88 protein-coding genes, 1 tRNA gene and 1 pseudogene are annotated in these 87,453 nt (G+C 63.6%); 37 read left to right on the forward strand and 53 right to left on the reverse strand.

Going from position 1 to position 87,453, the window contains the following annotated elements; translation table 11 throughout:
- Nucleotides 1-285 precede the first annotated feature (285 nt).
- From LMTR3_RS15365 to LMTR3_RS15385, 5 genes are all read right to left on the reverse strand, one after another.
- Complete coding sequence (locus tag LMTR3_RS15365) at nucleotides 286-1,167, reverse strand: 3-hydroxybutyryl-CoA dehydrogenase (RefSeq protein WP_065746002.1); 882 nt, start codon at nucleotides 1,165-1,167, stop codon at nucleotides 286-288.
- Nucleotides 1,168-1,355: 188 nt separating this feature from the next.
- A complete protein-coding gene (locus LMTR3_RS15370) occupies nucleotides 1,356-2,300 on the reverse strand; it encodes an electron transfer flavoprotein subunit alpha/FixB family protein (protein ID WP_065745934.1) in 945 nt (314 codons plus the stop codon).
- Nucleotides 2,300-3,049, reverse strand: coding sequence for an electron transfer flavoprotein subunit beta/FixA family protein (locus LMTR3_RS15375; RefSeq protein WP_065745935.1), 750 nt, complete (start codon nucleotides 3,047-3,049; stop codon nucleotides 2,300-2,302). Before LMTR3_RS15375 ends, LMTR3_RS15370 begins: the two co-directional genes overlap by 1 nt.
- Nucleotides 3,050-3,187: 138 nt before the next feature.
- Nucleotides 3,188-3,760, reverse strand: coding sequence for a cob(I)yrinic acid a,c-diamide adenosyltransferase (locus tag LMTR3_RS15380; RefSeq protein WP_065745936.1), 573 nt, complete (start codon nucleotides 3,758-3,760; stop codon nucleotides 3,188-3,190).
- A gap of 23 nt (nucleotides 3,761-3,783) precedes the next feature.
- Complete coding sequence (locus tag LMTR3_RS15385; RefSeq protein WP_065746003.1) at nucleotides 3,784-3,978, reverse strand: twin transmembrane helix small protein; 195 nt, start codon at nucleotides 3,976-3,978, stop codon at nucleotides 3,784-3,786.
- Nucleotides 3,979-4,123: 145 nt separating this feature from the next.
- On the opposite strand from LMTR3_RS15385, the gene LMTR3_RS15390 reads away from it, so the two are divergent.
- Nucleotides 4,124-5,017 carry a YihY/virulence factor BrkB family protein gene (locus LMTR3_RS15390; RefSeq protein WP_065745937.1) on the forward strand — a complete coding sequence of 298 codons (894 nt, stop codon included), beginning with the start codon at nucleotides 4,124-4,126 and terminating at the stop codon, nucleotides 5,015-5,017.
- Here LMTR3_RS15390 and LMTR3_RS15395 read toward each other — a convergent pair.
- Together LMTR3_RS15395 and gluQRS are read right to left on the reverse strand one after the other, a co-directional pair.
- Nucleotides 4,941-6,197: an ATP-binding protein gene (locus LMTR3_RS15395; protein WP_065745938.1), complete on the reverse strand. Its 1,257-nt coding sequence runs from the start codon at nucleotides 6,195-6,197 to the stop codon at nucleotides 4,941-4,943. The genes LMTR3_RS15390 and LMTR3_RS15395 overlap by 77 nt on opposite strands.
- 64 nt (nucleotides 6,198-6,261) lie before the next feature.
- The gene (gene gluQRS, locus LMTR3_RS15400) at nucleotides 6,262-7,164 is read right to left on the reverse strand and encodes a tRNA glutamyl-Q(34) synthetase GluQRS (protein WP_065745939.1); all 903 of its coding nucleotides are present in this window, start codon (nucleotides 7,162-7,164) and stop codon (nucleotides 6,262-6,264) included.
- A 37-nt stretch (nucleotides 7,165-7,201) separates the two neighbouring features.
- Here gluQRS and LMTR3_RS15405 point away from each other — a divergent pair, with 37 nt between their 5' ends.
- The gene (locus LMTR3_RS15405; RefSeq protein ID WP_065745940.1) at nucleotides 7,202-7,855 is read left to right on the forward strand and encodes a DNA-3-methyladenine glycosylase family protein; all 654 of its coding nucleotides are present in this window, start codon (nucleotides 7,202-7,204) and stop codon (nucleotides 7,853-7,855) included.
- 163 nt (nucleotides 7,856-8,018) lie between these two features.
- Here the strand turns inward: LMTR3_RS15405 and LMTR3_RS15410 are convergent, their stop codons facing one another.
- Entirely contained in the window at nucleotides 8,019-8,906 is an 888-nt protein-coding gene (locus tag LMTR3_RS15410; protein WP_065745941.1) for a LysR family transcriptional regulator, read from the reverse strand.
- A 209-nt stretch (nucleotides 8,907-9,115) separates the two neighbouring features.
- Between LMTR3_RS15410 and LMTR3_RS15415 the strand changes: the two genes are divergently transcribed.
- The 3 genes from LMTR3_RS15415 to LMTR3_RS15425 are packed head-to-tail and all read left to right on the forward strand — an operon-like array spanning nucleotide 9,116 to nucleotide 12,883.
- Nucleotides 9,116-10,090 carry an NAD(P)H-dependent flavin oxidoreductase gene (locus LMTR3_RS15415; protein ID WP_065745942.1) on the forward strand — a complete coding sequence of 325 codons (975 nt, stop codon included), beginning with the start codon at nucleotides 9,116-9,118 and terminating at the stop codon, nucleotides 10,088-10,090.
- Nucleotides 10,091-10,134: 44 nt separating this feature from the next.
- Complete coding sequence (locus LMTR3_RS15420; RefSeq protein WP_502686637.1) at nucleotides 10,135-11,331, forward strand: ABC transporter substrate-binding protein; 1,197 nt, start codon at nucleotides 10,135-10,137, stop codon at nucleotides 11,329-11,331.
- A 25-nt stretch (nucleotides 11,332-11,356) separates the two neighbouring features.
- Nucleotides 11,357-12,883, forward strand: coding sequence for an acyl-CoA synthetase (locus LMTR3_RS15425; RefSeq protein ID WP_065745943.1), 1,527 nt, complete (start codon nucleotides 11,357-11,359; stop codon nucleotides 12,881-12,883).
- A 40-nt stretch (nucleotides 12,884-12,923) separates the two neighbouring features.
- On the opposite strand, the gene LMTR3_RS15430 is transcribed toward LMTR3_RS15425, so the two are convergent.
- A complete protein-coding gene (locus LMTR3_RS15430; protein ID WP_065745944.1) occupies nucleotides 12,924-14,174 on the reverse strand; it encodes a collagen-like domain-containing protein in 1,251 nt (416 codons plus the stop codon).
- 261 nt (nucleotides 14,175-14,435) lie between these two features.
- Between LMTR3_RS15430 and LMTR3_RS15435 the strand changes: the two genes are divergently transcribed.
- A complete protein-coding gene (locus LMTR3_RS15435; protein WP_065745945.1) occupies nucleotides 14,436-15,533 on the forward strand; it encodes a DUF2855 family protein in 1,098 nt (365 codons plus the stop codon).
- A gap of 44 nt (nucleotides 15,534-15,577) precedes the next feature.
- Here LMTR3_RS15435 and LMTR3_RS15440 read toward each other — a convergent pair whose 3' ends face one another.
- Entirely contained in the window at nucleotides 15,578-15,985 is a 408-nt protein-coding gene (locus LMTR3_RS15440; protein ID WP_065746005.1) for a nuclear transport factor 2 family protein, read from the reverse strand.
- A gap of 134 nt (nucleotides 15,986-16,119) precedes the next feature.
- Between LMTR3_RS15440 and LMTR3_RS15445 the strand changes: the two genes are divergently transcribed.
- Nucleotides 16,120-16,668 (forward strand): Lrp/AsnC family transcriptional regulator, encoded by a 549-nt coding sequence (locus LMTR3_RS15445; RefSeq protein ID WP_084029642.1) that lies wholly within the window; start codon nucleotides 16,120-16,122, stop codon nucleotides 16,666-16,668.
- 106 nt (nucleotides 16,669-16,774) lie between these two features.
- A complete protein-coding gene (locus LMTR3_RS15450; RefSeq protein WP_065745946.1) occupies nucleotides 16,775-18,541 on the forward strand; it encodes a flavin-containing monooxygenase in 1,767 nt (588 codons plus the stop codon).
- On the opposite strand, the gene LMTR3_RS37615 is transcribed toward LMTR3_RS15450, so the two are convergent.
- On the reverse strand, nucleotides 18,501-19,490 hold the full coding sequence (locus tag LMTR3_RS37615; protein ID WP_065745947.1) for a DUF2380 domain-containing protein: 990 nt from the start codon (nucleotides 19,488-19,490) through the stop codon (nucleotides 18,501-18,503). The two genes, LMTR3_RS15450 and LMTR3_RS37615, sit on opposite strands and share 41 nt — an antisense overlap.
- A 167-nt stretch (nucleotides 19,491-19,657) precedes the next feature.
- Here LMTR3_RS37615 and LMTR3_RS15460 point away from each other — a divergent pair, with 167 nt between their 5' ends.
- The 3 genes from LMTR3_RS15460 (at nucleotide 19,658) to LMTR3_RS15470 (ending at nucleotide 22,792) form a co-directional block, all read left to right on the forward strand.
- Nucleotides 19,658-21,061, forward strand: a complete 1,404-nt coding sequence (locus LMTR3_RS15460; protein ID WP_065745948.1) for a sensor histidine kinase — start codon at nucleotides 19,658-19,660, stop codon at nucleotides 21,059-21,061.
- Nucleotides 21,062-21,063: 2 nt separating this feature from the next.
- On the forward strand, nucleotides 21,064-21,729 hold the full coding sequence (locus LMTR3_RS15465) for a response regulator (RefSeq protein WP_065745949.1): 666 nt from the start codon (nucleotides 21,064-21,066) through the stop codon (nucleotides 21,727-21,729).
- Between the two features lie 94 nt (nucleotides 21,730-21,823).
- Nucleotides 21,824-22,792, forward strand: coding sequence for a peptidyl-alpha-hydroxyglycine alpha-amidating lyase family protein (locus LMTR3_RS15470; protein ID WP_065745950.1), 969 nt, complete (start codon nucleotides 21,824-21,826; stop codon nucleotides 22,790-22,792).
- A 36-nt stretch (nucleotides 22,793-22,828) separates the two neighbouring features.
- Here LMTR3_RS15470 and LMTR3_RS15475 read toward each other — a convergent pair whose 3' ends face one another.
- Nucleotides 22,829-23,752, reverse strand: a complete 924-nt coding sequence (locus LMTR3_RS15475; protein WP_065745951.1) for a LysR family transcriptional regulator — start codon at nucleotides 23,750-23,752, stop codon at nucleotides 22,829-22,831.
- A 199-nt stretch (nucleotides 23,753-23,951) separates the two neighbouring features.
- Here LMTR3_RS15475 and LMTR3_RS15480 point away from each other — a divergent pair, with 199 nt between their 5' ends.
- Together LMTR3_RS15480 and LMTR3_RS15485 are read left to right on the forward strand one after the other, a co-directional pair.
- The gene (locus tag LMTR3_RS15480; protein WP_065745952.1) at nucleotides 23,952-24,377 is read left to right on the forward strand and encodes a YybH family protein; all 426 of its coding nucleotides are present in this window, start codon (nucleotides 23,952-23,954) and stop codon (nucleotides 24,375-24,377) included.
- Nucleotides 24,378-24,767: 390 nt separating this feature from the next.
- The gene (locus LMTR3_RS15485) at nucleotides 24,768-25,325 is read left to right on the forward strand and encodes an HNH endonuclease (protein WP_065745953.1); all 558 of its coding nucleotides are present in this window, start codon (nucleotides 24,768-24,770) and stop codon (nucleotides 25,323-25,325) included.
- A gap of 94 nt (nucleotides 25,326-25,419) precedes the next feature.
- On the opposite strand, the gene LMTR3_RS38560 is transcribed toward LMTR3_RS15485, so the two are convergent.
- Nucleotides 25,420-25,719, reverse strand: a complete 300-nt coding sequence (locus LMTR3_RS38560) for a hypothetical protein (RefSeq protein ID WP_065745954.1) — start codon at nucleotides 25,717-25,719, stop codon at nucleotides 25,420-25,422.
- A 32-nt stretch (nucleotides 25,720-25,751) separates the two neighbouring features.
- Between LMTR3_RS38560 and LMTR3_RS15495 the strand changes: the two genes are divergently transcribed.
- The 5 genes from LMTR3_RS15495 to LMTR3_RS15515 all read left to right on the forward strand — a co-directional run bounded on the left by LMTR3_RS15495 (nucleotide 25,752) and on the right by LMTR3_RS15515 (nucleotide 30,818).
- Nucleotides 25,752-26,486: a Fic/DOC family protein gene (locus tag LMTR3_RS15495; protein WP_065745955.1), complete on the forward strand. Its 735-nt coding sequence runs from the start codon at nucleotides 25,752-25,754 to the stop codon at nucleotides 26,484-26,486.
- A gap of 129 nt (nucleotides 26,487-26,615) precedes the next feature.
- Nucleotides 26,616-28,133 carry an AMP-binding protein gene (locus tag LMTR3_RS15500; protein WP_065745956.1) on the forward strand — a complete coding sequence of 506 codons (1,518 nt, stop codon included), beginning with the start codon at nucleotides 26,616-26,618 and terminating at the stop codon, nucleotides 28,131-28,133.
- 160 nt (nucleotides 28,134-28,293) lie between these two features.
- The gene (locus LMTR3_RS15505; RefSeq protein ID WP_065745957.1) at nucleotides 28,294-29,265 is read left to right on the forward strand and encodes a S1C family serine protease; all 972 of its coding nucleotides are present in this window, start codon (nucleotides 28,294-28,296) and stop codon (nucleotides 29,263-29,265) included.
- 59 nt (nucleotides 29,266-29,324) lie between these two features.
- A complete protein-coding gene (locus LMTR3_RS15510) occupies nucleotides 29,325-30,398 on the forward strand; it encodes a carboxylesterase family protein (RefSeq protein WP_065745958.1) in 1,074 nt (357 codons plus the stop codon).
- A gap of 213 nt (nucleotides 30,399-30,611) precedes the next feature.
- Nucleotides 30,612-30,818, forward strand: a complete 207-nt coding sequence (locus tag LMTR3_RS15515; RefSeq protein ID WP_065746006.1) for a hypothetical protein — start codon at nucleotides 30,612-30,614, stop codon at nucleotides 30,816-30,818.
- Nucleotides 30,819-30,903: 85 nt separating this feature from the next.
- Here the strand turns inward: LMTR3_RS15515 and LMTR3_RS15520 are convergent, their stop codons facing one another.
- From LMTR3_RS15520 to LMTR3_RS15530, 3 genes are all read right to left on the reverse strand, one after another.
- The gene (locus LMTR3_RS15520; RefSeq protein ID WP_065745959.1) at nucleotides 30,904-31,575 is read right to left on the reverse strand and encodes a DsbA family protein; all 672 of its coding nucleotides are present in this window, start codon (nucleotides 31,573-31,575) and stop codon (nucleotides 30,904-30,906) included.
- Between the two features lie 29 nt (nucleotides 31,576-31,604).
- Nucleotides 31,605-32,390, reverse strand: coding sequence for a sulfite exporter TauE/SafE family protein (locus LMTR3_RS15525; RefSeq protein ID WP_065746007.1), 786 nt, complete (start codon nucleotides 32,388-32,390; stop codon nucleotides 31,605-31,607).
- 99 nt (nucleotides 32,391-32,489) lie between these two features.
- A complete protein-coding gene (locus tag LMTR3_RS15530; RefSeq protein WP_065745960.1) occupies nucleotides 32,490-32,966 on the reverse strand; it encodes a PaaI family thioesterase in 477 nt (158 codons plus the stop codon).
- Between the two features lie 99 nt (nucleotides 32,967-33,065).
- On the opposite strand from LMTR3_RS15530, the gene LMTR3_RS15535 reads away from it, so the two are divergent.
- Entirely contained in the window at nucleotides 33,066-33,662 is a 597-nt protein-coding gene (locus LMTR3_RS15535) for a TetR/AcrR family transcriptional regulator (protein ID WP_065745961.1), read from the forward strand.
- Between the two features lie 41 nt (nucleotides 33,663-33,703).
- On the opposite strand, the gene LMTR3_RS15540 is transcribed toward LMTR3_RS15535, so the two are convergent.
- Entirely contained in the window at nucleotides 33,704-34,177 is a 474-nt protein-coding gene (locus tag LMTR3_RS15540; protein WP_065745962.1) for a hypothetical protein, read from the reverse strand.
- 251 nt (nucleotides 34,178-34,428) lie between these two features.
- On the opposite strand from LMTR3_RS15540, the gene LMTR3_RS15545 reads away from it, so the two are divergent.
- Nucleotides 34,429-35,517 carry an AbrB family transcriptional regulator gene (locus LMTR3_RS15545; protein WP_502686638.1) on the forward strand — a complete coding sequence of 363 codons (1,089 nt, stop codon included), beginning with the start codon at nucleotides 34,429-34,431 and terminating at the stop codon, nucleotides 35,515-35,517.
- Between the two features lie 897 nt (nucleotides 35,518-36,414).
- On the opposite strand, the gene LMTR3_RS15550 is transcribed toward LMTR3_RS15545, so the two are convergent.
- Nucleotides 36,415-36,975, reverse strand: coding sequence for a disulfide bond formation protein B (locus LMTR3_RS15550; RefSeq protein WP_084029644.1), 561 nt, complete (start codon nucleotides 36,973-36,975; stop codon nucleotides 36,415-36,417).
- A 152-nt stretch (nucleotides 36,976-37,127) separates the two neighbouring features.
- Here LMTR3_RS15550 and LMTR3_RS15555 point away from each other — a divergent pair.
- Nucleotides 37,128-37,212: transfer RNA gene (locus tag LMTR3_RS15555), tRNA-Leu, on the forward strand.
- Between the two features lie 240 nt (nucleotides 37,213-37,452).
- Here the strand turns inward: LMTR3_RS15555 and LMTR3_RS15560 are convergent.
- The 3 genes from LMTR3_RS15560 to LMTR3_RS15570 form a co-directional block, all read right to left on the reverse strand.
- Nucleotides 37,453-37,803 (reverse strand): EutQ-related cupin domain-containing protein, encoded by a 351-nt coding sequence (locus LMTR3_RS15560; protein ID WP_065745965.1) that lies wholly within the window; start codon nucleotides 37,801-37,803, stop codon nucleotides 37,453-37,455.
- 74 nt (nucleotides 37,804-37,877) lie between these two features.
- Nucleotides 37,878-38,813, reverse strand: coding sequence for a pirin family protein (locus LMTR3_RS15565; RefSeq protein WP_065746008.1), 936 nt, complete (start codon nucleotides 38,811-38,813; stop codon nucleotides 37,878-37,880).
- Nucleotides 38,814-39,080: 267 nt separating this feature from the next.
- Entirely contained in the window at nucleotides 39,081-39,974 is an 894-nt protein-coding gene (locus LMTR3_RS15570) for a LysR family transcriptional regulator (protein ID WP_065745966.1), read from the reverse strand.
- Nucleotides 39,975-40,129: 155 nt separating this feature from the next.
- Here LMTR3_RS15570 and LMTR3_RS15575 point away from each other — a divergent pair, with 155 nt between their 5' ends.
- Both LMTR3_RS15575 and LMTR3_RS40240 read left to right on the forward strand, forming a co-directional pair.
- A complete protein-coding gene (locus tag LMTR3_RS15575; RefSeq protein WP_065745967.1) occupies nucleotides 40,130-40,783 on the forward strand; it encodes a hydrolase in 654 nt (217 codons plus the stop codon).
- Between the two features lie 111 nt (nucleotides 40,784-40,894).
- Nucleotides 40,895-41,002 (forward strand): annotated as a pseudogene (locus LMTR3_RS40240) (hypothetical protein); the annotation flags it as partial.
- Nucleotides 41,003-41,284: 282 nt separating this feature from the next.
- Here the strand turns inward: LMTR3_RS40240 and LMTR3_RS38915 are convergent.
- Nucleotides 41,285-43,243, reverse strand: coding sequence for a C40 family peptidase (locus LMTR3_RS38915; protein WP_065745969.1), 1,959 nt, complete (start codon nucleotides 43,241-43,243; stop codon nucleotides 41,285-41,287).
- A 377-nt stretch (nucleotides 43,244-43,620) separates the two neighbouring features.
- The gene (locus LMTR3_RS15590; protein ID WP_245319896.1) at nucleotides 43,621-44,004 is read right to left on the reverse strand and encodes a YybH family protein; all 384 of its coding nucleotides are present in this window, start codon (nucleotides 44,002-44,004) and stop codon (nucleotides 43,621-43,623) included.
- 151 nt (nucleotides 44,005-44,155) lie between these two features.
- Between LMTR3_RS15590 and LMTR3_RS15595 the strand changes: the two genes are divergently transcribed.
- Nucleotides 44,156-44,458, forward strand: coding sequence for a winged helix-turn-helix transcriptional regulator (locus LMTR3_RS15595; RefSeq protein ID WP_283809297.1), 303 nt, complete (start codon nucleotides 44,156-44,158; stop codon nucleotides 44,456-44,458).
- Nucleotides 44,459-44,507: 49 nt separating this feature from the next.
- Here the strand turns inward: LMTR3_RS15595 and LMTR3_RS15600 are convergent, their stop codons facing one another.
- On the reverse strand, nucleotides 44,508-46,298 hold the full coding sequence (locus tag LMTR3_RS15600; RefSeq protein ID WP_065745971.1) for a peptide ABC transporter substrate-binding protein: 1,791 nt from the start codon (nucleotides 46,296-46,298) through the stop codon (nucleotides 44,508-44,510).
- 182 nt (nucleotides 46,299-46,480) lie between these two features.
- Here LMTR3_RS15600 and LMTR3_RS15605 point away from each other — a divergent pair, with 182 nt between their 5' ends.
- Nucleotides 46,481-47,647: a Kelch repeat-containing protein gene (locus tag LMTR3_RS15605; protein WP_084029647.1), complete on the forward strand. Its 1,167-nt coding sequence runs from the start codon at nucleotides 46,481-46,483 to the stop codon at nucleotides 47,645-47,647.
- 6 nt (nucleotides 47,648-47,653) lie between these two features.
- Here LMTR3_RS15605 and LMTR3_RS15610 read toward each other — a convergent pair whose 3' ends face one another.
- The 4 genes from LMTR3_RS15610 to LMTR3_RS15630 all read right to left on the reverse strand — a co-directional run bounded on the left by LMTR3_RS15610 (nucleotide 47,654) and on the right by LMTR3_RS15630 (nucleotide 52,512).
- Entirely contained in the window at nucleotides 47,654-49,240 is a 1,587-nt protein-coding gene (locus tag LMTR3_RS15610) for a CYTH and CHAD domain-containing protein (protein ID WP_176721913.1), read from the reverse strand.
- A 645-nt stretch (nucleotides 49,241-49,885) separates the two neighbouring features.
- Nucleotides 49,886-50,233 (reverse strand): hypothetical protein, encoded by a 348-nt coding sequence (locus LMTR3_RS15620; RefSeq protein WP_065745974.1) that lies wholly within the window; start codon nucleotides 50,231-50,233, stop codon nucleotides 49,886-49,888.
- 92 nt (nucleotides 50,234-50,325) lie between these two features.
- Nucleotides 50,326-51,276: an oxygenase MpaB family protein gene (locus tag LMTR3_RS15625; protein WP_065745975.1), complete on the reverse strand. Its 951-nt coding sequence runs from the start codon at nucleotides 51,274-51,276 to the stop codon at nucleotides 50,326-50,328.
- Between the two features lie 45 nt (nucleotides 51,277-51,321).
- On the reverse strand, nucleotides 51,322-52,512 hold the full coding sequence (locus tag LMTR3_RS15630) for an MFS transporter (RefSeq protein ID WP_065745976.1): 1,191 nt from the start codon (nucleotides 52,510-52,512) through the stop codon (nucleotides 51,322-51,324).
- Between the two features lie 122 nt (nucleotides 52,513-52,634).
- Between LMTR3_RS15630 and LMTR3_RS15635 the strand changes: the two genes are divergently transcribed.
- Nucleotides 52,635-53,672 (forward strand): lytic transglycosylase domain-containing protein, encoded by a 1,038-nt coding sequence (locus tag LMTR3_RS15635; protein ID WP_065745977.1) that lies wholly within the window; start codon nucleotides 52,635-52,637, stop codon nucleotides 53,670-53,672.
- A gap of 75 nt (nucleotides 53,673-53,747) precedes the next feature.
- Here LMTR3_RS15635 and LMTR3_RS15640 read toward each other — a convergent pair whose 3' ends face one another.
- The 6 genes from LMTR3_RS15640 to LMTR3_RS15665 form a co-directional block, all read right to left on the reverse strand.
- Nucleotides 53,748-54,071 (reverse strand): hypothetical protein, encoded by a 324-nt coding sequence (locus tag LMTR3_RS15640; protein WP_065746011.1) that lies wholly within the window; start codon nucleotides 54,069-54,071, stop codon nucleotides 53,748-53,750.
- Between the two features lie 388 nt (nucleotides 54,072-54,459).
- A complete protein-coding gene (locus tag LMTR3_RS15645; protein ID WP_065745978.1) occupies nucleotides 54,460-54,966 on the reverse strand; it encodes a hypothetical protein in 507 nt (168 codons plus the stop codon).
- 9 nt (nucleotides 54,967-54,975) lie between these two features.
- On the reverse strand, nucleotides 54,976-55,782 hold the full coding sequence (locus LMTR3_RS15650) for a molybdate ABC transporter substrate-binding protein (protein WP_176721916.1): 807 nt from the start codon (nucleotides 55,780-55,782) through the stop codon (nucleotides 54,976-54,978).
- Nucleotides 55,782-56,609: an ABC transporter substrate-binding protein gene (locus LMTR3_RS15655; protein ID WP_065746012.1), complete on the reverse strand. Its 828-nt coding sequence runs from the start codon at nucleotides 56,607-56,609 to the stop codon at nucleotides 55,782-55,784. The genes LMTR3_RS15650 and LMTR3_RS15655 overlap by 1 nt, the downstream gene beginning before the upstream one ends.
- A gap of 75 nt (nucleotides 56,610-56,684) precedes the next feature.
- Nucleotides 56,685-57,407 (reverse strand): energy-coupling factor ABC transporter ATP-binding protein, encoded by a 723-nt coding sequence (locus tag LMTR3_RS15660; RefSeq protein WP_141686639.1) that lies wholly within the window; start codon nucleotides 57,405-57,407, stop codon nucleotides 56,685-56,687.
- Nucleotides 57,408-57,409: 2 nt separating this feature from the next.
- The gene (locus LMTR3_RS15665; protein ID WP_065745981.1) at nucleotides 57,410-58,102 is read right to left on the reverse strand and encodes an ABC transporter permease; all 693 of its coding nucleotides are present in this window, start codon (nucleotides 58,100-58,102) and stop codon (nucleotides 57,410-57,412) included.
- A gap of 94 nt (nucleotides 58,103-58,196) precedes the next feature.
- On the opposite strand from LMTR3_RS15665, the gene LMTR3_RS15670 reads away from it, so the two are divergent.
- Both LMTR3_RS15670 and LMTR3_RS15675 read left to right on the forward strand, forming a co-directional pair.
- The gene (locus tag LMTR3_RS15670; protein WP_065746013.1) at nucleotides 58,197-59,081 is read left to right on the forward strand and encodes a substrate-binding domain-containing protein; all 885 of its coding nucleotides are present in this window, start codon (nucleotides 58,197-58,199) and stop codon (nucleotides 59,079-59,081) included.
- Nucleotides 59,082-59,133: 52 nt separating this feature from the next.
- Nucleotides 59,134-59,889: a class I SAM-dependent methyltransferase gene (locus tag LMTR3_RS15675; RefSeq protein ID WP_065745982.1), complete on the forward strand. Its 756-nt coding sequence runs from the start codon at nucleotides 59,134-59,136 to the stop codon at nucleotides 59,887-59,889.
- Between the two features lie 150 nt (nucleotides 59,890-60,039).
- Here the strand turns inward: LMTR3_RS15675 and LMTR3_RS15680 are convergent, their stop codons facing one another.
- Nucleotides 60,040-61,242, reverse strand: coding sequence for a threonine ammonia-lyase (locus LMTR3_RS15680; RefSeq protein WP_065746014.1), 1,203 nt, complete (start codon nucleotides 61,240-61,242; stop codon nucleotides 60,040-60,042).
- Nucleotides 61,243-61,468: 226 nt separating this feature from the next.
- Between LMTR3_RS15680 and LMTR3_RS15685 the strand changes: the two genes are divergently transcribed.
- The gene (locus tag LMTR3_RS15685; RefSeq protein WP_065745983.1) at nucleotides 61,469-62,146 is read left to right on the forward strand and encodes a response regulator; all 678 of its coding nucleotides are present in this window, start codon (nucleotides 61,469-61,471) and stop codon (nucleotides 62,144-62,146) included.
- Nucleotides 62,143-64,089: a sensor histidine kinase gene (locus LMTR3_RS15690; protein ID WP_065745984.1), complete on the forward strand. Its 1,947-nt coding sequence runs from the start codon at nucleotides 62,143-62,145 to the stop codon at nucleotides 64,087-64,089. Before LMTR3_RS15685 ends, LMTR3_RS15690 begins: the two co-directional genes overlap by 4 nt.
- Nucleotides 64,090-64,250: 161 nt before the next feature.
- Here LMTR3_RS15690 and LMTR3_RS15695 read toward each other — a convergent pair whose 3' ends face one another.
- A complete protein-coding gene (locus LMTR3_RS15695) occupies nucleotides 64,251-64,556 on the reverse strand; it encodes a hypothetical protein (protein ID WP_065745985.1) in 306 nt (101 codons plus the stop codon).
- A 240-nt stretch (nucleotides 64,557-64,796) separates the two neighbouring features.
- Between LMTR3_RS15695 and LMTR3_RS15700 the strand changes: the two genes are divergently transcribed.
- On the forward strand, nucleotides 64,797-65,033 hold the full coding sequence (locus LMTR3_RS15700) for a cysteine rich repeat-containing protein (protein ID WP_245319897.1): 237 nt from the start codon (nucleotides 64,797-64,799) through the stop codon (nucleotides 65,031-65,033).
- A 137-nt stretch (nucleotides 65,034-65,170) separates the two neighbouring features.
- Here LMTR3_RS15700 and LMTR3_RS15705 read toward each other — a convergent pair whose 3' ends face one another.
- The 3 genes from LMTR3_RS15705 to LMTR3_RS15715 form a co-directional block, all read right to left on the reverse strand.
- The gene (locus LMTR3_RS15705) at nucleotides 65,171-65,926 is read right to left on the reverse strand and encodes a hypothetical protein (RefSeq protein ID WP_065745986.1); all 756 of its coding nucleotides are present in this window, start codon (nucleotides 65,924-65,926) and stop codon (nucleotides 65,171-65,173) included.
- Nucleotides 65,927-66,034: 108 nt separating this feature from the next.
- A complete protein-coding gene (locus tag LMTR3_RS15710; RefSeq protein WP_065745987.1) occupies nucleotides 66,035-66,742 on the reverse strand; it encodes a hypothetical protein in 708 nt (235 codons plus the stop codon).
- Between the two features lie 130 nt (nucleotides 66,743-66,872).
- Nucleotides 66,873-67,118 (reverse strand): hypothetical protein, encoded by a 246-nt coding sequence (locus LMTR3_RS15715; protein WP_065745988.1) that lies wholly within the window; start codon nucleotides 67,116-67,118, stop codon nucleotides 66,873-66,875.
- A gap of 147 nt (nucleotides 67,119-67,265) precedes the next feature.
- On the opposite strand from LMTR3_RS15715, the gene LMTR3_RS15720 reads away from it, so the two are divergent.
- Nucleotides 67,266-67,916, forward strand: a complete 651-nt coding sequence (locus LMTR3_RS15720; protein WP_065745989.1) for a hypothetical protein — start codon at nucleotides 67,266-67,268, stop codon at nucleotides 67,914-67,916.
- Here the strand turns inward: LMTR3_RS15720 and LMTR3_RS15725 are convergent.
- Complete coding sequence (locus LMTR3_RS15725; protein WP_065745990.1) at nucleotides 67,913-68,821, reverse strand: DMT family transporter; 909 nt, start codon at nucleotides 68,819-68,821, stop codon at nucleotides 67,913-67,915. The genes LMTR3_RS15720 and LMTR3_RS15725 overlap by 4 nt on opposite strands.
- A gap of 95 nt (nucleotides 68,822-68,916) precedes the next feature.
- Here LMTR3_RS15725 and pdxR point away from each other — a divergent pair, with 95 nt between their 5' ends.
- Nucleotides 68,917-70,359, forward strand: coding sequence for a MocR-like pyridoxine biosynthesis transcription factor PdxR (pdxR, locus tag LMTR3_RS15730; protein ID WP_245319898.1), 1,443 nt, complete (start codon nucleotides 68,917-68,919; stop codon nucleotides 70,357-70,359).
- A gap of 26 nt (nucleotides 70,360-70,385) precedes the next feature.
- On the opposite strand, the gene LMTR3_RS15735 is transcribed toward pdxR, so the two are convergent.
- Entirely contained in the window at nucleotides 70,386-72,710 is a 2,325-nt protein-coding gene (locus tag LMTR3_RS15735; protein WP_065745991.1) for a mechanosensitive ion channel domain-containing protein, read from the reverse strand.
- 213 nt (nucleotides 72,711-72,923) lie between these two features.
- Nucleotides 72,924-73,904 (reverse strand): NAD(P)H-dependent flavin oxidoreductase, encoded by a 981-nt coding sequence (locus tag LMTR3_RS15740; RefSeq protein WP_065746017.1) that lies wholly within the window; start codon nucleotides 73,902-73,904, stop codon nucleotides 72,924-72,926.
- A gap of 92 nt (nucleotides 73,905-73,996) precedes the next feature.
- Here LMTR3_RS15740 and LMTR3_RS15745 point away from each other — a divergent pair, with 92 nt between their 5' ends.
- Nucleotides 73,997-75,559, forward strand: a complete 1,563-nt coding sequence (locus LMTR3_RS15745) for an AMP-binding protein (RefSeq protein ID WP_065745992.1) — start codon at nucleotides 73,997-73,999, stop codon at nucleotides 75,557-75,559.
- A 179-nt stretch (nucleotides 75,560-75,738) separates the two neighbouring features.
- Here the strand turns inward: LMTR3_RS15745 and LMTR3_RS15750 are convergent, their stop codons facing one another.
- From LMTR3_RS15750 to minC, 4 genes are all read right to left on the reverse strand, one after another.
- Nucleotides 75,739-76,227, reverse strand: coding sequence for a GFA family protein (locus LMTR3_RS15750; RefSeq protein WP_065745993.1), 489 nt, complete (start codon nucleotides 76,225-76,227; stop codon nucleotides 75,739-75,741).
- Between the two features lie 73 nt (nucleotides 76,228-76,300).
- The gene (minE, locus tag LMTR3_RS15755; RefSeq protein WP_065745994.1) at nucleotides 76,301-76,594 is read right to left on the reverse strand and encodes a cell division topological specificity factor MinE; all 294 of its coding nucleotides are present in this window, start codon (nucleotides 76,592-76,594) and stop codon (nucleotides 76,301-76,303) included.
- Complete coding sequence (gene minD, locus LMTR3_RS15760) at nucleotides 76,591-77,406, reverse strand: septum site-determining protein MinD (RefSeq protein ID WP_028348123.1); 816 nt, start codon at nucleotides 77,404-77,406, stop codon at nucleotides 76,591-76,593. The genes minE and minD overlap by 4 nt, the downstream gene beginning before the upstream one ends.
- Before the next feature lie 19 nt (nucleotides 77,407-77,425).
- Nucleotides 77,426-78,124: a septum site-determining protein MinC gene (minC, locus tag LMTR3_RS15765; protein WP_065745995.1), complete on the reverse strand. Its 699-nt coding sequence runs from the start codon at nucleotides 78,122-78,124 to the stop codon at nucleotides 77,426-77,428.
- 594 nt (nucleotides 78,125-78,718) lie between these two features.
- Between minC and LMTR3_RS15770 the strand changes: the two genes are divergently transcribed.
- A complete protein-coding gene (locus tag LMTR3_RS15770) occupies nucleotides 78,719-79,267 on the forward strand; it encodes a hypothetical protein (protein ID WP_065746018.1) in 549 nt (182 codons plus the stop codon).
- 66 nt (nucleotides 79,268-79,333) lie between these two features.
- Nucleotides 79,334-80,902 (forward strand): ABC transporter substrate-binding protein, encoded by a 1,569-nt coding sequence (locus LMTR3_RS15775; protein WP_176721914.1) that lies wholly within the window; start codon nucleotides 79,334-79,336, stop codon nucleotides 80,900-80,902.
- 56 nt (nucleotides 80,903-80,958) lie between these two features.
- Here LMTR3_RS15775 and LMTR3_RS15780 read toward each other — a convergent pair whose 3' ends face one another.
- The 7 genes from LMTR3_RS15780 to LMTR3_RS15810 form a co-directional block, all read right to left on the reverse strand.
- The gene (locus LMTR3_RS15780) at nucleotides 80,959-81,732 is read right to left on the reverse strand and encodes a thioesterase family protein (RefSeq protein ID WP_065745996.1); all 774 of its coding nucleotides are present in this window, start codon (nucleotides 81,730-81,732) and stop codon (nucleotides 80,959-80,961) included.
- A 121-nt stretch (nucleotides 81,733-81,853) separates the two neighbouring features.
- Complete coding sequence (locus tag LMTR3_RS15785; RefSeq protein WP_065745997.1) at nucleotides 81,854-82,588, reverse strand: SDR family NAD(P)-dependent oxidoreductase; 735 nt, start codon at nucleotides 82,586-82,588, stop codon at nucleotides 81,854-81,856.
- A gap of 49 nt (nucleotides 82,589-82,637) precedes the next feature.
- Complete coding sequence (locus LMTR3_RS15790; protein WP_065745998.1) at nucleotides 82,638-83,606, reverse strand: NAD(P)H-dependent flavin oxidoreductase; 969 nt, start codon at nucleotides 83,604-83,606, stop codon at nucleotides 82,638-82,640.
- Nucleotides 83,607-83,736: 130 nt separating this feature from the next.
- Nucleotides 83,737-84,324, reverse strand: a complete 588-nt coding sequence (locus tag LMTR3_RS15795) for a hypothetical protein (RefSeq protein WP_245319899.1) — start codon at nucleotides 84,322-84,324, stop codon at nucleotides 83,737-83,739.
- Between the two features lie 39 nt (nucleotides 84,325-84,363).
- Entirely contained in the window at nucleotides 84,364-84,945 is a 582-nt protein-coding gene (locus LMTR3_RS15800; RefSeq protein ID WP_065746021.1) for a YqaA family protein, read from the reverse strand.
- Nucleotides 84,946-85,011: 66 nt separating this feature from the next.
- Complete coding sequence (gene hisE, locus LMTR3_RS15805; protein WP_065745999.1) at nucleotides 85,012-85,434, reverse strand: phosphoribosyl-ATP diphosphatase; 423 nt, start codon at nucleotides 85,432-85,434, stop codon at nucleotides 85,012-85,014.
- Between the two features lie 123 nt (nucleotides 85,435-85,557).
- Nucleotides 85,558-85,947 carry a hypothetical protein gene (locus LMTR3_RS15810; protein ID WP_065746000.1) on the reverse strand — a complete coding sequence of 130 codons (390 nt, stop codon included), beginning with the start codon at nucleotides 85,945-85,947 and terminating at the stop codon, nucleotides 85,558-85,560.
- 241 nt (nucleotides 85,948-86,188) lie between these two features.
- On the opposite strand from LMTR3_RS15810, the gene LMTR3_RS15815 reads away from it, so the two are divergent.
- A complete protein-coding gene (locus LMTR3_RS15815; protein WP_065746001.1) occupies nucleotides 86,189-87,265 on the forward strand; it encodes an ABC transporter substrate-binding protein in 1,077 nt (358 codons plus the stop codon).
- Nucleotides 87,266-87,453 lie beyond the last annotated feature (188 nt).

Here is an 87,453-nt window from a genome sequence, read left to right on the forward strand (position 1 = left end):
TAGATTGGCCGACCTATCCTCTTCCAACCCCATCAGGTGGCGGCCCTGCGCCGACCCCGCACAGAAGCGAGACCCCGGCGGGCGGACAACGCAAAGGGATTGACTAATCGAGGCCCGTTACAGAAGGCCCGTTACAGAAGGCCCGTTACAGAAGGGTGGGCAAAGCCAACGGGTCGCGCGAACGCGCGCCCGATGACAGGCTCCGCGTGCCCACCATTTCGAGCGGCATATTTGGAGGCGTGGTGGGCACGCTATCGCTTTGCCCACCCTACGGCACTGCGATCGTCAGCGCGTCGGGACCGGTTTGTCGCCGCGGTAATCGTAGAAACCGCGCTGCGTCTTGCGCCCCAGCCAGCCGGCCTCGACATATTTCACCAGCAGCGGGCACGGCCGGTATTTCGAATCCGCCAGGCCCTCATGCAGCACCTGCATGATCGACAGACAGGTATCGAGCCCGATGAAATCCGCCAATTCCAGCGGCCCCATCGGATGGTGCGCGCCGAGCTTCATGGCGGCGTCGATTGCCTCGACGTTGCCGACGCCTTCATAGAGCGTGTAGATCGCCTCGTTGATCATCGGCAGCAGGATGCGGTTGACGATGAAGGCCGGGAAATCCTCCGACACCGCGATCTGCTTGCCGAGTTTCGTGACGAATTCCCTGGCGGTGTCGAACGTCAAATCGTCGGTGGCGATGCCGCGGATCAGTTCGACCAGTTCCATCTGCGGCACCGGATTCATGAAATGAATGCCGATGAAGCGCTCGGGACGATCGGTCGAGGCGGCGAGCCGGGTGATCGAGATCGACGAGGAGTTGGTGGCGACGATCGCTTCCGGCTTCAAGACCGCGCAGAGTTCGTGAAAGATCTTGCGCTTGACCTCTTCCTTTTCGACCGCGGTCTCGATCACGAGGTCGCAATCCGAAAGCCCGTCGAGCGTCTCGGAGGAGGTAATCCGCTCCAGCGCCTTCTTGCGCGCGTCCTCGGTAATGACCTGTTTGGCAACCTGGCGCGACAAATGGCCGTTGATGGTCGCCATCGCCGATTTCAGCCGTTCGTCGGAGACGTCGTTGAGCACCACGTCCAAGCCGGCGAGCGCCGCCACATGCGCAATCCCGTGGCCCATCTGGCCCGAGCCGATCACGCCGACCTTCTTGATTGTCACCGCCATTTTGTCATCCACCGGAACGGCGCGCATATCGCGCCTGTTCATCTCTAAACCTCAGCTACGATATCATCAGACGCGAGGTTTCAGTCCCACCATTGGCATGTATTCTTCACGCGAAGCTTAATCCCCTTCGCCCGCATCCGCTTAAGGTAAACACCGGCCGGACGTTTGCGCGTCCGGCCGGTGTTCCGTTACTTGCCGAGCTTGCCGAGCGCGTCGGTCAGTTCAGGAACCGCCTGATAGAGGTCCGCGACCAGGCCGTAATCGGCAACCTGGAAGATCGGCGCGTCTTCATCCTTGTTGATCGCAACGATCACCTTGGAATCTTTCATGCCGGCGAGATGCTGGATCGCGCCGGAGATGCCGATTGCGACATATAGTTCCGGAGCGACCACCTTGCCGGTCTGGCCGACCTGCCAGTCGTTGGGCGCATAGCCGGCATCGACTGCGGCGCGCGAGGCGCCGACGCCCGCGCCGAGCTTGTCGGCGAGCGGCTCGATATATTTGGCAAAGTTCTCGCGGCTCTGCATGGCGCGGCCGCCGGAAACGATGATCTTTGCCGAGGTCAGTTCCGGACGGTCGCTCTTTGCCACCTCTTCGCCGATGAAGCTGGAGAGGCCCGGATCGGCCGCAGCGGCGGCGTTCTCGACCGGCGCACTGCCGCCCTCACCCGCCGCGGCAAAGGTCGAAGTCCGCACCGTGATGACCTTCTTGGCGTCCTTGGACTTCACCGTCTGGATCGCGTTGCCGGCATAGATCGGCCGCTCGAAGGTATCGGGCGAAACCACCTTGATGATCTCGGACACCTGCATCACGTCGAGCAGAGCTGCGACGCGCGGCATCACGTTCTTGAAACGCGAGGTCGCAGGCGCGACGAGAGCATCGTACCCGGAGGCCAGCGACACGATCAGCGCGGCCAGCGGCTCGGCGAGATCGTGGGCATAGGCGGCATTGTCCGCCAGCAGCACCTTCTTGACGCCGGCAAGCTTGGCTGCGGCATCGGCCGCACCCTTGGCGTTCTCGCCGGCGACCAGCACGTGCACGTCGGCGCCGAGCGCAGCGGCTGCCGTCAGCGTCTTGTTGGTCGCATCCTTGATCGACGCGTTGTCGTGTTCGGCAATCAATAGCGTCGTCATCAGAGAACCCCGGCTTCGGTCTTGAGTTTGGAAACGAGCTCAGCGACGTCCTTGACCTTGACGCCACCCTTGCGGCCGGGCGGTTCCGATGTCTTGAGCACTTCGAGATGCGGCGTGAGATCGACGCCGTAATCGGCGGCGCTCTTGTCGTCGATCGGCTTCTTCTTCGCCTTCATGATGTTGGGCAGCGACGCATAGCGCGGCTCGTTCAGCCGCAGGTCGGTGGTGACGATCGCCGGTCCCTTCAGCTTCACGGTCTGCAGGCCGCCGTCGACCTCGCGCGTAACCTTGAAGTCTGCGCCTTCAACTTCGAGCTTGGAGGCAAACGTCGCCTGCGACCAGCCGAGCAGCGCGGCCAGCATCTGGCCGGTCTGGTTCGAATCGTCGTCGATCGCCTGCTTGCCGAGAATGATGAGGCCGGGCTTCTCGGCATCCGCTACTGCTTTGAGAATCTTCGCGACCGCCAGCGGCTCGACATTGCCTTCGGCCTTGACCAGGATGCCGCGGTCGGCGCCCATGGCGAGACCGGTCCGGATCGTCTCCGAGGCCTGCGCCGGGCCGATCGACACCACCACCACTTCGGTCGCCTTGCCGGCTTCCTTCAGCCGCAACGCTTCCTCGACGGCGATTTCGTCGAACGGATTCATCGACATCTTCACGTTAGCGAGTTCCACGCCCGTTCCGTCGCTCTTGACGCGGACCTTGACGTTGAAATCGACCACCCGCTTTACCGGCACAAGAACCTTCATCGATCCTCTTTCGCTTGAATTCTGGGGTTTGATCAGCTTGTTATTAGCTTGGGCGCGGAACCTAAAGGTCCCGCCATCGGCGGTCAACGCGCGAAAGCCAAAAATCGGCCCCGGAAGGCCCTACCTTCAAGGCTTACCTTAACGGTTCTGACCCGGCACCCACAACACGTCTCCGGCCCCATTATCGTTCATGGCGCGGCTGGCCACGAACAGGAAATCGGACAGGCGGTTCATATACTGAATGGCAGCCGGGCTCACCGGCTCCTCTGGGCGCGCAGCGAGTTCCACCATGATCCGCTCCGCCCTGCGGCATATGGTGCGGGCGAGGTGCAGGTATGCGGCGGCGGGGGTGCCGCCGGGCAGCACGAACGAGGTCAGGGGCGCGAGATGATCGTTCAGCGCATCGATGTCGCGCTCGAGCCGCTCGACCTGGCTCGACAGCATCCGGAGCCGCTCGGCCTTGCCGTCGCGCTGGGGCACCGCAAGGTCGGCGCCGAGATCGAACAAATCGTTCTGGATCCGGCCGAGCATCGCATCGAGTTCGCTGATATCACCGAGGTGCAGCCTCGCCACGCCGATGGCGGCGTTGGTTTCATCTACGGTGCCGTAGGCGCTAATGCGCAGATCGTATTTCGCGCGGCGCTCGCCGCTGCCGAGCGCCGTGGTGCCGTCATCGCCGGTCTTCGTATAGATGCGGTTGAGCACGACCATAGCCGCTTCCCCTTTCCTGATCCTTATCTGCCCAACGCCCACACCACGACCATCGTGATGACGATGGCGACGAACTGCAGCAGCACCCGAAGCCGCATCAGGTGCTGCGAGCGGTTCGGCGAGCCGCCCCGCATCATGTTGACGAGGCCGAGCAACAGCACGATAGCCACGGCCGCAACCGCGATGGGGAGAACGATCGAACTCAGAAAGGATGCCATCGGCGGTACATAACACCGCGAGGCGCCGACTTCCACACGTTCACAACTCTCGCACTACCGCTCGACGATCTGGCTTTTAATCCAATAATATCAGATGCTAGCCCCGGCCTTAGCACCGGACCGCGATACCCGATCGAGGTGAGATGTGAAGCTCATTCGCTACGTCTACCTCGTCGTCATGGAGGCGTTTTACACGTTCCTCGCCGATGACGGCTGGGCGATCGCGAGCCACATCGCGCTGTCGACGCTGATGGCGCTATTTCCGTTCCTGATCGTGCTGACGTCGCTGGCTGGCTTTTTCGGCTCCAAGGAACTCGCCGATGGGGCCGTGGGACTGTTGCTGCAAACCTGGCCGCAACAGGTCGCCGACGCGCTGTCAGGCGAAATCCACGACGTGCTGACGACGACGCGCGGCGACATCCTGACCGTCGGCGCGGTGCTGGCGGTCTATTTCGCCTCCAACGGCGTCGAGGCGCTGCGGGTCGCGCTGAACCGCGCCTATTCTGTGGTCGAGCCGCGGGCGTGGTACTGGCTGCGGCTGGAATCGATCGGCTATACGCTGGTCGCCGCCGTCACGTCGCTCCTGATGGCGTTCCTGATCGTGCTCGGTCCGCTGATCCTGGAGACGGCGCGCCGCCACATTCCGTTCTTCGTCGAGTCCAACGAAAGCCTTCTCACCTTCGCCCGCTACGGCATCACGATCACGGCGATGATCGTGGCGCTGTTCGTGCTGCATGCCTGGCTGCCCTGCGGCCGGCGGAGTTTTCTGCAGATCCTTCCGGGCATCGTCGTTACGATGGTGGGATCGCTGATCTCGGGCGTCGTGTTCGGCCAGTATCTGGCGCGCTTCGCCAGCAACTATGTGACGATGTATGCGGGACTTGCCTCGGTCATCATCGCGCTGGTGTTTCTGTATTTCATTTCGGCGATTTTCGTCTTCGGCGGCGAATTGAACGCAGCCATCATGAAGTCGCAACTGCCGAAGGGGATGTCGCTGCATGCAGCGCAGTCGCAAGGGCGCGCGGGCTCACAGGCTTGACCAGAAAGATCTCGGCGCCCGCGGCGCGCGACGCCGCCTCGTCCTCGCTGCGGCCCGATATGCCGATGATAGGAATGCGCCCGAGCGGCGGCTCCAGCGCGCGAATGCGCCTGATCGCCTCGACGCCGTCGATTCCCGGCAGGACCATATCCATCAACACCGCATCGAATGCGCCTTGCGCGAGCCGCTCGGGCGCCGCCTCGCCCTGGCCGATGAAGTCGGTCTGATGACCGAGTTCGGTCAGGATCGTGTTGAGCACGACGCGGCCGAACGGATTGTCTTCGACGCTGAGCAGGCGCAATGGCCGCGGCGAACTGATCGATACCTCGCCATCGGCACCGGACGCCGCCGTCACGGCATCCTTGGCGGGCGACATTACGACGTTGAGGGTAAAGGTGGTGCCGCCGCCCCGGCGTTGCGTCACGGTGATGTCGCCGCCCATGGCACGCGCCAGTTGCTTGACCGACGACAATCCGAGCCCGGCGCCGCCGAAGCGCGATGCAATGGAGGCATTGGCCTGCGAGAACGGCCGGAACAGGCGTTTGATTTCGCTCAGCGCAAGGCCGATCCCGCTGTCGGAGATCGCGAACGAGACGGCGACCTTGCCCCTCGGGCCCCGCACGGGCCCGACCTGCAGCCCAACACTGCCCTGCTCAGTAAATTTTACCGCATTGTCGATCAGGTTCTCGAGTGCGGCGCGCAGGCGGACGGGATCGCCGATCGCAAACCCTGGGAGCTTTTCGGAAATATCGACCGACGACTGCAGGCCCTTGGCCGCGGCGCGCCCGGTCAGCGAGTCGCCGGTATTGCGGGCAAGCGCCTGCAGGTCGAAGAAGTCCTGCCGCACCTCGAGGCCGGGACCGCCGCTGCGCGCGGCATCGACGAACAAGGTCGCAAGGCTCGCCAGATGTTCCGCGCCAGCCTTGATTGTGTCGACCCAGCGCCGTTCGCGTTCGTCGAGGTCCGATGTCGCGAGCAGATTGCTGATCGCGAGAATGCCGGTCAGCGGCGTGCGGACCTCGTGCGCAAAGGCCGCCAGCGCGGTCTCGACCATGCCGGGCGCAGCGACGGCGGACTTGCGCGTGCCGCGTTTCTTGACCGCGGCGCCGGATACGCGTTTTTTCGCTCGCCGCTTCTTGACTGTTCCCGTGGTGCCTGGTGAGCGCCGCTTTGCCGCCATGGTCCCCCTTCCTCTGCCGCGACCAGCATGACACGCGATGACGGCCGGTGTCACGGAGACGTTTTCAACAACCCGCAGTAGTACTACCGGAATCGTCGCGCAACCCGACGAGGCTGCGAATATCCGTAGGCGTCGCACCTTGCCCACGCAATTCGCGCAGGGCCGTAGCTCGCGTCGATTTCGACAGCTTGTGTCCCGACGCATCCTCGATGAGGCGGTGATGCCGATACACCGGTTGCGGGATACCAAGCAACCGTTGCAACACCAGGTGGACACTCGTCGACCAGAACAGGTCCCTGCCCCGTACCACGTCGGTCACGCCCTGCAGAGCGTCGTCGATCACGACGGAGAGATGATAGCTGGTCGGCGTCTCCTTCCGGGCCAACACGACGTCGCCCCACGCTTCAGGGCGCGCGGCGACGACGCCGGTCTCGCCGCCGGGCCCTGCACCCTCTTCCTGCCAGGCCAGTTCCTTCGTGCGCGCGAGCGCTGACTGCATGTCGAGCCGCAGCGCGTAAGGCTCACCCTGTGCGATCAACTCACGGCGCCGGTCCGGCGGCAGCGATTTCGCGACGCCCGGATAGAGCGGCGCCCCGTCGGGATCGCGCGGCCAGGGCGCGCCGGCCTCGCGCTGCGCGACCAGACGGCCGATTTCCGCGCGGCTCTCGAAGCTCGGATAGATCAGGCCCGAGCCTGCCAATTTTTCGACCGCTTCGCGATAGCGCGAAAAATGCTCCGATTGCCGCCGCACCGGCGTTTCCCAGGATATCCCGAGCCAGGCAAGGTCTTCATAGATCGCCGCCTCGAATTCCGGCCGGCAACGCGTCGCGTCGATATCCTCGATCCGCAACAGAAACCGCCCACCGCGCTCGCGCGCGAGGTCAAAATTCAGGAGCGCCGAATAGGCGTGGCCGAGATGGAGGTAGCCGTTCGGGCTGGGGGCAAATCGGAAAACGGGTGGCGGCATTGATCTCTTTCACGGGACATGGTGGTTTTAAGGGGCAATGACCATTCACCTCAACAGCCAGTCCGACCTCGAAGACGCCGTCCATGCATTGGTCAAGCAAGACCCGAGGCTCAAGCCGATTTTCGAGCTCACGGGCATGCCGGCGCTGCGGCAGCGCGCGCCGGGGTTCGCAGGGCTAGCTGCAATCGTCTGCGGCCAACAATTGTCTACTGCCAGCGCCGGAGCGATCTGGGCGCGGCTGACGGCCGCGTTCGATCCGTTCGATCACGAGGTCATCAGCAAGACCCGCGCCGACCGCCTCGGCCGGCTCGGGCTTTCGGCGGCCAAGATCAAGACTCTGAAGAACATCGCGCGCGAACTGGCTGCCGAGCGGCTCAATCTCGAAGTGCTGGCGGAAGAGGATGCCGATGCCGCCCACCACACGCTGACCGCGCTGCCCGGCATCGGCCCCTGGACTGCCGACATCTATTTGCTGTTCTGTCTCGGCCATGGCGACGCCTGGCCGGCCGGCGACCTCGCGGTGCAGGAGGCCGTGAAGATCGGGCTTGGCCTGAAGACGCGACCGACCGTCAAGCAGATGGCGCCGCTGGCGGAACCGTGGCGTCCCCTGCGCGGCGCTGCGGCGCATCTGTGGTGGAGCTATTATCGCGTGCTGAAGAAACGCGAAGGCGTGCTGGCTAGCAAGGTGTGAGGATCCCGTGCCCCGGACGCGGTGCGGCGCGTAGCGCTGCTCCGCAGAGCCGGGACCCATTTCGCCGCGCGTAATGCCTCATAGGCCCCGGCTCTGCAGCGCATCACTGCGTGCTGCGCAGCGTCCGGGGAACGGAGTGCGTCGCGCAACTCCATCTCTCTTCTCAGCCCCGCAGCCGCACCCGGTCCTCGCGCGCGCAAGCCGTGACGAAGTCGATCACGGCGCGCACAGCGGGCAGGTCGACGAGATCGGGATGGGCCAGCAGCCAAAGATCGGCCACGCTGACGAGTTTTTGCGGGGCGACGCGGACGAGTTCCGGATAGGCGGCGGCAACGAGACAGGACAGCGTCGAAATTCCGAGACCGGCGCGTGCGGCGGCAAGCATGTCGCCTTGCGAGGAACAGCGCATTACCATTGAACCCTGCCGCGTGATCGCGTCGCTCCAGCGCGCCAGCCGCTCGTTCGACAACCGGTCGGCGAAGCCGATGACGCTGTGGCCCCTCCATTCGTCGCGCCGCTCGGGCAGGCGCCGCCGCGCGGCGTAGTCGCGTGAGGCGTAGAAGCCGGTGCCGAGCCGGCCGATCTTGCGGCCGATCAAATTCTCCTCGCCGCTATCGACGGGGCGCAGCACGACATCGGCCTCGCGGCGGCGGACGCTCGCCGGATACGGATGGGTGATGATCTCGAGTTGGATATGGTCGTGCTGGCGCAGGAAAGGCCCGAGCCGCGGCATCAGCCAGTGCGACGCCAGCGTGGCGCCGATCGACAGCTTGACCACGCCGCGCGCCTGCGCACCGGTTGCCGATACCGCGGCTTCGGCACGCAATGCCGCCGCCGCCATAGCGTCGACATGTTCGCGAAATTTCTGCCCATGCGACGTCAGCGAAAGACCTTCGTTGGACCGGGCGAACAAGGGAATGCCGAGCTGACCTTCGAGTTCGGCGATCTTGCGCCCAACCGTCGGATGACTGGAGCGCAGCCGGCGCGCGGCCGCTGCGAAGCTGCGGGTCTCGGCCACCACGACGAAGGTCTTGCACAAGTCCCAGTCCATCGCTGCTCCCCGCGTTCCAGATCGACCCTGTTCATAATTGGATAAACATCTGTTCAATATTGAACGGATGGCGGCGGCCGTCCAGCCTTATAGTGGCGGCAACAGCAGCGCCCGGCCGGCGGCTCCGCCCGCGGTACGGCGCTCTCAATCAACATCATCGACGCAATCCGGTTTTTAGTCCCGGCTTTGCGTTGCAAGGGAGAGACCGAATGCCGTTGCCTGCTTCGCTTGCCAATTCGCTCGAACTGCCGGTGGTCGGCTCACCCTTGTTCATCGTGTCCGGGCCCGAGCTCGTGATCGCCCAGTGCAAGGCCGGCATCGTCGGCTCGTTCCCGGCGCTGAACGCGCGCCCCGTCGAAAAACTCGACGAATGGCTGAGCCGAATCGAGAACGAGCTCGGCGAGTACAAGGCGCTGCATCCGGAGAAGAAGGTCGCGCCCTACGCGGTCAACCAGATCTGCCATTCGTCCAACGACCGGCTGATGAAGGACATGGAGACCTGTGTGAAGCACCAGGTTCCGGTCATCATCACCTCGTTGCGCCCGCCGATCGAAATCGTCCAGGCCGCGCATTCCTATGGCGGCGTCGTGTTCCACGACGTGATCAACGTCAAGCATGCGCAGAAAGCGGCCGAACATGGCGTCGACGGCCTGATCCTGGTTTGCGCCGGCGCCGGCGGCCATGCCGGCACGCTCTCGCCGTTCGCGCTGCTGCGCGAGGTGAAGCAGTGGTTCAAGGGCACCGTGCTGCTGTCGGGCGCGATCTCGGATGGCTGGGGTATTGCATCCGCGCTCGCGCTTGGCGCCGACATGGCCTACATGGGCACGCGCTTCATCGCGACGCAGGAGGCCAATGCCGATCCGGCCTACAAGGCCGCGCTGATCGACCACGCCGCGCATGACATCGTCTACTCCAACCTGTTCACCGGCGTGCACGGCAATTATCTCGGCCCGTCGATCGTGGCCGCGGGGCTCGATCCCGCCAATCTGCCGCAAAGCGACAAGTCGAAAATGAATTTCGGCTCCGGCGGCAACACCAAGGCCAAGGCGTGGCGCGACATCTGGGGCTCCGGCCAGGGCATCGGCCAGATCGCCGACGCGCCGCCGGTCGCCGAACTGGTGGACCGGCTCAGGTGCGAATTCGCCGACGCCAGCGACGAGTTTCTCCAGCGCGCGCGTGCGTAAGACACGCCGGATCAACGCCAATCAAACAAACAGAGGGGAGTGAGATGATGAGAGCCATTGCGACATGCTGTGCCGGGCTGCTGGCGTTAGCGGCCGGCACGGCCAGCGCCGAGAACGGCGTTACCGCCAACGAAATCCTGATCGGCCAGACCATGCCCTACAGCGGTCCGTTGTCGAGCTATTCCGGGCTGGGCAAGGTCGCGCAGGCCTATTTCGACAAAGTGAATGCGGAAGGCGGCATCAGCGGCCGCAAGCTCAAGTTGCTCAGCCTCGACGACGCCTATTCGCCGCCCAAGACCGTCGAGCAGACCCGACGGCTGGTCGAACAGGAGGAGGTGCTGCTGGTATTCGGCTCGCTCGGCACGGCGACCAACAGCGCGGTCCACCGCTACCTCAACGGCAAGAAGGTGCCGCATCTCTTCATCACCACCGGCGCCAGCAAATGGGCAGACCCGAAGAACTTCCCGTGGACGATGGGCGGGATGGCCTCGTACCATTCTGAAGGCGTCATCTACGGCAAGCACGTGCTGCGCACCAAGCCTGACGCCAAGATCGCGATCCTGTCGCAGAACGACGATTTCGGCCGCGACTATGTCAACGCGTTCAAGCGCGGCCTCGGCGACAAGGCGGCCAGCATGATCGTGGCCGAGGCGGTCTACGAGACCACGCAGCCGACCATCGACTCGCAGCTCGCGACGCTGAGGGCTTCCGGCGCCAACGTGTTCTTCGGCGTCGCCATCGGCAAGTTCGGCTCGCAGATGATCCGCCGCAGCGCCGAGATGGGTTTCAAGCCGGACCTGTTCCTGGTGCCGACGTCAGTGACCTCGATCGCGACGATCCTGCAGCCGGCGGGACTGGAGAACGCGACCGGATTGGTTTCCGCGGCCTATTTGAAGAACATCAACGATCCGCAATGGGCCGGCGATGCCGACGTGAAGGAATATTTCGCCTTCATGAAGCAGTACATGCCTTCGGCCGATCCGCACGATACCACCTACGCCAGCGGCTATACCAGCCTGGTGTTGCTGGCGCATGTGCTGCGCGCGTGCCGCGACGATCTGAGCCGTGCTAACGTGCTGAAGAAGGCGACATCGCTCAACACGGTCTCGCTGCCGCTGCTGCTGCCCGGCATCACCGTGACCACCGGCCCGGACGACTATTTGTTGTTCCAGCAGCTCCGCATGCAACGCTTCGACGGCAAGAGCTGGGTTGGCTTCGGCGATCTGATCGAAGACGAGTAGAATTTAAGGAGCAGAGAAACTTGCCATGATCATCAGCGGCGACCGCCAGATCAGCTACCCTGACATTCACGCCCGCATCGCGCGGGCGGCGGCGGGCTTCAAGGCGCTCGGCGTCAGTGGTGGCGTGCCCGTCGGCATGATGCTGCGCAACGATTTTGCGTTCTTCGAAGTCTCGGGCGGCGCAGCCGCGCTAGGCAGCCCGGTGGTGCCGATCAACTGGCATTTGAAGGCCGAGGAAGTCGCCTACATCCTCGCCGACAGCGGCGCCAAAATCCTGGTCTGCCATGCCGACCTGCTGCCGCAGATACGCGACGGTCTGCCCGCCGATGTGCGGCTCCTGGTAGTGGCGACGCCGCCGGAAATCGCAGCAGCCTTCAACGTTGCGGCCGCGCTGACGCAAGTCCCCGACGGCGTGACGGATTGGGACCGCTGGCGCGACACGCATGCGCCAGCGCAGGACGCGCCGATCGGCAGCGCGCCGATGTTCTATACGTCGGGTACCACCGGCCTGCCCAAGGGCGTGCGCCGCAAGCCGATGACGCCGGAACAGGCCGCGGCTTCGGCGCGGGTCGGCGGCATCGCCTATGGCGTCAAGCCGAACGAAGACCAGGTCATCCTGATGAACGGCCCGATGTACCATTCGGCGCCGAACTCCTACGGCATGCTGGCATTCCGCAGCGGCTGCACAATCGTGCTCGAACCGCGCTTCGATCCCGAGGACATGCTGCAACTGATCGAGCGTCATCGGGTTACCCACATGCACATGGTGCCGACGATGTTCGTCCGCCTGCTGCGGCTGCCGGATGAAATCAAGCGCCGCTACGATCTGTCGTCGCTGCGCTTCGTCGTGCATGGGGCGGCGCCCTGCCCGCCGCAGGTCAAGCGCGCCATGATCTGTTGGTGGGGACCGGTCATCAACGAATACTTCGGATCGACCGAAACCGGCATCCCGGTGTGGCATTCGGCCGAAGAGGCGCTGGCAAAGCCCGGCACCGTCGGCCGCGCCATCGAAGGCGGCGTCGTGAAAATCTTCCGGCCCGACGGCGAGCCGTGTGGCGTTGGCGAACCCGGCGAAATCTTCATGCGGCAAATGTCCGTGCCGGATTTCGACTACCACGGCAAGGCCGAGGCCCGCGCCGAAGCCGGCTGCGACGGCCTCGTCAGCGTCGGCGACGTCGGCTATCTCGACGCAGACGGCTACCTGTTCCTGTGCGACCGCAAGCGCGACATGGTGATCTCGGGCGGCGTCAACATCTATCCCGCCGAGATCGAGAACGCGCTGATTGGCATGGACGGCGTGCGTGACTGCGCGGTGTTCGGCGTCCCCGACGACGAATTCGGCGAGCGGCTCTTTGCGTGCATCGAGCCGGAACCGAATGCAGCGCTGTCCCCGGCCGCCGTGCAGGAATTTCTGCGCGGTCGTCTCGCCAATTTCAAGGTACCCAAGGACATCCAGTTCATGGACGCCATGCCGCGCGAAGCCACCGGCAAGATTTTCAAACGCAAGCTGCGCGATCTGTATGCCGAGGGCAGGCTGCGGGCGATTGGATGAGAACGAGGTGGAAGGGTCTCTGCTCCCCTTCAATCCACCTCTAACGCGGCCGCTTTCGGCTTTCCCTCTGCCGACTGATCTCGTCGCGATGACTTTCCCATAACGCTGCCGCAACTTCGGCAGGCTTGGGACTCTGGCCGTTGCTGCCGTTTGTCCCATCCTTACCGGGCGCGCCGCGCAATTGTTCGCGATACCGATTGAACACTAGATCGGCAATCTCGCCGGCATCATGACTTACTCCATCCTTGCCGTTCACGCCATCGTTGCCATTTGTCCCATCTCTGCCATTGCTGCCGTCCCTGCCGTGAAGCTCGGCCGCATGGGACATTACCAATACGGTCGCCACCTCTGCGGCGCTGGGCCCGTCCTTGCCCGGAAGCCCATCCTTTCCGTTCTTGCCATTGACCCCATCCTTGCCATTGCTGCCATCTTTGCCGCGAAGCTCCGCTGCATAAGACCTCGTCAATACTGCGGCCACCTCTGCAGCGCTGGGGCCGTCCTTGCCCGGAAGACCATCTTTTCCGTCCTTGCCATTGACCCCGTCCTTGCCATTGCTGCCATCTTTGCCGCGAAGCTCTGCCGCATAAGACCTCATCAATATTGCCGCCACCTCTGCGGCGCTGGGGCCTTCCTTGCCGGGGGAACCATCCTTTCCGTCCTTGCCGTTGACCCCATCCTTGCCGCGAAGCGCCGCCGAATGAGACTGCATCAATGCTGCCACAACCTCTGCAACACCGGCGCCGTCCTTGCCGGGGAGACCATCCTTACCGTCTTTTCCGTCGACACCATTCTTGCCATCAGAACCACGCTCACCACGCAACTTCTCGGGGTATCGCGCGACCAGATCGTCCGCCACCGCCTTCGGAAATGTCTTTGAATCGTTGATGCGCTCGGCTGCCACCTTGAGTGCGGCGTTGGCATCCGCAAATTTATCCAGCTGGCTCGACAGCGGTTCCTGCATCTTATTGAGAGCTGTTTGGATAGCCCTCTCGGTGGCAAGATCCTTGATCATATAGCCTGCAATACCCGAGACAATTCCGATAATCGTTCCGCCTACAGCGAAAAGGCTGAACATGTAATTCCAGATCGCATACTTGGCAGCGGTCGAAAGTTCGCCTTTGCCATTTGTGCCAGATTCCGCCGCCCCCTTGGGTTTGGGTAGACGTCCATCTTTGCGCAACACTTCGACCCACCGCTCCCGCCACAACCTGTATTGATCTAAAGCGAAGAGTGCGATGCCAACAAAAATGGCGATGTATACCAGTTGAACAAGAATGCCCGTAAAATCCATGGAGTCTCTCCCCGACACGCACGCGCGTAGATTTAGGCAGACCGAAACTACTATTGGATGTATCTTTATTTTGTACAATCTTGCCGCATGGAAGGCAAAGTGAATTTTCTGACGATACCTTTCTCGAAACGTCGCAGACAGACCGTAAGGCGCACATCCAGGGCCGGAAAAGCAAACTCCGTTTTAAACAATGTTGCTGTTGCAAAACGGTCATCGGTCGGCGCAAAGATCGCTGCATGCGAAAGCGCAGGGATCCAACACATGTTATCCACCGACTTCGTCGTCGCCCGCAACGATCTGCAGCAATGCAAGACCATCGAGACGCAACTGCCCGACGCAGCCGCGCTGCCTGACGAGACGCTGCTGGTGAAGGTGACGCGCTTCGCCTTCACCGCCAACAACATCACCTATGCCGTGCTCGGCGATCATCTAAAATATTGGCAGTTGTTTCCGGCGCCCGAAGGTTTCGGCAACGTTCCGGTGTGGGGGTTTGGCGAGGTGATCGCCTCGAAGCATCCCGGCATTGCCGCAGGCGAAATACTGTTCGGCTATTTCCCGATGTCGACGCATCTCGTGATCGAAGCCGCCGACGTCAGTAAGCGAGTCTTGCGCGATGCCGCCGCGCACCGGCAGGGCGTGGCGCCGGTCTATAATGGCTATGCTCGGGTCAGTGGCGATCCCTCGTTCGCAGGCAGGCAGGGCGACTATCAGGCGCTGCTGCGCCCCCTGTTCATGCTGTCGTTCCTGGTTGATGACTTTCTCGCCGAGAACGAATTTTATGGCGCAAGAAGCGTGATGCTGTCGTCGGCTTCCAGCAAGACCGCCTACGGGCTCGCGCACCTCCTGCATGCGAGAGGCAACGGCATCAAGACGATCGGCTTGACCTCGGCAGGCAACACGTCCTTCGTCAAATCGCTTGGCTGTTACGATGAGGTCGTGACCTATGCGGACGTTAGCTCGCTGCCGACGAGCTCTGCGGTCGCCTATGTCGACATGGCCGGCAATACTCCATTACGTGCGACGCTGCACCAGCACTTCGGCGAGCAGATGAAATACAGCGGAATCGTTGGGCTCACGCACCGCAAGTCATCGCCCGATGATTCGGCACAGGCACTACCCGGCGCCAAGCCGCAATTCTTCTTCGTGCCGGACCATATTCGCAAGCGCGCCAAGGAGTGGGGACCGGGAGGCGTCGACATGCGGTTCGGCGCCGCATGGTCCGGCTTCGTTCCGAACCTGGAACGTTGGATGAAGGTGATCGAGAGCCATGGGCCTGCAGCCGTTCAACGCGCCTATCTCGACACCCTCAACGGCCGCGTGCCGCCGGATCAGGGGCTGATCCTGTCGCTGGCGTCGTAGGCACATAACGGTGCTTCGTGAAGGTGGCTAGCTTGCCGGGCCAATCACTGTCGAAGCATCGGCTCGTGCGGCTCGTACCTATGCTCGACATGAAACGACTTGGCCGTGATCAGCCAAGCGCCGTCGATGCGATGGTATGAGAGGTAGTCGAGATAGAGAAGCGTATCGATCCTGACGCGAACCTTGACCAACGCCTGCGTGGGGGACGCGAAATCCACCAGCAATAGCTGCTGCAGACGCGGCGCCTCCTTCGACTTGGGCGATGGTCCGGCAGCCAGCGCGTTCTTGAATTCCACCGCCGACAAACGACGCAGACTTCCGTCTCGCAATCCGTGCAATTGGGCACTCGGCGTAAATACCCCGTCGAAGCGAGATACGTCACCGTCAAACATCAGATCGAAGTAACGCTCCACCGCGTCAAGCAGAGACTGGTAACTGGCATGGTCGGGCATCATGGCTCGCCTCGGTTCGAGGGTTGATACCGTCACCGTGCCACGAGATGCCGAGGCAGGTCCTTGCCAACTGTGCCAATTTCAAGGACAATCACGCAATTCTATGCTCTTCCTGGCCATCAACGTTGGGCAATATGCCAAATCCAGATCTGGATCCGATTGACCGCCGCATCGTGGCCGAGTTGCAGGCCAACGGCCGTCTGACCAACGTCGAACTGGCCGACAAGATCGGATTGTCGCCCTCGCCCTGTTTGCGTCGCGTCAAGCGACTGGAGCGTAGCGGCTATATCGAAGGTTATCGGGCGGCGTTGCGACGCGACCGCATCGGGCTCGGCTTTTCAGTCTTTCTCGGAGTGAAGATCGAAGGGCATGCCAACGAAAGCGCGCTGCAGTTCGAGAAGGCAATCGTGGCGATGCCCGAGATCGTGGCGTGTCACCTTGTCTCCGGCGAGGCCGACTATTTCCTCGAAGTTGTCGTGCCCGACCTCGCCGACTATCAGCGCTTTCTGGTAGGCAAGCTCCTCAATCTGCCAATCGTGCGCGAGGTACGCAGCAATATTGCAATCCAGACCCTCAAAGCCGGAGCACCACTGCCCCTCCAGCACCTCGAACCACCGAAACCTCAAAAACTTCCGCAGAAAGTGAAGCCTGGACGACCGGAACGCCGCAACCGGCAAAGCTAGATGCGCCAATGCTTGGTTCGATGCCTCCCTTTCCGCACCGTCCGGAATAGGTATAGGCTCGCCCTCAGGAAAACGCCGCGAAGACGGCCGGTGATGGGAAACGCCCATGCTCGACAGGACGGACGACAGTTCGGTTGCCGCCGACAATTGGCTTGCGCAGTTCGAGGAAGCGCTCGGCAAACCCGACGAAGGGTTGTTGAAGACGCTGTTCCATCCCGACAGCTATTGGCGCGATGTGCTGGCGCTGAGCTGGAATATCCAGACGCTGAATGGCGCCGACGCCATTCTGGAAGCCCTTCCGCCGCTGGCTCACCGCATGGCTCCCGCAGGCTTTGCCATCGCACCCGATCGCGCCGCGCCGCGCAAGGTGATGCGGGCGGGCACCAACGCCATCGAGGCGATCTTCAAATTCGAAACCAAGGTCGGGCGCGGCAGCGGCATTATCCGCCTGATCCCCGATGCGGACGATGGCAACCGCCTGAAGGCCTGGACGCTGCTGACAGAACTCGGCGAACTCAAGGGCTTTGAGGAACAGCTCGGCATGAACCGCCCGCGCGGCAACGCCTATTCGCGGGACTTTCGCGGGCCGAACTGGCTCGACCTGCGCAAGGCCTCAGCCGGATATTCGGATCATGATCCCACCGTGCTGGTCATCGGAGGCGGGCAATCCGGGCTGTCCATCGCCGCGCGGCTGAAGCAGTTGAATGTCGATACGCTGATCGTCGATCGCGAGAAGCGCATCGGCGACAATTGGCGCAAGCGCTATCACGCGCTGACGCTGCACAACCAGGTGCAGGTCAATCACCTGCCCTATATGCCGTTCCCGCCGAACTGGCCGACCTATATTCCGAAGGACAAGCTGGCCAACTGGTTCGAAGCCTATGTCGAGGCCATGGAGCTGAATTTTTGGACCGGGACCGAGTTCGAGGGCGGCCGCTATGACGAGACGGAAGGCCGCTGGACAGTGACGCTGCGCTGCGTCGACGGAGCCACGCGCACCATGCATCCACGCCACGTCGTGCTGGCGACCGGCGTCAGCGGCATTCCGAGCGTGCCCGATATTCCCGGATTGGAGGATTTCGCCGGCAAGGTGATGCATTCCAGCCAGTATGACGACGGTGAGAACTGGAAGGGCAAGCGCGCCATCGTGATCGGCACCGGCAACAGTGGCCACGACATCGCACAGGACCTGCATTCCAGCGGCGCAAAAGTCACGCTGTTCCAGCGCTCTTCGACGCTGGTCGTCAGCATCGAGCCATCGGCGCAACTGGTCTACGCGCCTTACAATGAAGGCACGCTCGAGGACAACGACCTGATCACTGTCTCGATGCCGCTCAAGCTGGCGCGCAAGAGCCACGCGATGACAGCGGAAAAATCCAAGGTGCTCGACACGGAATTGCTCAAAGGTCTCGAAAGCGTCGGCTTCAAGCTCGATTTCGGCGAGGACAATACTGGCTGGCAGTTCAAATATCTCACCCGTGGCGGCGGCTATTATTTCAACGTCGGCTGCTCCGATCTTATTGTCAAAGGCGATATCGTGCTGAAGCAATTTGCCGATCTCGACACGTTCACGGCGGCAGGCGCCAAGATGAGGAGCGGCGAGACCATCGCCGCCGATCTCGTCGTGCTGGCGACCGGCTACAAGCGCCAGGAAGAACTGGTGCGAAAACTGTTCGGCGAGGCGGTAGAGAAGCGCGTCGGCACGATCTGGGGATTTGGCGAGGAGCAGGAACTGCGCAACATGTACAGGCGGACCGGCCAGCCCGGCCTGTGGTTCATCGCCGGCGGTCTTGCGCAATGCCGCATCGGCTCAAAACATCTGGCGCTGCAGATCAAGGCGATCGAGGAAGGGCTGTTGCCGCGAGGCGCGTGAGTTCCGTCTCGCGATCCCTGATTTGCCTGATGATGAAGGCTGCCGCGCGGCGCCAGGCTTCGTCGTTGTCGCCGCGGAAGCTGACGAGGCGTTCGAACACCACCTTCCGCGCCTTCACATCGATGATGTCGAATTTCGCCCATTGCACGAGCGTGCTCATCTTGTGAACGCTGCCGATCAGGAGAAGGTCGGCGCCGGCCGCCTGCGCCTTGCCGAGCAATTGATTGGCAGTGAGGTCACCGACCGAACAGGCGTTTGCCGGACAATCGAGGTCGGCGCTTCGCAGCTTTCCGCTCGCCGCCAGATCGGTACGCAGCGAGGCTTCGAAAGCGCGCAGGCGTCGCAGATGGTCGGCGCTTTGATCGGTGACTTCGCCCGAGGTGTCAATATGTTCGATTTCCGCGACTGCGAAGATGAGCGGCTTGTCCTGCGCCCGATCCAGCAGACGGTTCTGAATCAGCCACCGTGCGCCGCGGCTCCAGGCCACATTGGCGCCCATGCGCAGGTCAGTCTGCGCGACCGCGACGATCACCCCGGATCTGGCGTCGCGAATCTTGTAGGTGACCGCGTATTCCGTCCGGGTGATGCGCGTGACGATTCCGATCATCGACTGATCTGCGTCAAGTCCGGCGGCGATCCTGGCTTCGCAGCCCTCGCAATCCCGCAACTTGCCCGCTTTCGCCGCCTGGTCGTTCACAGCGCTGACGTCGACCAGTTGGTAGCGCCCGGACGCCTCGATCAGCCGGCGCGCTTCCTCCGTCGAAAGCCGCAGTTGCTCGTGGTCGATATCATCAGGGGGAACGTAGGCGGCACCGGCACTGAAATCCTCCAGCTCGAACGGAAAGACCGCGATTTTGATCGGAGGCGCCGCGGCCGTTTCGGCGGCTCCAGCCGGCGCGAGCGCGGCAAGCACGATTGCCTGAGCGAGGATAAGGGCGATGTAGCGCATGGACCACCTCGGGAACTGAGAACGCGGAGCTACCTTGCTCGTCGCGATATCGCGCGATCTGCTGCCCTGCCGAAACGGCAGCTTTCCCTGGAATGGCCGGGTGAAATACCCGATCTTGTCCTGCCCCGCTTTCTTCCCGGGGAATTTTGCTTCTATAGTCGAACCCAATGGGAGGGAGCTTGCGACAGGCATCCAACTCCGTGGCGAGGCCTGTGCCCGCCATCGATCTGAAGCTGCGGCTGGCGTTACGCGTCGCGGCGCTAGCGGCAGTTTGCTTCATCGCCGTCGCGGCCTACGCCTTGTTCGACAGCGACCGTGCCGCGAAGGCCAAAGCGAGCCGTATCGCCGAGATCGTGGCCCGGGATCTCTCGTTGCAGCAATCGCAGGCGCAGTGGCTCTCCGTCTCCATCAACGCAACGCCGGATTTGCAGGGAATCGCGGCGCTGATGGAGCCGGGCCTTTGCATTGCCTACCGCGACAACACCGGCGCGTTTCGCCAGGGCGTCTGCAGCGGAGCGCCTGCCGACGACATGGCTGCGCCCGAAAGCTTCGCCTCCCTCTATCGCGCCGTCTTTCGTCCGGGTGAACCGGTCTCGATGCCGGTCCTCGTGGCCGACAGCGCCCGGGGCATGGCGGTCGCGACCTTCGACCCGGCCACGCAGATCGGCCAGAGCTGGCGCGAGGTGAGCCGGCTGCTCTCCATCATGGCTTTCGCGCTGGCAGGTCTTTGTGTTGCGGTCTATGCGGTGCTGGCGCGGGCGCTGCGGCCGACCCAGGCCATTGCCACGGGACTGCGGCAACTGGCGGCAAACGATCTTTCCGCACGCCTGCCGCGCTTCGACCTTGCAGAATTGTCGGCAATTTCCGGCGTCTTCAACACCCTTGCACAGCGGCTGCAGGCAACGCTTGCCGAGCGCAACGCCTTGACGCGAAAACTGATCGAAGTGCAGGACGAGGAGCGGCGCCATCTTGCGCGCGAGCTGCACGACGAATTCGGCCAGTCGCTTTCCGCCATCGCGGCGCAGGCTGCCGCCGCCGCCCACACCGCGGAGCGCCAATGCCCGCCACTGTACGAGGAATGCCGGAGCATCTCGCGCACGACCGCGCATATGATGGAAACCTTGCGCGGCGCGCTGGTGCGCCTGCGGCCGCCCGATGTCGAGGAACTCGGCCTCACCCTCAGCCTCGAAAGCCTGGTTGCGAGCTGGAATGGTTTTGAGAAGGGCCGCACCCGATTCGAGATTATCGTCAGTGGCAACGCCGACGATTTGCCGCCCGGTGTCCGCGCCAGTCTTTATCGCATCGCGCAGGAGGCAATCACCAATGCAGCCAAGCACGCACAGGCTAGGTGCGTGCAATTGCGTCTCGAGGCCGGAGACGCCGAGATCGTCCTGACCGTCGAGGACGACGGCGAAGCGGCCAGCGCCAGCCTGACGCCGAAAGTCGGCATGGGATTGCTCGGCATGCAAGAGCGCGTGGTTTCGCTCGGCGGGACCTTGCAGTTCGAGCGGCAGGAGGCGGGCGGCGCCCGGCTCGTCGCGCGCATTCCCACGATGCGGGTGGAGCCTTAGAGATGGCAGACACTGCAGGCCGTACGCGCGTGATGCTGGTGGACGACCATGCCATTGTGCGCGAGGGCTATCGCTCGCTGTTGCAGAAGCAGGATCGCCTGCAAGTCGTCGCCGAAGCCGACAATGGGGCCGACGCGTATCGCGTCTACAAGGAAGCCAGGCCCGACCTCGTCATCATGGACCTGTCGATGCCGGGAATTGGCGGAGTCGAGGCCGTCAGGCGCATCCGGCAATGGGACAAGTCGGCGCGCATCCTGGTCTTCACGATGCACCAGAGCGCCGCCTATGCGATCCAGGCGATCAAGGCGGGCGCACGCGGCTTTGTCACCAAAAGCAATCCGCCCGACGCGCTGCTGCGCGCGATTACCGAAGTCATGGCCGGACGCATCGCGCTCAGCCCCGACATCGACCACGAACTCGCCATCAACCGGCTTGCCGACGAGCCTTCGGCAGTCGACACACTGAGCCCACGGGAATTCGAAGTCCTGCGCATGCTGCTGGCGGAGAAATCCGTGGATGAGATCGCAAACACGCTGCATATCAGCGTCAAGACCGCGGCCAACACGCGCTATCAGATCCGCGCCAAGCTCGGCGTCGCCTCCGACATCGAATTGGTCCGCCTGGCGCTTCGCCAGCGGATCATCGCGGCGGAGGATATCGGGAGCTAATCTGGAAGAAACGTGCCATGCGCAAATCCCCCTCGTGCTTCGGGCAGTTCTTTGCAACACTCCCGGCCAACAAATATCAGATCGGGAGAAGCGCATGTCGGCCATTCTCGGCTCGGGCGAGCACCGTTACCGCGTCGTCGAAAACTGGGCGAAGCTGCCGGACGGCTGGAGCCTGACCGACGTCGCCTCCGTCGCCGTCGACAGCAGGGACCGCATCTACGTCTTCAACCGCGGCGCCCATCCGATGGTGGTGCTGGATCGCGAGGGCAATTTCATCAAGAGCTGGGGCGAAGGCCTGTTCAACCGCGCGCATGGCCTGCACATCGATGCCGACGATAATCTCTATTGCACCGACGACGGCGACCACACCGTGCGCAAGTGCACCACAGACGGCAAGGTGCTGCTGACCATCGGCATCCCGAACAAGCCGGCGCCGTTCATGAGCGGCGAGCCGTTTCACCGTTGCACCCACACCGCGCTGTCGCCGAAGGGAGAAATCTATGTGTCCGACGGCTACGGCAATGCCTGCGTCCACAAATATTCGCCTGACGGTAAGCTCCTGAAGACCTGGGGCGAGCCCGGCACCGATCCCGGCCAGTTCAATATCGTTCACAACATCGCCTCCGACGCCGAAGGCTGGGTCTATGTCGCCGACCGCGAGAACCACCGCGTGCAGGTGTTCGACGGTAACGGCAAATACGAGACGCAGTGGAATTATCTGCACCGGCCGTGCGCGCTGTGCTGCTGCGGCGGCAAGCAGCCGACGTTCATCGTCGGCGAGCTCGGCCCCGGCATGGCCGTCAATCGCAAGGTGCCGAATCTCGGTCCACGGCTTTCGATCGTGGATTCAAAAGGCAAGCGCATCGCCCGACTCGGCGGCGAAAACGGCCCAGGGCCGGAGGCCGGCAAATTCCTCGCGCCCCACGGCATCGCGCTGGATTCCAGGGGCGACATCTATATCGGCGAGGTCGGCGTCACCGACTGGAAGACCAGCTTTCCGGATACGCCGATGCCGCCGGAGGTCGGGTTGACGCGCTGCCTGCAGAAGCTGGAGAAGATCTAGTCTAGGGCGGCCCCGACAGCAAAGTGCCGGAGCTTGCTATGGTCGGCGACCGGAACGGCCTCGCCCATCAAATAAATTGTGCTCACGCGCGAGGCCTTCTCCAACGATATCGAAGAAGGCACGCACGCGCGCCGTCTTCTTCAGATCAGCATGTGTCACGACCCACAATTCGCCAACCAGATCCGGCACCGCATCCGGCAGCGCGCGGGCGAGATCGCGATCCTCGTCCCCGAGATAGCAAGGAAGCAGCGCAAGGCCGATGCCGGCCTTCGCAGCGATGAACTGATTGACGAGGCTGTTGGTCCGGTAGACGAAGGCATCATCCGGCACCATTCGATTGAGCCAGTCGGCCGCCATGATACCGACTGCGGTCTCCTCCCATCCGATCAGGGCGTGGCGGCCGAGATCTTCTGGCGATGAAACGGCCCCGCCTATTTCTTTGAGATAGCCGGTTGCGCCGTAAACCGTCCATGCGACGTCGGCGAGCTTGCGGCCCCAGAGATCGCCCTCCTTCGGCCGCATCGGACGAAGCGCGATATCAGCCTCGCGGCGCGAGAGATTGAGGACGCGGTTGTCGACCACGAGCTCGACGACGATGCCGGGATGGGTTCGCCGGAACGCGGCGAGATGGCTGGTCAGCTTCCGATATGCCAGCGTCTCCGAGGAGGTTACGCGCAGGCGGCCGGAGGGACGGTGATCCCGCCCCGCAATGTCGCGGTCGATCGCGAGCGCCTCATCTTCCATCCGCTCGGCCGCTGCCGCCATCCGCTCGCCGGCCGGCGTCGCTTGATACGCTCCGCCGGGAAGCCGCTCGAACAGACGCACGCCGAGCCGCGTTTCCAGGGCATTCAGGCGCCGAAACGCGGTCGAATGATCGATGTCAAGCGCTTTGGCGGCGCCGGTGAGGCTGCTTGCCCGATGCACCGCCAACACGAGTTGGGGCTCGTTCCAGTCCTCCATGGCGCATGACGTAAGCGCCGCTTGCAGTTACGCAAGTGACGCTGGCGTATTCCCAACGTGCTTTCCGCCGCGCCAAACGTTACCTACCGCAACGGGAAGCGAGTGAGGAACTCAAGGTGACACCGATCCGGCCTTGCACCGGAGCGTGAGGCCACGGCCTCCTCGCATCGACAACCTTCAACACATGGGAGTCCGAGAAATGGGTGCTCCGTCCCCCGAACTTTGCAATCTCTGGCTGGCACGCGCGTTCAATGCGCAGGACGTTGACGCCGCGGCAGCGATGTACCACCCCGACGCCTCGATCGTTCAGGTCGACGAGGTCCATGGCGGCAGCAGCGTCGCGCGCGGCGCCGACGGCATCCGCAAGACGATGGCGGCCTATGTCGGATTGAAGCCGCACATGGATGTCGTCACCCATCACACGACGGTTTCGGGCAACTTCGCGATGACGCGATCGCAGTGGCTGATCAAGGGCACCGACGAAAACGGCAAGCGCACCGAGGTGCATCACCACGGTATGGAGGTACACCGCCGGATGCCCGACGGCACCTGGGTGTTCTTCATGGATCACCCGTTCGGCGCCGATCCGAGCTGGGCGGTCGAAGCTCCACCGCACACCGAATAGTCGCGCCATACAGCCCACGCCGGAGGCATGGGTGCAGACGGCGCCATCTTCGGTACGGCGGCGCTGCTCGGGCTGCAGAGCATCCTGACCAGCGCCGCCAAACCGTAGACGCCAGCGCAACGATGACCCATCGCCATTCCCCTGAAGTCTTCGAAAAATGCGTGCCTACCGTCGAATCGCCCGGCCCGGGCGGCCTATCACGATGGATTGACCGCGAATGTCCGGCATTGGCGAGGTCAGGAACCGGGGCTTTTTCCAGAGTCACGGCAGCGAATCACGCGTTCCCGCTGCTGGATAAGCCCCGGAACGCTCTTCACAATCCCGTCACGCTGCCTGTAGTATGCAGGGCGCATGCTGCTTCGCAGCTAACATGGGGGTCAGGAGCGTTACTTGAACGCACATGTCTCGCAGGGCGGTTGGCCGGTACTGGTGCTGAACGCGGATTTCCGGCCGCTGAGCTACTACCCGCTGTCTCTCTGGTCGTGGCAGGACGCGATCAAGGCGGTGTTCCTCGACCGCGTCAACATCGTCGAGCATTACGATCGCGCGGTACACAGCCCGAGCTTCGAGATGCAGCTTCCGAGCGTGGTGTCGCTCAAATCCTTCGTCAAGCCGACCACGCATCCCGCCTTCACCCGCTTCAACGTCTTCCTGCGCGACCGCTTCGTCTGCCAGTACTGCAACGCGCATGACGACCTGACCTTCGATCACATCATCCCGCGCAGCAAGGGCGGCCAGACCACCTGGGAGAACGTCGTCGCGGCCTGTTCGCCATGTAACTTGCGCAAGGGCAATCTGACCCCGCAGCAGGCAAAGATGTTTCCGCGGCAACACCCGTTCGCGCCGACGGTGCATCAACTGCATCGCAACGGGCGGTTATTTCCGCCGAACTATCTGCACGATAGCTGGCTGGATTATTTATACTGGGACACCGAGCTCGATCCGTAGGATACGGGCGTCTCAAAGTGGATCGTCACAGCGCGACGAGGTCACACCGTCGTTGAACCCAATCCGGCCGAGATAAGTTAGAAAATGCAACCGGTTAAGGGATTGCCGCCAGCGGCTTTCTGCGCAGCTTTAATGGATTTTCAGGGAACGGAATGCTATATTCTTTCCCAGAGGAAACATGATGTCGGCGCAGCCTCGAACAATCACTTCTACCGAAGCCTATATTCGCGACCTTGCGTCTCGGCACCGGGTAGTCTTCGTCCCAACCAAGCTCGACGTCTTCGCGCAAGACGTAACGCGTCTTGCTGCAGATGATGTACGCCTCGACGAAGTAGAATGCCTGCTCCTCGGCTTGCAGCGCGCGGGCCATCTCAGCCGCCCGGAGCTTGTCCATCTTCAGGCTCGATATCTGCGTGAAGCCAAACGGTGAGCTTCGACCCGTTCGGTGACCTTGCGACGGAGGGATATCTGCGCAACGTCGCGAAGGAAAAGGACCTCGACATTGTCAAGAGGCTCGAACACACGTCCTTCACGACCGGGTTAGACGCCGCCTTCGCTGCCCTCCGAAAATCCAACAAGCTTTCCTATGCCAACGTGCTGGAGACACACGGCATCCTCTTCAATGCCATCTATCCATGGGCCGGACAGGATCGGCTCATTACCGCACCTAACCTCACCGTGCGTAAAGGATCCGTCATCTTCGCCAATCCGGCCGAGATTCGTCCTGCTATCGAGTACGCACTGCGGAAGGGGCAGGATAAAGATTATCTGCGTGCGTATCCCGGCGAGATATTGGGATACCTTGCATTTGGCCATCCATTCCTCGATGGCAACGGCCGCACGATCGTTACTCTCTTCTCTGTGATAGCTCAGCGCGCTGGCTTCAGCATAGACTGGTCGGCGACGGATAAGGAGGCTTATCTAAGTGCGCTCACGAAGGAAATTCGGAGGCCCTCCAAAGGTCACCTCGACAACTATCTGAGACAGTTCGTTCGCGCCCCTATCACCCTCGATAACCTTACCGCGCAAATCGTTAAGGCCCCCGGTCTTGATGGCCGCGATCCTGCAGGCGACGAGAACGAAGTTGTGGGAGACATCGCTACTCCTGAAGTCAAGAAGCAATACGAGGCGATGCTCATCAAACGACGACAGAACGATTGAACGCCACGGCAGACCGAGTACCGTCGGGCAAGCTATTACCAAATCAATTGATCGGACGAGCAAAGACAAGTTTAATCCCGTTTGCCATCAAGAGCGGTATCGACCCGCCTCAGTAAACGGAAACGCCCCATGCTCATTCCCATCGCCGACGTGCCACGCTGGTATGCCGAACGAAAGTCGAAGGACACCATCGCGGTCAGTCATGGGACTGATGCCATTACCTGGGCACAGCTCGAGCGCAACGCCAACCGCCGCGCACGGGCCTTCGCCGCCAAGGGCGTCAAATCAGGCGATTTCGTCGCAATCGGGCTGCCCAACAGCAACGTGTTTTTCGAAACCACCTTTGCGGTGTGGAAATGCGGCGCGACGCCGACGTCGCTGACCTGGCGGCTGCCGCGCGGCGAAGCCGCAGCCGTACTCGACATTCTCAAGCCGTCGCTAGTGGTCGGCGGCCAGGCGGACTGGAATGCGCCGAATTCGCTGCCCGCCGACTTCGTCCCCGAAGGTTTTTCGGACGAGCCGGTAACCAATCCGGTAGCACGTTACTGGAAGGCGATGACCAGTGGCGGCTCAACTGGGCGGCCCAAGGTGATCCTCGATCACATGCCGGCGGTGGTGGAGACGACGGCGCCCTCCGCGCTCGGCATTCCGCAAGATGCGTCGCTGCTCAATCCCGGTCCACTCTACCACAACGCGCCGTTCATCGTATCCCACACCGCGCTGTTCAACGGCGGTCGCGTCACCGGTCTCGTCAAGTTCGACGCTGAGGAGACGCTGCGGCTGATCGAGAAGAACCGCGTACAGTGGGTGAATTTCGTGCCGACCATGATGCATCGCATCTGGGCTTTGCCGGACGGGGTGCGTAGCGCCTACGACCTGTCCAGCCTGCAGATCGTGTTTCACATGGCCGCTCCGATGCCGCCATGGCTGAAGGAGAAGTGGATCGAGTGGCTCGGGCCGGAGCGCATCTACGAACTCTATGGGGGCACCGAGCGACAGGGCGCCACGATCATCTCCGGCACCGAATGGCTGGCGCACAAGGGCTCGGTCGGCAAGATCGGCGACACCTGCCGCTTAAGGATCATCGGCGAGGACGGCAACGATGTAGCGCCGGGCGAGACCGGCGAGATCTATTTCCTGCCCAATGACGGCCCGGGCTCCACCTATCACTATCTCGGCGCCGAGCCGAAGCGCCGGCCTGACGGCTGGGAATCGCTCGGCGATATCGGCCGGCTCGACGCGGAAGGTTATCTCTATCTCGGCGACCGGGTCGCCGACATGATCCTGCGTGGCGGCGCCAACATCTATCCGGCCGAAGTCGAGGCTGCGGTATCGGCGCATCCCGATGTGCGCTCCTGCGTCGTCGTCGGCCTGCCCGATCCCGAATTCGGGCAGCGCGTGCACGCTATTCTCGAACTCGACCGGGGCACTGACGCGAAGGCTCTCGCCGACGGCATGGCTGCGTTCCTGGCCGACCGCCTCAGCCGCTACAAGCACCCGGAAAGTTTCGAGGCCGTCGATGTCGGCCCGCGCGACGATTCCGGCAAGGTTCGCCGCACGTTGCTGCGCGACGAACGCGCCGGCTGGTTGAAGGAGAACCGCGAATTCCGGATCATGCCGGCCCGCGCGCGGGCAAATGTGGAATGATCCTTAACTGCCCCTGGAACAATTGTGAATCTGCCCCCTTATGAGTCGCATGCCGGCCCATTTGGGGGGACACTTTCAAGACGGCCGTTTGCAGCATAGATTGTGATGAATTTCCCGCGCTTTCGTCCGAAACGCGCGCCGGTTCGCCAGGAGACCATCCATGCCTTCTTTGACCGAATGGAGAGTGCCGCCCGCAAACCAGCCGCGCCCGGGCGATTACGCCTTCGACCTCGACAAAGCGCTGTCGTCGGTGGTCGGGCTGCATTCGATCATTCCACCCGATGCGTTCAGCGCCGAGACGCTCGGCACCGAACGCGCCGGCAATGGCGTCGTGATCGATGACGGGCTGGTGCTGACGATCGGCTACCTCATCACCGAGGCGGAGGCCGTCTGGCTGCACCGTAGCGACGGCCGCGTGGTGGAAGGCCACGCGCTCGGCTTCGATTTCGAGTCCGGCTTCGGCCTGGTGCAAGCGCTCGGCGACCTCGACCTCGATCCGCTGCCGCTCGGTTCTTCTGCCACTGCTGCGATCGGCGACCGCGTCGTGGTCGGCGGCGCCGGCGGGCGCACGCGCTCGGTCGCCAGCCAGATCGTGGCAAAACAGGAATTCGCGGGCTATTGGGAATATCTGCTGGATGAGGCGATCTTCACCCATCCCGCGCATCCCAATTGGGGCGGCACCGGGCTGATTTCGAGCCGCGGCGAACTGATCGGCATTGGCTCGCTGCAGCTCGAACGCGAGCGCGAGGGCAAGGCCGAGCACGTCAACATGATCGTGCCGATCGACCTGTTGAAGCCGGTACTCGACGACATCAGGAAATTCGGCCGCGCCAACAAGCCGGCGCGGCCGTGGCTCGGCATGTTCACCACCGAAATCGACAACCGCGTCGTGGTGGTCGGTATCGCCGGCAAGGGACCCGCGGCGCTCGCCGAGCTGAAGACCGGCGACGTCATTCTCGCTGTCAATGGCGACAAGATCACCAGCCAGACCGGCTTCTACCGCAAGCTCTGGTCGCTCGGCAGTGCCGGCGTCGACGTACCGCTCACGGTCTACCACGAGGGCCTCACCTTCGACGTGGTGCTGGCCTCGACCGACCGCGCCAAGCTATTGAAGGCGCCAAGACTTCACTAAATGAAGACTTCACTAGATCAAGACTTCACCAGATTGAGGCTCATTGAAGGGATGGCGTGATGAGCGAGGCCGTGGTGGACGACATCGTGGCCGTGCTGCCGCCGCTGCTGCAGTCGCTCGAAGGCCTCGGCTTTGTCGCGCGCTATTTGAACCCGCCTGATTTCGATCGCGTGATGGAGGCCGCAGGCCAGCCTGACGAGGACTTGCGCGCAGTCCGCTCGAAGCTCGCAGAATGGCCGGCGGAGTTCGCAGATATCAAGACCTCCCTCGACGCGGCGAGCGATGCGGCACTCGCCGCGTTCGCTGCTCTGCGCGTCGTGCAAAATGGCAATGGCGATCTCGTCAGCGTGTTTCGCGCACTTCGCTACGCTCCGCGTGCGCAGGAGGCGCTATATGCGCTGGCTACAAAATTGCCGCCGGTGAGCGAGTTCTTCGTCGACCCGTCGCTGCGCGACGACAGCGGTCTCGCGGCGCGGCTGGCGGCGCCGGCCAATGCCAATACGGGCATCTTTCACGATCACAACGAGTCGGGCAGCCGCGGCGGCTTCTCCGCCTACGTGCCGGAATACTACAACCCCGACCGCGCGCTTCCGCTGGTGATGGCGCTGCATGGCGGCAGCGGCAATGGCCGCGGTTTTCTGTGGAGCTGGCTGCGCGACGCCCGTAGCCGCGGCGCGATCCTGGTCGCCCCGACCGCGACCGGCTCGACCTGGGCACTGATGGGCGACGATACCGATACGCCGAATTTGATGCGCATCATGGACGCCGTACGCTCACGTTGGAACGTCGATCCCAGGCGGATGCTGCTGACCGGGATGAGCGACGGCGGCACGTTCTGCTATGTCACGGGATTCGAGAGCGCCTCGCCCTTCACTCACCTCGCGCCGGTCTCGGCAACCTTTCATCCGCTGATGGCCGAAATGGCCGATGCCGACAGGCTGCGTGGCCTGCCCATTCACATCGTGCACGGCCGGCTCGACTGGATGTTTCCTGTACAGGTGGCGCGGCAGACAGCCCAAGCGCTGTCGGCCGCTGGTGCCAACGTCATCTATCGCGAGCTCGACGATCTCAGCCACGCCTATCCGCGCGAGATGAATGCGGAGATATTGCAATGGCTGAACGGCCAGGCCTGACCACGCCTGCCTCCAATTCGCTGCTGCGGCCTGATGTTCGGCTGCATGCTGCTGGGCTCGCTGATGAATGAATTGAAGTCGCTCAACCTGGCGACGGCCGCAGGGGCGGCACCTTCTGCCTCGGCTCCCCACCCGGCGCCGCCGAAGGCGCGATCGCAGGTCGGGGAACCATCCCTCGTCCTCCGCGTTAGTGAGCGGTCACGGAGGTATCGCATGCGGACGTTTGTCGGAATGATTTTGGGCGCACTGCTGCTGGTTTTCGGCGTCTATGTCTACGATTCCATGCGGACGTCGAGCGTCGCCAGCGGCCAGGTCGCGCAGGCTAATCGCACCCTCGTCAACTGGGATGTCGTGGCAGAGGACTGGAAGGCGCTGAAAACGCGCGCCCACGACGATTGGATCAAGCTCTCGTCGCGATAATTGCTTGATAACTTCCTGGCGAGATCAATCGCAGCATTCAAACGCCGTCGTCCCGAACAACGGCGTTTTGACGCCTGAAAACGCTCTAATTGCTCTTTTTCGCCTTGCGCGCGTCGGCAATCACCATCTCGAATTCCGCCATGGTCAGGATTCCCGGCACGCGGAACTTGCCGACGATGAAGGACGGCGTCCCCTTGAATCCGAAGGCCACCGCCTGATCGTGGTTGCGGGCGAGAATGGTGTCGATTGCCTTCGCATTCGAAGTGAGGTCGCGGTTGAGGCGGTCCATATCGATGCCGGCGCCTGCCACCAGTTCGCGGATGCGCGGTTCGGTCAATTTCGAACTGACGCCGATCATCGCCTCGTGCGCCGGCAGGTACTTGTCCTGATACTTGGCGGCGAGCGCCACCCGCGCCGCGTACTTTGAGACGTCGCCGAGAATCGGCCAGTCCTTCAGCACCAGGCGGACCTTGCCGTCGTCCTGCACCACCTGCTGGATCTCGGGCGCGATCTTGCGACAATACGGGCAGTTGTAGTCGAACCATTCGACGATGTTGATGTCGCCGTCGAGATTGCCGGTCGCGGGAGCGTCGGGGTCGCGGAGCACCAGGGCTTCGGTCAGGACGTCGTCGCCTTGCGCGAACGCCGGACGCGACATGCCGGCGCCGAACAGGGCCACGCCCGCGCCGAGCAAGCCAAGCGCTTCGCGCCGCGTCGGGCCCGGGATCGTCCCGGCCGGATTATTCGATCGCTTCATCTGGGTCTCGCCAAGGCTGCATTTCCTGTCTACGGCTGAGATAAGGATATGTTACGCGCCAGCATATAGAGCGCCACGGCAATAATGACCACGGCGAACACGATGTTGAGCGCGCCGCGGCGCTCGGCGAGGTGCCGCGCCGAACGCGTCCCGGCCAATCCGCCGGCGAGGCCGCCCGCCACGAACAGTCCCGCCAATGCCCACGACACCAGCCCGGACCAGGCGTAGCTGGCGGCCGTGGTCAGGCCGAACGCGGTGACCGCGACCAGCGAAGAGGAGACCGCGTTCATGATCGGCATACCTGTCGCCAGCATCAGGGCCGGCACGATCAGGAATCCGCCGCCGATGCCGAAGAATCCCGACACCGTTCCGGTGGCGAGGCCGAGGCCGACGATAGCCGGCATGTTCGCCATCGAGACCTTGACGTCAGGCAGGCCGATCCGCGAGCGCGTCTTCAGCATCAACAGCGCGATGACGATCATCACCAGCGCGAATAGCGCCAATAGCCGCTGACCGTCCATCATCTTGCCGAGGATCGAGCCGCCGAAGGCACCGGCCATGCCGGCCGCGGCGAAGATCAGCGCGCAGGACCAGATCACGGTGCCGCCGCGCGCATGGTTGGACAGGTTGAGCGCGGCGTTGGCGGCCACCGCGATCGCGCTGGTGCCGATCGCCATATGGGGCTCCGCCACGCCGACCACATAGACCATCAGCGGCACCGCCAGGATCGAGCCGCCGCCACCGACCAGGCCAAGCGAGAAGCCGACCAGCATCCCCGACGCCAGTCCCAGCACGCCCTGCGCGGTGGAGATGATCAAGTTGAAAGACTCTGTTGCACGGCGCGACCATAGAAGGATTTTCTGCAGATCGCCATGGCCGCAGCACAAAGCTGCACTGCAATACACATCAGCCGATCAGGCTGCGACATGCCCCCTCTCTGGCGATGCGCCCTCGCGGCCGGACAGCGCCATCAGCGTGCCGGTCATGCTCGCGATCAGCGTCTCCTTGCCGTCATGCGCCGCATAGGCGCGGGCCTCGCACACCGTCAGCGTGCGGCCGGGCTTGACGACGCTGGCGCGGAACACGAACCGGTCGCCGCGCGCCGGTGCCAGCAAGTTGGTCTTGAATTCTACGGTGAGAATCCCCGCACCCGGCGGCATCAGCGTGAAGGCGGCGACGCCGCAGGCATTGTCGAGCGCCGCCGTGATGATGCCGGCGTGGATGAAGCCGTGCTGCTGGGTCAGATCGGCCGAATAGTCCATCGCGAGATCGGCCTCGCCCGGCTCCAGCCGCGCGATCGATATGCCGAGCGTCTTCATCGCGCGCTGCTGCTCGAACATGGTGGTGGCGACCGCGCGATAATCCGGGTTCTTCGGTTGGTAGAGCGGCATCGGTCAGTCCATCGCCGGTTGTCGTATGATACGGTAGCGTATCACACCCCCTCCGGGTTAGCAATACGGTACCGTATCAACACTCCGTGGGACCGGACCATGAGCGATGCCAAGGGAGGGGCGCGAATCGGAGAGGCGCGCGCCGGCGAGGTTCGCCGCGAGAGCTGGATCGAGGCCGGCTTTGAGGAAATCGCCCGGACCGGCGTCGAGGGCGTACGGGTCGAGGTGCTGGCCAAGAAACTCGGCGTCACCAAGGGCGGCTTCTACCGCCGCTTCCGCGACCGCGCGGCCCTGCTGGACGCCATGTTGCAATACTGGAGCGCGGGCCGCATCGCCGCGATCGAGAAACAGACCAGCCTCGACGGCGCGACCGCCCGCGAGCGGCTGAAGGCGCTGATCGCGCTCTATTCCGAGCGCATGAACACCGAGGCCATGGCGGTCGAACTGGCGATCCGGCAATGGGCCCGCTCCGACGAGCTGGCGGCCAATGCGGTGGCGAGCGTGGACGCCGCGCGGTTGAGGAATGTCGGGCATCTCTATCGCGCGACGGGACTGGCGGCCGAGGAGGCCGACGCGCAGGCCTTCCTGTTCTACTGCTTCGTATTCGGCCAGAGCCTGCTGTTTCTCGAACGGGGCCAGCGCAAGCGCGCGCAACTGGTGGCGAAGTCGGCCGAAACATTGCTCCGCGAAGTATAGGCGCGGCCGAAACCTCCGGCCGCGCCCATGTCGATTGCTGGCTAGGCCGAGCCCTTCAGCTTCTTGTTGCATTCGCTGTAATAGCCGCCGCCCTTCTGGACCCACTTCATCCCGCCATTGGCGTTGCTGGCCTTGTTGGCGTTGTATTGATCGAGGCAGGTGTGGAAGCGCTGCTTCGTCGCCGTCTCCTTCGAATATTTTGCGTCGACCGCGCTCGGAAAAGTCGCGGGGCCGGATGGCGCCGCCGCCGGTGCGGCTTCCTTCTTGGCAGCCGTCTTCTCTTCCTTCGGCGCGGCGGCCGGAGCCGCAGCGGCGGCAGCGGGCGCGGCGTCGGCGCCGCACTGGGCTTTCCGGAAGTCGTTCCACTTCTGGCCACCGAGCGTGCCGGCGGCCTTCGCGGCCTGGTATTTGGCGCTGCATTCCTGCGCGGTCAGGGCATTCGCCTGCGAGGTCATCGCAAACGCAGCCAATGCCGACAGCGCACACGCGCCCAGTATTTTTGCTTGGATAGTCATCCCTGGTCTCCTTAGGGCAGTAGTCATCTGCGGCGACCATCCTAGCGCAACCTCAGCTTGCGACAACGCATCGGACGAACCCTGCGGTAAAAATTTTCTGACGGCGAACAGGCGCGATCCGCCGTCGCATTCAGCCCGCGTTCAGCCAAGGCCACGGAACGTTTGTGCAGGCATTGTGCAGGCCTCCTCCCTGCATTGCTGCAATCGCGTGGCGCATTTGTCCGGTGCAAGCGGATTTGCCATAAGGCGGCGTGAGCCTGATCCCCGCCTCGATATCCTCCGCCATGTCCGACCGCGCCAAGATTCTCGGCACGCTCGAGACGCTCGTCATCGGCGTCGCCGGCGGCCTCTTGTTTCTGTGGCTCAACCTGCCTGGCGGGCTGATTTCCGGCGCGATGGCCGCGGTGGGCATCGCCGCGCTGGCCGGGCGGCCGGTCACCATGCCGGCGATCCTCACGCAGACCGTGCTGGTGCTGCTCGGCATCACGCTGGGCTCGCTGGTGTCGCGGCAACTGATCCAGCACATGAGCGCCTATCCCCTGACCATCGGGTTGTTGGCGCTGGCGACGTTCTGCTCGACCTTCGGCTCGGGCTTTTATCTGCAGCGCGTGCATGGCTGGGACCAGACCTCGGCGCTGCTGGCTGGAAGTCCCGGCGCGCTGTCGCAGATCACCATGCTCGCCGCCGAGAAGGGCGCCGATGTCGCGGCAATCGCGGTGGTGCAGACCATGCGCGTAATCATCCTGACCGCGGCGCTGCCGCTCTTGCTGGCAGTGACCGGCGTGGCGCCGAGCGCTCCCATGGAGCTGATTAGCCTCGTCGTCGCCTCGCCGCTCGAGCTCGCCGTGCTGGCGGCCGCGGCCATCGCCACAGCGCTGCTGCTGCGGCTCGCCAAGTTTCCCGCAAGCTGGATGTTCGGCGCGATGATCGCTTCCGCCGCGCTGCACGGCACCGGCCTGATCGAGGGTGGGCTGCCGCCCTGGATGCGCGGCGTCGCGCTGGTCGGCATCGGCGCCGTGATCGGCACGCGCTTTGTGCGGATCAGCAAGTCGACGCTGCTCAGCCACATCAATGCCGGACTCGGCTCGTTTGCGGTCGCGATTCTCATCTCCGCCATTTTCGTCACGGTGATCATGCTGGCCACCGATGTGCGCTTCGCCGACGTCGTCGTGGCGTTTGCGCCGGGCGCGATGGACGCCATGCTGGCGCTGGCGCTCACGCTGCATATCGATCCGATCTTCGTCGGCGCCCATCATCTGTCGCGCTTCGTGTTCGTCTCGATCACGACACCCGGCATCGTGCATCTGTTCGGCCGCCCGCAGGAGGACGTGGACGATTAGCCTATCCAATCGTCGTCCCTGCGAACGCAGTGCGAACGCAGGGAACCCATAGCCACCGCTCGCGGTTGTCGACGGGATCGAGGCTCCGGCTTCGTTTCTCAATTCGCATTTGTGGTTATGGGTCCCTGCGTGCCGCCTTCGCTAAAGCTTCGGCGAGCCCAACGCTAAACCCCGGCGAAGCCTTGGCGAAGACGGGTCGCAGGGACGACGCACTGAATACGTCTTCGCGATCTCGCGGCATCATCTGCCCGAGCTCTGCTACTAACCTCCCGCCCTCCTTGAAGTGAGGGCGCAGGGAAGACCGGGTGCGCGCTGCACCCGCGATCTCGTGTGCAAAGTGCGCAAAAGAAAACGCACACGAGCATACAGGTTCAGCGGGAGCATCCCGGCCTTCCCTGCGCAATGGCTTTACGGCTTACTTCGTGCTCTTCCCGGCGAACGGCTTTCTTGCCACCGTCGCTACGCAGGAATGAATCCCAGCGCAACTTAATGCCAGCACCGCGGCATCAGAACCACACGACTTCGCCGTACGCGTCCTGCGCCTACGTCTTGCGCATTCCGCGTCCATCGCATCTCACCGCACGTTCGTGACGATCGCGAGCGCCCCTCAATGGGTGAGACGGGCGGAGTTATGCGACTGATTTGGGTGAGAACGAAAGCGGAATATTTTTGATTCTTTTTGTTTCTTGGGCTTGACGCGATTTCTGAAAATCAGAAGTGATTTGCCCGTCATGTTGATTTGTCGCAGCGTTGCATCGAGATTGCACTTGCACGCCGGGCAAATCAGTCGGCGGTCTCGTAGGGTGGGCAAAGCGCAAGCGTGCCCACCATCACTTGCATCGGACGTTGGAATGGTGGGCACGGCGCAAGTGCGCCTTTGCCCACCCTACGGCGCAGCTACGAGGCTGCCCGCTTGGCCGACACGATGCCCCACACGGCGATCGCCGCCATCGCCAGCGAGATCAGCACATTGTAGCCGGCAAGCGAGAGCCCGAGGAAGCGCCACTGCACCTCGTCGCAGCGGACCACCTTCACCGTGTCGAGACGCTGCAGCAGCGTGCCGGCGCTGCCGAGATCGACCAGCGGGCCGGAGCAATCGGTCGGGCCCTGCCAGAACTGCCATTCGACGCCGGCGTGATAGCCGCCGAGCCAGGCATTGGCGAGCGCAGCGAGCAGAAGCACCGCAAACCCGGCCAGCGTGACCTGCCGCGGCGCCCCGCGCGACGCGGCAAAGGCGACCACGAGGCCGAGCGGGACCGCCAGATAGTAGGCGTAGCGCTGTTCGAGGCAGAGCGGACAGGGGCGGATATCCAGCACGAGCTGGAAGAACCAGGCGCCGGCCAGCGTCGCGGCGGCGACGACCGCGATCGCCAGCGCCGCAACGACGACCGGATCGGCGGAACGGCGCGCGTGCGACGAATGGAGGGCATCTGACGTCACGGATGTTCTCCGGAGCATGGGTCCATGCTCAAAATAGGCCTCAGCCTCCTATCCCGCCACCGCCTGGGTGTCGAGACACCCACAATCACTTCCACGCGGGTTGACCCGGAAGCGCCGCCCGCTATATTCCGCCGGCTTCGCCGCACCGGGCTTCTGCCCCGCGACCGAAGGCCCCTGTGGCGGAACTGGTAGACGCGCTCGACTCAAAATCGAGTTCCGCAAGGAGTGCTGGTTCGATTCCGGCCAGGGGCACCACTCGGGCATCCGCCCGTCATCACCGCCTTCGCGGCCTTCCTCGCCTCAACGACAACAACTTCCAGACGGGCGCAGGTGTTCGTGGACGGCGGATTTGCACAGCTTTGAGCCTGCGCGCGCGAGGCGTCGCTGGACAAAGTGGAGAGGTCTCGCGCCAGATCTGCACAGGCAAGACCTCCGCGCCTACTCGATTGAGCATGATCCGCGGGGACGTCGAGCCTGCGGCGTCGCCCGGAGGACTTACCCCCGTGCCTCCTGCCAGTGGGGATAGGTGACATAGGCGGTAACCGCGCCTTGCTCGTGCGAGCAGATCGTGACCTTCTGGCCTTTGGGCATATGGACGATCTCGCCCGGCCCTGCGGTGACGCTGCCTGACTTTCCGGACACCGACAGCCGCCCCTCGAGGACGACCATCACATCATCGACGGCCATTGTCTCCTTGAGTGTCTGGTTCGGCCCATAGCGCCCGTACCCGATGGTGATCGGGGAGGCATGGCGCTGGTCGACCAGATTGCCCACAAACACGTCTCCGTCCTGTCCCGGGGAGCGCTCCAGCGCTGCGTCGGTGATGGTGAACTTGCGAACCTTCATGGGAATGCTCCGTCTAGCTGGTGTGTCGTCCTCGACGCCCGAGCCGTGCCTGGCGATCACCTTATCAGCGCCGGTCAGTCCGGAAGAGGAATGTGCTCATCCCGATCATCGACCGGGAGATCGAAGCGCCCCTTACCCCAGTTCTCGGCGCGCCATTCGGCTTTGGCCTCTTCGATGCGCTCCTGCGAAGACGCGACGAAATTCCACCAGATGTAGCGGGGGCCCGGAAGGGTCGCGCCGCCGAGGATCATCAGCCGCGCGCCTCTGTCGCCGGCCGCGACAGTGATCCTGTCGCCGGGGCGGAAGACCATCATCCGACCTGACTCGAAATCCTGACCGGCGATCGAGATCGAGCCTTCGACGATGTAGATGCCCCGATCCTCGTGATCGTGAGGCATCGGCAGTCGGCTTCCTGCTTCGAGCGCCACATCGGCGTAGAATGTTTCCGAGAACATCGTCGCAGGGGCCTTTTCGCCGTAGGCGTCCCCGAGGATGAGCCGGACCGAGACGCCGCTATCCTCGATAACCGGCAGCGCCTCCTTGCCATGATGCTCGAACATCGGTGCCATATCCTCGTGACGCTCGGGCAGCGCCAGCCAGGTCTGAATTCCGAACAGGCTGTTCGGACCGCTTCGGGCGGCCGCTGATGTGCGCTCGGAATGGGAGACACCGCGCCCGGCCACCATCCAGTTCAGCTCGCCCGGGCGGATCGTCTGATCGGCCCCGGTGCTGTCCCGGTGATGGAAGTCGCCGCGATATAGATAGGTGACGGTGCCGAGACCGATATGCGGATGCGGCCGAACATCAACGCCCTGTCCGGTCAGGAGCTCGGCCGGCCCAGCCTGGTCGAAGAAGATGAACGGTCCGACCATCTGCCGCTTCGGCGCCGGCAGGGCGCGCCGGACCTCAAAGCCGCCGAGATCGCGAGCGCGTGGAACAATGAGAGTTTCGATCGCGTCGATGCCCACCTCATCGGGGCAGCCGGGGTCGATTGCCGGGTTCCAACTCATGAGCGTCATCCTCTCTTGGGCTTCCGGGAGGCCTCGCCCTTGCCGATGCGAATGCCTGATTTCGATTAATCCGGACCGCGCGAGAAGAGCGCTTTCGGCCCGACGAATGCTTAAACTGGCGAGCGAACGTCTGCCGAACTAGACCTGCGGTGCGTTTAGCTGTGTCGCAATAGGTGGAACGCACCGGCGATGTCGTCGAGCTCAGCGGCTTGCAGTAGAGCGACCGTCGAATGCAATTCTTTAATAAGGCTTCGCCCCGTTCGTGCTTCAACGGTCGAGACCCCAAACGTTCGGATTTCGCGCGAAGTATTCGATCAGCATTTCGATGAGGACCCGAATTTTCCGAGCGGGATGCTGACCCGGTGGGCGGACGACATATACGCCTGCCGAAGGTGGAGGATAGCTTGTCATCACCGGAACGAGCGCGCCCGAGGACACATATTCATGTGTGATGCAATCGGGGATCCAGGCGATGCCGAGTCCCGCCGCCGCGGCAGCGGCAAGCGCCGTAGCGTTGTCGGCCTTGAACCTGCCCTGCGGCTGAACCGTGACGATCTTGTCGCCATCCATGAACTGCCAGGCTTCCGTTCCTTGCATGAGGGCCTGATGATTGACGAGCTGCGCTACCGTCTCAGGTGAACCGTGCGCTTTGATATAATCCGGGCTGGCGACAAGCTTTCCATAGATCGGCCCGATGCGCTTCGCGATCAGGTTGGAGTCCTGAAGGTAACCAACCCGGATCGCGCAGTCGAAACCCTCGGCGACCAGATCGACGAAGCGATCGCTGTAGGAGGTATGGATGTGGAGCTGCGGGTGGTGGCGCGCCATTTCCGCAAGCACGGGGGCGAAGTGGGTCGGGCCGAAAGTAAGCGGCATGGCAACCCTCAGGCGGCCGCGCAGCTCGCCGGTCGGGAGGATCGTTTCCCTCGCGGTGTCGATCTCGGCGCTAGCCCGGGCCGCATGGTCTCTGAACGTGATTCCCGCTTCTGTGAGCGCGGCGCCGCGGGTCGTTCGTGCAAGAAGCTGAACGCCGAGTTCCGCTTCAACCCGAAAGAGCCGCCGACTGACGATTGACTTGGAGACGCCGAGCCGGCGCGCGGCGGCCGATACGCCCCCAGCATCGGCCACTGCGACGAATGTCTGCAGATCTTCGATGTCCATTCCGGCGTTCCTCATTTCGCGACACAGCGTGCCTGACTATGGCACTACCGCATCACCAAAAGGAACAGCAAATTGCGCCCAGGCAACGTCGCCCGCTGGCGCATGTCTCATGTGAAACCCATTGCCGTCCATAACGGCAGAGAAAGGAAGTCTTGATGACCCCTCGTAATGGCCTTGCTTCGCTTCTTCGTCCCGAAGACTCGGTCCTCGTCCTTGTCGACCACCAGCCCTATCAGCTCGCGAACTTGAACAGCCACGATCCGCAAGCTGTGGTCAACAACACGACCGCGCTGGCGAAGCTAGCAAAAGCCTTCAATGTTCCGACCATTCTCACCAGCGTGATCGCGGCGCGCGGTGGACTTCTCTTCAAGCAGATCACCGACGTATTTCCGGACCAGGAAGTCATCGATCGCACCTGGGTGAACACCTGGCAGGACGAGAATGTGGTGAACGTCGTCAAGGCGACCGGCCGCAAGCAACTGATCATCGCCGGCCTGTGGACCGAGGTCTGCGTCGCAATGCCTGTGATCCAGGCCGCCGGCGAAGGCTGGGACGTGACCGTGATCACCGACGCGTCGGGCGGGATTTCGAAGGAGTCTCACGAAGTTGCCATCCAGCGAATGATCGCGGCCGGCGCGAACGTGATGACCGTGATGGCGCTCGCTGGCGAATGGCAACGCGATTGGGCGCGCACCGAGCATGTCGAGGAGCTGACCGAGATTCTCATCCAGCACTTCGCCGGCAGCGGTATCGCCTTCCTGTGGGAGCAGCAACTGCTCAACACGCCCGTGCCGAGCAAGGTGCGCTGATTTGGGCGGGGGTGACGAAAGTCTTGAGCGATCCGCTCAGAACAAGCTGATTGCTTATCGAGTTGCGTCATCCCCTCTCTACAAGACGGCTGGCCATGCAAGGCGGCCGGCATGATCGGCGACCACTTCCTTCAGCCGTTACCCGCGACCGCAGCCAGCTTAGCGGACGGTGCGACTGTCACGAATGTTCAGGACTATGATGGTGGCGTGATCCATTCGTGGGCCGCTCTGCCCGATGGTCAGTTTCTGCGAATGACCGGAACATTTGCAATCACTCGGCCCGCTGCTCCGAAAGAGCAGGTCAAAGAGATTCTCGATCGCGTGCTGACCTGGCCACAGGCGGATCAGGAGAAGATCGCGCGCTTCGCCCGCCAGGTCGAACAGCGGAGCGATGCCGATGACCTGACCGACGAAGAATGGCGAACAATCGAAGAACGCGCCGCCCGCCGACAACCGAAATCACGGAGCAACCGTATTTGGGCCCGCACCGATCTACGCCCCTCACTTCTTGCCGAAAGCGCTGAACAGCCCGCCCAGCACCTTCGACGCAATCCCACCCAGCGCGCCGAAGCCGCCGGTGGCGCCGATTACGCCGGTGATGATCGGAATCAAGGTCGCCATGGTCGAGCCTGAAACCGGCGCGGTTGTGGTTGGCGCCTGACCGGCGATCGCTCCCAGATTGAAGGGCAGATTGAGAATACCCGCCGACTGCAGCAGGGTGACGATACCGAGCATGCCGGCGGAAAGCTGTACGCTCGGCCGCGACATGGCCGGCGCGAGCGGCTCCGCGGGCTTATCCGGTTTTTCGGTACCCGGGAATGGCTTGCCGGTCAGCCGCTCATACAGCAGCGGCATTAGCACGGTGATGAGATCGACCGGCACAGCGGCGCCAGGCTGTTGCGGCGTTGCCGGCTGCGAGACGATCGGCGCCGGGACGGTGTTGACGGGCTGCGAAAGCACCGGCGCGTTGGCGAGCGGCGTGACCGCCGGCGCCGGCTTGCCGGTCGCAAGCACGGTAAGAAGCTGCGTGATGTCGAGCTGCTTGCCGGTAAGCGCCGACTGCAGAATCAGCGGCAGCAGCAGTTCGAGGCCTTGGCCCGGCTTGGCAGGATCGGCGGCCATCGGTTTCTCCTTCGATAGCAACATGAGAATGAGCGGGAGCAGTTGCTGCAGGTCGAGCGCGGGAGCGCCAGCGGCAGGGCCCGTCTCCGCCACCGCGACGCCAGGCTTGACCGTTTCGGCCGCAAGCGAAACGCCGAGCGCCGCCGCCGTCTCCGGCCCGACCGCGCCATCGACGACCATGCCCTCGGCTTCCTGGAAACGCAGCACGGCGGCTTGCGTGTTTAATCCGAACTCGCCGTCGATCAGGCCGGGATCGAAGCCTTTCGCGGCCAGCGCCGTCTGGATGCGCGTGACAACGGCCATATCCATGTTCGGCGCACCGATCTCGTAGATGATGGCAGGCGGGCTGACCTTGAGCGGCGCGGCATTGTCATAGGAGATGCCGGGAATCAGGATGCCGGTGTGCCAGCCGCGGCCCTGCACCGTGTCGGCCACCACGCCGTAACGCCGTCCCTTTGCCTCGATGGTGCCGCCGTTGCCGTCGCATACCGCGATGTGGCCCATCTTGCCCGGCCCAGGCGGATAGCGGAGCACGATGCCACCGACGGTCGCCGCCGCCTCCTCCACCGAAACGCGCTTGCCGAGCCGCTCGAGGTCGGCCTTCCAGGCGCCGGTATAGGCATCGGCCTTGGCCGGCTGTGCGGTGTCGTCTACGCAGCCGTAAAGCATATTGGCTTCCTGATAGACCAGCCACGAGACGAACTCGGCGCAGTCCCACGGGCCACGCCAATGCGGATCGTCCTTCGGCACCTGCGTGTTGACGTATTGCTCGCCGATATGCGCGCGGGCGCGTTGCACAAGGCCCGCTCCCGAAGGCACACCGCTCGCGGGTGGCTGGGCAACGGCTACGGCAGGCAGACCGTCCACGAAGGCGTCGGCGCTGCCGGCCTTGTACATGCGATGGGCCTGACGCCACTGCTCCTCGGTCAGGTTATTGCCTTTGCCCGACTCGCGGCCGGCAATGGCTTTCAGCAAGGCAATCGCCAGCACGGGATCGTCGACCATCTCCTTTGTCAGCATGGCGTTGGGGTCATAGCCGGGCACACCGAAGCCGTGCCGGCCGGTCCACTTCGTTCCGGCCTCGCCGATCCGCATGCCGACATAGCTGCGCGACAACAGGTCGAAGTTCGAGGCGGCGCCGTTCACCGGCGAGGGAAAGCGCGCGATCTTGTGGCCGCCGCCGATGATGCCATAGCCGGTCTGGCCGAAACGCGCGGCTCGCGCGCTCGGATACTGAGCGCCGGGATTGTTGTAGCGGAACGAAGCGACCTCGCTGCCTGCAACGTCGTCGCGATTGTCAGCCGTTGAGGGGTCGGTAGACCTGCCGATTTGACCCATTGCGCGCTCCCCCGTTGGTGTGCCTGTTGCCAGTTTCCTCTTCGCCGATCGGTGCGTCCTCGGCCTCGGTTTGCTGCTCATTGGCCGGCCCAGATCTGCCCTTTCGGCACGATGATCCGATCGTCGCGGCCAGTGACAACCGGCCGGACGCGCTGTCCGCACTATCGATATTCGTTTGCGCAGCCGGAGCATTACCGCTCACGGCGAACCGTGAAGAGCTTACATCGTTTTTACAGCCTTCACGTGTGAGCTAGCTAACAGTTGCGATGCAGGTCACCTGCAATTCGACATCCCATCTGCCGCGCCTGAACAGGAGAGCGTTCATTGCCGCGGCTGCCGGCGCGACAGCCGCTTGCGCATCTGGCGCTCCCTTCCACTTAGATGATGCGTGGCAGGGCGGCGCCCGCTGCGTGGTCGATGACGTAGCACCAGGTGCCATCGGACTGGCGGCGGACCAACTCGACCGAGCTGCCGGACGCTACGATGGAGCCGTCCTGGGTGCGCAGCTCCCAATCTGCGCGCAGCAGAGCGAGGCCACTGTGCTGGACGCAAAAGTTATTGCGCGACGTCATTGTGCCGGGCGCTTGCAGCAGACGCTGCAACTCACCAGCGATCGCGTCGAGCCCTATCAGACTTCGCTCGCTTCCATCCACGCGCAGGACGGCATCCACCTCGTAAAGCGCGAGCATATTGTCTATGTTACGGCTGTTGAAAGCTTGAGCGAATGCCCCGTTCATCTGGGCTGGCTCAGTCACGGTCATGTCTCATCTCCTCGTTGGGGAGAAGAAAAGAAGCACGTCCCTTCAGTGCTAACCAAACGGGAAGGAAGCCGCATTGTCATCTGCTGCGCTACGATTGGAACTCGACAATCCGCAACCGCGTCGCCCGGCTGATTGCCCGGTCGAGGATTGGTTGGCCTTCCTGGGCCACCGGTGGAACGCCCTCGTGCTCTGGCACCTGAAGGACGGTCCGAAACGGCACGGAGAGCTGGCGGAGCTTCTACCGGGCGTATCTCCGAAGGTGCTTTCTGAGCGTTTGGATGGGCTTGAAGATCGAGGCTTGGTGCTGCGTTCCCCAACCAGTGCGTTCCCACGGCGCGTGACCTACTCGCTCTCGCTCATGGGCACCGAGCTCCTAGGCATCCTCGATCGGCTTGAGCTTTGGTCACGCCGGGATCATCGAGCGGCTGCTCGGTCGCATGACTACGCAAGCTGACGGCATTATCGTGGAAGCGTGATCGCCCCGCACATCCGAACGCCTTGCCTCACCCCTCCCGGTACCAGCTCGCGAGCTGCCACAGATCGTTGTCCCAGCCCGAGATATGCGCGGTCAGCTTGCCGCCGAGCGCTGCGACCCGGGTCCGGGAGACGATGGGCTGGATGTAGTTGTCTGACACGACGAGGTCGTTGAGCTTGATGAACAGCGCCGCGCGCTTCACCGCGTCGAGCTCCCGTTCGACCTGCTTGTAGATCTCGTCGTATTCCTTGCTTTGCCAGCGCGAGACATTGCGCCCCTGCCACTTGTTTTCCTTGTTTGCCACCTGCCACGATGTGTACTGGTTCATGAAGAACTGCGGATCGGCCTGCGGCATGGTGGTGTTGTACATCTGCGCGTCGCAGTAGAAATGCGTGTAGGTGTCGGGATTGGCGGCGTCGGAGGAGAAGAACACCGATCCCACCACCGACTTCAGTTCGACGTCGATGCCCGCTTTCTGGCACGCCTGCTTGACGATGGCCTGGGTCTTCTGCCTGGGCGCATTGATCGAGGTCTGGAACACGAACTTCAGCCGCTTGCCGTCCTTGGCGCGAATGCCGTCGCCGCCCTTTTTCCAGCCGGCGGTCTCGAGGATCTGGTTGGCCTTCTCGATGCTGAACTCGAATTTGGTGTTCTTCGACCGGAAGCGTTCCGGATTGTTGAGGAAGTTCGCGGTGGCCAGCGCCGTGCGGCCATAGATGTGTTTCTCGATCGACGCACGATCGATCAATAGATTGATGGCTTGCCGCACGGCCGGATCGCTGAACAGCGGATGTTTGGTCTTTATGCTGGCGCGCTCGCCGTCGACCTCGACCGCGGGATCAGTCGAGTTGAGCTGCATGAATTCGACATTGCCTGACGGGGTGATGTTCACCCTGCCTTTTCCAACAGCCTCCAGTCTCTGCAGGATCTCGTCTTCGACCAGAACGTTCCAGGCATAGTCATATTCGCCGGTCTGCAGCACCGCGCGCGCCGCCGATACCGCGTCGCCGCCGCCCTTGACCTCCAGCTCATCGAAATGCGGCCGGTTGGCGACGTGGTAGTTGGGGTTGATCCTGGCGCGAAGCATGTCGCCCGGCTTGAAATCCACGAACAGATATGGGCCGGTGCCGACCGGCTTCAGATTGTTCGGCGCCTCGCGCGACTTGGCGCCGACGTAATCCTTGAACAGATGCTTCGGGATGATCATGCCGTAATTGCCGACAAAGGCATCGGCCCAGAACGGCGTCGGCTTGGCAAAGGTGAGGCGGACGGTGAAGTCGTCGATCTTCTCGACCGTGATGTCCTTGTAGTTGGCAATCGAGACCGCCGCGGTCTCCGGTGTTTTGGCATATTCCCAGGTGAAGACGACATCGTCTGATGTGAACGGCATGCCGTCATGCCATTTGACGTCGCGTTTCAGCTTCCAGACCACCGAGCGGCCGTCCTCGGACAATCCATTGTTCTCCTTGCTCGGAACCTCGGCAGCGAGGATCGGAACCAGGTTGCCGTCGCCATCCCATCCGGCCAGCGGCTCGTAAAAGATCCGGGAGCCTTCCTGATCCTTGGTGCCGACGGCGAAATGGGGATTGAGCAGGGTTATGGCCTGCCAGTACAGCAGTTTCAGCACGCCGCCGCCGCCGGCCTTGGTCGGCTTGTAGGGAAGCGCGGTCGCAGCCATAGCGACCCCGGACTGGCTCAGCATCATCCCGGCCATCGGCGCCGAAAGGCCGACCGCGATCATGCGCTGGACAAAGGCCCGCCGCGACAACCGGCCAGTCTTGACGTCTGCAATCAGGTCCCGAAGTTCCCGTTCTTTCATGGGGGCCGACTCCTTAACTGGTGCTGAATGCTTGGTGACCCGCGACGCTGCAAATGGATCAGGTCAGCGCGAACCTGTCAAAGCAGGATCCGGGCCACCGAAGTTCACGGAGTTGTTGTCTTGACCGCGCTCGCCTTTGTTACAACCATTGGTGATCCAGCCACTTTAGCTGAGGAGCTCTCATGTCGTCGACATCCGATCTGCCGCGTCTGAACAGGAGAGCTTTCGTTGCCGTGGCTGCCGGCGCGACAGTCGGTTGCGCGCCGGCGCTCGCCCAGCATGCGGGCCATGGCACGCCGTCAGGCACGGCGCTGCCTGAAGCAGCCCCCTCCTCCGATCCGTTCGCCCGGCTTCAGGGCGGCACACCGCATCATCTCACGACCGAGCAAATCGCCCAGCGAAAGGTGGACAGTCCCGCGCCGAAAGGCGTGCAGGGGCGCTGGACGCCGAAGGCGGCGTTGCCGCTGCCGCGAAGCGAAATGGCCTGGGCCACCGCCTGGGCGGGGCGCATGCATATTGTCGGCGGCTACGGCGAAGGCCGTGTCGATCGCGCCTATCACCATGTCTACGATCCGAAGGACGATCGATGGTTCAACGCCGCGCCATTGCCGCGCGGTGCCAACCATGTTGCCGTCGTGGCGGATGCAGGACGCGTCTACGCGCTCGGTGGCTTCATCGAGCAGAACCGCAATCCCGACCCGAATGCGTTTTTCTACGACGTGGCGTCCGACAAATGGACGACGATCGCGCCCTTGCCGCGCTCGCGTGGCGCTGCCGCGGCAGTCGCACTCGATGGCAAGATACATCTGATCGGTGGCGCCGGCGCCCCCACCAACGAGCGCGCCAGCGTCGGCTGGCATGAGGTCTATGACCCGCAAACCGACAAATGGGACGTTCGGAAAGCGCTCCCCGCCGCGCGCGACCATGTCGGCGCCGTCGCCTATAACGGCATGATCCATATCATCGGCGGCCGCTTCAACACCTTTGAATACAACACCGACCTTCACCACGTTTACCTGCCTGTATCAGACACCTGGAAGGAGCGCGCGCCGCTGCCCACGGCGCGTTCGGGCCACGGCCTCGTCGTTTACCGCGACCGCTTGTTCGCGATGGGCGGCGAATACGGCGTGCAGGACAGAGGCCAGATCTCGCAAGGCGTCGTATTCGGTCAGATGGAGAGTTACGATCCGAAAGAGAATACCTGGCAATCTCATGCGCCGATGCTGACACCGCGGCACGCGGTCGGCGCCACCACGATCGGCGATACCATCTACGTTGCCGGCGGAGGCGCCGTGACAGGCGGCGCGGTCCAATCCTCCGTCCACGAGGCGTTTACGCTGGCTGTTTGATTGCGCTTACCGGCCCCAGAATGCCGACGTGGCCTTGAACCGCCGCCATCTCTGGCGCAGCTTTTTCGCTACTGCAATCTGGTCGCGCGCTCGCCAGCCGGTCATTGCGCCGACGGCAAAACGAAGCGCGGGCCGATCGTCCTGCCCGATGGTATCGAGCAATGCGCTGATATTTGCGATGTCGCGTGCGCGTCCAAGACTGTTTTGCAGCCTGGCGAGCCGCGCCACGTAACGCTTGGCGCGCGCACGGTCGGCGTAAAGCGGCGAGAAGAATTCCGCCGCATAGCGCAGCTTCTTGAGATCGATTCTGAGATCGTGTTGCGTATCGGCGTCAAGTCGCCAGAAGTGCGCGCCACGCTTGAGCACCTTATGGTGCCATCTCGCGAGAATTTTATCCGCGAGCGTCGGCATCGGCTGTGACAGCACGGCCGACGCCTCGCTTTCAATCTCGTTGCGCCAGCCGCGGCGTTCGACCCAGTTTCCCAACGACAGTAGGAAGCGGCTGCAACGCGGATCGGCAAGGACTGCTTGCAGCGCAGCGTAGTTCGATTTGCGCTGTAGCTGGACCACCTCGCGCAGGTCGCCCAGGTCGACCTCGGGAGCCGCCGTCGCAAGGCGAGAGACGGTCGTGACTGCGAACACATCCCAATCGCGAGTCGGACCGAGCTGCTGCATCAACCATCTTGCCTCGCCGTTGATCGCCTCGAACGATGGCGATGGGATCTCCCGCCGGAACAGCGCGCAGATTGTGCGCAGACGGCGCAATGCGACCCGCATCTGGTGCACGCCTTCGGGGTCGGATCCCTCCCTCGCCACCGCGTGGTTATTCAGAAGATGCTGCCAGCAGCTCCCCGCCAGCAGCGCAATGACGTCATCAACCGCGTGTTCAGCGGTGATGCCGACTACCGGTTCGGCTTTCACCGCCGGCTGCACGACGTCGAACGCCAGCGCATAGCCGCGTTCTGCCTTGCTCCGCGTGCCGATTTGCAACGGCGCGGTGTCGAGCAACTGCGTTCCAAGATCAAACAACGCGCCAGCGTTGCCGCTCTTCAATTCGAGCTCGATTTCGGACAGGACTTCCTGACGCGTACCGGCCTCGATGGTCCCCTCGTCGAACGCGATTTCAACCAGCGCATCGGGCAGATCGAGCTGCCGAGCATGCCGGCGAACCTTGGTCGCAAAGGCCGGCTCGAGCGCATCGGGAGCAAGCGTCGTTACGGGATCGCCGATCTCGGCGGCGGGAAGCCGCGCCAGGTCGGGGGTAATGCCGTCAACCGGCGTTTCCCACTGCCGTCGCGCCAACGGCCGTCCGCTGTCGGGCGAAAACTTCAGCGTCTGAATGAAATGCTTGCCGCTGCGGCGCACGCGCAGCGACATGCCGCGTTGGAACAGCACTCGTTCCGGCGTGTCGTAATAAACCGTTTCCAGCCGGCGGACGACGCCGCGATTGCGCGCATGCTGCGCGATGACGGGCATTTCGCGCAGCTTCTCCAGGACACCCTGCGGCGCCAGCAGCTTAAGTTCGATTTCCGCTTGCTCAGCGGGTTGCACAGCAATCGCGCTGCCGGAATCGTGCACGATTGGGCCGTTCAACGGAGACTCCATTGGAAGGGGGAGGCGCGTGAATATTTTATGACAACCGCAAAATATACTCAAATAGTCTACTGGGAAAACTCCGCAAATTGCTTGGGCAGTTCCGGTGCCGAGGCCTTGAGCCGCCTCAGTTCGGGCATGAAACCAGTCGGGAGTGAGGAAAAAACTTGCCGAGCAGAGGCTCGCGGACCCGCGGGACGTGGGAGGCCGTTCGGATGATGAGAATGCCACATCCGCGAAACAAAGAGACCGCCTCAATTGGGCGGCCCTTAATTTACTTTCTACGCGGCAGTTTGATCGGAATATGCGGCGCAGTACTGGTCACGACTGGAGATGATCTATCATCGGAAGCGTGACTTTTGAGTGTCTCCAGCACCAGAAAAAACTTCTCGGCAAGCATGGCAATGACCTCGCTGGCGAATTTGTCTCCGTTATTGGTCGAGTCGGATTGCTGGAGATTCAATCACTCGCGCGAGGCCGCCGCAATTAAATTCGCGCATCGGAGTAAGCGCTCCGTAGTCGCACGGGAAGCTGCGGCACCGAGCCTATGACTGTCGTCGGGAAGATCGGCCTCGCGCCATGCCCGAGCCGCCCTGCGGCGCGGGCGAGTTGGACGCCCGCCGATGAGCAGCGGCGCCGACCAGCTCAAATCCGCCTCCTCATTTCGTCGCCGACCACGCGAAGATCGATCCTGCCGATCAGATCGGAACGAAGCGCCTCGGCCTCGCTGATGGCGGCCATGGTCTGCCGCAAGGTGCTGACGTTCGAGCCGAGCGACACGATGCCGCCCAGCACTGCGGCAATCGAGCCCAGGGCTGCGACCTGATTGGACCCGAGCAGGCCGAGCATCGTGACGAGCATCAATCCGACACCGAGCGCGATCACCGACTTCGAGACCAGCGTGATCTTGCGGCACCGCTCGGCGACCTCGGCCAGCTCTTCGAGCCGCGCTTCGATCCGCGAAATCTCGTCACTCGGGTCGTCCTCGTCCATCGGTCTCAAATCCAGTTCTGCAGGGTTTCGTTTTCCGGAATCGTCGGCAGGCAGATCTCTTATCGCAAATGACACGCCGATGCCCACCGGCCTCACCGCTCCCGACGATCATCCAGCCGCGGTCGTCCAGTCCACGCCCGATTGAGCCACCGGGTAGCCAGCTCGAGCCGCGGCTTTCCCTGCAGCCGCGCCTGCGCTTCGTGATAGGGGCCGACGTAGCGGAGGCGGGTCGGCAGGTGGGGATACAGGCGGCGTATCCACTTGAGCGCGCGATCGGCGGCCCTCTGATCGCGCTCGTCGAGATCGAAGCCGAAACCCGCGCGCAGCCGCTCGGGCAACATCTGTGCGCTCAGGGCCACGTACCAGCGCGGCGGCCGCAACCACGGACGTGCGCCGGTCAAGATGTGATGGGCCACGTCACGCGCTGCGGTGCTGACGGACAAGGTATCCGATCGAGCCATCGACGCGTTGTAGTCGGCGAAGGATGACCAATCCGCCGGCAGGTCCGCAGCTCTCAGCCCGAACAATGCGCCGAACAGCCGGCTTTCGGCCCAATATTGCTCGCGCTCTTCCGGCGAGAGCGGCGGCAGGACGAGATCGTGCGCGATGGCGGCGGTTTCGACAAGGGTGGCGTGAACCCAGCGCAGCGCGGCGACATCGTTGGCGCTGTAGGATGAGCCCTGGGCGAAGCGGCCGCTCGCCTCGGGCAGCCCGCCGGAGATCATCGTGTGCCGTCGATGCAGACGCCGCGCCGCGGCAGTCGCGCCGTCGAGCGAACCGAACACCATTGTGAACATCAGCTCAAAGGTTCGATGAAAGCGGCCGACCGGATCGGCAAAGGTGCGCGAGTGCTCCGCGACGGCGGCCGCGACCCAGGGATGCGCCAGTTGGAGCAGCAAGGCGCGCCCGGCTCCCAGAAAGATCACGGCTTCCCTGTCGATCCGCCACGTCATCGACGCCGGACCAAAAATGCCCTCAGCCGACCCGGCGGCGCCGGCCCTGACGACATCGAGAGTAGCTTCTAGATCGCTTTCCGAGACCAATTGGCAACCTTCCAGAGAGATCGACCTGTTTTCGCGATGCGGATTCTATCGCAACTCAGCGCGGGCAGAAATATCCCGAGCATCGGTAAAGCCAAACCAGGCGAGCGGCAACGCGAGGCCGCAGAGCACCGCCATCGCAACGAACGCCCCTCCGCCATACCTGGCATAGAAAAGCCCTGAAAGCAGCGTCAGTGCGGCCGTCACCACGCCCGAACCAAACGCGTAGATTGCTTGAGCCGTTGCGGCCATTCTGGCGGGGACAAGAGCTGCCATCAACCGCATGCAAGAAAGATGCAGCAGCGCGAACGTCAATCCGTGCAGCGGCTGCACCATCGCGAGTGCCGCGACGGAAGTCGTCGTCCCCGCGACCGACCAGCGGATGATTCCGGCTGCTGCAGCCAACGCCGCCGCACCGCGCGCGCCGATCCGGTTGAGCAGGGCCGGTCCGATCAGAAAGAACACGATGACTTCTGCGGCGACGGCCTCCGACCACAAGACGCTTATGACGGACGTGTCTATTCCGGCGTTGCTCCACCGGATCACCGCAAAGGCGTCATGCATGGCGTGACTGCCATAGATCAGAGCCGAGACGAGGATCAGGATTCGGAATCGCGCGATGCCGAGGAGTCCACGAACCTCGCTCGCAAGCTGCGATGCGCCGCTATGCGGCGCCGATGGAGTTGAAACCCTGGGTACCAGCGCGGTTGTCCCAGCGGCAGCGACCAGCAGGGCTGCGTTCAGCCAGATTACACGCGTCAGATCGGTGGAAGTGATGAGCTGCCCGATGAGCAGCGTACCGCAGACGAAAGCGGCCGATGCCGCGCCGCGAATCCAGCCGTATTCAAAGGGCCTACCTGCTAGCTGAGGTCTGGCTGCGTTGACCGACAACGCATCGGCGATCGATGTCGTCGGGGCCAGTGCCGCGGCCTGGACCAGCGCTACGAGCAGCAACAACCAGAAACCATCGGCCCACAGCAATGCCGCGGCCGTTGCTGCTGCCAGGGCGGCGCAGAATGCGAGCACGAGGCGCAACGATTGCAGGAAGTCTGCAAACATCCCGACGAGTGGACCGGCGACAAGACGCGCCAGCAACGCAGCCGCCAGTATCAAGCCGATCTGCTCGGGCGTCAGCGCTCTGGTTTCAAAAAACCTCGGCCAGAACGGAGATGCCACGCCGAACGCCGCGTACAACGCGGCGTAAAGAGCTATGTAGGCGACCGGCCCAGGAACGCGCATTTCTGAAGGTTCCCCTCGGTAGAATTACGGCCACAAAGAACACGGCTCTGCCGTAGTTCATCCGCGAAATCTCCACATCCAACTTCTAACCGACCGGCCTTCACAGAAATGGATGGAAGTTGATGCGATATCTTTTCGCCGCCGTGATTGCTGTGTTCGTAGTCGCGGTGGATTTTGAAAGTTCCGGAATCAAGTCAGTATGGACGGCACCATCTTTCGTTGTCGCTGAAGCGCAATCGGAACCCGCCACGACATCGAGTTCTCACACAGGAACTGTGACCGCGTCGGTCGAGCATTCGCAAGAACCGGACGCAACCAACGCCGTCACCGCGCCACACCAATCGGCAACGACAGCCGATGCCGCGGCTCATGCAGCCGCTGCAGTCAACGAGGGATCCGCGCCGCCGAACCCGATCTGCGAAGCGGTCAGGAGTGCCGCTGAGGAACACGATATTCCGATCGGGTTTCTCGTGCGCCTGCTCTGGCAGGAAAGCAGGTTTAAAGTGGCAGAGGTCAGTTCGGCAGGCGCGCAGGGCATTGCGCAATTCATGCCGCGAACGGCGGTCGAAATGGGCTTGAAAGACCCGTTCGATCCGCTGCAGGCGATTCCTGCGTCGGCAAGATTTCTTCGCAAGCTTTATAATCAGTTCGGAAATCTCGGGCTTGCGGCGGCAGCCTACAATGCGGGCGGCGGCAGGATCGAGAAGTGGCTATCGCGGCGCGGTGCCTTGCCGAAGGAAACGCGCGCTTACGTCAAGATCATCACCGGCAACAAGGCCGAGGCCTGGACGGATGCAAACAACACTGTCCACATGCCGACGGACCTGCCGGACAAGGCGCCATGTGAAGGCGTCGGCGGCCTGTCGAAGGAAGACCAGATCGCCGAAATTCCAGTCGATCTGGCGCCTTCCATCAGCGGAATGGTGCTAAAGGCTGATGTTGCCGAAGAGAGCCACGCGGCTCTCAAGAAGCGGCGAGTTGTTGCAAGCCGAACCGCAAGGGCCGTACGTACGGCGCTGCGGAACGCACATGCCCGGGCAACCCGGCTGGCAGCAAAGGCTGCGACACGGAAGCCCGGCAAGCAATCCGCCACCCGCTTTGCATCGGCCGCCGGCAGCGGCAGCCGGACAAAGTCATCGAAAGCATCGCGGGAATTGTAGGCTCGGATCGGCCTGCCAGATGGTGCGCGAAAAAAGCCCGCATTGCTGCGGGCTTTTTTGTCTCGCCGGCCTGTCTTACCAGCGGCCGGTGCCGAAGCTGAAGGTTACGCCGGGACCGCCGCCGTAATAGCGGGGACCGCCGTAGTACCCGTACCGGCGCGGCGCGTAGTAGCCGTAGCTATCGTAGTACGGGCGATGGTGCCGGTAGCCCCAGTGATGATGGCGATGGCCCCAGTGGTGATGGCGCCAGTGACGGCGGTGGGCGCTGAAGTCGGTGGAAGACGACCGGGTGACGTCTGTCGAATTCTTCGCCTTCACCGCATTGTCGGCGGCGTTGGCGGCGGAACCGCCGATCAGCGCAGCAGCACCAACGGCAAATGCGATGGCTAGTTTCTTCATCATCGAACTCCAGTGAATGTGTCAACTCTACTGAGTCTAATCACCGCGCCGCGATCACGTTCCGTCTGCGACATTAAGATTACGATAGCTGCTTGAACAAACGTTCATGAATATGAATGACAGTTCCTTCGACGAGAGTAGCGTTGTGCGGCTTCGCATCAGGGCATAAAGATCGACGGTGATCGGAAATCAGCGACATTGCAGATGTGGCGCGATCTACCACCGCACCGAGGCGATGGCGGCCTCGCGCGAGATCGACTGCTTTGAGTGCACGGCTTGCGGTGTCATGCTCGAAAGATGGGACACCGCGTGGGTGCCGAGCTATCGCCTGATCATGGTTCCAGCGATCAAGCCTGACGAAACGCCGCCGACTGCAAGCGAACCGTGATCATTGCGCTGGACTGATCGCTACTGCGATCGTCTCCTCCGCCACGCCGCTGACCTGCAGCACGACCGGGCTGGCGTCGAGGTCGAGCCGCACGCTCTTTCGCATGCCAGGGCAATCGCTGCGGCCGGTGCTGCCGACGGAGCGCGCATAGCGGCCGTTCTGGATGACGTCGATCCAGGCTTCGTCCGACAAAGTGACCTGGTAGGTGCCGGGTTTTGGCAGCGCGGGAAATCGCACCATGCCGCCGTGCCACCGCTCCGATCGCGGCTTGCGCTCGGGCGGCATCGCGAAGGACGCTTGCGCCGCCGGCTGCAGGCGAATGACCACCGCGCCGGCCGGCAGCACGGATATCGTGTCGCCCGCTGCGATCGTTGTCTTGTCTGTTGCAACGAACGCGGCGCGCTCGCGCGCGAGCGACCACGCGAATTTTTCGCAACCGTCGTCGGCAGCCATGGCAGGTCCGAACAAGGCGGTCAGCGCGATGACGACGAGACCTGGGCGAAGCATCGAAATCCCCTATTGCGGCAGAGCCGGTGCGGCAAAGCCGTGTTTTGCGAGCGTGCGCTGGCCTTCCGCCGACAGGATGAAGAGTGCGAATTTGTATGCCGGCACCGAGGCGCCGTTCATCACGGTCAGGCCGTAGTCGGCGCCGACCGCAAGCGTGTCGGGCAGTCGCACGATCTGCTGCGCCGGATTTTCGCGCTGGGCCGTCAGCGCGTTGGTGCAATAGGTCAGGAAGATATCGGCTGTGCCTTGCGCGACCAGTTCGCCATAGACAGAGCGGCCCTGCGCCGCGGGCGGGCTGGTGGGACCGCCGGTGAGTTGCAGCGCTTTCTTCTCGAGTGCCGCTGAAGCACTTGGGCTGATCTTCTCGGCCTTCCGAAAAACCTCCCAGGCGTAGTCGCCGGACGGATCGGCCTTCGGCGTCGAGGTACCGAGTTTTATCTGCGGGTCTAGCATGCGGTCGAGAAGAGACGCCGTGGTGATTTCCAGGCCCGGCCGCACCAATGCGCACAACCGGTTGCGCGCGAACAGCTCCACCGACCCGCTGCGTTTCTCCATCACCAAGGCTTGCGGGTGCTCCATGTTGGCGGAAGCGAATACTTCCGCCTTCGCACCCGCGACGATTTCATCTTTCAACAAGCCGGACGCGCCGAACCTCGGCTGTACCTTGCCGAGACCTGCGGCTTCGAAAGCCTTTGCCACCTCGGTCAGCGCAGCGCGCAGACTGCCGGCGGCATGAAGCAATACTACGTCCTCCGCCATCGCAGGCACGATCGTGATCAGCAGGAACGCTAGCGCTACCGAAGCATGGGCTCGCATCACGCGCCGGAATCGCTGGCGTTGGGATAGAACAACTGCTCACCGTTGATCTTGTAATCGGCGATTGCCTTCTGTCCCTCTGATGACACCAGCCAGTCGATGAAGTGCTGACCGAGATCCTTCTTGACGCTCGGATGCTTTTCCGGATTCACCAGCATGACGCCGTACTGGTTGAACAGGCGCTTGTCGCCTTCGACGGCAATTCCGAGATCGCCGCGATTCTTGAACGACAGCCAGGTGCCGCGATCGGCGAGCACATAGGCATTCGAGGCGGAAGCGGTGTTGAGCGCAGCGCCCATGCCCTGCCCGATCTCCTTGTACCAGGGACCCTTGTCCTTTGCGATGTCGATGCCGGCGATCTTCCAGAGATTGAGCTCTGCCTGATGCGTGCCGGACTTGTCGCCGCGCGAGATGAAATCGGCTCCCTTCGCCTTGATCGCGGAGAGCGCAGCAACGATGTCCTTCGAGCCCTTGATGCCGGCGGGATCGCTCTTCGGGCCGATCAGGATGAAGTCGTTGTACATCACGGGATGGCGCCTGATGCCAAAACCTTCGGACACGAATTTTTCTTCCGCAGGTTTGGCGTGGACGAACACGACGTCGGCATCGCCGCGGCGGCCGGTATCGAGCGCCTGTCCCGTGCCCTGCGCTACCACCTTCACGTCGATGCCGGTCCTGGCCTTGAACATCGGCAGGATATGGCCGAACAATCCGGAATCCTGCGTCGAGGTGGTCGAAGCCACCACGATCGATTTATCCTGCGCGACGGCGTGGCTTGCGAATGCGAGGGCGGCGGTTGCCGCAATCAGCAGACGGCGCGTGAGCATGCTCATTTGTTTTCCCTTCTTTAGTTTGCGCATGATCTTTTCGGAAAACCGGTAACCACTTTTCCGAATCATGCGCTAAATCAATAGTTCGCCGGCGAGGAACGCCCTCGCCTCGGCGGTTTGCGGCGCGTCTAGGAACGATGCGGCTGCGCCGGTTTCGACGATGCGGCCGCGGTGAAGCATGATGATTTCGCCGGCGAGCCTGCGCGCTTCGCCGAGATCATGGGTCGCCATCACGACCTTGATGTTGCGCTCGCTCACAGTGCGGATGATGTCTTCCACCGCCTTGGTGGCGATGGGGTCGAGGCTCGCGGTCGGCTCGTCCAGGAACAATACCGCGGGATCGCGCGCCAGCGCGCGTGCCAGCGCCAGGCGCTGCTGCTCGCCGCCGGAGAGCCTTCGCGCCGCGCGGTCGGCGAGCGCGTGCAGGCCGACCAGTTCGAGCAACTCGGCTATGCGTCGCGCATGCTCCGCGTGCGGGATACCGGCGGCGCGCAGCGCAAAACGGAGATTGGCGGCCGCGCTGCGCCGGAGCATCGCCGGACGCTGAAACACGATCGCGCGCTTGAGCGGCGGGACAAGTTCGAGGCCGCCCCAGGTGACGCGCCCGCGCGAAGGTGCCAGCAGCCCCATCGCCAGACGCAAGAGCGTCGATTTGCCTGAGCCGTTGGGGCCGATCAATACCGTCGGCGGGCCCGACGCCAGCGTGAGCGCGATGTCGTCGAGGATCGTGACGCCGCCGGCCGTAACCGTCACGCCATGGAATTGGATCGGCAGTTCGCTCGAAGGCGCGCGCATGGTCATCCCGCCAATCGCTCGCCGGCGCGGCGCATGCTCCAGGCCAACGCGTTGACGACGATCACGATCGAAATCAGCACGAGGCCGAGGCCGACCGCGAGCGGCAGGTCGCCTTTGGAAGTTTCCAGCGCAATCGCCGTCGTCATCGTGCGGGTGAAGCCTTCGATGTTCCCGCCGACGATGATGATGGCGCCGACCTCCGCGGCCGCGCGGCCGAAGCCGGCGAGCAGCGCCGTGACCAAGCTGAAGCGCGCATCCCAGATCAGCGCCATGACGCGGCCGAGGGGCCCGAGGTTCATCGCGGTGAGTTCGTCGCGGTATTCGATCCAGAGATCCTCGATGGTCTGGCGCGTCAGCGCGGCGATGATCGGCGTGACCAGCACCGTCTGCGCGACGATCATGGCGCTCGGGGTGAACAACAGACCGAACGCGCCGAGCGGCCCGGAGCGTGACAGCGCGAGATACACCGCGAGGCCGACGACGACCGGCGGCAGGCCCATCAGCGCATTGAGCAGAACGATGACGCCCTGGCGGCCGGGGAATCTCGTCAGCGCGATCCAGGCGCCCAAGGGAATGCCGATCAGCGCGGCCAGCGCCACCGCGGACAGGCTGACATAGAGCGACAGCCGCACGATCGCGAACAGCGCGGGATCGCCGCTGAGGACAAGTTGAAGGGCGGATGGGCCGTCTGGCATTTGTAATTCCAAAGCTAGGTGCGTACATCTTGCGCAGATAGCAACGATATGGTCAATTTCTGTAGTAACTGCACTCCAATGCATATTAATGCCGATGCCAGAGCTCCTGACGACCGACGAAGCGGCGGATTATCTGCGGCTCTCCGAGCGCAAGCTCTACGAGCTGGTGGCGAACCGCGAAGTGCCCTGCAGCAAGGTGACCGGCCGCTGGCTGTTTCCTCGCACGGCGCTGGACCGCTGGGTGTCCGCCGGACTCATTGCGCCTGCTGGCCTGGCACAGGTCGCGTCGCCGATCGTCGGCGGCAGCCACGATCCGCTGCTGGAATGGGGCTTACGTGAGAGCAATTCCGGCCTCGCCAGCCTGGCCGAAGGCAGCGAGGAAGGCCTGCGCCGGCTGATGCGTGGCGAGGTGATGGTCGCGGCGATTCATCTGCACCGGCTCGACGGCGACGACGAGAGAGCCAATGTCGAGGCGATCGCCGATGCGCCGGGCCTGCACGATGCGGTCGTGCTCGGCTTTGCGCGGCGCGAGCAGGGCATTCTGGTCGCGTCAGGCAATCCGCTTGATCTAAGCGACATGGCCTCGATCGCGACATCACGCGCACGGATGGCGCAACGCCCGGCCGGCGCCGGCGCGCAATTGCTGCTGCTCGCGCTGCTGGCGCGCTCGGATATCGCGCTCGACGATCTGAAACTTGCAAAACCCGCTTTTCCGACCGGCCCCGACATCGCGCAAGCCATCCGCGCCGGCCGCATCGATTGCGGGATCGCGACGCGGAGCGTGGCGAAATCGGCGGGACTCGATTTCCTCCCCGTCACCTGGGAGCGTTTCGACCTCGTGATGCGACAGCGCGACTACTTCATGAAGGGACCGCAGGCGCTGTTCGACTTCATGCGCGGAGCGGGCTTCCGCGATCGGGCGGCCGAGCTTGGTGGTTATGACGTCAGCGAGGCCGGTGCGGTGCGGCTGGTGAATTAGAGCGCGGGCTCATTGGCGCCTAGCCATATATGCGGATCAACACGAGAATTTCATGGAACAGAACGGCCTCTACGATCACCCTGATCTGTACGACTTGATAGCGCCGCCTGATCCGGCCTTGGAACACTTCTACGTCGAGGTAGCTCGCGAACGAGGTGGCCGCGTCCTCGATCTCGCGTGTGGAAGCGGTCGTCTCACCATTCCGCTGGCCCGATCAGGCCTACAAGTGACTGGAGGCGATCTATCCGCCAAGATGCTCGAGCATGCGCGACGTTCCGCCGAGGCACAGGCGGTCCAGCTCGATCTGGTGCAGTTGGACATGCGCCATTTCGACCTTAATGGACGCACCTTCGACACCATCATTGTTGCCGTGAATTCGGTTCTGCACCTGCACAGCCTGGACGATTTCAGGGGCTTTTTTCAATCCGTGGTACGGCACCTGTCACCGAAGGGCAGGCTTGTGTTCGACGCTTTCTTCCCGAATGTGGCCATGCTCAGCAGCGATCCTGACAGACGCCAACTGGTCGGATCGATCGTCCATGACACTCAAGGCAAGATAATCGTCGAGGAGACCCTCAGATACGAACCTCTCACCCAAATCAGTCACGTGGATTGGTATTGGTCGACGTCGGCAAAGAAGGATTTCTGGAGGACTCCTTTGCAGATGCGAAACATCTTTCCGCAAGAGATGCCGTTGCTAGTAGCATCAGGCGGCCTACATCTCGTCGAGCGCTTTGGTGACTTTGACCGCAGCCCGTTAGCGGCTGGCAGCGCGCGACAAGTATGCGTGTGTGCTGATCAGGGATGATAAAATAAGTACCTACAAGCGGGCGTTGGCCGAGACCTGCAGCAATAGAGCTGGAAGGCCGTTTTGCGATGCACGTGCTTTGCTTGATGTAGAGACGATTCCTGCTTGTGGCTCTTCTCGGGCGACATGCTTCGCTCGAAAACGCCACGCTCATCTTCGCCCCGGCAGCCACGCGACAAACCCCGCTTCGCCCAGCCGCTTCATCACGTCATCCAGATGCACGCGATCCCGCGTTTCGATGACGACTTCGAGCAAGGTGCCCTTGGCAGGCAGGTCGGAGAAGGTGCGCTGGTGCGAGACTTCGATGATGTTGGCGCCGGCTTCGGCGAGTAGCGCCGAGACGGCGGCGAGCTGGCCGGGCCGGTCGACGATGTCGATGGCGATCTGGGTCAGCCGGCCCTCGCGCGCGAGTTCGCGGGTCAGCACGGAAGCGATCAGCCGGGTATCGATGTTGCCGCCGGTCAGCACAAGGCCGACATTGCGGCCGGCAAATCGCTCCGGCGCGGCCAGCACCGCCGCAAGGCCTGTGGCACCGGCGCCCTCGACCACGGTCTTTTCGATCGCTATCAGCATCGCTACCGCGCGCTCGATTTGGTCTTCGGTGACGAGAACGATGTCGTCGACGAGATGGCGGATGATCTCGGTAGTGATCCGGCCCGGCACCTTTACCGCAATGCCTTCGGCAAGCGTGTCGCCGCGCATCGGCAGACGATCGCCCTTGATGGCGTTGTACATCGACGGATAGAGCTGCGCCTGCACGCCTATGATCTGCAGATCCGGCTTCAGCGACTTGGCCGCGACCGCCATGCCGGAAATCAGCCCACCACCGCCGATCGGCACCACCAGCGTATCGAGTTGCGGCGCCGCCCGCAGCATTTCGACCGCGATGGTGCCCTGCCCCGCGATGATCAAGGGATCGTCGTACGGATGGATCATGATCATGCCGTGCGCCTCGCCATGCGTGCGCGCGAATTCGCCGGCCTCCTCCAGTGTCTTGCCGGAGATGATCGTATTCGCGCCGTGACGCCGCGTGTTCTCGATCTTCACCATCGGGGTGCCGACCGGCATCACGATGCTAGCGGGAATGCCGAGCCTGTTTGCGTGATAGGCCACGCCCTGCGCGTGGTTGCCGGCCGACATCGCGATCACGCCGCACCGCCGCTCCTCCGGCGACAGCGCCAGCAGCCGGTTGAGCGCGCCGCGCTCCTTGAAGGTCGAGGTGAACTGCAGGTTCTCGAATTTGAGCCAGAGGCTACAGCCGCAGATCTCGCTCAGCGTCCGGCTCTGGTCGCATTCGGTAACGAGGACTGAGCCAGCAATGGACGCGCCAGCAGCCGTGATGTCCTCGGGCATGACGGCAAGGCGGCCGGGTTCGGAACCGACTTTCGTCGGCGGTACATTTTTAGGAGGATTCGGCATTTCGGTGGCCTCGTTGAGAGGCAATCGTATAGGCCTTTTCCGCCCCTTTTGCCTCCCTCGAATCTCGTAAAACTCCCGCCCCATGAACATGGGTGTCGCAAAAAACTGCCACGGGGTTACACTTGCGCGGGCTGCAGGGACGGGCAGCCGGAGTTTTCAGATGAATTCATTGAGCGATGGGCCCAGGGCGGAAGCCATCACGGTCGTGCTGGTCGAGGACGACGCGCCGACGCTTTGGCGGCTGCAGGACGCGCTCGCCAAGGCCGGATACCAGGTCAGGGCCGCCGGCACGCTCGCGGAAGCCCGCGCCTGTCTCGCGCAAGGCGCGCCAAAGGTGTTGCTGACCGATCTTCAGTTGCCGGATGGCCATGGCGTCGACCTGATCCGCGAGACCCGCCGGCGTTTTCCCGATACCGAGATCATGGTGATCTCGATCCTCGGCGACGAGGAAAGCGTGATTTCGGCGATCACCGTCGGCGCGACAGGCTATCTGCTCAAGGACGCATTCCCGACCGACATCGCCGCTACCGTGCGCGACCTCGTCGCCGGCCACTCGCCGATCTCGGCCTCGATCGCGCGTTTCATCGTGCGCCGGACCCAGAGCACGCCGGAGCCGCCGCCCGGCCCAGTACTCAACACCACCAAACTGACGCCGCGCGAAATCGACATTCTCTGGGGCATCGCCAAGGGCTTCAGCTACGCCGAGATCGCCAGCCATCTCGGCCTGTCGCGGCAAACCGTGCCCGGGCATATCAAGAGCATCTATCGCAAGCTCGAGGTCCATACCCGGGGCGAGGCGGTATTCGAGGCGGTCCAGCAGGGCTTGATCAAGTTGTGAACGATCACGGCGACGACGTGCAACCGGAGCTGCCCGGCCGCGCGCGGCGTCGGCTGCGATCGTCCCGTCTCATCCAGTATCTGCTGCTGCAGGCCGTGATCGCCGTCGCCGGCGTCGCGGTGCTTCTACAATCGCTGCCCGGACCTCCCGCGCAGTATCAGGTGACGGCCTTTCAGCTCACCGAAGCCGGCGCCGAGCGGGCGGTGACGCTGCCGTACTTCTCCCCGTTGCGGAATGCGATGAACGATCCGCCCCGCTTCAGGGGACACTTCGTCCGCCCGGCCGGCGAGGCCTCGCGGGCCTGGTCGGTGTTCCTGCCGCGCTTCACCAACGGCGTCGAGGTTACCGTCAACGATGTCGTGATCCTCGACAGCCGGCGCGATCCTGCCGCCAACCGCCCCGACCGCAACACGCCGGCGATTGCCGTGATCCCCGCTTCGGTGCTGCGCGATGGCGACAACGCCATCTCGATCCGGCTGTTCATCTGGGGTCCGATCACGGGCTTTCTCGATCGCATCTGGGTCGGCCCGGACGAAGCGTTGCGCCCGACCTACAATCTCAGAACGCTGGTGTTCGTGACATTGCCGGTGGTGTTCTCATCCTGGCAGGCGATTCTGGCTGTCATTCTCGGCATCATGTGGGTGATGCGTCGCCACGAGCCGGCCTACGGCGTTCTCGCGGCGGCGATGGCCGTGGGTGTCGGCCAGGCGTTCCTGCAAACGCCGATGGGGGAGACGCCGTTTTCCAGGTTCAATGTGATCCTGATTTCCTCCGCGCCGATCGAAAGCGCACTGGTGCTGGTCTTTGCGCTGCTGCTTTCGGGCTGGAAGTGGCAGCGCTACGCCTGGATCATCTTCATTCCGGGCATCGCATTGGCGCTGGCCGGCCTGTTCGGAAATCAGGCGCTGGTGCGCGCCCTCTTCCTGATTCTCGCCGTACCCATGGTCGGTATCTCCCTTCTCATTATGGCCGTCGTTACCGCGCGATCGGCGCTGCAACGGCAGAACGTCGCGAGCTTCCTGCTCGGCTGTGCGGTCACCATCATGCTGACCTGCTGGATCGTCGACCTGCTCTCGGTGTTTCAGATGATGCCCAACCGCATCTTCACCGCGCGGCTGTCCTATTCGGCGATGCTGGTCGCGATCGGCGCGGGGCTCACCTGGCGGTTCGCCCGGGCGCTGAACCAGGTCGACGGCTTTGCCGGCCGCCTCGTCACCCAGGTGCGCGAGGCGGAGGAGAAGCTGAAGGCCAGTTTCGCCCGCGAGGAGGAGCGCGCCCGCGCCGCGGCGCTGGCGCGGGAACGCACGCGCCTGATGCGCGACCTGCATGACGGGCTCGGCGGCCAGCTCGTCAGCATCGTGGCCTTGAGCGAACGCGGCAATGGCAGCGCGGGGATCGGCGATGCGGCCCGCGCGGCACTGAAGGATTTGCGCCTCGTCATCGACTCCATGGACGACATCGGCGGCGATCTGATGCTGGCGCTGGGCTCCTGGCGCGAACGCGCCATGGCGCAGCTTCGTCCGCATGACATCGCGCTGGACTGGCGCGCGGTCACGGCGCAGGGCCTGCCGGTTCATCCCGAACTGCGGCCGTGGCACGTCATCCAGATCGTGCGGCTGTTGGATGAAGCGGTGACCAATGCGGTCAAGCACGCCGAGGCGCGGCGCATTACGGTGAGGATCGAGACGCTTGCGGGCGCCGACGGCCTCAAGCGCGGCTGCATCACCGTCGAGGATGACGGCAAGGGGTTCGAGATCACGCCTGACGGCGGAGCCGCAGGAGCCGCGAAAGCGGCGCGCGGCCTGCGCAACATGCGAAGCCGCGCCGCGCGCTGCGGCGCGGAGCTGGAACTGAGCTCCTGCGCCCAAGGGGCTCACAAGGGCACGCGCGTGAGGCTGACCTTGCCCCACCGCTTTCCCGACAGCGACGGCGCTGCCGGTTAGTTCTACAACGTCATAGCTGCTCAAACCCTCATCCTGAGGAGCCCGCGAGAAGCGGGCGTCTCGAAGGATGTAGGCCACAGAGCGGGCCTCATGGTTCGAGACGCGCTTTCGTGCTCCTCACCATGAGGGCTTATGACTCAGTAAGGTCAGCATGTTCTGCTTCAGCGGCGGCCGACGCGGTTGACCGGGCCGCCGCGGTTCATGGGCGTGCCGGGACGAACACCGACGCCCGGAGCTCCGACACCCACAGCGCCGACGCCGACACGGGCAACGCCGACGGCCGGTGTCACGACCGCAGCCGCCGCGACCGGCGCCGGGCGGACGACGCAGCCCTTCGGCACGCCAACCGTCTTGCAATAAACCACTGCAGCCTGGGCAGAGCTTACGCCGCCGACTGCAAAGGAAGCCACGGCCGAAAACGCCGCGAGCGTCAGACCTGCGCTCAGCCAACCTGTCTTCTTCAACATGTGTCATCTCTCCCGAATTGGGCGTGCAGCTCTTTGCGATGTGCCGATCGGTCACCGCAGCCGACGCGAGATGTACATGGTCCATCGAGGGGTCCGGCAACATCCCATGAAAATGGTGTGGGTGCGCGCGGGGTGATTTGCGGCCCGCTTCCGACGCCATGAACATGGCATGGACCGCGGACGCGACCTCGACGAGTTTTCGCGCGCTTTCAATCCCCCATTCTCGTCAAAAGGTGATCCATGATGAAATCATTCCATGTCGCGGCCGCAGCCCTGATCCTGTCGCTCGGCGTAGGCTCGCTGGCTCAGGCGCAATCCGGCCCCACTCCCCAGGAGCAGATGGCCTGCCGTTCGGACGCCGGAAAACTCTGCGCCGAGCATATCGGCAAGCCGCCGCAGATGAATGCCTGCCTGAAAGCGAACAAGACGAAGCTGTCGGATGGCTGCCGCAAGGTGGTGGAATCGCGCGGCGGCTAAACGCCCGATCCGAAGAAGCCGCCACCCATTCTCTTCGGACCAACGCGAAGCGTTGACCAGGTGGTTATGCCCAAACAAAAGGAGCGCGATGACGTTCGAAGTCATCACGCTCCGACATTTGCGGTCGCCGCAAGAAATCAATCATCCTGTTCGAACAGCCTGATCCGCGGCATCTCGCCTCTTGCCGGCTCGGCGAACATGTCCCTTCTCCCGGGCTCGCCAAAGAAACCCCTTGGTTCGCCTTCTTCGCGAATCCTGATGCGCCGCGGCTCGGTTGCTTCCCGGACCTGCGTCTCGACCGCCTCGAGGTCCTGCTCGCGGGGCTGCTGGAAGCGGCGCTTGTCGGCCCAGCGCTGGCGCCGCTCGGCGCGCCGCTGTTCGGCGGCAGCGCGTTTGAGATCGGCATCGCGCGCCTTGGCAAACGCCTCCTGGGGCGCAGCAGCCTTCTCCGGCGCAGCGGTCTTTTCGCTGACCTGTTCGGCGGGCTTCGAGGGTTTCGGCGGTGGCGGTACAGGTTGAGCGGCCGCTGCGTTATTGGCCGTCTTCTCTTCGGTGGCAGCATTGTTAGCATTAGCGGACGGCGCTGACGCCGCCGCCGTTTGCGGCTGTGGTTGCGTTTGCGGCTGTGGCTGCGTCTGTTGGGGCTGCGCTTGCGGCTGCTCCTGGGCGGGCGCGGTATTGGCCGCAGCCACGGTCGCCGCGACATAGGGCACCGGCTGCGATGGCTCCGTCGAGACGGGTATCGGCTCCGCTGACATCCGGCGTTCCAGTTTCGAGATCACCTGTGTCGGCGGGCTGACGATGTTGGCAGCCAGATATCCACCGCCGACACCGGCGGCGACCGCGACGACCACGGTTCCTGCCCCCGCAAAATAGGCGGTTGATGTGCGCATCGGCAAACTCCCTCATCCACGCGGCAACGCGTGGGGTAGGGCGATGTTCCGGTGCGGCGTTGTGTGTGCAGGAGTTCTGCGGAACCAGCGGCCGATGCAGATCGCCGCTCAGATCATTGCGGCGACTTTTTCCAGCCCGATGATGCGGGCAAGCGAGCGCACTTCGCTCTTCTGGTCCTCACGCAACTGGAACAGCAGCGGCATCGCGGCCGATTTCAGTTGCTGGACTTCCGCGGACTCTGGATCAATGGGCACGCCCGTCGCATTCGGGTTGGCTTGCCGGCCCGCATGAATCTTGCGGGCGACGGCGCGCAGCGCAGTCTCCACCGGCGGCCAGTAGGACTCCTGCGATGCCGTCAGTTTCAGGCGGTCCTTGATGCCGGCGATCTGGCCATCGCTCAGCAGCGTGTAGTTTTTCTGCGGCTGGGGCTTGGCTGCGGCCTTGGGCTTGACGGGTGCGGGCGCCGGCACCGGCGCCGTGCTCGGCGCGGCGGTAGACGTCGTGGGCGGGACGGTCGGAGCCGCGATTTCCTTCGGCATGGCCATATCGACTGGTGACGTCGAAGCATAGGCCCGGCGCAGCGATTCGTTCAGCGCGGGATCCCTGGGCTGGGGATCAATCGCGGCAGTAGCGTAGCTCAGGACCGCCAAGCGATCCTTTTTGCCTTCCTTGTTCGAGACCGGCGCCTGGACGGAGGAAGCCGACGCCAGTTCGAACCGGGCGGCTGGCACGCTGTCGCGGCCGACAATGGCGGTGACGGCAGCGCCCGCCACGAGAAAACAGATCAGCGCGACAATCGTCATAGTCTTGGTCAAAAAAGGTCTCCATTCCCGCCGACGTTTGGCCCTTTTGCCGAAAACTGGATGATAATTGAGGCTATACGATGCCAATCGCCGCGCTGACGCGGCCGAAAAGATGGGAAAAAGTCCCAAAATAGTCCCGGAGTCAGGCCGCTGCGGCCAGTTCATAGGCCTCCTGGATATCGGCAACGATATCGGAGGCTTCCCACAAGGCGTCGGGGGCGACCTGCTGCAGGGTGACGGTCCAGTTGCACTTGCGGTTGCGCGGCATGCTGACGACGTCGAATTCGATACCGCGGCACAGCGGATGCCGATCGAGCGCAAACATCACCCGGCGCCGGATCTCCTCGAGGGTTGCCGGGGTTTTGGCAAAATACCGATCGAAATCCATTCCATACCCCTTTCGATTTGCCGTCCGACCGTGGCGGCGGACCATCGTCTGGGGCTATTGTTGGGGCCGATATGGTTAACGGCGCGTTAAGCCTTCGGAATGGCAACCATCGGGAGCCGAGCAAACGGCGGAGCGGAACAGCCCGGCATGGCTGAAGCGACATCCCAGACGACGCCGGTCGCCACCGGGCCATCGGTTCGCGCTGCGCTGGCGGCGGCGATCGCGATTTCCGCCTTCACGCTGGCGATCGCAACGTTCGAACTGTCGATGGCAGACTGGCCCTCCGGCTTCGTCCTGCTTGTCGCCGTGCCGCTGGTCGCGCTGGTGTTCTTCGCCTGCCTCGTGTGGTCGGCTTCGCTGCTCCCCAAGATCCGAACCAGCGGCGCGAAGTTCGCCCTTCCTTTCCTGATCTGCGCGCTCACGCTCTCCATGCTTGCCTACGCTCCGCTGCACCAGGTCGCCCTCCAGCAGAATTTCCGCTGGCACCGGGCCGACCGCGAACGGATCGTGGCGCGGGTCGAAGCCGGCAAGCTGAAACCCAACGTCTCCTACAACAAGAACCTGGTCGCGCTCGGCGACCGCGAGCCAAATGTTTCCGTCGGCAACGACATCGTCGTCGACGAGACGGAAGAAGGCACCTATGTGCTGTTTTTGACCTCACGCGGCCTGAAGCACTATTTCACCGGCTTCCTGCACGTGCCGCCGGGCGGCGATCCCAAAAACTTCTTCGAATTCGCCGACAAGCCGCCGAGCCGGCTCGAACGCTACGACGAGAATTGGTATTTCGTGGCGAATTAGACCGTCTTTTCTCGACGCGAGCCGCCGGCAACGGTGCCAAGCGCGATGCCGCCGATGATCAGCGTCATCGCCAGAAACAGCGAAGGCTCCAGCGGCTCGCCCAGGATGGCGGTTGCGCTGACGATGCCGAGCAGTGGCGTCGCCAGCAGGCACAGCGAGGTGGTGACGGCCGGCAGGCTGCGGTTCACCATCGTCATCGCCCAGTTGGCGAATGCGGTGCAGACGATGCCGCTATAGAGCATCAGGGCGGCAAGGCGCCAAGTCCACGCGATCTGCGGTCGGCCTTCCGCGAACCCTGCGATGAGCGACAGCAGTGCCGCCGCCAGCAGCACCTGCCAGAACACGAGTTGGAAGGGTGTCGAGATCCACTTGTGCGCGCGGACGTAAACGATGTTGCCGGCCCAGCAGAACGCGGCAATCAGAATCAGGCCGCTGCCGAACAGCGCGTCGCGGTCACCCCAGTTCAGCGTCTGCGGATTGAAGATGACCGCGAGGCCCGCCAGGCCGCAGCCGATACCGATCGCGCGCCGGCGAGTGATATGCTCCGACAGAAACATGGCTGCTCCGATCGCCACCCATAGCGGCGTCGTATAGCCGAGCACGATCGCCCTGCCCGCCGGCACGAATTGCAGCCCGGCCGCCACCAGCGCGGAAAACGCCACGAGATGCAGAATCGAGGTGCAGAACACCACCGGCAGATCGCCGCGCTTCGGCACGATGAACGTCCCCTGCGCCCATAACATCGGCGCCAGCGTCGCGGCGGCGATCATGCAGCGCAGCGCCGTCGCCCATAGCGGGGACACGTCGTGCACGATCATCTTCGTAACCGGCCAGTTGGTCCCCCACGCGAACACGACGCCGGCAAGCAGCGCCGCCGCGCTGCGGGTTGAAAGTCCACTGGCCATCTCGAAGAGGTCCCGTCATGAGCCGCTCGGCATTGCCTAGCCTTTCAACTGGCTCTAATGAAAGAACCAGTCTTTGCGATTTGCTGGGGCCAGTTGTGGACGACCTGCTGCCCGGAATGCTGCATCTGGCGCGCGACAGCGGCGCGACCCTGACGCGCCAGCTCACCGACCAGTTGCGAGGCCTCATCACCAAAGGCCGCCTCGCGCCCGGCCAGCGCCTGCCCTCGAGCCGACAACTGGCGCAATCGCTCGCCCTCTCACGCAACACCGTCTCGTTTGCGATCGAGCAATTGGCCGCGGAAGGCTATCTCTCGCTTGCCGCCGGGCGCCGTCCGGTGGTCGCCGAGGGCCTGTCGCTCGATCGCCGCAAGATGCCGCCGCGAAGCAGCCGCGCCGCAAGCGAGCGGATAGTCCTGTCGTCCTGGGCGCGCGGCCTGCAGCGGGCGCACTGGCCGCCCGTTCATGACGGACGGCCGCGGCCGTTTCAACCCGGGCTGGCGGACGAGCGAGAGTTTCCGCACGATGTGTGGAGCCGCTGCCTGCGGCGCGCGGCGCGAAACGCACCTCTGCGCCGCGACCGGCCCGTCAACCATCGACCGCTGCAGGAAGCGCTGCTCGGGCATCTCGTGGTTCATCGCGGGATCAAAGCCAAGGCCGACCAGATATTGATCGTGCCGACGGCGCAATCCGGCCTGACGCTGGTCGCAGATGCGCTGCTCGAGCGCGGCGATCATGCCTGGATCGAAAGCCCGGGCTATGGCGGCGCCAACGTCGCATTGCATGCCGCCGGCGCCATCGTTTCCGCCATATCGCTCGATGCGCAAGGCATGGCCGTCTCTTCCCGCAAGGAGGCGCCGCGGCTGATCTTCGTCACGCCGTCGCATCAATATCCGACCGGGCGGCTGATGCCGATCGGGCGCCGTCTCGAACTGCTGCGTTTCGCCGAAGCCACGGGCGCCTGCATCATAGAGGACGACTACGACGGCGAATTTCACTATGAGGCCCGCCCGGTGGCCGCCCTGCAGGGGCTCGCAACGTCGCCGCGCGTGTTCTATCTCGGCACCTTTTCGAAAGCGACGTATGCGGACATTCGCTTCGGTTACCTCGTCGTCCCGGAAGCCCTGATTGATCACTTCGAACTCGCGCAGCGCCACATGGGAATGCTGACGTCGATCACCATGCAGGATGCGCTGGCCGAATTCATCGCATCCGGCGCCTATCTCGGCCACATCAGAAGGATGACGCGCCTCTACAAGGGCCGGCGCGACCGCATGCTGCAGGCGCTTGCCGCGGAAGCCGGCGACCGTCTCGCGATCGAAGCCCCGGCCGGCGGCATGCAATTGCTGGCAAGGTGCAGCGGGCCGGCAAACGACCGGCAATTGTCGGCGCGCCTGCTCGACGCCGGCGTCGCCAGCCGGCCGTTATCGAGCATGCTCTATCACAAGACCAATGAGCAGGGCCTGTTTCTCGGCTTTGCGGCATGGAATGAAAAAGAGATCGATCAGGCGGCACGCATCCTTGGTCGAATCCTGCGTTGACACACCTGAGGACATTGCGTGAAGAACTAGCCTGCCGCCCGCCGGGGCTTCGCGGCGGCATCGGCGGGCGCCGGAACCTGCATCAGAATGGTTTGGCTAGCGGGCGCGATTTCCACGCCGAACTCCTGGAATCGCCGCTTCATGCGGCGGTTGAATTCCCGCTGCACCGGCCAGCGGCCGGCATCGCTGCAGCGGATCTGGCCGACGATCGAAGCCATCGAGCCGTCTACCTTGTCGACCCCCCACAGTTCGAGATCGCCGCGGATCAGGTGCTGGAATTCGGGCTCGCGCCGCATTTCGGCGACGATGTCCTTCAGGATCTGGCCGGCGCGGTCGGTGTCTTCCTTGTAGGCCACGTTGACGCTGACGGCGGCGTTGCCGGCGCCGCGGCTTGAATTGGTGATCGTCGTCACCGCACTGAACGGCACGATGTGCACGGAGCCGTCGCCGGCGCGCAGGCGAAGGGTGCGGATCGAAACATTTTCCACGACCCCTGACAGGCCCGACAGCGTGACGTTGTCGCCGACTTGCACCGTGTTCTCGATCAGGAGAAACAGCCCGGTAATGAGGTCCTGCACCAATTTCTGCGAGCCGAAGCCGATGGCGATACCGACGATACCGGCGCCGGCGAGCAGCGGCGCGACATTGACGCCGATCTCGCTGAGCGCCGTGAGGCCAACGACGACGACGATGAGGCACAACAGTGCCGTTCGCAGCATCGGCTGAAACGTGCGCAGCCGCGCCGCGCGCGCGTAGTGCCCCTCGCGCGACAATGCGGTGACCTTGCGGTCCAGCAACGCGTTGCTGATTTCCCAGATCGCCGCAGCAGCCAGTGCTGCAATGCCGACGGTGACCACCGCCGACAACAGCCGGCTGCCGATCTGGCCGCCATAGAACCAGACGATGGCGTCGATGCCCCAGACTTCCAGCAGCGCGACAAAGCCGATGAAGGCGATCGCGGCCGAGACGATGTTGCGCAACAGCGGCAGATAACGGTTGGCACGGGTCTCCAGGCCCGGAAAGCGACGCAGAAGATCCGGGCTGATGCGAAAACCACGGTCGATCAGGCTCAACACCAGGATGGTGACGAGCCGCACGATCAGCACGACCGCGAGGCTACCGACGAAATATTGCAACAGCAGAGAATAGCCGTTGCGGATATTCAGCGCCCACACCGCCCACAATGCGAGGTCGAGCGCGATCGCAAGATAATGCCAGAGCCCGGCGACGCGGTTGCGTATCCTGGCCGCGGCACCGTCGCGACCGTTCGGCGCGCGAATGGCGTCGGCGACCTGGCGACGGCACTGCAGGATGACGACGACGAGAAAGAGGTGCACGACCAGCATCACCATGCGCAGCAATGCGGCGTAGCCGACACGATGCAGGCCGAGCAGCAGCGCCACATTGGCGAAGGCGATGCCCGAGACAGCAACCGTCACGATACGCCGGGCCCATATCTCGATATAGGCGGCGGTCTCGGCGCGAACGCGAAACAGGCCGAACGGCCCGGCCAGTGCACGCACGAAGCAGATCAGTGCGCGCGACAGCGCATAGGCATTGACGACCGCGAGGATCACGAGCCGGGTGGTTGCGATATCGCCGATCCCGCTGCCCAGCAACATCGTCGCCATCCCGATGAAGACCAGCACAGGGAGCAATTCGAGCGCCAGGCGTCCAAGGACGAAAGGCAGCCTGACCAGCGACTGCCAGGTGCGCGCCAGACTGAGCCGCCGCCGTTGTTGTGCAGGCGCCGCGGCGACGTCCGCCGTGGAGGATGGTGGATCGGCCAAGGCCAGTGTCTGCACCGGAGCCTGCGCCGTTTGCGGAAGCCGCGCTTCCAACAGCGCCACTGGGCGTTTGATGAGGCGGAAAACCAGCCACTCGGCAGCGAAGGCACAGATGAACACCAGCGCCAGTTTCCACGCAATATCGAGCAACTGTTGATAGGCGGACGGATCATTGGCGGTCCGCAGGAACCAGTAATAGAACGCCCGATAGTGCGTCAGTGTCCGCGCTATGTCGGCGACCTCGCGCGAGATCTCGCCGACCTGCTCGGACACCATCAGCAGGAGCTGTGCGCCAAGGCTGTCGGCCGTGAGCGGCATCGCGGATTTCGGTTCACCGGCCGTGGCTTGCGGCGGCGAGGCACCGGCGATTGCGCGTAGCGTCTCGATGACTTGCGCGCGCTTCTTGTCATCGGAAAGCGTATCGAGCGCCCGCTTCGCCTGATCGGGCGTCAGGACGTCAGCTTTATCGGTAGCGGCGGCAGGCGCAGCGCCGGACTGCGCGAAAACCGGGAAGGTAAACAGCGCGCCGATGAGGAGGATCGCGGGGAAGAGCTTGTGCGACACGAAGGCCTCGCTGAATAAAATGCGCCCGGCGACGAAACCTGGAATCGGTCTCGCCTTCGCGCGTGCGTCATGTCGGATTGCTTGTTTTCGCCGCCCCCCTGTGTCGGAAGTTTGCCAGCGCGGCGGCTTTCTCTTGGCATTTGCCGTTGGGCGTGCCTGGCATTGCTGCATCACAGAAATGCAGTGGCTGGATTGCCGGGAACCTTTTGCGCCCTAGCTGAATCGCAGGCGCGTGGCGGCGTCCCGATATTCCGCCGCTGTGCGCGCAACCATCTCGTCGACGGTAAGAATCCCCGTCACGCCCGAAACGGAATGTCCAGCGCTCCAGATATCCTTCCAGCGTTTCGGGCGGTTCTCGCGCGCGCCGATGTCGATATCGTTGGCGATATCGATCGCGCCTCGCTCGGGAAGATCGTCCGGATCGAGGCCGGCGGCCTCGATCGAGGGGCGCAGCATGTTGGTCAGCAAGCCCGTGAATGCCTTGGTCAGCAGGATGTCATCGGCGTTGCTGGCGGCCAGCATCTCCTTGTAGCGCGCGTCCGCCATGCTCTCCCGCGTGGCGATGAATTTGGTGCCCATATAGGCGAGGTCGCAGCCGAGCGCCTCGGCCGCGCGCAGGGCGTGACCATCCGCGATGCCGCCCGCCAGCACCAGGGGTCCATCGAAAAAGGCACGCACCGCGCGCACGAACACGAAGGGATTGAGCCAGCCGGTCTGGCCGCCCGCGCCTGCCGTCAGCAGCACCAGCCCATCGGCACCGGCGGCGACCGCGCGTTCGGCATGGCGGATGGATGCGACGTCGGCAAACACCAGCGCGCCGGCATCGCGCAACGGCTTCAATACCGGCGCCGGCGAGCCGACGGAGGTGATAACCATTTCTGGCCGGTGACGCAGCAGCACCTGCAGATCCCGCTGCAGCCGCGCATTGGAGCGATGCACGATCAGATTGGCGCATACAGGCGCTGCGCGCTTGCCGCTTGCATCCGAGTACTCCTTCAGCCGGTCATCGATGTCCGTCAGCCATTGATCGAGTTGTTCAGGGCTGCGGCAATTCACGGTCGGAAACGAACCGATCACGCCGTTGCGGCAGGCAGCTACCACCAGCTCGACGCCGGAGACGAGAAACATCGGCGCCGCAATCAGCGGCAGGCTAAGGCGATCGCGAAAACGCGCGAGAGCATCGGCTGGTTGCATCATCCTAGCTTGTGCAGTGTGCCTGTTGTGTTAGCGTTAGCCAACATTGGCACGGGCGAAGGCCAATTACAAAACAAGCAGGAGGAATAAAGATGGGCAATCCGCTCTACGCGTTTCCGGCGGCATGCGAGCAGACGTTGCTGGCGCTGGCGCGCTACCCGGAGCGCACGGCGTTCGCCTGGCCGGGCGGATCGCTCACCTATCGCGGCGCGACCGACATGATCGGGCGCATACAGGCCGTGTTCATGAAGCTGGGCTTTCAGCCCGGCAGCCGCGTCGCGTTTCTCACCGCCAACCGCGCCGACGCCTGGTGCGCCGGCGTCGCCGCGCAGCTCTCGCGATTGGCGATCACCTGGCTGCATCCACTGGGTTCGCTGGACGACCAACTGTTTCAGCTCGAGGATTCCGAAGCGCAGATGCTGGTGGTCGACGGGGTTACCTTCCGCGACCGCGGCGGCGAACTCGCGGCCAAGGCGGCCGGGGTAAAGACGGTGTTCACGCTCAGCCCCGCCGGTTACGGCGCCGACCTCTTGCAGGCGATTGAAGCCGCCGGCAGCGCCACGGCGCGCAGCTTTGCCGGACCCGACGACATCGCCACGCTCAATTACACCGGCGGCACCACGGGAAAATCCAAGGGCGCGCTCCGCTATCACCGCGAATATGGCGGGTTTGCCAGCGCGATCCTCGCTGACTTTGAAATTCCTGATACCCCGCGCTACCTGACGGTTGCACCGATCAGCCATGTCGCGGGGACAAAAGTGCTGCCGACGCTGATGCGCGGCGGCACCGTACACATGCTGAAAGGCTTTGATCCCGCAGCCGTATTCGAGACCATCGAGCGCGAGAAGATCAATTTCACGCTGTTCGTGCCGACGATGATCTACGTCATTCTGGATCACCCCTCGCTCGACAAGACCGACCTCTCCTCGCTCGAACTCTTGCTGTACGGCGCGTCTGCGATGTCGCCGAGCCGGCTGGTCGAGGGCATCGGGCGGATCGGGCCGGTGTTCTCGCAGCTCTACGGCCAGACCGAATGTTATCCGGTATCCGTGCTGCGCAAGGCCGACCACGATCCCAGGACGCCGGAGCTGTTCCTGTCCTGCGGATTCCCGATCGCCGCTTGCCAGGTGAAGATCCTCGACAATGACGACCAGGAAGTCGCAACCGGCGAGGCCGGCGAGATCTGCGTGCGCGGCACGCATGTGATGGCCGAGTACTGGAAACGGCCCGACACGACCGCGGAGACGCTGAAGAACGGCTGGCTGCACACCGGCGACATCGCGCGATCGGACGAACGCGGCTACCTGTTCATCCTCGACCGCAAGAAGGACATGATCGTCTCCGGCGGCTTCAACATCTTTCCGCGCGAGGTCGAGGATGTGTTGTCGCAACATGCCGACGTCGCCATGGTCGCCGTGGTCGGCGTACCCGACGACAAATGGGGCGAGGCCGTCACCGCCGTGATCGTCGCCCGCGAAGGGGCGCGACCGAATCCGGACGAGCTGATCAACCTCGTGAAGGCGAAGAAGGGCTCGGCGCACGCGCCCAAGCACATCGAGTTCGTTAGCGAGTTGCCGATGACCGGCGTCGGCAAGGTCGACAAGAAGGTGCTGAAGGCAGGCTTCTGGGCCGGCCGCGAGCGGATGGTGGGGTAGCGCTCCCGCAGCGAAGGGATCGTGTCCCGGACGCGGTGCAGCCTAGGCGATGCGAAGCATCGTCCGGTAGCGCTGCTCCGCAGCGCCGGACCCAGCCACAAACGAGCCGCTTGCTGGGTCCCGGATCAGCAGCGCACCGCGCAAGGGTGGCGCGCTGCGCAGCATCCGGGACACGAGAGCTATGTCTGCGGAAAGAATTCCGGCCACATCGCCCGCCACTTTTCAGCGAGCGGCCGGAAATCGCTTGGCCCGATCTCGTGGCATTCGGCATTGGCCGCCGGTTGGATCCAAGCCTGTGCGCTTCGCATGAACATGTGGGCAGCCGGGTTCAACCATCTGGTCTCGTCGAGTGTCCCCGCACGAATGTTGATGGATTCCGGGCGTCCCGCGCGTTCACCGTAGATTCGACCGCCACAATCTCGGCAGAACCAGGATGTGACGTCGGCACCGGTCGGAGACGGACGGCGCCATCCCTTCGGTTCGCCCTTCAGCAGATGAAAGTCCTTGGTCGCCACTGGCATGTTGAGCGCAAAGGCGCTGCCCGACGCGGTTTGGCAATCCGTGCAATTGCAGGTGTAGAGCAGCAGCGGAAACGACGATATCTCGTAGCGGATCGCGCCGCACGAACATCCGCCGGTCATTGGAAGAACGGGCTGCACCGAATTCATGGTCGGACCGAAGCTAGACGGTGCAATCTTAAGCGTGAAGCCGCCCCCCGCGCAACCTCATCGGCGTCGACCCTCAGCCGGCCATGCGCCGTTCGGCGGGAGCCTTCTTGTCGAAATTATTGGGCACTTCGATATCGACTTCGAGTGTCGACACCGTCTTACCGCGCTCCAGCTTGACCATCACCTTGTCGGGATCGAGCGCCACGTGCTTCGACACCACCGCGAGAATTTCCTCCCGCAGCGTGGCCAGCAAGTCGGACTGACCGAGCAGCCCGCGCTCATGCGCCAGCAAGATCTGCAGCCGCTCCCGCGCCACGGGGGCGGATGCATTGCGGCCGCTAAACAGCCGCAGCAAGTTCAAGCTCATGCAGCCCTCCGTCCCAGCAGCCGGTTCATGAAGCCCTTGCGCTCGGCCGGCACGACCATCGCGACTTCCTCGCCCATCAGGCGGCGCGACGCGTCGATATAGGCGCGAGCCGGCGCGCTCTCGGCATTGTTGAGCGTCACCGGCGTGCCGACGTTGGACGCCTTCAGGACATCCTGGCTCTCGGGAATGATGCCGAGCAGAGGCGTCGCGAGGATTTCCAGGATATCGTCGATGTTGAGCATCTCGCCGCGCGCCGCACGCGCCGGATCGTATCGGGTGATCAGCACATGCTTTTCCACCCGCTCGCCGCGCTCCGCCCTCACCGTCTTCGAATCGAGCATGCCGATGATGCGGTCGGAGTCGCGCACCGAGGACACTTCGGGATTGGTGACGATGACGGCTTCGTCGGCATAGCGCATGGCGAGCGTCGCACCGCGCTCGATGCCGGCCGGGCTGTCGCACAGAATCCAGTCGAACCGGCTCCTGAGCTCGGCGATAACGCGGCCGACGCCCTCATCAGTCAGCGCATCCTTGTCGCGGGTCTGTGAGGCCGGCAGCAGCCAGAGATTTTCCAGCCGCTTGTCGCGGATCAGGGCCTGCGGCAGCTTGGCGACACCCTGCACCACGTTGATGAGGTCGAACACCACGCGGCGTTCGGCGCCCATCACCAGATCGAGGTTGCGCAGGCCGACATCGAAATCGACGACAACGACGCTTTGCCCGCTTTGCGCAAGCGCCGCACCGAGCGCGGCCGTCGAGGTGGTTTTTCCAACGCCTCCCTTGCCCGAGGTAACGACCAGGACCTTGGCCATACTTGATCTCCTTAGCCGGTTAATTCAGCGGGGTAATTTTCATGGTGTCGCCCTCCAGCCAGGCTTGCGCCGGGCGGTTGCGGATCGCGACGTCGATCTCTTCTGCGGTCTGGTAGTAGCCATCGATCGCCAGCAACTCGGCCTCGATTCTCTGACAATAGATCCGTGCGGCCGAATTGCCGTTGACGCCGGCCATCGCGCGGCCGCGCAGCGTGCCGTAGATGTGGATCGATCCGCCGGCGACGATCTCCGCGCCCGACCCGACCGAGCCCAAAACCGTGACATCGCCTTCCATGAAGACGATGGACTGGCCCGAACGTACCGGGTTTTCCAGCAGCAGCGAGGTCGGCTTCTTCGGCTCGGGCTCCGGCTTCTGCGTCGGCTCGTTTCGCGTGATCACGCAGGCACGGCCGCCGGTCAGCAAGGGCGGCATGTTCGCCGCGAGGCGGTCTTCCTCCACTCCCTCGATGCCGAGGACGCGGATGTTGCGCTCGTTGAGACTACCGACGAGATGGGCGATGGCGGAGCTTGAGAGGTCGACGGCTGAGAGATCGAGCACAATCGGCTTGCCGACGAAGTATCCGGGCGAGCGGGCCAGCGTGGCGTCGATCTCGGCGAGCCATTCCACGATCGGCACGACAGGGCTGAATACGAACGCGACATAGGACCGGCCGCGCAGCCGGACCAGTTGACGCGTGGGATCCGCTCGGACGTCCATGATGTTCGACTCGCCTTTCTTATTGAATGGTTAACAATCGACGAACTTGGTTAACGAGTAATTAATGTGACAACCCGCGCTACGCGCAGAAAACAGCGAATCCGGCGGCGAATCCGGCGCATTTGTGGCTGATTCATGCTGCTTATCGTGCGGAACGTGCGCAAAGGCCTATGAAAACAGGGGTCACGTGAGTTGTAGTTAACGCGAGCTCAACTTACTTTCGTCACGTTTCCGACCTAAATTAGTCCTCGCCCGGCTCCAACAAACCTATGTGTGCTGGCGGATCTCTGCGGTCTGGCAGCTCAATCCGTCGGACAGACGGAACATTTGCCGGCAGGGGACGAGGCAGTGGAAGCCGTGAGCGTTGTGTGGTCGCGAGATTCGATCTCGCAGGCGGGTGTCGTCGGACGCAGGGACGGCGCCTCACACCTTGATTCAAATCTTCCAAGCAAGCTCGATAGCGGACAGAAAGCGGACGTCGATGATTCCGCGCGCCTCTTCCGCGATCTGGAACTCCTGACCGGTACGTCCGCAGCCGTTTCGCCGCCGAGCAATCCGCCGGTCAATCCGCCAAGCGACATGAGGAGTAAGGGTATGAGTAGTGTGAGTGAGCAGGACCACATCAATCCCCGCGATCCCCTGTACTACGCGCCGCGCTCGCTACGTGAGCGGTCGGCTTCGATGCGCGACGCCAGCCCCGCAACGACACCGTTCTCTCCGGCGTCGTTCGATTCCCAGCTCGAGAGCGCCGTATCCGATGCGCTGCGTCATCCCCTCGATCCCGAGATCATGCGCGAACCTCGACTGGAATCGAAGAAGGCGTTGTGGAGCGTCGCAGCGCGCTTTGGTGCCGCGATCGGCGTCTCGGCTCTCGTGGCGCTGTTCTTCGTGGTCGTCGTGCCGGGGTCGCGGCAGAGCGACGGTGAGCCGTCGGCGTCCTCCGGAATCGTGCAGTCGATCAAGGCTGCCCTGTTCCAATCCGGAGAGGCTTCGCCAAAGCCTGCCATCAACGAATTCCAGGCCCTTCTCGCCTCCACGCCACCGGGCGCTCCGCCTGCGTCCGAGCAGTCCCCGTTGCTCAAGCAATTCATGCAGTGGCAAGAGAAGCCGGATCCGGCGACGCCACAACGCGCCAACCCATGATCCAGATGGAGGAATGACAATGCCTGAGAACCGACTTTCCGCCATCTTGTTCTCAAGGAGTTTGCCATGACCTCGCACCGCATCGCCTTGTTGGTCGGGGCCGTACTCTTCGGAATCGCAGGCAGCGCCCAGGCTGCCGGCGACATTGCGATCGTGCGCGACCTTGCCGGCCGCGTCGGCCCCGTGATCGGCTCGGCCCAGGCCTGCCGAGACATTGCGCGTCCCCGCATCCAGACCATCGTCGACAAGTTTTCACAGGTTATCCGGGAGGCCTCGTCGAACGAGGCAGAGCGTTCTGATCTCACCCAGACGTTCGATCGCAGCGTGGCCGACGGCCGCGCCGCCGTTAGCTCGGGCAAAATCGATTGCATCCGGGCCGATCGTCAGCTTGCCGATCTCGAACGCTCGATCTCGGGCCCCAGTCTTTCCAGCGTCATCGGCCCGTCGCCGGCCGCCGCGGCCACGGCCGCGAACGCGGCAACCGCGCCGACGGCCCCGGTCCCGACCGGACCGCTGCCGCGCGGCATCGGTGAAAAGGAAATCCGCTTCGGCATCGCAGCCGCCTTCTCCGGCTCGGCCCGCGAGCTGGGACGCCAGATGAAGCTCGGCATCGAAACCGCCTTCAACCGGATCAACGATGCCGGGGGCGTCGACGGGCGAATGCTCAAACTGTACGCCGCCGACGACGGCTACGAGCCTTCGCGCACCGCCGAAGCGATGAAGCAGCTCTATGAAAAGGACCAGGTGTTCGGCATCGTCGGCAATGTCGGCACCCCGACTGCGGTGGTGGCGATCCCCTACGCGCTCGAACGCCGGATGCTGTTCTTCGGGGCCTTCACCGGCGCCAACATCCTGCGCAACGATCCGCCGGATCGCTATGTCTTCAACTATCGCGCCAGCTATGCCGAGGAAACCGACGCCGTCGTTCGCTACCTCGTCAAGATACGCCGCATACCGCCGAAGCAGATCGCGGTCTTCGCCCAGCAGGATTCCTACGGCGACGCCGGATTTGCGGGAGTCGCGAAGGCGTTTCGTGCGATGGGCCTCAACGATAGCGGCATCCTGCGACTCAACTACGCGCGAAACACCGTGGATGTGGAAGATGCGATCAGCCAGTTGAAGGTCGCAAAGCCGCCGATCAAGGCCGTCGTCATGGTGCCTACCTATCGGGCCGCGGCAAGGTTCATCGAGAAGACCCGCGATCTCTTTCCCGGCATGATCTACACCAATGTCTCGTTCGTCGGCTCTACCGCGCTTGCCGAAGAACTGAAGCTGCTGGGACCGCGTTACACGAACGGCGTGATCGTGACGCAGGTGGTGCCGGCAGTGTCGGGTTATTCGTCGGCCGTGCTCGAATACAAGAACGCGCTCGCCAAATACTTCCCCGGAGAGGCGCCCGACTATGTGTCGCTCGAGGGCTATGTCGCCGCCAACGTCCTGATCCAGGGCATCAAGCGGGCCGGGCCACAGCTCGACACCGAGAAGCTGATCGACACGCTGGAGACCATGCGCAATCTCGACCTCGGTCTCGGGACGTCGCTCGGCTTCGGCCGTTCCGAGCACCAGGCCTCGCACAAGATCTGGGGCACCGCACTCGATGAAAGCGGGCGTTATCAGCCGCTCGATCTCGAATGATCGGGAAGCCGCGATCCCTGTGATCGCGGCTTCACCATGCCCCTCTGACGGCGCGCTCAGCGCTTCTCGATGACAAGGCTCTGGATGGCGCGGCCGAAATAGCCGCGCTCGTCGGCGAGCCTCGCCATGGCGAGCCCCGCGCCGTCGGGACCGATCCAGGACTCGGCATCGAGTAGGATCCAGTCGCCGACCGGCTCACGCGCAAAATTCACCGTCAGGTCGGCGTTGAGAAACGTCCACGCGCGGAAATCCAGCACCGCCGAGGTGCCGTTGCAGAAATCCGCCGCCGCCATCGCCCGCATCGCCTGCGAAACGGCTGCGCCTTCCACGATCGGCCGGTCGACGCGATACCAGATCGCGCCGGGACCGGGCTCGCCGAAGCGGCCGCGCGCGGCGCGCAGCGACATACCTGATACGAACGGGCTGGAGGAAAAATCCGCAGGCTCGACGCGCGATCGATCCGGGCCCGGTAGCTCGACCGGCAGGATCGCGGCCTCTAGCGGCAATTCCTGGGCCTGCACCTTGATCTTCAGCACGGTCGCGCCGACCACGACTACGCCTTTAGCCAGTAGCCTGACCGCGCAGAGCTGGATCTTGCGGCCCTCGCGCAAGACTTCGCTCTCGATGGTCAACGGCGCCACCGGCACGGGACGCATCAGGTCCACGGTCACGCGCGCAACCCGCATCGCGACCGGCGTCGGAATCCGCTCCGCCGCCCACACCACCAGCGCCGCCGGCGGCGAGCCGTGCTGCATGCTCGGGTCCCATGGGCCTGCCGCAAAGGGGCTGGTGACGACGTCGTTGCCGTCAACGCGAAAAATGCCGTCCATTGAATGAGAAGTCCTGTCGATCAAGGGACGAGCTTCTTGCCTGCTTCGGCGGAACGAGTCGAGCCCGCGGCGGACAGGGCACCGTGCGCCATTCGCCGGAGACCGCGAGCAAGGCGGCGCGTCAAATGAACGCCATGCCGCCATTGAGGACGATGGTCTGCCCGGTCATGTAGCTGTTGCCGAGCACCATCGCGACGGCTTGCGCGACTTCCTCGGCCTGGCCCATGCGGCCGAGCGGGATGTTGCGCGCGAGGTCAGTCCGGCCGCCCATCATGTCGGTCTCGATCAGCGACGGCGCCACCGCGTTGACGGTGATGCCTTCCTTGACGAGGCGCGCCGCGTAGCCGCGCGTCAATCCTTCCATGCCGGCCTTGGAGGCGTTGTAGTGCACGCCGATAGCGCCGGCGCCGCGCGCCGCGCCCGACGAGATGTTGACGATGCGACCCCATTTGCGTGCCCGCATCGCCGGCAGCACTGCCTGCGTGCACAGGAACGCCGATTTCAGGTTCACCGCGATGGTGCGGTCGAAATCGTCCTCGGTGAGATCGTCGACGCTGCGCACGATGGCTAGGCCGGCATTGTTGACGAGAATGTCGATCGGACCGAGCGCGGAGGCCACCTGCTCGACCATGCTGGCGACGGCCGCCGCCTGCGAGACATCGGCTCCGACCGCGATGGCGCGGCCGCCATTGGCCTCGATCCGGGCGACGACGGCATCGGCATCACCAGTGCGCTCGCGATAATTGACCGCGACCGCGGCGCCGGCTTCGGCAAGCATCAAGGCAACTGCCGCGCCGATACCGCGGGACGCGCCCGTCACCACTGCAACACGCGCACTCAGGTTCTGTCCGGCCATCACCGATCCTCCGTCGCCTTCACGGCGGCGCGCGACCCCACAAGGCACCTCACAATGCGGGGTCGACCGCCTCGTCATATTCCTTCTTGAAGCGCGCGATCAGCTCGGCGGCCGGCACCACCTTGCCGATGCCGCCAATACCTTGACCGCTGCCCCAGATCTCCTTCCATGCCTTCGGCTTGGCGCGCTCGCCGGAGGCATCGGTGCCAAAACTCATCTTCGAGGGATCGGAGGTCGGCAGGTCGTCGGGATTGAGACCGGCCTTGACGATCGACGGCTTGAGGTAATTGCCGTGCACGCCGGTGAACAGGTTCGAATAGACGATGTCTTCCGCCGACGACGACGTGATCATCTCCTTGTAGGCTTCGACCGCGTTGGCTTCCTGGGTCGCGATGAAGGCGGAGCCGATATAGGCGAAGTCGGCGCCGAGAATGCGCGCCGCACGGATGGCGCGGCCGTTGGCGATCGCGCCCGACAGCGCGATCGGTCCGTCGAACCAGGCGCGCGTTTCCTCGACGAAGGCGAGCGGCGAGATCGTGCCGGCATGGCCGCCGGCGCCGGCCGCAACCAGGATCAGGCCGTCGGCACCCTTCTCGACCGCCTTGTGCGCGAATTTCTGGTTGATCACATCGTGGAAGACGATGCCGCCCCAATTGTGCGCCGCCTGGTTCAGATCCTCGCGCGCGCCGAGCGAGGTGATCAGCATGGGCACCTTGTACTTCTCGCAGGCCGCGAGATCGTGATCGAGCCGGTTGTTGGACTTGTGAACGATCTGGTTCACGGCAAACGGCGCCGACGGCCGCTCCGGATGCGCCTCGTCGTAGGCCGCGAGCTCTTCCGTGATCCGCGCCAGCCATTCGTCGAGCAGCGAAGCCGGCCGCGCATTCAGCGCCGGAAACGATCCGACCACGCCGGCCTTGCACTGGGCGATCACGAGATCGGGCACGGAGATGATGAACAGCGGCGACCCGATCACGGGTATCGACAGGCGGCCCTTGAACAGCGCGGGCATGGACATTCGAAGCGATCCTCTGGTTATTCAGGCAAACGATTTGGCTCTAGAGATGCCAGACGTCATACCAACCAACAAGGCAATCTTTCCAGTGTCAAGTATTGCGTTTTGGCGCTGCCAGATGACGGAACGATCACTACTGACAGAGCGCCCTCGTCACGTAATTTTCCGTCTTGCAATCGCCCGACTGCCGCTTGTAGCCGGGCAGGAACACTTTCGGCGAGCATTTCTCGGCCGCGTCGGTATCGAGGCTCTTGCCTTCCTTGTAGCCCTTGCTCTGGCACAGCCGGTCGGCGCCGGCCTTGCAGTCCGGCGCGCCGTTGGCCGCGACAAGACACGCCGCCCGCCCGCTCACCATGACTGATGGCCTGGCGATGTTCGACAGGCTGTCGCCGGCCCCCTTGGCGCCGGCGTTGAGATCGTCGATGGTCGCGCCCGGGCTCTTCAGCGACGGCAGCAGCGACTTGGATTTCTCGAACAGTTTTCCGATTTCGTTGATCAGGCCGGGATTTTCCTGGCGCGGCGCTTGCCGTGGCTCAATTTCCTGCCGCTCGGGCTGCGCCGGCATCGGCTGCTCGGCCGGCGACTGCAGGCCGAGCGAGGGCTGCGGCGCACCTTGCGACCAGCCAGCATCGGGAGCGACCGCAAGCACGGATGCAACGAGGCCAACGGTCGCGCGTTGCGTCCCGAATAGCTTGATCAAACGGCCGATTCGATCGGGCATGGAACGAAACGTAGCCTGAAGCCGGGATGCCGGCAAAGCCTAGACCAGTTTGAACGCGGCGTAAAAGCCGAACACCAGGACGATGGCACCGATGGCCACCCAGGTGCCAAGGCGCTTTTCCAGCTCGGCCCGGATCACGTCGCCATAGCGGTTGAGCAGGACCGCGACCACGAAGAACCGTCCGCCGCGTGCCACGATCGAGCACAGGATGAACAGCCAGATGTTGTAGCCGGCAAACCCGGAGGTGATGGTGACGAGCTTGTAGGGGATCGGCGTCAGCCCCTTCAGTAGGATGATCACCGCGCCCCATTCGGCATAGGAGGCGCGGAAGGTTTCGACCTTGTCACTGAGACCGTAGACCGTGATCAGCCAGTGCCCGACCGAGTCGTAGAGCAACGCACCGATGGCGTATCCGACCACGCCGCCGGCAACGGATGCGATGGTACAGACGGTCGCGAACCACCACGCCTTCTTCGGCTGCGCCAGCGACATCGGCAGCAGCATGATGTCGGGCGGGATCGGGAAGAACGAGCTTTCCGCGAACGAGACCGCCGCCATGATCCAGAGCGCATAGGGCTTGTCGGCGGCGTTGATACACCAATCGTAGGTCCGTTTGAGCATGGGCGCATGAACCATCTGGGAGCGGATTTGTCCATGCCGGAAAACGACGGAATTTGAGAGGATTTACTACCGCTCGCGTAAGGAACGGCCTTCCAGCGCGACAATTCGCCGCCGGACTGCGGGGCCTGCCACCGCCTTGGGCAGCGGCTTGGTTGGCGCCGTTTTCGGCGACTTGACGGGCTTTGGCAGCTTCTCGGCGATGCCGAGCAGGTCCTCGCGCCGCTCCATTTCGCGCCAGACGTCCTCCGGCTTTACGCCGGCCGATGCCCACAGCACGGTCAGGTTATAGAGCAGGTCGGCGCTCTCGCGGACCACTGCGTCGGTCTTGCCGTTGACGGCGTCGATCGCGACTTCGATGGCTTCCTCGGCGAGCTTCTTGGCCATCTTGGAGGGGCCGCGCTCAAACAGCCGGGCCGTGCGCGACGTCGCCGGATCGAGATCCTTGGCCGCGATAACAGCCTGATAAAGCCGTTCGAGCGAATCACTCATTCTTCCAACCTAATGCAAAGCCATGGCGAGCGTGTTAACGGCTGCCCCTGCAACCAGAAAAAATCCACCGGCCGCGGCGGCCGGTGGATTCATCTTTAACGGTCGCGATTTTAGCGGTCGCGTTTACCAGCCGCCATAGTAGGGCCCGCCGCCGTAGTAGTAAGCGCGGGGCCGGTGATAATACGGGCTACCGTAATAGGCCGGTCGGCCATAGTACCCGTAGTCGTCATAGTAGTAACGGCGGTTCTGGGTGGCCGCGATCGCGAGTCCCGTGCCGACGATGCCGGCGAAGGCCGCTGCCGCCGCCGCGCCGCCACCACCGCGATAGTACCGGCGGCGGGCGCTGATATCGGTCGCGTCGCTGGTCCCGGTCGAAGCGGTCACGCCCTTGCCCGAAGTCGCGGGGCCCGCAAAGGCCTTCGACGGCTCGACCGCCGTCAGCGCCACCGCTACGACCGTTGCCAGCGCGCTGGCGCGGCCGATCGATGAAAACACACCTTTTCGCGCAAACATCTCGACATCCTCCGTGGGAGCTGGCCTGACAGGCCTCCGATGGCTAACCACCGAACGGATACTAGGTTCCCGAATCCGAACGGCGGCTGAACGATCCCTGGCAAAATCGTGGCAGTCATCGACCATTCAGGTTAGATGCTGCACAATAGCTCGCCCAAAGGTCTAATCTGCCGTTGGCGATGTCACGAAGCCGACATCACCGGCGCGGCAACTTGTCCCACCTCTTGCTGATGTCATCTCGATGCGTGCGATCAGGACCAACGCCATTCGCTCTCGCCTGAGCGCTCTCTTGGCTTTCCTTGCCGGGCTGTGCGCCATTGCGGGCTTCACGACGAATAGCGCCCTCGCCGCCGACGAACCTCGGCCTCCGCTCGCAATCCAGTTTTCGCTGGATCGTCCGATCGATGCCGCGGCGGCACCGTTCGTGATGGCCAGCGCCGGAGGCCTGTTCAGCGCAGAGGCGCTTGCGGTCACGATCAACATCGCAAGCGGATCGCCGGACGCAATTGCGCGCGTCGCGGCCGGCACCAGCGATTTTGCCGTCGTCGACATCAATGCCCTGATGCGGTTGCGCGACAAGGACAAGCAGGGCGGCCCCAGGATCAAGGCCGTGTTCGTGCTGTTCAACAAGGCGCCCTATGCCATCATCGCCCGCAAGAGCCGCGGCATCCGCGCGTTGACCGACATTGAGGGCAAGACTCTCGGCGTCGCCGAAGGCGACCTGTCGGCCCGGCTGTGGCCGGCGGTAGCGCACCAGAACAGCATCAAGATCAAGAGCGTGAAGCAGAGCAGCATCAGTGCCGCGGTGCGCGAGCCGATGCTGTCGGCGGGCCAGATCGATGCCGTGACCGGATTCTCCTATCTGTCGGCGATCAATCTGAAGGACCGTGGCGTGCCTGCCGACGATCTGGCGGTGCTGAAATTCGCCGACTATGGCTGTGAAGCCTACGGTTTCGCTGTTATCGCCAATCCGGCGCTGGCGGCCGCCAAGCCCGAGGCGGTGAAAGGATTCGTGCGAGCCGTCATCGGCGGGTTGTATCTCACGGTCAAGGACCCCGAACGCTCCGCGACCGAGGTCGCAAATCGCATGGACGGCGGCTCGAAGGACCTCGAATTCGAGAGGCTGCAAAGCATCCTGCGCGACTACGTCGTGACCAGCGAAGTGAAACGCAACGGTATCGGCGCCATCGATCCGGCACGCTTCGAACGCTCGATCGATCAGGTCGCGGAAGACTTCAAGTTTCAGAAGCGGCCGCAGGTATCAGACATTTTCGACGACCAGTTTCTGCCCCCGCTCAACAGCCGGCTGATTAATTGAGTGAGGGCCCCTCTTCCGCCGGTGCTCTGGGCTTACCCCTCTCCCTAACCCTCCCCCGCAAGGCTACGGGATTCCCGGATTTTCGTGTTGGGTGGCAAGGGCATATCCCTCGAGTGTGGCGGCGAGCCGATTCCATCCGTCGCGCATGGTCTTTGGGCCCGGCGGCTTGTAGTAGCAATTCCAGCCGC

Source organism: Bradyrhizobium sp. LMTR 3, assembly GCF_001693485.1.
GTDB lineage: Bacteria > Pseudomonadota > Alphaproteobacteria > Rhizobiales > Xanthobacteraceae > Bradyrhizobium.

Bases quoted from the DNA above. Each gene is read 5' to 3' on its own strand.
- LMTR3_RS15365 (WP_065746002.1), bottom strand. From the start codon at position 1,167: ATGGCGGTGACAATCAAGAAGGTCGGCGTGATCGGCTCGGGCCAGATG.
- LMTR3_RS15370 (WP_065745934.1), bottom strand. From the start codon at position 2,300: ATGACGACGCTATTGATTGCCGAACACGACAACGCGTCGATCAAGGAT.
- LMTR3_RS15375 (WP_065745935.1), bottom strand. From the start codon at position 3,049: ATGAAGGTTCTTGTGCCGGTAAAGCGGGTGGTCGATTTCAACGTCAAG.
- LMTR3_RS15380 (WP_065745936.1), bottom strand. From the start codon at position 3,760: ATGGTCGTGCTCAACCGCATCTATACGAAGACCGGCGATGACGGCACC.
- LMTR3_RS15385 (WP_065746003.1), bottom strand. From the start codon at position 3,978: ATGGCATCCTTTCTGAGTTCGATCGTTCTCCCCATCGCGGTTGCGGCC.
- LMTR3_RS15395 (WP_065745938.1), bottom strand. From the start codon at position 6,197: ATGGCGGCAAAGCGGCGCTCACCAGGCACCACGGGAACAGTCAAGAAG.
- gluQRS (WP_065745939.1), bottom strand. From the start codon at position 7,164: ATGCCGCCACCCGTTTTCCGATTTGCCCCCAGCCCGAACGGCTACCTC.
- LMTR3_RS15405 (WP_065745940.1), top strand. From the start codon at position 7,202: ATGACCATTCACCTCAACAGCCAGTCCGACCTCGAAGACGCCGTCCAT.
- LMTR3_RS15410 (WP_065745941.1), bottom strand. From the start codon at position 8,906: ATGGACTGGGACTTGTGCAAGACCTTCGTCGTGGTGGCCGAGACCCGC.
- LMTR3_RS15415 (WP_065745942.1), top strand. From the start codon at position 9,116: ATGCCGTTGCCTGCTTCGCTTGCCAATTCGCTCGAACTGCCGGTGGTC.
- LMTR3_RS15420 (WP_502686637.1), top strand. From the start codon at position 10,135: ATGATGAGAGCCATTGCGACATGCTGTGCCGGGCTGCTGGCGTTAGCG.
- LMTR3_RS15425 (WP_065745943.1), top strand. From the start codon at position 11,357: ATGATCATCAGCGGCGACCGCCAGATCAGCTACCCTGACATTCACGCC.
- LMTR3_RS15430 (WP_065745944.1), bottom strand. From the start codon at position 14,174: ATGGATTTTACGGGCATTCTTGTTCAACTGGTATACATCGCCATTTTT.
- LMTR3_RS15435 (WP_065745945.1), top strand. From the start codon at position 14,436: ATGTTATCCACCGACTTCGTCGTCGCCCGCAACGATCTGCAGCAATGC.
- LMTR3_RS15440 (WP_065746005.1), bottom strand. From the start codon at position 15,985: ATGCCCGACCATGCCAGTTACCAGTCTCTGCTTGACGCGGTGGAGCGT.
- LMTR3_RS15445 (WP_084029642.1), top strand. From the start codon at position 16,120: ATGCCAAATCCAGATCTGGATCCGATTGACCGCCGCATCGTGGCCGAG.
- LMTR3_RS15450 (WP_065745946.1), top strand. From the start codon at position 16,775: ATGCTCGACAGGACGGACGACAGTTCGGTTGCCGCCGACAATTGGCTT.
- LMTR3_RS37615 (WP_065745947.1), bottom strand. From the start codon at position 19,490: ATGCGCTACATCGCCCTTATCCTCGCTCAGGCAATCGTGCTTGCCGCG.
- LMTR3_RS15460 (WP_065745948.1), top strand. From the start codon at position 19,658: ATGGGAGGGAGCTTGCGACAGGCATCCAACTCCGTGGCGAGGCCTGTG.
- LMTR3_RS15465 (WP_065745949.1), top strand. From the start codon at position 21,064: ATGGCAGACACTGCAGGCCGTACGCGCGTGATGCTGGTGGACGACCAT.
- LMTR3_RS15470 (WP_065745950.1), top strand. From the start codon at position 21,824: ATGTCGGCCATTCTCGGCTCGGGCGAGCACCGTTACCGCGTCGTCGAA.
- LMTR3_RS15475 (WP_065745951.1), bottom strand. From the start codon at position 23,752: ATGGAGGACTGGAACGAGCCCCAACTCGTGTTGGCGGTGCATCGGGCA.
- LMTR3_RS15480 (WP_065745952.1), top strand. From the start codon at position 23,952: ATGGGTGCTCCGTCCCCCGAACTTTGCAATCTCTGGCTGGCACGCGCG.
- LMTR3_RS38560 (WP_065745954.1), bottom strand. From the start codon at position 25,719: ATGGACAAGCTCCGGGCGGCTGAGATGGCCCGCGCGCTGCAAGCCGAG.
- LMTR3_RS15500 (WP_065745956.1), top strand. From the start codon at position 26,616: ATGCTCATTCCCATCGCCGACGTGCCACGCTGGTATGCCGAACGAAAG.
- LMTR3_RS15505 (WP_065745957.1), top strand. From the start codon at position 28,294: ATGCCTTCTTTGACCGAATGGAGAGTGCCGCCCGCAAACCAGCCGCGC.
- LMTR3_RS15510 (WP_065745958.1), top strand. From the start codon at position 29,325: ATGAGCGAGGCCGTGGTGGACGACATCGTGGCCGTGCTGCCGCCGCTG.
- LMTR3_RS15515 (WP_065746006.1), top strand. From the start codon at position 30,612: ATGCGGACGTTTGTCGGAATGATTTTGGGCGCACTGCTGCTGGTTTTC.
- LMTR3_RS15520 (WP_065745959.1), bottom strand. From the start codon at position 31,575: ATGAAGCGATCGAATAATCCGGCCGGGACGATCCCGGGCCCGACGCGG.
- LMTR3_RS15530 (WP_065745960.1), bottom strand. From the start codon at position 32,966: ATGCCGCTCTACCAACCGAAGAACCCGGATTATCGCGCGGTCGCCACC.
- LMTR3_RS15535 (WP_065745961.1), top strand. From the start codon at position 33,066: ATGAGCGATGCCAAGGGAGGGGCGCGAATCGGAGAGGCGCGCGCCGGC.
- LMTR3_RS15540 (WP_065745962.1), bottom strand. From the start codon at position 34,177: ATGACTATCCAAGCAAAAATACTGGGCGCGTGTGCGCTGTCGGCATTG.
- LMTR3_RS15550 (WP_084029644.1), bottom strand. From the start codon at position 36,975: ATGCTCCGGAGAACATCCGTGACGTCAGATGCCCTCCATTCGTCGCAC.
- LMTR3_RS15560 (WP_065745965.1), bottom strand. From the start codon at position 37,803: ATGAAGGTTCGCAAGTTCACCATCACCGACGCAGCGCTGGAGCGCTCC.
- LMTR3_RS15565 (WP_065746008.1), bottom strand. From the start codon at position 38,813: ATGAGTTGGAACCCGGCAATCGACCCCGGCTGCCCCGATGAGGTGGGC.
- LMTR3_RS15570 (WP_065745966.1), bottom strand. From the start codon at position 39,974: ATGGACATCGAAGATCTGCAGACATTCGTCGCAGTGGCCGATGCTGGG.
- LMTR3_RS15575 (WP_065745967.1), top strand. From the start codon at position 40,130: ATGACCCCTCGTAATGGCCTTGCTTCGCTTCTTCGTCCCGAAGACTCG.
- LMTR3_RS38915 (WP_065745969.1), bottom strand. From the start codon at position 43,243: ATGGGTCAAATCGGCAGGTCTACCGACCCCTCAACGGCTGACAATCGC.
- LMTR3_RS15590 (WP_245319896.1), bottom strand. From the start codon at position 44,004: ATGACCGTGACTGAGCCAGCCCAGATGAACGGGGCATTCGCTCAAGCT.
- LMTR3_RS15600 (WP_065745971.1), bottom strand. From the start codon at position 46,298: ATGAAAGAACGGGAACTTCGGGACCTGATTGCAGACGTCAAGACTGGC.
- LMTR3_RS15605 (WP_084029647.1), top strand. From the start codon at position 46,481: ATGTCGTCGACATCCGATCTGCCGCGTCTGAACAGGAGAGCTTTCGTT.
- LMTR3_RS15620 (WP_065745974.1), bottom strand. From the start codon at position 50,233: ATGGACGAGGACGACCCGAGTGACGAGATTTCGCGGATCGAAGCGCGG.
- LMTR3_RS15630 (WP_065745976.1), bottom strand. From the start codon at position 52,512: ATGCGCGTTCCTGGGCCGGTCGCCTACATAGCTCTTTACGCCGCGTTG.
- LMTR3_RS15635 (WP_065745977.1), top strand. From the start codon at position 52,635: ATGCGATATCTTTTCGCCGCCGTGATTGCTGTGTTCGTAGTCGCGGTG.
- LMTR3_RS15640 (WP_065746011.1), bottom strand. From the start codon at position 54,071: ATGAAGAAACTAGCCATCGCATTTGCCGTTGGTGCTGCTGCGCTGATC.
- LMTR3_RS15645 (WP_065745978.1), bottom strand. From the start codon at position 54,966: ATGCTTCGCCCAGGTCTCGTCGTCATCGCGCTGACCGCCTTGTTCGGA.
- LMTR3_RS15650 (WP_176721916.1), bottom strand. From the start codon at position 55,782: ATGCGAGCCCATGCTTCGGTAGCGCTAGCGTTCCTGCTGATCACGATC.
- LMTR3_RS15655 (WP_065746012.1), bottom strand. From the start codon at position 56,609: ATGCTCACGCGCCGTCTGCTGATTGCGGCAACCGCCGCCCTCGCATTC.
- LMTR3_RS15660 (WP_141686639.1), bottom strand. From the start codon at position 57,407: ATGCGCGCGCCTTCGAGCGAACTGCCGATCCAATTCCATGGCGTGACG.
- LMTR3_RS15665 (WP_065745981.1), bottom strand. From the start codon at position 58,102: ATGCCAGACGGCCCATCCGCCCTTCAACTTGTCCTCAGCGGCGATCCC.
- LMTR3_RS15670 (WP_065746013.1), top strand. From the start codon at position 58,197: ATGCCAGAGCTCCTGACGACCGACGAAGCGGCGGATTATCTGCGGCTC.
- LMTR3_RS15675 (WP_065745982.1), top strand. From the start codon at position 59,134: ATGGAACAGAACGGCCTCTACGATCACCCTGATCTGTACGACTTGATA.
- LMTR3_RS15680 (WP_065746014.1), bottom strand. From the start codon at position 61,242: ATGCCCGAGGACATCACGGCTGCTGGCGCGTCCATTGCTGGCTCAGTC.
- LMTR3_RS15685 (WP_065745983.1), top strand. From the start codon at position 61,469: ATGAATTCATTGAGCGATGGGCCCAGGGCGGAAGCCATCACGGTCGTG.
- LMTR3_RS15695 (WP_065745985.1), bottom strand. From the start codon at position 64,556: ATGTTGAAGAAGACAGGTTGGCTGAGCGCAGGTCTGACGCTCGCGGCG.
- LMTR3_RS15700 (WP_245319897.1), top strand. From the start codon at position 64,797: ATGATGAAATCATTCCATGTCGCGGCCGCAGCCCTGATCCTGTCGCTC.
- LMTR3_RS15705 (WP_065745986.1), bottom strand. From the start codon at position 65,926: ATGCGCACATCAACCGCCTATTTTGCGGGGGCAGGAACCGTGGTCGTC.
- LMTR3_RS15715 (WP_065745988.1), bottom strand. From the start codon at position 67,118: ATGGATTTCGATCGGTATTTTGCCAAAACCCCGGCAACCCTCGAGGAG.
- LMTR3_RS15720 (WP_065745989.1), top strand. From the start codon at position 67,266: ATGGCTGAAGCGACATCCCAGACGACGCCGGTCGCCACCGGGCCATCG.
- LMTR3_RS15725 (WP_065745990.1), bottom strand. From the start codon at position 68,821: ATGGCCAGTGGACTTTCAACCCGCAGCGCGGCGGCGCTGCTTGCCGGC.
- LMTR3_RS15740 (WP_065746017.1), bottom strand. From the start codon at position 73,904: ATGCAACCAGCCGATGCTCTCGCGCGTTTTCGCGATCGCCTTAGCCTG.
- LMTR3_RS15745 (WP_065745992.1), top strand. From the start codon at position 73,997: ATGGGCAATCCGCTCTACGCGTTTCCGGCGGCATGCGAGCAGACGTTG.
- LMTR3_RS15750 (WP_065745993.1), bottom strand. From the start codon at position 76,227: ATGAATTCGGTGCAGCCCGTTCTTCCAATGACCGGCGGATGTTCGTGC.
- minE (WP_065745994.1), bottom strand. From the start codon at position 76,594: ATGAGCTTGAACTTGCTGCGGCTGTTTAGCGGCCGCAATGCATCCGCC.
- minD (WP_028348123.1), bottom strand. From the start codon at position 77,406: ATGGCCAAGGTCCTGGTCGTTACCTCGGGCAAGGGAGGCGTTGGAAAA.
- minC (WP_065745995.1), bottom strand. From the start codon at position 78,124: ATGGACGTCCGAGCGGATCCCACGCGTCAACTGGTCCGGCTGCGCGGC.
- LMTR3_RS15770 (WP_065746018.1), top strand. From the start codon at position 78,719: ATGAGTAGTGTGAGTGAGCAGGACCACATCAATCCCCGCGATCCCCTG.
- LMTR3_RS15775 (WP_176721914.1), top strand. From the start codon at position 79,334: ATGACCTCGCACCGCATCGCCTTGTTGGTCGGGGCCGTACTCTTCGGA.
- LMTR3_RS15780 (WP_065745996.1), bottom strand. From the start codon at position 81,732: ATGGACGGCATTTTTCGCGTTGACGGCAACGACGTCGTCACCAGCCCC.
- LMTR3_RS15785 (WP_065745997.1), bottom strand. From the start codon at position 82,588: ATGGCCGGACAGAACCTGAGTGCGCGTGTTGCAGTGGTGACGGGCGCG.
- LMTR3_RS15790 (WP_065745998.1), bottom strand. From the start codon at position 83,606: ATGTCCATGCCCGCGCTGTTCAAGGGCCGCCTGTCGATACCCGTGATC.
- LMTR3_RS15795 (WP_245319899.1), bottom strand. From the start codon at position 84,324: ATGCCCGATCGAATCGGCCGTTTGATCAAGCTATTCGGGACGCAACGC.
- LMTR3_RS15800 (WP_065746021.1), bottom strand. From the start codon at position 84,945: ATGCTCAAACGGACCTACGATTGGTGTATCAACGCCGCCGACAAGCCC.
- hisE (WP_065745999.1), bottom strand. From the start codon at position 85,434: ATGAGTGATTCGCTCGAACGGCTTTATCAGGCTGTTATCGCGGCCAAG.
- LMTR3_RS15810 (WP_065746000.1), bottom strand. From the start codon at position 85,947: ATGTTTGCGCGAAAAGGTGTGTTTTCATCGATCGGCCGCGCCAGCGCG.
- LMTR3_RS15815 (WP_065746001.1), top strand. From the start codon at position 86,189: ATGCGTGCGATCAGGACCAACGCCATTCGCTCTCGCCTGAGCGCTCTC.